The organism is Brevibacillus sp. NRRL NRS-603 (assembly GCF_003013445.1).
Classification (GTDB): domain Bacteria; phylum Bacillota; class Bacilli; order Brevibacillales; family Brevibacillaceae; genus Brevibacillus; species Brevibacillus formosus.
In genome coordinates this window covers 980,415-1,095,757 of record NZ_PXZN01000012.1, presented here as the reverse complement: position 1 = coordinate 1,095,757, position 115,343 = coordinate 980,415, and the positions used below count along the sequence as shown (strand labels likewise).

Sequence of the window (115,343 nt, the reverse complement as noted above, 5' to 3'; positions counted from 1 at the left end):
GGTTGGCCATAAACCAAATGCGCTTGCAAGCGACTCGTGCTTCTTCTAAATCATGCGTGACCCAAATTAAGGTCGTGCCCGTTTGATGGTGCAAATCGACGAGGAGCCGCTCAGCAGCCTGCTTGCTTTTCGTATCGAGTGAAGCGGTGACCTCATCCAGTAGTAGGACAGGTGGCTGAAGCAACAGGCTGCGAACGAGAGCGAGCCGTTGCTTTTCACCGCCGGAGAGTTGAGCGGCAGGTTTTGACCAATCGATCTCTTCCATATATAACTGCTCCATCAAGTCAGAGGCGAGCTTCTTATCAAAAGGACGCTGATGCAGGGTGCTTACTGTCCGCAGGTTGTCTTCTACGCTGCCTGGCAGCATAACAGCCTGCTGTGCCACATAACTGATTTTCATTCGCCAAGCTCTCGCGTCCCACAGTGACATTTCCTTTTTCTCCAAGAAAACTGTACCGGCGTTAGGCGGCAGAAGACGACCCAAAATACGGAGCAAGGTGCTTTTTCCCTGGCCTGATTTTCCCAGAATTCCAATAATCGTAGGCTCCATAATGCTAGTGTTTACGTCACGGAACAACCATGTACTCGTAGAGGAGTCGATTTGTTTCCCCAAAGCTTCAATCTGGATGGTCATATGTAAAAGCCTCCCCATTAACGCGGAAAACACCGAAGAGGACAAGTCTTCGGTGTTTCTTTCCTACAGGCTATCTATGTACTTATTTCTTCTCCGACAGCCACTGTGAAACCGCTTGAATTTCTGGTTGTTTCTTCAGCATTCCAGGGGGCATGCCGCCTTTACCTTCTTTGATGATTTTAGCAATGTCGTCAGCGCTAAGCGTTGCTCCAATTTTTGTCAGGTTTGGACCTGCAATGCCTTCGAGATTTTGACCATGACAGGAAGCGCAATTTTGTTTGAATACAGCAGCAGCGTCAATTTGTGCAGTTGGTGCGCCGCCACCATTTGCTTCTTCGCCATGTTTTGGTGGGAAAATAATTGATCCTACAAGTGCAATGAGAAAAACAAGAAACAAGATACCAAACGAAGTAAAAAAGGCCTTCGCGGAATCAATTACATCGTTTTGATTCATGTCTTTTTTGTTGGACCCAGCCATCTGACAAAGACCTCCCAAAGCAAATTATAAAGTTTCATTGTAATTTTACGGCAAAAGTTTGACAATATCAAGGCGACTACCAAACAAGACAAAGAAAGTACACAATTTGCCATTTTTTCGTAAAAACACGGTGTCCTTATTCTACCTTATAACGGTCAATATTATTTGAGAGAATTTCTCTTATAATGGAAGGGTTAGCGGGTTGCTGTTACCAGACAAGTGTGATAAAGTTGTTGTATTGGTTTTTTCCGCCTTGGAAATACGTTTTGAGGTGAATGAAGATGGCATTGGCTGCGAAAATTTTACTTGTGATCGCAAGTATTGGCTTAATTATCGTCGTGTTGCTGCAATCGGGAAAAAGTGCCGGCCTTTCCGGAGCGATTGGTGGCGGCGCAGAGCAACTGATGGGCAAACAAAAAGCCCGCGGGATTGACGCACTTTTAGGGAAACTGACCGTTGTATTTGCGGTTGGCTTCATGATTTTTGCGATTTTGCTCGGGTATTTCTTGAAAACAGGAGCGTAATAGACGAACGGCCGAAAGACAGCGAGTGCAACTTGCTGTCTTTTTCTCTATTCCGATTGCGATATGCGGGAACGGTGAATACTACATAATAGAATGGTCATGGAGAAACGCGGGAATGCCACGCGAAAAAGGAGGTTTGTGAATGGAAGACCAAGAAAAAATACTCGCGTTTATGCGAGAGCAAGCATACCACCCGATGACGGTGAGGGAACTGGAAGAAGCGTTTGGAATCAAAGACTCTGCCACGTTCAAGGAGCTTGTGAAAACACTGAATGCACTGGAAGCGAGCGGAGAGGTGATCCGAACCAGAGCGAATCGGTATGGTGTGCCTGAAAAAATGAATCTGGTACGTGGGCGTCTGCAAAGTCATCCGAAGGGCTTCGGATTTGTGATCCCGGAAACACAGGGTGCGGAGGACGTATACGTTCATGCGAATGATATGAACGGTGCGCTGCATGGGGATACCGTACTGGTCCGTGTGGAAAAGGAAGCGGGCGGCAATCGTCTGGAAGGGCAAATTATTCGGATCGTCGAGCGGGGAATGAAGCAGGTCGTAGGGACGTTCAAGGACGAGACGTATTACGCGTTTGTCATTCCCGACGAAAAGCGGCTCGGCAAGGATATTTTTATCCCAAAAGAAGCCTATAACGGTGCTGTAGATGGTCACAAGGTAGTCGTGAACATCGTTCGCTACCCAGAGGGGCGAGTGAATCCTGAGGGTGAAGTCATCGAGATTCTCGGCCATAAGAACGATCCGGGCGTCGATATCCTGTCGATCATCCGCAAGTTCAACCTGCCAGAAGCTTTTCCAGAGGACGTGTTAGCAGAAGCTGAGGCAGCACCAGATGAGATTTCCGAGGAGGAGATCAGCGGTCGTCGTGACTTGCGTGAGCGAATGATGGTTACGATCGACGGTGCAGATGCCAAAGACTTAGACGATGCCGTTTCCTTGGAGAGGCTGCCAAATGGAAACCTAAGACTCGGCGTGCATATCGCTGACGTCAGCTACTATGTTCGTGAAAAGTCTCAGCTGGACAATGAGGCGTATCGTCGCGGTACCAGTGTCTACTTAGTTGACCGCGTTATCCCGATGCTGCCGCATCGCTTGTCCAACGGTATATGCAGTCTCAATCCGCAGGTAGATCGATTGACGATTTCCTGCGATATGGAGATGGATGCGAACGGAAACACCGTCAAGTACGACATCTTTTTGAGCGTGATTCGTACAGATGAGCGCATGACGTATGCAGATGTACGCAGTATTTTGGAAGACAAGGACGAAGCCTTGACCCAAAAGTACAGCAGACTCGTCCCGATGTTCGAGGATATGAAAGAGCTGGCCTTGAAGCTGCGTAAAAAACGGATGCAGCGCGGCGCTATTGACTTCGACTTCCGTGAAGCGAAAATTTACGTCGATGAAGAGGGGACCCCTACGGAAATCGGCTTCCGCACCAGATCGATTGCGGAACAGATCATCGAGGAGTTCATGCTGGCTGCCAATGAAACGGTGGCGGAGCATTTCCACTGGATGAAGCAACCGTTCATGTACCGGATTCACGAAGACCCGAACGCTGAAAAGCTCATGGCCTTCATGGAGTTCATCACGAATTTTGGCTACTCAATCCGCGGAAAGGGCAATTCTGTCCATCCACGTGCGTTGCAGCAGTTGCTGGAAGAGGTAAAAGGAACGCCGGAAGAAATTATTATCAGCACTGTCATGCTGCGTTCCATGAAGCAAGCGCGCTACGACGCGGAAAGTCTGGGGCATTACGGCTTGTCTACGGAGTTTTATACCCATTTTACTTCACCGATTCGCCGTTATCCCGACCTAATCGTCCACCGCCGCATTCGCGAATGGATCGAGCTGGGGGATCAAATATCAGAAAAACGTCTGGGGTACTGGGCAGAGCAAATGCCAGTAATCGCGGAGCATACGTCGCAGCGTGAACGGTTGGCTGTCGATGCCGAGCGTGAAACAGACGATCTGAAAAAAGCGGAGTTCATGCTTGAGCGAGTGGGAGAGGAATTCGAAGGCGTCATCTCCAGCGTCACTTCGTTTGGGATTTTCGTCGAGCTGCCTAATACCATTGAAGGCTTGGTGCACGTCAGCTTTTTAACCGACGACTACTATCATTACCATGAGAAAATGTTTGCGCTGGTCGGTGAGCGTACAGGCAAGCAGTATCGGATCGGGGACGTCGTGGAGGTACGTGTAGCCAATGTCAACGTGGATGAACGCACCATCGACTTCGAAATCGTCGGGATGCCAAAGGCTGGCTTCCGTGGCAGCCGTGAGCGTACGCCTCGCGTAATAGATGGTCGCGGTGGAGATCGTAAGCCGACACGTGGCAAACAAGATCGTTCACGCACAGGCCGTCCAGATCGCCCTGGCAAACCAGATCGTCAAAAGGATAAAAAGCATCCGGCGGAAATCCGTCAGAAATACAAGGATCGCCGCAAAGCAGAAGGGAACAAACCTCCTCGCCGTGCTGGATCAGGGAAAGCATCGAGCGGTGAAGAAGTGCTGCCAATCGGCGCAGGAGAAGGAGATACCCCAGCGAAACGCCAGAAGGGATTCTGGGAGGATCTCGTCAAGTCCAAGAAAAAGAACCGCAAAAATGTAGCCAGTCAGGCGAAACGGAAACGCCGTTAAACAGTTGTTTAAACCCCGGAAAGTACTCGGAGCGATCCGTTTCCCTTTTCGGGGTTGGTTATTTACCGGGTAAATGACTTGCCACAATGGGCAAAATTTGTTAGACTAACTGGTACGAAACGCAGTACGTACAAGTGAGGTGATCTCCATGTCAAAAGATAAGGCCGGAATCAAGACAATCGCCCAAAACAGAAAAGCGCGCCACGATTACCACATCGAGCAAGTATACGAGGCAGGCATTGAGCTGACCGGTACGGAGATCAAGTCCGTGCGTGCGGCTCGTGTCCAGCTCAAGGACAGCTTTGCCCGTGTGCAGAATGGCGAATTGCTTTTGTACAATGTGCACATCAGTCCGTACGAGCAGGGAAATCGCTTTAACCATGAGCCAGAGCGGACTCGCAAGCTGTTGATGCGCCGCTTGGAAATCCTCAAGCTCAATGGTTTGATTCGCGAAAGAGGGTATTCGCTGGTCCCGCTCAGCATTTACTTGAAGGGCGGCTGGGCCAAGGTCGAGCTCGCACTTGTCAAAGGGAAAAAGAACTACGACAAGCGCGAAGACCTCAAGAAAAAAGAGTCTGCGCGAGATATCGAGCGTGCTCTGCGCGAACGCCAAAAAGGCTGATTGGATTGCACTGGCAGGCTTGGCAGCAATCAACGTTGAGTTTTGGTTGTCGCCTGTGCTATATTTAATAAGCAACAACAAGCCAATACACTGTTTAATATAGTCTAGGTGTGGATTTAATGGCTCTTCACCTAGACTTTTTCTCACCTACCTGGGGGCGTTCTGGATTCGACGGGGATGGTAGAGCATGAGAAGCGAGCCGGGGGGCTGCGGACCTCGTCAACAACGCGGAACGCCATTAACTGGCAACAAACAACTTTCTCTCGCTGCTTAATAACCAGTGAGGCGCTACCATTCCATCGCCCATGTGGCATGACTAGCGCTCAACTTTAGTGGGATACGCCGGAGGCTTCCGCCTGGAGCCGAAGGAAGAAGATCAATCAGGCTAGGTAACGGGTCAGCGCGTCACTCCGCGAATCCGGTACCGAAATTTAAATGAGTGACTGCGCTCGGAGATGCTCATGTATCGCTGTTTTCGGACGGGGGTTCGAATCCCCCCGCCTCCACCAAAAATTCAATACATAAACCGTCTGTTTCTCTATAAAGAAATAGGCGTTTTTTCTTTTTTTGCAGGATTTCTTGGAAATCAGTTGAAAGTAATGAATTAATCTATTCATTCTGATATCTTAGGGGAAATTAAATGATACATGCTAAGATTCATGAGCTAAAAAAGGTGTTCACTACCCATTATTCCATTTCCAGGAGTGTTAGCGAACCACATATAAAAGTATCACATAAATTACTACTTTTTTATGCCATTGAGTGTGGATTGAAGGTTTTACTACTAAAAAAAATTAGGGGAAATACCACAGAGGCTTTTATGCTACATAGTGACCTGAAAGATAAGTTAAATGGGAAAAATGGGCATAATATTAAATATATCCTCAATTATTTGGGTTATGGTCACTTTTTTCTCCCTAATCTTACATGCTTAAATGGGGATGCAGCATCACCTTCTGAATATAACCAAGTTTGGCGTTATGGTATTGAGGTAGATTATGAAAAAGAGAAAAAAATAATTCAAGAGTTGTTGGATATTGTTGAATGGATAAATAGGAGGATTTAATAATGGATCTTTTCTATACCTGGTACGATGTTGAAAGGAAATTTAAGTTACAAAATTGGAATGATAAATGGAAGAGTGTAGATGTATATAATGATGAGGTAGTAATTAATACCTGTAATCAATTTTCTGAAGAAGATTATACCGTATCAGATAACACCTTGAAGGAAATGTTTGGTCACCACTATTCAAAAGAAGGCAGGTATATTCGATTAGATTTTGGCGATAAGGTTTTAAAAGTGACGCATGACTATTCTGAAGGTATTGTTTTCGCTGAAAACCAGTCGTTACCATTATTCAGAGATATAGCTAGGAGATTATCTGAACCCAAAGATCTAAAAGGTGTTCCTGTGATAGCGTTTCATTCTTATAAAGGTGGTGTAGGGCGTACTTTATCTTTACTTTCCACTGTAAAAGCTCTTAGTACTAAAAGAAACTCCGAAAAGAATCGTCAATATCGTCTATTAATTGTTGATAGTGATATTGAAGCTCCTGGACTTACTTGGTTAGCAGAAACACAAGGATTATTTAGTGACATGAGCTTGGTAGATGCTTTAGCACTGGTTCACGATAATAAAAATTGGGAAGAGGTACTACCATTTGTAGCAAAAAAGATAAAAGAAACTACACTTCGCTTACCTATTGAAAAACAGATAGTTGAACATTTTTTCTTGCCAGCTTATCGAGAAGTTCAACAAGTAATGCATATGCCAACTACGCCTGAAAATATAATAAAAATGAACGACAGGGAGTGGGTAATTTCAGATTTCTTTTCAGAACTTGGTAAGGAATTAGAGGTCGATGCAGTTCTAATAGATTTAAGAGCAGGCATTAGTGAGTTTTCTGCTCCTCTTTTATTTGATCCAAGAGTAAGAAAAATTTATGTTTCTTCTACTTCTCTTCAATCAAGACGCGGGTTACAAACAATCTTAAAACAAATTTATGCTAAACCGCTACATGAAAAGTATCCCAATCCTTCTGTACTAATATCTATGGTACCGGAAGAAGTAGATAATGATGATCGTATGAATATGGCTGATGAATTTCTTGAAGTCTTTAAAAGCAAGGATAAAGAGCAAGATATCGACAGACCTCTTGATCGCTTTGTAGAGTTTCTTTCATTTTCGTCTAATCTAGTTCATCTAGAGGGTTTTGATTCTATTGATGGAAAGCTTTCCAATTCAGAAATGTCTAAAAGTATAGACGTCCTTGTTTCAGATTGGGTGGACATTAAAGGTAATTTTGAGAAAGAGAAAATTATTTCTGATAAGAAAAAAACACAGTTTTTAAGAAAGTTAGTCACTACAGCTACTGAGATGGAGCATGCTGAAACTAAGTTAATATCAAATTTTTTAACTACAATACCTTTAAAGAACATTACTCGTAAGTATCGCTATACTTCACCAATATCCGTTGTTTTAGGAGCAAAAGGATCTGGTAAGACTTTTGCATATTTACAATTACTACGTTCCGCAACTTGGGAAAATTTTGTGAATAAAGTAGAGGGTAATAATGATAATTTTAATACTATAACTCATGTAGTACCTTTTATGAAACCCAAGAATCTTGCTGAAGAATCAGTAAATGATATGGCTAAACATATGGAAGAATTGAATACTGAATTGGGCTTTAAATTGAATATAAGAAGTATGCTTAATTTAATTGACGAGATAGAATTATTTGAGCCAAAGACTGGTACAGAAGCAGAATGGAAAATGTTTTGGAGAAAGAAGATTATTAAGTTTACGGGTCTACCCTTTGAAAGGTTTGAAGAGTTACAAGAATACTTAGAACAAGCAAATAAAAGAGTCTTATTTGTAGCGGATGGTCTTGAAGAATTATTTTTGAACGTAACCAACTCTTCAAAAGAACGGACTGCTGTTAGAGCTTTGTGTCAGGGAATTATTAATGAACTAAGATCTATACCAGATGGGCGAATTGGGTTAATATTGCTTTTACGTAGAGATGTTGCAATTAACTCTGTGGAACAGAATTGGACACAGTTTTATTCTCAATATTCTTCGTTTGAATTAAAATGGACTAATGTAGAAGCATTGAGATTAGCTTTGTGGCTAAGTTGCGAAGTAGACAGTTCATTTTGTACATCTCAGATACCAATAGAGAACTTAACTGGAGAAGCCCTTGAAGAAAAACTATACCCTTTGTGGGGAGTTAAATTAGGAAGGAAGGATTCAAAAGAAGCTTATTCAGCTAACTGGATTATTGCTGTTTTATCTGACTTGAATGAACAATTACAAGCCCGTGATATAATAAGGTTCTTAAGATATGCAGCTATTGAAAGTACTAACACGACTCCTTTAAACGACCGTTATTTATCCCCATCAGGAATACGTAATGCTATTAAGCCATGCTCTGAACAAAAAATAAAAGAGATAGAGCAAGAAATGCCACTAGTCCAAAAAATATTTTCAAAATTACAGACTAAAGTTCCTGACCAGAAACAAGTACCTTTCCAGTTAGAAGAATTCGGCTTATCGAACGAGGAAGCAAGATTTTTAGAACAACAGGGATACCTTGTGAAAATTGAGACAGGTTATTACATGCCAGAAATTATTAGAAGAGGCCTCGGATTTAATCTACAGAGTGGTGCAAGGCCAAAAGTTTTTGCGCTATTAAAGCGAGCACAACGTAGAAAATAAACTAATGTTACAGCCTTCTTAATCCCGCAGGCTGTAACATTTTCTTTATTATTGTCTTATCTTTTAAGGAATGGATGTAAAAGGACATGACCGAATGTACTCGGCCTCCGTTTTAATCATTAATATCCCCCTTATGAGGGGGGAGGTATAAATGAGTTATAATTGCGAAAGTACTGTATTTAAGAAAACGACGAAAGCCATAGTCATTGATGCAAGGGGGCCATTTCGCTGCATGGAAATGATTATGCTACATAGATTAGATCAGATTCTGCAAAAATGCTGGAAGTGAATACTGATCTAATTCTTCTTTGTGGTTGTACAATCACATAAAAAGTGACAACTGAGTATCACTATCCTTCCTACATGGGCATGACTAGCGCCGAACTTTAGTGGGATACGCCGGAGGCTTCCGCCTGAGCCGAAGGAAGAAGATCAATCAGGCTAGGTAACGGGCCAGCGCGTCACTCCGCGAATCCGGTACCGAAATGTAAATGAGTGACTGCGCTCGGAGATGCTCATGTATCGCTGTTTTCGGACGGGGGTTCGAATCCCCCCGCCTCCACCAAAATACATAAAGTGAAGCCACCTAATGAGGGTGGTTTTTTTATTTATACAGAAAAAATTTCTTAATTTCCGATACATTTTCTAATTTCTCAATGACTATTCCACGGAAACATAGACTATACAAGCTGCATTTGGTTTGCAGGGTCAAATATATGACCAGTTGGTCTTCAGATTCAACATGGTTTGCTTTAGTTCAGTTGTAGTCCATTGAGTGCTCTTTCATCCTCTTTAAATCCTCGTGAACAGTTTAAAAAGGCTTCCTAACCTAAGCTTTTTTTTAATGTCACTTAATACTTAATGTAGCTTCTTTCGTGTTATTCTCTTTTTTCTGCCATTGTTCAAGTGTTTCAAACGAATAGTTGGTTAGATCTGGTATGGTTATCTTTAATGTTGTGTCATTCTCCCAATTTAACGAAAGTATAGGGATACTGAAATCTGTAGATGTTAACTTATTGACAATGTCGCTAGCGTCATTAAGCTCGGCTAGCGTTAAGGATTCTGTGTTTATGATCATTACACTATTTCGGACAACATCTGTACCTTCATTTTTTCCAAGTAAGATAGCGAGGTTCTTTTCATTTGGAGAAAAAGCATGATCAGAGAAGATGCTTCCAGAGTGCAAAGGGACGGATTTAATCTCATCATTTTTAATCTGAACTAATGTATGGTTGCAAAGCTTTGTACCACAACTGTATTGAAAATCACTGTATATAATCCCAGATTTTGATGTGAAGGCTGTAGCCTGCATTCGTTTTATCTCGGTTTCTCGATCACTTTGATCGAATTGTTCAAGGTATTTATTAATGGATTCAACCTTTGGAATCGGGACTGAGTATTCTTTTGAATCCAATGAAAAAGTTAATCGTTCTGCTTCTTTCTGCACGTTTTGTACCTGGGTACCATTGGAGTTAGAAGAAATAGTGAGTGACGAATCACCGCAACCAACTGTAAGCACAGTCATGGATAAGGCAAAAATGAAACCAAATATTTTTTTCATATTTTTCTCCTTATAGGTTGTAAAGAGCGATTTAACCTGGCAATTGAAAAGATTGATATAACAAACGTTTGCTATATCAGACACTGTGGAAGCGAAAAACTGGTTAACGACTAGAATATACTACAGATTTACTAAGTAGAAGTGCCATAAAATCCACAAACGACCCTTTCTCTAATTCTGGATGCAGGCCATTTCTCTTATGTTAAACTAAAAGGAATACTCCCAAGCAAAGGAGCACCACTATGTCTTCCACTCTACGCAACCTACTAACCATGATCCTCCTCGGAGCCACAGGTGGCTTAACAATCTCCTTCCTAGACATAGAACCTACCCCGATCGTATGGATCACTTTTTTCATGATCGCTTTCGTCATTCTCATCGGCAAAGACCTGTACATTTTTAAATTCAGCACTAACATGAATACAGTTGAAGGCTACGTCAAACATTCAAAACAACCTTACTATCGTTTCTTATACTACTATCTACACGACAACGAGGCGGAAGCCGAGAAAGAACTAGCCAAAATTACATCCGATAAACTCCGCGCCTACATCACTGTAGTGGTAGAACTCCATCGCGGTAACTACGATCTGGTAGAAAAAGCACTCGGAAAGATTGATTCATCAGAGCATCGACACTATTACTCCGCACATTTAGCACTCCTAAAAAACAACCAAGATGCCTACAACCAGCACCGCTCCGCGATCAAAAACCGCATCTACCAGTTGTTACTCGATGCTGAAGTGGCCTATCATCAAGAAAACATGGCAGAAGCAGAACAATACGGTAAACTAGCCATTGCTGAATCCAAGGGCGTACAAAAATATTTGCTGATCAAGACACTTGAAAAAAGCAAGCGCAGTCAGCATCGGAACTCTTACTTCTAGGTTACTTTCCTAGTTCGTTTTCTGATTCCGGAGGGAAAGCTGTGTCTCACGAATATAAGAAGGACTGTCCCGATTCAACGATCGAAGCAGTCCTTCTTTGCGCTACGACTCCATCGTCCATGTGGCGTGACTCAGCAAGCCTATTTCTTCAATATAGCCCACTCGACAATACAAAATTAAGAATAAGCCCAGCCCAAATGTTTACATTCAATACCTGTGAACGCTCGCCAAAATGTTGACCACTTTGCTCAACATAAAGTTACCCACCTGGAAGACTGAACACACCTCATCATTTTCACACCTATTAGCAAATGTTTTTGCTGAGCCGAGGATCGTCAAGGACTTGCGTAGCAAGGGGTTTACCCTTTATCCTTGACGAGCATTGGTACAGGAAATAAAATGCTACTTTGTGTGAAATGAAGCATCGTAGGTGGTCAACTCGGAGATGAGCGTTTGCCCCAAAAATGGTCAACTTTTTGATTAGCGTTTACAGATGGTCATACAAACAGGGGTAAGAGTTGACAGATAGTAAGTTCACTCTTTTAGGGATTAGAAATCGAATAAATACTTACAGTTTCAAAATACAAATTCTTCATCTCATCCTCTTGTATCTCAGGGTCCATTTCTTTAAACCAGTCTTCTTCCATGTCTTCTTCACTTAGAACGTTGCCTCTCCAAAAACTCAATCCTAATTCAGGAAATTTATACACAAACCCACCATGTGCACTATTTCTATCATACGGAGAGAGAATGTCAATCATCTTTACAAGTTGACTTGCCCTGGTGTTAAATACATCAATATCCCTGAATAAACAATTAAAATGTCTTTTCAAATCATTTACAACTTCAATATAAATTAGCCTTCCTTCTGAATCATATTCACAGCGAAAGTTCCTATGAAATGATATTCTAGGATTAAAACATTTTTCCTTATATAACTGAATGTACTTTTGTACTTCTTCTTCGCGCATACCTAGTTTAATTGCACCGAAAGAACACCCTTCATTTATTACTAAATTATCCAAACTATTCACCTGCCCAACTTCTAGTATTACTTCTTGCTAAAAAATTCCCCCCAATCTTTCAAGAAAAATCATGTCTAACTATGAAGAGATTGAGGGGATGCAGTAACGGTTTAATCCGAACTAGTTATCTTTAATTAACTCCAAAATATTCGTATACTAAGACGGCAGCTGCTACTAAGTAATCGTTATATTTGTGTGCCAAACTACTAAATTTATTCTCAGGGTCCTTTACTTCTTTAAGAGCGTCAACTTCGAATCTCATCAAACCTTTATAATCTTGATTTGACAAATACTCAAGTTCTTGCTCTTTAAATCTTTGGGCAGCATGGCTGTTGCCCCAGCTTGGAGTTTCTTGGTGGTCATCATACATCATTCTAATGGCAGGAAAGTTGCCAGTATTGCTTATTCCAGAATCTTTTAATGCTTTTGCCGAAACAACATGATGTCTTTGACCGCCTAATGGTTGCATCTCACTATATAAACCAGCATCAAAATTGTATCTCTGCCATTCATATTTATTACTTCCACTCGAATTGGCATAATACCAAACAGTATTATCTTCCGTTACAGTGATGCTATATTCAAAGTAATCTGAAACAGCATCTTTATTTTGAATCCATCTATATACATTGCCTGTTCCAATACTTTTTACGTTAAATAAGGTGTTATTATCAAATGTCCAGTCTCCATTTTTGTTGTTGTACTTAGTTAATTTTCCACTTATAGAATCAATGGGATCCTTTCCAACATTTAGAATGTCAATTGAGAATGCAGAATCACTCGTAGAATAACGTAGGTACCATATGTTGGCAATTGTGTTTGTTTCTTTAAAGCGTTTAATCAGAAGATTCTCTTCGAAATTAAGTTTTGCTGGTTCAGGTTTCCTCAAGCCTAATTCCTCAACTATTTCATCTAACTTTTCTTCACTAATGTTAAGACCACGTAATGCCACTGGTTTTTCTAATTCTTGAAGATTAAACTCCTCAGACACAAACGCGTTTTTCTTACTATCGCTTTCTAATAATTGTTAGAAGCCTTGCTCTCTAATGAAATCCTCAATATCTGAGTGGTTACCAATATCCTCTAATTTAATATTTTCCAAAAATGTTGAAGAGTTTTCTTGTGCCAAAGCTGTGGTAAAACTACCAAAAACCAACAGTAAGCATAACAATCCAAACGATATTACTCTTTTAAAATTCATTTTAATTCATTCCTTTCGATAAAGTATGAATTATCATCTCACTCTTATTCTTTTTTCATCATTTTTAATTGAATTGCTAGAATGTATTTATCCAATTGCTGGCTTAAATCCACGACTTCATCATCCAACAAATTATTTTTCTCTAAATACAATTGCACCAGTTGTTCGCGCAATTGTTCCACATTTTTTTTCAAGTGACCAATATCTTGATAAGTTCCTCCTTCCCGATCTTTTGGTGGCGTGGTACATTTACTTATAGGAGCTGTAACTGCTCCTCCTGCGGGCGTTCCTATAACCTGGTGAAGGGGTGGGGCGCCCTTTTTATAGGCAATAGCTCCTATGGTTATCACCTGCTATTTTATTACAATAAAGTACATTTATAACTATATACTAGCATTCAGGAAGTGGGCAGTTGATAAAATTTGAATAGTAAAAAAAACATCCTCAAAAGAGGATGATTACCTTCGGTCAGTGTTTACCCACCAACACCGTGTTCATATTGTATAACGGTTCCTTTAGGGATTGCTGCTTGTCCACTCGTGACGCTGCTACACAGTCCCAAAACTAAAGCTATTGATAGCAAAATCGACCTCTTCATTTCGTACCGCCTCCATGATTCGCTTGTACTCCCTTGTTTGTTGATCTGTTGCATGTGATCGGAAAGCTTCGAATAGTGTAACGCAACGTATGAATCCACTGTCATTCTTCATGATAATTGATAAAACCAGACAGCGTAAAGTATCCTCCATTCCGCTCACGTACTGGTCATTGTTAAGTCGATACATAGCTAGCTCATATCGAAAACGAAAATAACGATCCGTCTGGATGAGGTTATCATAATCATTAAAATCATTGATCTGATTTGAAAATTGTTTGAGAATCCCATCCACTAAAAATCCATGCCTATTGGCCGATTCCATTATGGCTATTAGGCCAGAAAGGATCTCTTTTGGGTGATCCATAAGGAAACGAGTGTAAATTGGCAGAACATCGATGTCACCAGGAGGACATCTAACGTATAGCGATTAGCCGTTGCCCAGAGTCGAAACTTTTCTACCTCCATCTGTCCGGTTTCATCCAACAGTTCAAACCCACTCAGATCAGCGTAACCAGAGATATATTCCTTCGCTTCTTCATACAATCCTTGCTTTTCCAAGGCAGCACTCTTCAAAAGGAATCCCTGACCGTAGTATACAACTAAATGCCGCTCAGTCATCAGCGGAAGGATTTTTCTGTTGATATTTCGCCCGCGCAACTGATCCTGATAAACAGCAGTTGCCAACTCTCTTAGCTCATCTGCATAACGCTCTACCTCTTTCCATTTGTGAAGCGAAAAGCATACATTAGCAAGCTGTAATAGAGCATCCAATTGATAGTTTTCAGGCAGTCTCTTTCGATATGGATCAAATTGTATGACAGCCCCCCAATTTTTCTCGGAATCGGTACCTTGTAGAGCTCGAAATAATCGATACTGTGCGATGACGAAGCGCTCATTGTGACTGTTTTTATCCGTATCAATGACGAGCTGATAAAAATGAACCGATTCCTTACGTTTCCCTTTGGTAAAGAGTTGCTCAGCTACCTGAAAGAGAATGGACGTGTTTTTCTGATTGTCCAGTACCTTGTAGACAATCGAATCAATACAATCCCGCCGACCAATTTCCGCGCATCGAACCAGATAGGGGACAACCCTTGATCGCGATACTCTTCCTTCTACAAAACACTCGGCCTCGTACAATTCATACAGCCAGCCTTGAGATTGCTCAAACGCATGAGCGAGTGCATCCAAGTGACCAATTGTCATTGCCCGTGGTGGAATTCGATTTAAGAGGTCGCTTAATACTCCCTGATTAATACCTGTCATCTCGCTAAGTCTAGTCAGTGTGTAACCACGATCTTTCAGATGACGTTCAATCTCTGATCGTAATGATCGTTGAACTGTCTTGCCTTGCCCCATATTACATCTACTCCTCCTTAACACAAGAAAACACTAAACCTCCTATATTTTACAGAAGGTAGGAGTTGATGTGAATATTTGGCAAAAGCAACTGTCATCCTGCAAGATTTGTTCATTGTACTGGCATGTCTGGATCACAATTCCCGTTCCTTACATAAAAAACAAAGACCAACATAGAAAATATCGCCGGTCTTTGACTCATAATCAGCTATTAATTGGGCTCTAACACAAAGTAATAGGGTTTGGAGAGAAGATTGTGCAAATGATCACGTACTTCCACGTTAGGCAATCGGTTTAATGTTTCGCTAATTTCTTGTTTCATGTCGGCGTACTGGCTCTCATATTGCTCTTCCGGGTGTTTCTCCTCTTGAATGACTCTGGCTAAACGCTTTGCTATCTCAAATAGCTCTTGATTGATCTCACCGTAACCAGGTTCATTAGCGTTTGCCAAATATCCGCGCATTTCTGCCAAGCGCGACAGGGTATCACGCCAGTTCCATGCTTGAATATTCTTTTCTCTTGTTTGAGAGCATATCTCAACAAACGGATTTTTCGATAACAAATCCTCTAATGTACCCCATGCATCTGGTCGCAGAGATTCTTCGAGTTTTTGCAGACAGTACGCATCAGGGGAGAGTAACTCTACCACTTCGCGAAACGCTGGAATCGAGTTTCGTCGATAGCTTTTGATTCCCCACAAGCTATGTACCTGCAACGCCGTAGCAAATGACTTGCAGTGAGTATCGAGCTCTGCTAATCGTTCCTCATCTAGCTTATGACTAGAAAGAATCCTCGCCTTTACCCCATTATCGGGGATGTTTTCATTAGCTTCGCCTAATTGCATACTTCTTTTGATGTAAGTGCGAACCGTGTCTTTTGGTATGGAGTTATTCTCTTGAGCACCAAGAATTCTAAAGCGATAAGAGATAAATTCCTCGAAACCTTTATTACTTCCAAATCCATCATCGATGGCATGCAAATCCGGTTGGACTTCTATCATTTCAGTGAGCACCTGCTCCTCAAGTCCGTAAATGCATGCCTCGATATGTGTCCAGTAGCTTCTGCATTCGTCTTCGCTCCCCAGCACACGTTGATAGACGTCATGGAAGAAGAGGATGTGAGCAATTTCGTGGAAGTAATTTTGAAAAGGAAACTTGATGTGAGTTCCCTCCAAATACGTTCCTGCATTTTGATAGATCCGTCCATGCTCTGGTCGGAATAACGTGGGTAGCGTCGAGTGCAAATCTAAGTATAATCCAATCCCTTCATTGTAACTATGTGCCCAAACAGCTAAATAGGTTGGGCTTAACAACAAAGCGATGGAGTGATTGGTAATTTGAACAGGCAAGTTGAAATAGCCGCCGTTTATTTGAGGCTGTAAGCTTAGCCAGGTCATCCCAACTGCTAGAGCCTGATATAACGAGAATTCACCTTCCGCTGAGGCATCTCTACAATAACGTTGAAATTGGCGAATAGTGCTCACAATTTCATGATTCTTAAAACCGTAATTACCCTCGAACCGCTCAAGTCCCTCAATGAAATCCTCTGTTGATACCGTTAAAAATACGTTAATTCCATCCACCCAAAGATCGGAACCGATCTCTGATTCTAGCCATGCGTCTGCGTCCTCGGCAAGCTCTCTCAACTGATGATATCTTTCCAACAAATGCGCTTGATTCATAAATGGCACCATCCTGTCATGTTTGCTTACTGCCTCGAAAGCGAGAACTTTATACAAAAAATTCAAGAGCACACGAGGTGCTCTTGAACAATCAATTACATTTTACACACAAGTGTCAAAATTGGATGGAGGAGCAATTTCATTTCTTGAACGTTTTGATTGTTAGAAAGTTGTGCTTTCACTACCTTTTTCATGGGCAATCCCGTCCTTCCTAGCTTTTATCATTTTATGGAAATCATGCATGCTTTTTGACTCACTTACAAGCAAACATCAACAACTACGCGCCATTTCAACGATTTCATTTCTTGCACTTGTTTGTTCTTGTTTACTGCTACTTTCACGACTTTTTTCATGAGTTTACACCTCCTTTCCAAAAGAAGATGGAACTTTATGTGGCTTATCTCAACAATAGGCTGTATTGTAATTATAAGGAAAATTGTTAATTGATTTCAAGTTAAGAAAAATAAATATTTTCTGAAATATTATATAAGTGATGTGCCCAGGGAAGGTACTTCCAGATGCGATAATAGGGTGCTTGTAGTAAACTGTATCAGGGATGTAAGTTTGGTTTCCGACAACTTGGAGTGTCTTTCTCCTCGGAGCGGTATATTGAACTATCGTGTGTTTGAAAAGAATGTTTATTTGGAGTATAGTATCAGAATGAATAAATGAGAGTTGGATAAGCAGCCGCCTGAATGAACAGTTATGATTGAGAGATAGAGAACAATTAGGAGGATTATTGTGTCACAGAAAGCGCCAGTTTCTTTTGTAGTTACGATCGGATTCATGTTATTTGCTCTGTTTTTTGGAGCGGGTAATTTAATTTTTCCGCCAATGCTTGGCCAATTAGCAGGAACAAATGTATGGATAGCCAATGCAGGTTTTTTGGTTACAGGGGTTGGGTTGCCTTTGCTAGCGATCACAGCCTTTGTTTATTCGGGAAAAGACGACTTGCGCTCCTTAGCCAGTCGCGTGCATCCCGTATTCGGAATGGTATTCACGATTGTTCTGTATCTAGCAATCGGTCCGTTTTTTGCGATACCCAGATCCGGCAATGTATCGTTTGATATAGGGGTAAAGCCTTTCCTATCAGAACAGGCAGGTTCGGCACCGCTGATTCTATTTACCATCCTGTTTTTTGCAATTGCCTGCTTCTTATCGCTCAATCCTATGAAAATTATCCATGTAGTCGGAAAAATCTTAACTCCAATTAAATTAACATTTATCGGAATTATTGCGATAACGGCTATTATTTATCCAATTGGAGCCCTTCAAGCCCCGCAAGCAGATTACACATCCCATGTATTTTTCAAGGGTTTTCAAGAAGGGTATTTAACATTGGATGCGCTTGTAGCTTTTGTTTTTGGAATGATCATCGTGAATGCGATTAAAGAAAAAGGAGTTACTGCCAGAAAACAAGTTTTGGCTACATGCGCAAAAGCAACAATGATAGCCGGTTTACTCCTCGCACTTTTCTATACCGCACTTTCTTTTATGGGTGCCTCTAGCGTAGAAAAGTTGGGCCACTTAGAAAATGGCGCTGAGGTTTTGGCGAAAGTCTCCAATTACTACTTTGGTTCTTATGGTGCCATATTATTGGGATTAATGATTACAGTGGCATGTTTGACTACTAGTGTAGGGCTTATTACAGCCTGCTCTTCCTTTTTTCATGCATTGTTTCCGAAGATCTCTTACAAAAAATTTGCGGTTATTTTGTCTGTTTTCAGTACACTCGTTGCCAATATTGGATTAACGCAGCTCATTAAGGTCTCTGTTCCGATCTTAATGACCATGTACCCGATTGCGATCTCGTTACTCTTCTTGACGTTTCTGCACGAAGCATTCAACGGCAGACCAGAAGTGTATCAAGGAAGTTTACTTTTCACTTTTCTGATTAGTCTGTTTGATGGCTTGAAGGCTGCTGGAGTCGAAATTAGTTTTGTCCAGCACTATTTTGCTCAGTACCTTCCACTGTATGACGTAGGCTTGGGCTGGCTCCTGCCTTCTCTAATAGGTGGGGTATGCGGATACACGATCAGTGTATTCCGGAAGAGTATGTACCACGTTCAAAAACAAAAGGAGGCATGAAAATAACTTTCCATATAGACACATGCTATTTAGGAAATGCTTTACGAACCCGTCCCTTGACATATAGGAGACGGGTTTTGTTTATAAGTCAATCTGCATCAAGTAACGGATGAAAAAAAGGTGGCCTTTTATGTCTCTAGGACAAGGTCGGCTGCTTAAACTTTCTTGTATACTTGAAATGAATATTATCAAGTGTTAGACTATTTTTTATTTATTGCATAATATTTATCATGCAAAATAAAAGGGGGCATCCAATGCCTGTCTTACAAAAAAGAGCAAACCGCCCGAAAAGGATTAGCCTTGTGACACTTTTAACAGGACTAGTCTCTCTATCCGTTATCCTGACTGTCACCATTCTCCTCATCTCATTCTATCAATCCAAAAAACAGGCACTGATTAACACAACTTTGACCTTAAATCATACGAGTGCAATCAAAATGAGTCATACTCTAGATGCTTTGATTAAATCCATGCGCAGTAGCTTACAGTATTCGGCGAGCATCTTTTCCAATCGGAACGAGATGAATGCGGATGAGGTATATTCCAAGCTTGAGTTGATTCGTCGTACAAACAACTATTTTAATTCGCTTACCGTGGTAGATGAAACCGGGCTTGTTCGAAGTGTGTCTCCCGGATCTATTGGTACAGTAGGAAGCTATGTTAAAACGAAAACGGGGAAAATGGCATTGGCTTTAAAAAAGCCGTACATTTCCAAACCTTACGTAACATCAAGTACGAAGCGACTCATTGTATTGATGAGCGAACCCATATTTGATAAAGACGGAATCTACCGGGGGGTTATTGGGGGAACGATTTATCTTCATGAAGATAACATTTTGAATACGATCTTTGGAAGTAATCCAACAGACGAACTAGGTTCCTCTTTTTACATCGTAGGATCTGATGGTCATTTGTTGTTCCACCGTGATCCAAACCGGATCGGAGAGGATATCAGTGCCAATCCAGCCGTACGCAAGCTGATCCAAGGGAAAAGTGGCTATGAACAGATTGTCAACTTGAGGGGACAGACGGTATTAGCCGCGTACGTAAAGGTTCCAGCGAATGACTGGGGTGTCGTTGTCGTGTCACCTATCAGTGTTGTGCAAGAACAATTAAATCGTGATATTCAATCCGTTTTGTTGTATATGTTGCCTCCCTTTCTATTATTAATGCTAGTTGTGATCGGGCTTGCCCGCAAAGTAGCGAAACCTTTCGTATCCCTGGCCAATCTTGTGAGTAAGGCAGGTAGAGAAGAGGTGGAACTCTTAGAGGGTAGCCAGCATTGGAATCGGGAGGCGGAGCTGTTATCCCGTGCCATTCGTTTTGCATTAAGCAAAATTAAAAAGCAGAGAGAGCAATTGGCCCATGATGCTCGAACAGATCCTTTGACAGGGCTAACGAACCGAAGAATGCTCGAGGAAACTATGCAAAAATGGATAGCGGAGCAAATCCCCTTTTCTATGATTATGATGGATCTTGATCGATTTAAAGCCATTAATGACACATATGGCCATCAGGCTGGGGATGAAGTGTTGAGGCATTTTGCGAAAATCATTACTTCCTCACTTCGGCCCGATGATATCAGCTGTCGCTTTGGCGGTGAAGAATTTGTTGTCCTCGTTTATCACGCTGGTTTGGAGGAGGCCTATCAGGTGGCCGAGCGAATACGTTGTGCCTTAGAAACAAGTACAAACCCAATCGGGCAGCCGCTAACCGTGTCACAAGGCATTGCGCACTATCCTACTCATGCTGTTTCACCTGAAGATCTGCTGCATGTAGCTGACGAGGCCATGTACAAGGCGAAGAGATCGGGCAGGAACCAAACCATGATAGCGGAAGCGGAGTAATCTATGTTAGGAGCTAAGAGGCGAGAGAAAGAGGCGAGAGATCGCCTCTTTCTTCTTGAAAAAAATTCACCATGTCAGGTGCTAAAAAGTAAATTCGTAGATATATTATCTCGTTTTTTACATATGCATGTAACAAATGGATAAATAAGTAAATTTTTATCCAAAAATGTGAAGCACATGATTCTTGTATCTCACTTTGAAAGAGGGGGATTGACATGGAGAATGTTGTCACATGGGAACAGTATGAGAGGGCACAACGCTTGCATCCCGCCAATTATTACGACGCAGTATTCAATGCTTTTATCAGGCCGCGGTGGATTAGCGGGAGTCAGTTCTGGTACATCCGTGAAATACGTCTGGAAAAGGGTACTGGGAGGCAATATGTGATCGTGGATGCTGAACAGAATACGAGTCAGCCAGCATTCGATCACGAACGGCTAGCTGTCTGTTTGTCAGGTAGTGTAGGCAAAAGGTATGAGGCAGAAACATTGCCGCTTGGGGAACTTATGTTTACCGGGGGTGGATCGGCATTCCAGTTTGAGGTTGGCGGTACTGTTTGGAGCTGTGATTTACAGGAATACAACTGCAAGCCCTTACATCACTTTAAAAAGCCGCCGATAGATGAACTGCCGTCTCCAGATGGAAAATGGGTGGCGTTCGTATATGATCACAACTTGTATGTTCGATCACTCGAAACCGGAAGGCGTATAAGGCTTACCTATGACGGCAAGCCTTACTATGATTACGGAACCCAACCTGAATGTAGGCTCTCGACCGTTGCGGAGCGATTGAATGATCGCAAGCTTCCTCCAGTGGTGATTTGGTCACCCGATTCGAAGATGCTGCTGACCCATCGGCTTGACCAAAGAAAGGTGCGTGAAATGCATCTGGTCCAATCAGTTCCTAAAGGGGAAGAAGTTAGACCGGTACTGCACTCGTACCGTTACCCACTGGTTGGCGATCAACACGTACCGTTGGCAGAGCTGGTCATCTGTGATCTGGAAAGGCGAACCACAGTCTGGATTGAAAGCGAGCCTTTACTGGCATGTCCAGTCTCGCCCCTCTCTCCGGGGATGCAAATGGCCGGATGGTCATCCGACAGTAAACAGATCTATATCGCCCGGATGTCCCGTGATGCCCGTTCTGTCGATTTTTCTGTAGCGGATCCTTGCTCCGGTGAGGTTTGCACGCTACTACGGGAACAAAGCGATACGTTTTTAAACCAAGACTTGCATAATCTCGGATCGTCCAATCCGAATATTCGATTAATGGCCGATGGTTCGTTCATCTGGCACTCAGAGCGTGATGGATGGAGCCACCTCTACTATTGCGATGGCAAAACGGGTGAAATTCGCAATCCGATCACATCGGGTTCCTGGACAGTACGCAGGCTGATGGCAGTGGACGAGCAGCAGGGATGGGTGTATATCACTGGAGGGGGGCTTGAGGAAGGGCGCGATCCTTATTATCAACACCTGTATCGCGTTCGCCTGGATGGAACCGGTTTGTCGTTGTTGACGCCAGAAGATGCTGAGCATAATGTTGTGTTTTCTCCCAATATGAAGTATTTCGTCGATACGTTTTCGCGCGTTGATTTGCCGCCTGTTTCTGTTCTCCGCTCAGTAGATGGCAGCCTGATTCGCGAATTGGAGTACGCTGATGTGGAAATGCTGCTCGAGATGGGGTATCAATTTCCAGAAAGGATTACTGTCAAAGCACGAGACGGTGTGACCGATCTTTATGGGGTGATGCTGCGTCCATTCCCGTTTGACCCTTCACGCAAGTATCCGGTCGTCGATTACATTTACGGGGGACCACAAATCATCAATACGCCGAAAGCTTTCGCGCTCGATCCAGGCCGAAGCTATGACCCGCTGGGTGGTGGACAGTCATTGGCGCAGTTAGGGTTTATCGTATTGATCCTAGATGGAATGGGAACACCTTATCGTTCTAAAGCGTTCCATGACATCTCAAACGGAAAATTGGAGGAAGCAGGAGGTTTGCTTGACCATGTGATTGCAATAAAGGAATTGGCAGAGCGCTACCCGTATGTGGATGTTGATCGGGTAGGCATTTGGGGATCATCAGGGGGAGGCTACGCTTCGACAAGGGCCCTGCTCTCATATCCTGAGTTTTACAAGGCTGCTGTTTCCGCGTCTGGGAATCATGATCAACGGCTGTATATAGCAGCATGGGCAGAACGCTATCAAGGTTTGTATGATCCTGATTTATATAGGGATCAAGACAATGCCCGTCTGGCAGCCAATCTGGCAGGAAAACTCTTACTGGTGAGTGGCGATATGGATGATAATGTGCATCCTTCCCAAACGATTCGGATGGCGAATGCATTGATTAAAGCGGATAAAGATTTTGACATGTTGATTTTGCCCAACCGACATCACGGATTTTCTTTGGAACCGTACTTTATCCGCAGAAAATGGGATTATTTTGTACGGCACTTGATGAGAGCAGAACCTCCATGGGGGAATCAAACAGCCTACAAAAATGCCAGTGATAAAGAGCCGATAGAGAAGTAGCGCGAGAGGAATGAAAACGGAGAAATGCGAAGAGGAGCCCTAAGAAGAGCTCCTCTTTTCATCTACCAGCCTCTTTGAGGAGGGTTCTGGATTTGATTCGTTTCTTGATCGATGGTGCGGGCCATTTCTTTGATTTTAGCCAATCCATCATCAATTTGGCGCTTATTCGCTGCAATGCGATTCGCTAACGCAATTAATTGGGTAGATTGTGGTGGGTAGGGTGCATTTGCCAGTGTAAGCAGCTCTTGTTGAGCGCCGTCCAGGTTAATCGCTGCATTGGCTACCATATCCACTGCAAAGGAAATTTTGTCAGCAAGATGGTCAACCTTATTTGCCACATGATTCGTATGCTGATTGCCCCAACCGTTCGAATTGTTTATGTACGACATTCGATCACCTACTTTTGAACTTTGTCAGTGATGCTATCGATTTCTTTTACTTTTTGTGCAATTTTATCCGTATGTCCATCGATGGCGTCTGTCAGCTTGTCAACGTCCTTCACGTTCTTTTGAACCTCTGCCAGGTTGTTCAACGTATTTTTCACTTTACCCGTAATACCATCTGCAATGGTACCAACAAGCACCTTGATGTGATCAGGAGCATTTTGACCAACCTGAGCAACGAGACTTTCGATCAGTGGCTGAATTTCACCCAGCGTTGTTTGTGCATTGATCAGCTCACGAGAGCAAGAATTCAATTCGTTGTCAATTTTATCGGAGTCGCGGTCAATTTCTGCCTGGATATCTTTAATATCTCCCAGTACCTTGTCGATTTGATTTCCGAGCTCGCGGACTGTTCCTTTCCCCATAAACATGTACATGCACCCCTCAAGAAATATTATTAGTAACTCTTAAGAAATAAGAGCGCTACCCGTAGTGGTGGAGGCAGAAAACCTAGTGGAATTCTGTCCTGAAAATTAACACTTGTCGGAAAAATCCCTCAAAAAATGGTTCCCTGTATTACTTTAACATTATATGAAAAGGAGGACTACCCTTCAATTATACATATAAACCACTTTTTTCAATCGTTATTTGGTCCTGTCTACAACTAGGAGTAGAGTCCCTACTTTTCCCAAGGAAAAAGCCACCTGTTAAAGGTGGCTTCTGTGTTCTGGCGCTATTTTACCTCGCGAAAACTTGCACTGACCTTTTGCAGTTCTTGCTTGAGGGACTCAAACCTTTTCTCTTCTGTCCAAGCCATGATTTGATGAAAATGGGTAGGCGTTTCGACCAATGTCACAATATAAGCGACCTTAATGCCGTCTATTTCGCCTTTAGCATTGAATTGGATGGCCACCTGGTTGTCGACTACAGTACGAATCTGTTTATCGACGGATACATTCTCTACTGCATCTTGAAGGTTTGCTTCAATCGCTTGCGTATAATCTTGAAGCGTGAATGAACTATCTAGATCCTCTTTCGATTCTGACAGTACCAATACATACTTTTCGCTAAAGCGATTGGAGATTTCTATATCTGCTTCATCGTGAAGGGATGAATCCTTGCCCCAATCGGAAGGGGCTGTTATTTGAATCTTTTTATCCTTGCTATAGAAGATTTCTTCGGTAGGCGTTCTTGATGCGAGATTGACTATCCCAAAAATCATGCCAATGATGGATAAAACGGCTACGATGGAGAAGACGACAGCGAGTACGGTTGTTTGCTTTTTGCTGACGTTGTTCAAATCCTTCACTTTGACGACGTATGTATTCGCTGCTAGATCGCCTAACCGTTGTCTTTTGTCGGAAGCCAACACACTGATACCGGCTGGCAACCCGCCCAGAAGAAATGCATTCGCTTCGAATAGACGAATGAGGGAACGGATAAAGGATTTCCATAACCCCGGTGGCTGTCCTTCTGCATTGACAGCAATGATGCGGAAGGTAAATTTTCCGATCGTATATCCGGTAAGGCCCTCTAACAGTACATAATAAGAACATAGGATAATTGCTGCTAGGATGAAGAAATAGAGAGCGTTGGCGACGTTATTAATGGAGCCCCCAAATGAAAACACTCCGATTAGAAAAAAAGTGAGTAGAATATGATCAAGAACATGGGCTCCCCATCTCGTAAAAAAAATTGTCGCCCTGTCGTACGATTTCGATAAATCTCCCATGTTTTTTGGTGGCTCCTGCTGGGCAAGAGGAGAAAACTCTGTCGGTACTGTTGATGATGGTGGTTGTTGCTCCAATTTTGTGCACCTCCTGAAGAAATGTAAACATGTTACATTTAACCATTTTAAAAATTGTATTGTCAATTGTAGACGATTAGAATGGAAAAAGATGAGTAAGGCGCGGCTATCCCATTCAGGGGAGAGGAGAATCGCATATGGAAATCCACCAAATACCCGAGCAATTGCCATTGATCAAACATTCCAAAGACCTCTGGAGCTCTTTTGCGTACAGCAAATGTAAGGATGCATACGGTTATGACAAAAACGGGCTGAAAAGATACGCGCTGATCGTTCAGCTTCAATACGATCAGACTGTGACAGAAGCCGACAAGGAGCTCCTGCACTATTTGATGAGCCAAGAGATTGAGATGCATAAGTCCCATCCGTATCAAGGATTTCATGAATCCATGGACATCGTGGCTTATTTGTTGGCGAAGTGTAAGGATGTTACCCATATTCCACTGTTTGAGCGGGCAAAATTAAGCAATTTTGATACCTACTATGGCTTTGATACTGAGTATATCTTGTCGGCGGGGATTGAAGAGGCGATCACGTATATCGAAGAGAACGATCTGTGCCGAATCAGCTCTTTCTTTCAGGGGAAGAAAGAGGAGCTGGAAACGATGTATACGGCTGAACATATGGAGCGATGGTTTCAATCCAAGGCCAGGAATTATCCTGCCAATCTCGAGGATGAATCCTTGATTACGTTAATGGACAGAGCAAGCGATTTCGGTAACATGGCAGAAGCCAGAAAATTACTGGAGAAGCTAGAGGAGCAGCTGGGCTCTGACAAAAAGAATTATTCTCTGCTGTATCATCAGGCAAAACAATTGGAAGAGTACGACAAGGCACTTCACTATCTCACACAAGATCTCCCGGACCAGGAAGATTCGTTTGACAAAGTATTTCTTTGGTTAAAAATAGCCGAAATCCATTTTCTCAAGCAGGATTGGGTCCAGGCTTTTGCGAGCGTCAAGCAGTGCGAACCAGAGCTCAAACTCTTTTCTTCCTGGAGAAGTGCCGGTTTGGGCAGAAGCTTGAGCGAGACCTTGTTAGATATCTGCTTGAAGGCAAAAGATAGTAACGAGGTTTTGGCTAGAGAAGCGTACCTCTGGGCTGATCAGATGTTGAAATCGACAAACAACTACAGCAGTAATGTTTTGAGAAAGGCGCACCAGTGTGCCAAGGTGCTGCAACGCAAACAGGATAAAAGGCTGTACAGCAAAAAAGTCGCGATAGAAGCCAGACGAATCAACAGAATGGTTAGATGACTTAAAGTAAACCCGACATTTAAATGGTCGGGTTTTTCCCTGTTTAGATGCAACGTTCATAAAAAAAATACCCACGCAGGGACCACTTTGCTGTATCTTTAATCTGAGCATTATTTCCTATCTTTATATGAATTTTTTCCCCCGTTAGCCAACCTCATTGGGCTTCAGGTCATCGATAGCAAGGCTACTTTCCATGTTTCCTTCATGTATGTCACTTTACTTCTAGGCAGGAGATGCGTATGGATTTATTAACGTACAGTCCACTTATCGCAACCAAGCTTCATGTTCCGAAGTATGGTTCGGACTTGTTGCTTCGGCATCAAATATTGAAAGAAATCGATGACGCGGGCGCTGCAAGATTGATTCTCGTGTGTGCGCCAGCAGGTTTCGGTAAAACGACAGCAGTCAGTCAATGGACGCAAAATTCCGGCAAGCCGACCGGTTGGATCTCCCTGGATGAATCAGATAATGATCCCGTGCGCTTTTGGCGATATTTTGCCAGAGCAATTAATATGGCACAGGAAGGCTTGGGCAAAGAATCTTCCTCGGTGCTTCACCCACAGTACACGGCTTCTGCTGAGCAGTTGATGTCTGTGCTGCTCGAAGAAATTGCAGGGTTTGAACGTGATTTTTATCTCGTATTGGACGATTATCATCTCATAAAGGAGCCTTCTATTCATGAAGGACTTCAGACGCTGATCCAGCATGCTTCCTCCTATATGCATGTCGTCCTGATTACGCGGGAGGAGCCTCCTTTTGCCCTACACCGTCTACGCGTTCGGAAACAGTTGAAGCAACTGGGCTCAGACACTCTTCGGTTCAATGAGGAGGAGTGCCGGCGCTTATTTCGCGAGCAACTGGGTCTGAGTCTGTCAGAACAAGCCATTGGCTTGCTAAGCAAGCGAACGGAGGGATGGGTGGCCGGTTTGCAATTAGCAGCATTGTCTATGCAAGGAAAGCCCGAAGCATCTAAGGTCATACAACAATTTTCCGGTAGCGACAAGTATGTTGGGGAATATTTGACAGAAGAAGTATTGAAACGACTTCCAGAAAAGGTGCAGATGTTTTTGCTGAAAACGTCCATACTGCCGCGTCTGACAGGCGATCTATGCGCAGCTGTTACCGGAGAGCCGGACGCTCACGACATCCTCCGCATGCTGGAGCGAACGAATTCATTTGTCATCGCGCTGGATGGCGTAAATGAGTGGTATCGTTATCACCATTTGTTCGCAGAACTTCTGCTTTCCCATGTAAGGAAAACATATAACGAACTGCTTCCTGCCCTACATATCTCTGCAAGCTGTTGGTTTGAAAGTCACGGGTGGATCATGGAGGCGACTGAGCATGCGTTTCTCGGAAAAGATTGGAACCGGGCGAGCCGTTTGATCGTCGCACATGCGCCGTGGATGTTGAAACAGTACGAAAATATTACACTGCGCAGATGGATGAGATACTTTGATAATTCTTGGTTGGAAAGCAACCCCGAGCTGTGCATTGCTTTTGCCTGGCTGCATGCTGTGTCCAACGAAATTGATCAGGCGGAAATCCTCCTTCAATTGGCTGACGAAGCAACACGGATCAATCATGGGAGCTTTGACGACTGCCGCGTAGAAATGTGTGTGCTTCGGGGATATATCGAAGTGATGCGGGGAAATGTAGACCTTTCCCTCAAATATATGGAAGAATCCGTTCACATGAAGCCAAAATTCAGCCGCTACTTCATCGTCGGCATTGAACTGAATTCGGATGAGCCATATGTCCTGCGCAGTCGTGTGGCCTTGAGCGGGTATTTGTCCAACGTGAATGATTACTATCCAAAACTGAGGGCGATCTGGAAGCACAGTGGTCTTGGCATATTGGCCTACGGTTCTATCGTTTTGGGCGAGCTTTATTATGAGCAAAATGATTTTGAGCAGTTGAAATATTTCGTACCGCGCGGAATTCAGTTAGGCACTATCTCTCTGAACTTCGGCGTATTGGTCCCAGTGTATTTGACCTTGGCTCGATGGAGAAAAGCAGAGCATCGTAGCCAGGAGATGTGGCTAGCCATGGAGGAAATTACCTCGCTATGCCGTCAGCACGATGCCCCTCCCCATTGGATGGCTTTTGTAGAAACATTCCGCGTCCGATTGTGGATCGAAGAAAATCGGCGGGAAGAAATCGAAAAATGGGCCGAGCCTTACACCAAAATGAATGTAGATATTGTCGCTTCTCGGCATGAATTTGAGCGAATGACGTTGGCCCGGGTATACCTCTATTTAAAAAACGACAGTGCAGCCATCATGCTGCTAACCAGTCTAAAGCACGAGGCGGAAATAAAGGATAGGCTCGGGAGTCGGATTGAAGCCTTTCTTCTGCTCAGCCAAGCTTACATGATCCAAAAACAGCATCATGAAGCGATGGAGTGCATGCGCATGGCGGTGACGTTAGCGGCGCCAGAAGGCTATGTACGCACTTTTTTGGATGAAGGCCCTGGTGTAGCCAAAATGCTCTATTCGCTCTATAAAAGCAAAAACGTGTCCAAGCAAGAGATGGCTTATCTTTCGATGCTGCTCAAAAGCGTGGAGAAGGAATTTCCTACTCTTGATATTCAAATCCGAGTATCCCCTTCCTTGGAAAAATTGACGGAAAGAGAGTCAGAAGTGCTGGCACTGATTGGTGAAGGGTTATCCAATTCTGAAATTGCGGACAAGCTGCATCTCACACTGGGGACGGTAAAAGGGCATGTGCATCAAATTTTTAGCAAGCTCCAGGTGAAAAATCGTGCACAAGCAATCGTCAGATTAAGGGAAAGTGAGATTGACCATTAGAATCTCCCGCCTTATACAGGGCCACTGAAAACATGCAAAGCGAGCCTCTAGAGTCGATTCTAAGGCTCGTTTTGCATATTTTCAGCGGCCTAAGCCATTTGTTTTCTTTGTATATCCATCCCATGTACACACAACGGTCACATCAGCCATCTATACTCATCTTGTAACAAAGGTTGGCGGTCATAGGAACGGTGACGGCGAGATACGGATTCGTAAATTTCGTGATAAATTGGTAATCTATGCAATAAATGCACAACCACGAGTAAGGAGTGCGGAAATGAAACGGAAAGTGTTACTCGTAGAGGACGACGAGCTCATACGTGAATTTGTATCGGATTATTTTAAAAAAGAAGCTTGGGAAGTGTACGAAGCGCAGCACGGTAAAATGGCAATGGAGCTTTTCGCTCTGCACTCTGTCGATTTAGTTGTGCTAGATATTATGATGCCCGAGATGGATGGTTGGTCGGTATGCAGAAAAATCCGCCAACAATCCGACATTCCCATCATCATCATCACAGCAAGAGTAGACGACGATGACCAGTTGATGGGTTTCGAGCTAGGCGCAGACGAATATGTCACCAAACCGTTTAGCCCAAAAGTATTAGTGGCCCGTGCCAAAGCTCTGATGAAAAGAGCGGAGGGGAGCATTGGGAGGGGAGATGATATCGCTCAGTTTGGAGCATTGACGGTAAACAAACGAGCTCACACCGTTACGATTGCAGGCGTCCCGATTTCATTGACACCAAAAGAGTATGAGCTGCTTCTGTTCTTCATCAAGCATGAAGGGACGGTCTTGTCCCGAGATAGCATATTGAATGGGGTTTGGGGGATGGACTACTTTGGCGACCATCGCACCGTTGATACCCACGTGAAAAAATTACGTGCCAAACTGGATACAGAGCAGCATCTGATTCAGACGATGATCCGTTTTGGATATAAGTTTGAGGCGAAATGATGAAACGACTTCGACTAAACGTTGTGACAAAATTATTTGCCGCCACTTTTGTTTTTGTCTTTTTGCTCTACGCTTTGATATTGATCGGGGAAAAGTTTTTCTTTGAGCGCTTTTATTTAAATGCGAAAGTAAGCGAGCTCTCGCAAGCAATGGCATCTTTCCCAGATGAGTACACCAAACTCCCTCCCGACAAGCACAAGCTGGATAAGCTGGTGGGTACATTGATGAATCACACAGATGCCAGCATCGCGATTGTAGATGAGCAGCTCAGGCCATTGAATCTAACCCCTTATTTTGTGGAAATAAGAGCAGCAAATAAAAATCAAGTGATTACCTTACCGCTAAAAGAAATGAAAAGCACCGATCTACCAGAAGGACTCCGTGTTGGAGACACGATTACCATCGACGGAATCTATATGGATGAGAACAACACAATCATGAAGCCGATACGGATTGCAAGGCAAAGTCCATCCACAAATGTGTCCGAAAATGGACTAACCCGGGTTACGGCTGTTATTTCTGAACTCATGCTGCCTAGTCAGCAGCGGGCACATAACCCTTTTTATCAGGATTCTCTCGTAGAGGATCAAATCGGACCATGGCTGACGCAGCAATACGACGAGATTACACAAATGAAAAGCGGATCATTCATTCAGCGGAAGTGGACTGATCCGTGGAGTGGTGTAAACTATGCCATCGTGCTTCATCGATTCTCCTATCAGGGCGGGGCGAATTACATACTGGCTGTGACGACGTTGCAACCAGTGAGCGATGCGGTACGTATGCTGACCAGCTATTCCCTATACGCGACGCCAGTCATCCTCGTCATCTTACTGCTGCTGTCCTTTGTCTTTTCGAAGATCATCACGAAACCATTAGTAACGCTGAGTCATTCTGCTTCACGTATGGCTAATTTGGACTTCACAGAACTTGCTTCGATTCGTTCTCAGGATGAATTCGGTGAGCTCTCTCGCCATCTGAATACGTTAGCTGGCAAGCTGGATCAGACATTAAAAGAGCTGACGAATGCCAATGTCACTCTTCGCGAGGATCTAGCGCATAAGGAAAAAATGGAGCAGCTTCGCAAAGAATTGATTGCAAACATCTCTCATGAACTCAAGACCCCGCTTGGCATTGTAAAAGGCTTTGCGGAAGGGTTAAAAGATGATGTCGCACATGAAAAGCGGGAGCGATACATGGACGTCATTTTAAGCGAAGTCGACAAGATGAACGAACTTATTATGGATATGCTGGAGTTGTCCAAATTCGAAGCCAAAGCCATTTTGCTTCGTAAACAATCGTTTCCCGTATCGGAAATCATAGATCGCGTAGCCGCTTCCTTTCAACTACAGCTGGCAAACAAGCAGGTACGACTATGGCTCTCCTTACCTGAAGAGATCAACAACGTATGGGCAGATCCAAGACGTATCGAGCAAGTGATTGTGAATTTGCTCGGCAATGCAGTCCGGCACGCCAATCCATCAAGTGAGATTCGAATTATCGGGGCCCGCGAGCGGGAGTGCATCCAGCTTCGAATCGAAAATGAAGGAGCGCACATCCCAGACGATCAACTAACGCGGATATGGGAGCAATTTTATCGAGTAGATAGCTCTCGCTGGCGGAAATCTGGCGGCACGGGTCTCGGATTGGCGATCTGTAAACATATCCTCGATCTGCATGGCAGTGATTATGGCTCGGAAAATACAGTGAATGGAGTCGCTTTTTTCTTTACGTTGGTTGAAAATGAAAACAAAGGTGGAAATGACAATGAATCTGAAAAAGAATAAAATGAAAAGCTTACTGGCTGTATTGGTCCTATCACTCGCTACTAGTGCTTGTGGCACACCGCTTCCTTCAGAATCGACTGGTCAAGTGCCGCCGCAAGCTCCTCAGGAAAACAAAGAAAACAAGGAGAAACAACCGGAGAGCGTTGCACAAGACATGGCCGCAGAACAGCAGGAAAAAGAAATTCTCGTCGTGGTTGACCAGGAACCGAAGCCCATCGAGGGGAATAGCTTCGATTTCTTTGTCGAACAGCTACCTGCCGGCTATTCGTTAGCTAGCATGCAGTGGAAGTCTGAGAAAACTGACATTGTAAACACGATAGAGCAAGCGATCAAAAACGACACAGAAGGCATCCCTGGTGGGAATGGCTTTTACATCAGCGGCAATGGGCAGTTCACCGGTTTCTTTTACAAGGATGAGTTGAAGGGGGAAAAGGGGAAATTGATCTTGGTCTTTCGAAATGAGCAAGGCAATGAAAAGACATGGGAGAAGGAGCTAACCCTTAAATAACGCCCGATCAATTGGAACGGGACTGACCACCGTTAGCAGGACAGGGATCAAAACACCTTACAAAGTTTAAGCAGCCAGTCGTCGGAATTCAACCGGCGACTGGCTGTTTAGTTTCGTTTGAATCGCCTTTTTTTATTGGAAAGAATAACTATCACGAAAAGACATAACTTTAGTTAGTATTTTTTGCAAAAGACTGTTGTTAACATATTTTTGTTTCACCTAGATGCTTTGCTGGGGGAATGTGTCGACAGTAGGGGGAGTTGAAATGAAGAAGAAAGGAGGACAACGTTATTCATGAAAAGAATAATCGCTCGTTTGTTGATATTCACATTGTTGTTTGCAATTGTCCAACCTGCGTTTCTTCAAGAAAAAGTGAAAGCAGCCGAACTTCCAGATGTGATTAGAGTAGAGGCAGACAAGTTCGTGGATACGTCTGGTGCCTATCCTGACGGCCTGGATTATCAGGGTGTTCCGAACACGTTGATCGTCGGGTATGCGCGAGACAATGCTGGGGATTATGGGGCTGCGAATGCTGCCCTGCGTTTTGACCTGAGCGGCGTGAAAAGTGAGAGGAAAATTGAGTCTGCTGCCCTGAAAATTTATGTGCATAAGGCAGAAGCAACAGGCGGAGATATGCCTTTCATTGATCTATGGGGCTCGTTTGATGACAACTGGAATGATGATTTTACAACTGTGCTGCCTTCCTATCATGAAAGAATCATAACAAATGAGTTTATTCCTGCTAATTTCACAGGGTGGAAATCGTTTGATGTAACCAGCTTTATCAAGACCAATATTGTAGACAAAAAAGCTACCTTTGTTTTAAGAGGAAGACAAACAGCACCACCTGCTCCTGTTTTGTATCAGCCTCAAATCATTTTTTACGACAAAATAAATGTTAACTATGCTTCTCAGCTAGAAATCACTTATGCCCCTAACACTCCACCAACCGATATCCTCTTATCGTCCAATTCGATTCCCGAAAACAATCCAATAGGAGCGGTAGTTGGCACGCTTTTGGCAGTAGATCCTGATCAAGGAGACACCGCTTCGTTCAGTATTCAAAGCCCTACGGTTCCATTTACTGTTGAGGGAGATCAACTGAAGGCGACAGAGAAATTTGATTTTGAGACGAAGTCGACCTACGCTGTACCGATTACTGCAACAGACTCGGCTGGCAATATATTCACTAAGGTGATGACCATCCAGGTGGCTGATGTAAATGAACCACCTACGACAGCGACGGTTACCATCAATGGGGGTGCTGCCGCTACAAATTCAGCAAATGCGACGCTCACCATGGCCCATGATGATCCTGATGCTGCCAAGCCCGAGTACCGTTTGGCGAACGTAGAAGGTGGTCCTTGGAGCGAATGGAAGACGTTTGAGACGCCTGTTACCTGGAGCCTCCAGGCAGGAGAAGGGACCAAAACGGTCTTCATGGAACTGCGTGACGGAACAGGAACTGTCCTGCAAGCGCAGGATAGCATCGTGCTGGATATAACTCCACCGACAGGAACCATCGAGATCAATAACGGGAACGTAGCCACTTCATCAGAAAAGGTAGAGCTTACCATTCAGGGAAGTGATGCGAACGGCCCGGTAGAACTGATGTTGTCGAATGATAACAGCTTTACAGGCAGCTGGATACCTGTTCCAGCCAACAACAAGCTGGAATGGAACTTGGCTAGTGGAGACGGACAAAAAACAGTCTATGCAAAGTTCCGTGATGGTGCAGGGAATTTGTATTATACATCTGGTACCATCGTGTTGGACAAAACGCCACCTGTTGTGACGGGGGTTGCGAATGGCGGCGTTTATAAGTCCGATGTCACGCCTGTTTTCAATGAAGGCACAGCGACATTGAATGGCATTTCCTTTACCGGTGGCACGAAGTTGAGTGCAGAGGATAAGTACACGCTGGTAGTAACGGATATGGCAGGTAATACGACTATACTGAATTTTATCCTGGATAAAACACCACCTGCTGGAAGTCTCTCCATCAATAATGGAGCCTCTCATGCGAATTCTCAGGATGTCACTTTGCAAATCACTGCTACTGACGCAACAAGCACAGTGAAAATGAAGCTTTCCAACGATAACATCACCTGGAGTGCGCCAGAACCTGTTGCTACAAACAAGTCTTGGAGGCTGACGAATGGAGATGGACCGAAAACGGTCTATATGCAGTTGGTCGACGAAGCTGGCAACACGAAGGATCTGCAAGCTAACATTACGCTCGACACAGTCGCACCTGCTGTAACCGGTGTAGAGAACAACAAGCTGTACAATCAGAGTGTCAAGATCAACTTTAACGAAGGCACAGCAACCTTGAATGGAAAGGTCATTGCTGACGGAGAAACCGTCAATGATGATGGTGCCTATACGCTGGTTGTCACAGACGAAGCGGGCAATACGACTACGCTTCAGTTTTCCATCGATCAAACAAAGCCGTCAGGCAGTCTCAAGATCAATGGTGACGCAGATTACACCAATACACCTGCAGCCACATTACAAATTGCCGTTACCGATTTCAGCAATGAACTACAGATGCGCTTTTCCCATGATACGAGTGATCCAGCCAATTGGACTTCTTGGGAAACGCTGACTACAACAAAGGCGTGGGTCTTGCCGACTGGAGACGGAGCCAAGTCGGTTTACATGGAAGTAAAGGACAAAGCGGGGAATATTGCCAGCTTTACAGATGAGATCACACTCGATATGACCAATCCTACGGGTGCTTTTGAGATCAATCAAGGCCAATCGTATGCCAACACGAGCAAGGTGACGTTGAGTGTGGAGTCGGATGATGCTCATGGCGTGGAAATGCGCTTGTCGAATGACAACCTGACGTGGAGCGATTGGAAAACAGCGCCGACAAAAGACGACGTTCCATGGGAGCTGAGTGGTGGTGATGGAACCAAAACGGTCTATCTCGAGCTGAGAGATCCGGCCGGAAACCAATTGGCCCTTCATAAGCAAATCACGCTGGATTCCGCTGGACCAGTTGTCACAGGAGTCACCCAGGATGGTGTCTATGCGAGCGACGTAACGATTACCTTCAATGAGGGAACAGCATTACTGAACGGCAATCCGTTTACGAGCGGTTCTGTGGTCACTGCGGAAGGATCGTATGAGTTGGTCGTCACAGATGATGCGCAAAATCGGACGACGATTCGTTTTACGCTGGACAAAACACCACCGACTGGAATACTCAGCATCGATAACGGAGCTGAATTTGCGCAAACAGAAGACGTTACGTTGCAACTCACTGCGTCAGGAAATACAGATGACATTGAAATGGCGATCTCTAACGCCGATGACAATTCGGGTACATGGGAGCGTTTCGCGGAGTCAAAAGCATGGAAGCTGGCTGATGGCAGTACAAACGGCACCAAAACGGTCTATGTCAAGCTGCGGGACAAAGCTGGGAATATCACAAAGCTAAGCGATACGATTGAACTCGATGTGGTGGCGCCGACTGGATCCATCGCGATCAATAACGGAGACAATTCCACCAAGTCCCGTGATGTTACGCTCGCGATCACAGCGAATGACAGTACGAGTGATGTACAAATCCGCTTTGCAAATGGTGACAACGACTGGAGCGATTGGGAGGCAGTAACTGCGACCAAAGCATGGCAGTTGAAGTCCGGTGATGGAACCAAGACTGTCGAGATGCAGATCACAGACAGGGCAGGGCATATCACAACCGTGTCCGATACGATCGAGCTGGATGCAGATGCGCCCGTTGTTTCTGGAGTCGAGGACAAAGGCATTTACAAAAATGACGTGACAATCACATTCAACGAAGGAACCGCGACATTGAACGGTGCTCCGTTCTCAAGTGGCGACCGGGTAACAAGTGAAGGCAAGCATGATCTGCGGGTCGTCGATGCTTCCGGAAACGAAACCAAGATCACGTTTACTTTGGATAAAACCGCACCAACGGGAACGTTCGTCATCAACAATGATGATCGTCTTACCTACTCCACCAGCGTGAGACTGTATGTTACTGCTTCGGACAATTTGGGAGATGTCGAGATGCGTATCTCCAATGACCAAGGCAAGTGGAGCAGCTGGGAAAAAGTGACGGGAACAGTACCGTGGAGCTTGACGTATGGCAATGGGATGAAAAAAGTTTTGATCCAGCTTCGCGATCAGGCAGGAAACACCGTCGAACTGGATGATTCCATTGAGCTATACGTGCATAATGTGCCAAATCCGCCAACAGGAGAGCCAGTCACCGGAGTTGAGTTGGAGGAAGAGGAATTAACGCTGCGTGTTGGCGATACAGAAAGCCTTCGAGCTACTGTAAAACCGACGAACGCCACCAACAAACGAGTCAAGTGGGAAAGCAGCGACTCGGAGATCGTCGAGGTAGATGAGGAGGGCAAGATCAAGGCAGTAGCTCCTGGAACTGCGACGATTACAGTGACGACCGTGGACGGGAACAAAACCGATTCGGTGGAGGTAACCGTTAAGGAAATAGCCACGTTCCAGTTGGAAACAAACGAACCGTCCTTCTGGATGAAACCAAGAGTAACCACGATCTTACGACTTTATAAGGTAGAAGGCAAAAAACGCAAAGACATCACGCGAGACAAAAATGTTGAGTACGACACGGAAAACGGATTGGTTACCGTCAAGCAGGGCCGCATTACGGCAGGAAAAGAAGAGGGAGAAGACATCGTTACCGTTCGCTATATGGGCGAGGAACTGGAGATTCCGGTGACGGTTTCTAAGAAAACCATTCATTCGTTGACGACTTCCTTCAAGGATTTGGTGCTGGAGATCGATGATGAGAAGCAGCTAACGCTGACAGCCGTCTTCAGTGACAAGAACACCGAAGAGGTGACAGAGGGAGCAACTTGGTCCTCTAGCGACGAAGAGGTCGTCGAAGTAACAAAAGAGGGAAAAGTGACAGCGCTGGCTGAAGGGAAGGCTGTCATTACTGCGAAATACGGCGGTAAAAAGGTAACCAATCGTGTGCTTGTCGTAGAGGAAAAGAAAGTGAAAGATTTGCGAGTATCTCGCTCTTCGCTGCGCTTGAAGGCAGACAATACTGGAGAGATCGTCCTGTATGCGGTCTATGAAAATAGATACGAGGAGATCGTCACCAAAGATGCCGAATGGACAGTGGAAGATCCTGAGATTGCGACTGTAGAAAATGGTGTCGTGACCGCACTGGAATCTGGTAAAACAACGATTACAGTGGAATACGGCGGCGAGACCATTACGGTTAACATTACGGTCTGGTAAATGAAAAGGGGCTGTTCGATCTACTGTGGAGGGCAGCCTCTTTTCCATTCTGTTTAAAAGGTGAAGAAATATGGAAAATACACTCATTGCTTTTGTAACTAGCATCTTGATTGGGGCAATTTTTTTCGGGATTTTATGGTGGGAAGGCTCGTGGTTCAGTCTTCGGTTTACGAAGTGGTACTTCGGTATATTATTTGTAGTCTCGATAGTAGTAGGAGGATATACCCTTTTTCAAGGTTAATGGAAAAATAGACATGTTCAGCCTTCTCAGGTATCGATCCATTTCTGCAACAATCTACCCGAGAAGGTAAGCATGTCTATTTTTGTTTTATGATAAACCAATGTTTACGGCGGAGATTCCAGGAATCCGTAACTCATGTGGAAGATGTGGAGACCAAGATTGTGATCTTCCGGATTGATCCCCCAGTCCATACGTGGCAGACCTTCGTAAGCGCAAGCACATGGGCTGCGCGTAGCTGAGCTCGGTCACGGCAGAATTCGAGCGGTGACTCATTCTGGTATTGAGACAGCGGATATCGACAAATCGCTAAGCATTGTACGTGAACTGTTGCAGTTCCAAGCTGTGTAGAGCATATATGTTCGCTCCCCCTTTATTAGAAGGGGGATTTATTATTAAGGTTTATAAAGGAATATAAAATCATCTGATTTTTTCAAATCTTTTAAAGGGAAAATATTTTCAAATAACAGAAAATTATTTAATATTAAAAAGACGGGCCTTGGGATGTATTACCCATTATGGAAAAGGCTTGAAACCACGTGAAAGAGGGGGAAATGATTTGAAAAAAGGGAAAGGTTGGTTAAAGTCGTTAGCGTTGCTCTCGTTAACCGGCGCGCTGTTGGTCGGTTGCTCAAGCGGGAACAATGCTTCGCCAGGAACTGCAACACCCGCACCAACAAAAAAACCGGTGGAGCAGGTGGCTCCTCAGGCGACCAGTACGGATGATGAGAAACCAATAGACGGTGGAACGTTTACGCATTCTACGACGTCTGACATCGTCACGATCAATCCGATTTTCGGAAATGACACGGCATCCGGCGACGTTATGGAGTACACCCATGCTTATTTGTACAATCGGAACCCGTCTTTTGATTTAGCTGTTTACCCTTGGTCCCTTGCAGCTGAGTTGCCGAAAATAAGCGAGGATGGCCTCACCTATACAATCAAGATGAAGAATTATGCGAAATGGTCCGATGGAACGCCAATCACGGCTGACGACTTGATTTATACCATTAATGCCATCAAAAATCCTGAGACTGGATCACCAGAAATTACGAAATACGACAAAGTTAAAGAGATGAAAAAACTGGATGATTACACCGTAGAAATCAAATTGACTCAATTGTACGCTCCGTTTGCTTTTGGATTAATGCAAAAGCTGGTACCAGCCCATGTGCTGAAAGACGTACCGTTTAAAGAATTACAAGCACATTCTTACGGAAAAGATCCAGCCAAGACACCTACTTCCGGACCGTTCAAATGGTCAGAGTGGAAACAAAAGGAATTCCATGTGCTAGATGCTAACCCAGATTACTGGGGTGAAAAGAAGCCGCATATTCAAAAAGTTGTGTACAAAATCTATGCGGATCAAAACACACAAGTACAGGCTCTGATGAAAGGCGACGTTGACTTGGTAAGTTCCATTCCTGTCACGCAGCTCGAAGCGGTGAAGGCGAAAGGAAATATCAACATTTCGACGGAGCCAGGTCCTAGCTATGAATACTTTGCCTTCAACTTCGACAAGAAGAACTTCCCGAACAATTACGGGTTGTTTGAAGGTCAAAAAACACGTCAGGCCATCGCTCACGCAATCAATCGTCAAGGTATTATCGACAATATCTTGAAAGGAACCGGAAAAATTATGGATGCACCGTTCCTGCCAGGTACATGGGCGGACCCGGGCGATGCAGCGGTCCATTACGAATATAGTGTAGAGAAAGCAAAACAACTGCTGAAAGAAGACGGATGGGTAGCCGGGGCAGATGGAATCCTTGCCAAAGACGGCAATCGTTTCTCCTTTGAATTCATTTTTAACTCGGGGAACAGTCGTCGTGAACAGGCAGCAGTTGTTATTCAGCAAAACCTGAAAGAGGTCGGAATTGAAGCGAAGCCAAAAGCATTAGACTTCTCGGCTCTTGTCGATCAGTATGCCAACCCTGGTAAATTCCAGGTTCTGCTACTCGGATGGCAATTGTCTGATCCAGATCCGGATGGCATTTCTACTTTCGGGAAAAAGGCATTCCCGCCTGGCAACAACGCTGGCTGGTACGACAATCCGAAGCTGGATGCGCTCTGGGAAAAAGCGGTATCCACGGTTAAACAAGAGGAGCGTGCAGCGATCTATAAAGAAGTCGGAAAAGAAATCTCGACGAACCTGCCATACGTATTCATGTACCAGTACGGAACGCCACGAGGCATGACTTCTCGCGTCAAGTATAAGGATGAGTTTAAACCAGTATCCATGATTCCGTATGGGGAGACCTTTGGCTTCCTGAACTGGTGGATCGACGATACCAAAAAATAAACTCGGCTGGTAGCGGTTTGCAAAATGAAAAGGGGGAAGGGCAGCCTTATTGCCCCTTCCCCTTTCAAACGAAAGGAGGATGCTGATTGACTGAATATTTAGTACGCCGCGTACTACAAGCCGTGCTTGTTTTATTTTTGATCACAGTGGTTTCGTTCGGACTCATGCATGCAGCACCCGGAGGACCGCTAAAAGTCATGCTCTCACCGGGAATGTCTCCTGAAGCACAGCTCATTCAGATGAAAAATATGGGGTTGGATCAGCCTGTCTATATTCAATACATGAAATGGGTTGGTAATTTACTGAAAGGAGATTTGGGCCATACCTTTAAAAATAACGTTCCTGTTGGTGATATTTTGTGGCCGACGGTTTGGAATACGTTTGTGCTCATGTCTGTAGCGTGGGGGCTTTCCATGCTGATCGCTATCCCGTGGGGGATCTACAACAGCACAAAGCAATACGGTCTGTCTGACCAGATCGCCTCCATCGTTGCCTATCTCGGCTTCGCGATGCCAACCTTCTGGTTTGGGATTATGCTACAGCAGTATTTTGCGATGCAACTGAATCTGCTCCCACTATCTGACATGTACACGATGGGGAAAGAGGGACAAGTAAGCGACCTCATATTGCACTTGATTCTGCCTGTTACGGTGTTAACACTGGTGAACATCGCAGCCTATGTCAAATATACGCGTGCCAGTATGCTGGAGGTTTTGGAGCAGGATTATATTCGGACGGCACGTGCCAAAGGGATGAAGGAAAGACGCGTGATTTTCCGCCATGCTCTGCGGAACGCATTGATTCCGGTTGTGACGATCATCGGATTGGATTTGCCGACTCTGGTAGCAGGTGCAGCATTGACAGAGAGTGTATTTAACTGGCCAGGCATGGGCCGTCTGTTTGTGGAAATGGCTGTAGCCCGTGAGTATTCTGTGTTGATGTCGATCACGCTGCTGATTTCACTGATGGTGATTATCGGAAACCTGCTTGCCGATTTAATCTACGCACTGGTTGATCCGCGAGTGCAGCTTGGACGCAAAGGAGGCAGGGCAGCATGAGTCAAGTACAGCTTCAAGATGACACTGTTGTTGAAACGAATCGACCAGGTGGACAGCTTCCGACAAATCCTGTTGGCCAAAAGCCTCCTGGGCTATGGACAACCGCGGGCAAAAAATTTATGCGCAATCCGTATGCCGTTAGTGGATTAATCGTACTCCTGTTTTTTATTGGGATCGCTGTATTTGCCGATTGGGTTGCACCGCATGATCCGGCCAAGGTTGATTTTATGATTACCAACCTGCCTCCTGGAACAGAAGGACATGTGCTCGGAACAGACGAGCTCGGTCGTGATATCTTGTCCCGCCTCATTCATAGCAGTCGGGTGTCTATGCTGGTCGGCTTCAGCGTTGCTTTTGCTGCGGTCGTCATCGGGACACTGATCGGAGCAATTTCTGGTTATTTCGGAGGCTGGATTGATACCTGCTTCATGCGTCTCGTGGACGTGATGAACTCCATTCCGAGTCTGTTCTTTAACATTCTGGTACTGGCTCTCTTCGGAGCGGAATTTATCTACATGATCCTGATTTTGTCACTGACGAGCTGGACAAGTGTGGCACGTCTGGTGCGCGGTCAGTTCTTGCAGCTAAGGGAAATGCAGTATGTGGAAGCGGCGAGAGCGATTGGCGTTTCGCACTGGGGCATTATTACGCGTCACCTGGTACGCAATGCAATGGCTCCGATTATTGTGTACGCGACTCTCATGGTTGGTTCGGCTATTCTGTCAGAGTCAGGTCTCTCTTATTTAGGCTTGGGGATTCAACCACCTGAAACAAGCTGGGGGTTAATGTTGAGCAAGGCACAGGAATTCATGCTGGTCGATCCTTTGCAAGCACTTTACCCTGGTCTTTGCATTTTGCTCGTGGTGTTAGCGGTTAACTTCGTCGGAGACGGCATCCGCGATGCATTCGACCCACGGAAGAAAAAGAAGAACCCGAAAAGGAGGCTGAACAAGTGGAACGCAACATCCTCGAAATAAAAAATTTGACCACTTGCTTCTTTACGGATGACGGTACGGTCAAGGCCACGGATCGAGTGAGCATCAGCGTTGGCAAAGGACAGACGGTGTGCTTGGTAGGGGAATCCGGCAGCGGAAAAAGTGTGACGTCACTGGCAGTTATGCGACTGATTGATTATGCGGGCGGATTTATTCAGAGTGGGAACGTCATGTTTCACGGTCAGGATCTGGCGGCAAAGGACCTGGATGAAATGATGCACATTCGCGGGAACAAAATCGCGATGATCTTCCAAGACCCGATGTCGGCTCTCAATCCGGTGTTTACGGTAGGCGATCAAATTGCGGAGAGCTTGATGCTGCATCAAAAAATGAATCAGCAGGATGCGTTCAAAAAAGCGATCGAGATGCTTCGTCTGGTTGGCATTCCGGCGCCGGAAGTACGAGTGAAGCAGTACCCGCACGAAATGTCTGGAGGGATGTGTCAGCGTGTTGTCATCGCGATGGCCTTGGCCTGCAATCCGGAAATGCTGATAGCAGACGAGCCAACGACTGCTCTTGATGTAACGGTTCAGGCGCAAATTTTGGATTTGCTCAGACGGCTGCAAAAGGAATTGGGCATGTCGATTTTGCTGATCACCCATGACATGGGGGTAGCAGCGGAGATGGCGGATCGTATCGCGGTCATGTATGCAGGAACGATTGTGGAGGAGGGAACGGTTGAACGGATCTTTGACGAGCCCCGGCATCCTTACACGATTGGCTTGCTACAGTCTATTCCCGGATTTGAAGGGGAGCGCGGCGGAGAATTGTACACCATCCAAGGCACCATTCCGAGCATCACTCAATTGCCGACGGGCTGCCGTTTTCACCCGCGTTGTCCGCATGCGATTGACAAATGCCGAAAAGAGGAACCTATTTTGCGCGAGGTTGTTACGGGACAACAAGTGGCTTGCTGGTTGAACGAAGATGTCAGCAATCACTTCAGAAACAATCAGCGTGCAAATTCAATCGCTGGAAGCAAAGCAGAGGTGAACCGCCAATGAACCGGGAATATTTGATTGAAGCAAACCATATCAAAAAGTATTTTCCGATTAAGGCCGGCTTGTTGAGCCGTGTCATCGGTCATGTAAAAGCTGTAGATGATGTCTCTTTCGGAATTCGGCCTGGGGAGACATTTGGGCTCGTAGGAGAATCCGGCTGCGGGAAGTCGACGCTGGGGCGTGTCGTGCTGAATTTGCAAAGGGCGACGAGCGGAGAAGTGCTGTTTGACGGAACCAATATCCATCAGGTGAACAGACAAGAGAATTTAAAGCTGAGACGGGATATGCAGATTATATTTCAAGACCCGTTTGGTTCGTTGAATCCACGATTTTTGGTAAGTGATATTATTGGAGAGCCTTTGCGGGTTCATCTGCGCGCATCTGCAAAGGAAATAGATGAGCGGGTAGTCGAGCTGATGAGTCTGGTGGGACTCGATCCTTCGAGACGAAATCGGTATCCGCATGAGTTTTCCGGCGGACAGCGGCAACGGATCGGCATTGCGCGGTCGATTGCACTCTCACCACGGTTTATTGTGGCCGATGAAGCTGTTTCTGCGCTGGATGTGTCCGTACAGTCACAGGTTTTGAACCTGATGATGAAATTACAAAAAGAGATGGGGCTGACCTATCTATTTATCGCGCATGGTCTGAATGTGGTACGCCATATTTCTGATCGGGTAGGCGTGATGTACTTGGGGAAAATGGTGGAGATTGCACGAACGGATGACTTGTTTGCACAGCCACTGCATCCGTATACGGCTGCATTGTTGTCGGCGATTCCGAAGCCTACTCCGCATCGGCGACAAGAGAGGATCGTCCTGCAAGGGGATGTACCATCTCCGGCCAATCCGCCGTCAGGTTGTCGTTTTCATCCTCGTTGTCCGATGGCGCAGGAGAGATGCAGCAAGGAGATTCCCGAGCTCATAGAGGTTGGGCAGGATCGGCAGGTTGCGTGTCATTTCCCTTTAGCATAGAGAGAGAGAAAGAGCCGCCTATGATGGGTGGCTTCTTTATTTTTACAAATTATCCAAATCAAGATAGACAAAACGAATTTGTTTTGGTACATATAAATCAGTTTCGACGGATGTATATAGATGAAGGAACCGCTGTGTTTTACTTTATTAGGCCATGAAGGGGAGGGATGCATGGTGCAAGATAAAGGGAATTGGATGATCACCGTTGTGATGACAGTATGTCTGATTGTGGTTCTTGGCTTTGGCAATCAACAAACAATGGCGACTGCGCCAACAAAAAAACCAGTGATAAACGTTTTTGGCAGCGATCCTGTCAATATCAATTCACACCGAAGCTTTGTCGCCGTTCAAGGAGAGTGGATTTTTTATAACAACAATGGCTTATACAAAATCAAAAAGGATGGAAGCTCTCTTCAAAAGTTGAGCAGTGATTGGGCCCATAATCTGAATGTTGTAGGTGACTGGATTTACTATACGCGCAATAAGCCCTTGAAAGAAATCTATCAGCTTGAGATGCCCAATTACGAGATCAGTTATACGTATGAAGATACGACGGAGCTCTTTAAAATAAAGACAGATGGCAGTTCGAAAACAGTTATCAAGAGCGGTAGTCTTACGGAAGGGGACCCCAATAACGTACATCGATTGTACGTAGTAGGAGATATCATCTACTACGCAGATGGTTATGGTCCTTTGTACAGGATGGACACGAACGGCAAAAATCAAAAGAAGCTGCTTGATCAGTTTGAGGAAGTGTATTTCTATCAAGATTGGATTTTTTACACCAATGAAAGTGGTCAACTATACAAAATGAAGCGGGATGGAACGCAGAAAAAACTCGTAAGCAAAGACAAGGAACTGTCCCTTGTCGGTCTGTCTGGCGATTTCATTTACTATACAAAATTGGTAGACTCCAGTGGAGCCGTCGATGTTTATAAAATAGGATTGAAGGATGGAAAGACTGCTCTAGTCAAGAAAGGGTTGCCACGAGCAGAGAATCCGATCATTATAGCTGGGAAGTATCTATACTACATCTCAGAAAACACGGTATGCCGAATGAATATGACGGACGGCAAGACAACCCCGCTGTATCCATCAGGTATATCGATAAACATCGGGGGAGATTCCATCTTTTTTTCCGACTATCAAGCTTCCGATCATGATAAAAAAGATATATTCAAAGTGAAGATAGGCGAAAACAAAGTGGAAAAGGTAACCCCAAAGGCGAAGTAAGGATAAGAGCCACCCCAAGATGGGTGGCTTTATTGTTATGGGCTACTTCCTCGGGGCATGAAGCTGACTTCTTTTTCTCTCCCACTTTTTGTACATGAGCACAGAGCCAAACATGAATATAGAAGCGATGAGCGCACCTACGGGCAACATGACCACCATTTCGTCCGGAAAGACAAAAGGGAGAAGTGGAAAAGCGTATAGTACCGACTGTCGCCGAAATGGGTTAACACCAGTCTGAGCTTGAAAGCCATCTTGTCGTTGAACATCGGCTTGTGAAGAGATTCATAGACAGCGACGAGAATGGGCGGAATAGCTGCTCACTGTGGGTAACCAGCCCTCCAACATAAACCAATCCATACGAAAGTCAAAATCAAGAACACGAGCATATACTGATACGGTATCTTCACTTTCTTCTGTTATGCCGCTATCACTGAGTTCACCCTGACTAACTCCTTTTCATTTTTTTATCTTTTATTATTGAATGATTGTGGAAGCTGATTGTGCCAATGGGAGCAACACGGTCTGTAACAAAACCGTCACGAACAGTGGAAAAGCAGCCCCAGAAGAGGGGTCTAAACAAAATCAGAACGGCATAAGGTATGGGGTATTACCAAGACGGATGATGGTCATAATGAGCATTTCGTGTTTGATAGCGGTGAAAAATGGGCAGACCAATAAGGGAGCATTAACGTTACGAATTACACCCAGTATACCGATAGGGGGAACGTGCAATTGTTGAGTTCATTTAAACCACTGAAGAGAATTGAAGAGAACAGCAAGATTGTACAGCAGACGATACAGTACATAGGTAATCAAAAAGTCAGTACGATAACGATAGAAACGCCTAAAAAACTACCTAAATGTAGGTAGTTTTTTCCTATTTTTAGAATCTGATTATAGTGTTAAAATAATGTAAAACTTTACCAGAAGGAGATGTTTACAGGTGCTAAAGAATCTTGTGCAGAGCCATGTAAAGATTGTTTTTTCTGTTCTTGGCATCTTATTCGTTCTGGTCTCATGGCTCGTATTTGAATTGTTAAAAGGTTTGCTTCCAGATTTGATAGCAGTCATACATAAGTGGATGTTTCAACCGATCGAATGGCTGTTTATCCTAGCACCGCCACATGAGGAAAACAAACTAGCTTCATTAGGCTCTGTTCTAGGCTTGTCCATCTTGTATTCCGCTATTTTGGCAGGAATGGTATTCATTGTTTTGTTCATCTGCAACAAGATTAGAGGGAACGACATCGAGTTCCAGATGGAAGTGAAGTATTGTGAGAAAGAATTGGCCAATGCGATTTACAGCTTGGATGGAAGTGGTCAATCATCCGCTATTATTAATGCGAATGCCATCACGTTTATGAAGGCATTTGAAATGGAAGTAAAGACGATTTACGGATTGAAACCGGACGAGCTATGCTGTTATTGGATCGTACCTACGAATAATGACAAGCAGTTTGAAGTGTTTTACTTAACCGAGTTGAAAGATTTTGACACAGTGCGTACGCTACTACTGTCTTCCATGCTTCAAGAGGATTGCAGAATTGCCGATAAACAAGTAAAGGGACGTATTCAAAATACGGATATTGAACAATTTGCGATTGTAAAAAATTTTGGCAAGTTCAGGCTTGGATTTGCGGTCGCTGTTTACAAGAATGACACATTTACTCCCGAAAATATGCAGGAGTTCGAGCGGTTGACTACGTATATGTTATTATTAGGATTTGTTACTAAGTTTGTGAATAAGGTCAAAACCTTAAAGAGAGCTAGTTAGGAGTGGGATACGATGAAATTAGCTGAGTTCTTCGCGAAAAGAGGCAACGAAAATGCTGTTTACTCGAAAAATCTCTCTTCCAAGAAGAAGATTCCCAACAGCAAATTTACTCCTGGCTTCGCTAGCTTAAAACAGATTGTAGATGAGCATAGTCCGAGTGAGGGACATGGCAATAAAGTGGTTGGAGGAAAATGACACTGCCGGTGAGCAGTGTTATTTTTTGTTTTGGGATACTTAGGATAGAGAAAAAGCCACCTGTTGAGGGTGGCTTTAGTTTTGCGAGATCTCTATACGGTGTTTGCTCTTTCTGTGGGACCATATCAGGACAGGGACCAGCAACAGCGATAAAGCGCCTCCGGCAAGGGAAAGTGTTGCGTAGCTGGCATTGGCGACGACCATACCAGATAGGGCTCCGCCGGATGCACCAGCCAAGGCAATTAAGACATCAACTGTTCCCTGCGTTTTCGCACGAGTGGCGGGCTGCGTTGCATCCACGATGAGCGCTGTGCCGCTAATTAATCCAAAATTCCACCCCAGTCCGAGCAACACAAGAGCGGTGATGAGTAGCGGCATCGAATCGGCTGGAGCAAAAGCAGCGGTCAGGCTGGCTGCAAGCAGTATGACACCAGAAGCATAGGCCATTGTGGAGCGACCGATCTTGTCAACGAGTACACCCGTCAAGAGTGAAGGGAGGTACATCGCACCGATATGAAAACCGATGACGATGCCTACTTCAGAGAGACCATGTCCGTGGTGTTTCATATGTACAGGTGTCATTGTCATAATGGCGACCATGACGATCTGTGTCAAAATCATGACGGTGGCTCCAACGATAATTCCCCGGTTGTTGCTTGCAAGCTGATTCTCACTCAGATAGGATGGCGAGCTCTGATCCACCTGTTGCGCTTCGGCGATTGCTTTTGAAACGATGAACGGGTCCGGGCGAAGCAATACCCAAAATACGAGACCAGCGAGGATGAAGGCTGCAGCGCCCAAGATGAAAGGACCAGCCAGTGCGGGGACACCGATGGATGTAGCGAATCGTCCCATGACTTCCACCAGGTTTGGTCCTGCAACAGCCCCGAATGTAGTGGAGACCATGGCAATACTTACTGCAGTCGCGCGCTGTCTAGGCTTTGCCAAGTCTGTGCCTGCATAGCGGGCCTGCAGGTTAGTGGCGGTGCCAGCCCCATACAGAATTAAGGAGGCAAACAGCAGGACAATACTGTTTGCGACGGCTGCGATAACCACCCCAATTGCGCCAATACCCCCGGCTAAGAATCCGCTAGCGAGCCCCAAACGGCGTCCAAAGCGTTGAGAGAGTCGACCCACCAGCAATGCAGCGACAGCAGAGCCAAGCGTAAGCAATGCGGAAGGGATGCCCGCGAGACTTTCCGAACCGAGCATATCCTGGGCGAGGAGAGCCCCTACGGTGACACCTGCCGCAAGTCCTGCACCTCCGAAAATCTGGGAGATGACTACAATCCAGAGCGTTCGTTTGTATAGCCTTTGCTGTTTCTCTGGGGAGTCGATGTAGCTTTGTAAATCTTCAGGTTTGAGTGACATCTGATCCACCTTTCTATAGAGCGAAAGCTTTCGTGAAGTTATGAAATTTCAGTCATCCCTTCGTGCGGAAATGAGTGGGGAATTTGCATTCAGTATAGTATTGGAGACGGGTAAACACAAGGAGAATCAAGCTTAGGAAACACTTTGAAAAAGCAAAAACACCGGACATTTTCTATCCGGTGTTTTTCGTTCATTTTCCCACGATAAGCAAGAGCTCACGGAGGTTTTGTATGAGAACTTGATTTTCTTCCAGCGTACCTACACTGATTCGAATATGCTCCGATAATCCCCAAGTGTCTCCGTAACGCAAAAGGATTCCTCTTTCTAACAGCTCTTGATAAATCCTACCCGCATTTGGCCCGAATTTTGCCAAGATAAAATTAGACATACTCACGGTATAGGGGATATTCATTTCATCTAAGGCATCATACAGCTGCTTGCGCCCTTTGGTGTTTTCTGTGAGGGATTTTTCAAAATGCTCCACGTCTCCAAGGGCAGTAATGGCGGCTGTTTGTGCCAAAGAATTGACGTTGAACGGCTCTTTTACTTTCAGGATTTTCTGGATCACCGACGGGTGTGCGACGCCAAATCCGACACGAATACCGGCAAGTGCGTAAATTTTCGAGAAGGTTTGCAAGACGAGAACAGGGTATCCTTGGCGGACAAAATCAATACCTGTTGTGTAATCGTCAGCCGTTGCATAGTGACTGTAAGCAGCGTCGAGTACCACAAGTATTTTATCTGGCAGTTGGTCTAGCAATGCCGTCAAGTCCTGACGAGACAAATAGGTGCCTGTCGGGTTGTTTGGGGAACAAAGGTAGACAAGCTTTGTTCGATCTGTGATCGCTGACAAAATAGCAGAGACATTGAATGCATAATCAGCCTCAAGCGCAACCGTTTTGATGACAGCCCCCATGAGATGTGCGCCGAATTCATATTCACGAAACGTCGGCGACGGCACGACGATTTCGTCCTCGGGCTCCAGATAGGTTTCGGAAATGAGTTTGATCAGTTCGTCGCCGCCATTCGTGATGATTAAATGCTCCGGGGTTACCTCAAGATGATCAGCTATATGCTCTTTCAGCGTCGTTGTATTGGCATCCGGGTAACGATGCAGCTCCGGGAGCGCACCGAGAATGGTGCGGATGATCTTGGGGGATGGGCCGAGTGGATTTTCATTTGAGCTTAATTTAATGATATGGGAGAGTCCGTACATTTTTTTCATCTCCCAAATCGGCATTCCAGGTTGATAGGATTGTATCTTTTCCAGTGTTTTTCGCGATTGTGTAGTGGTCAGTTGTTTCATTTATATGGCCTCCAGAACTTTATGGTAGCAACACTGTAAGTGAAATCTCCAGCACTGTAACCAGCCAATTTACGAAAGATGAAACAGACCAATTACAAGGAAGGACACAAATTGGATGGTTCATAAAAGTCAAGATTGGATCATGAAGGAAGGAGCCGCTTCCTTTATAATCAGCCCAGAAACATCACTCATGCAAACAACACGGAAGGATAGTGAGGTGGGAAAAATGTTGATTCAAGGGCAAACGCCGCTCTTTAACGGGCTGAGAAAGCATGCCCAGAAGAATCCAATCCAGTTCCATATACCAGGTCATAAGAAAGGGAAAGGGATGGATCCTGAATTTCGATGGTTCATGGGGAAAAATGCACTTTCCATCGATTTGATTAACATTGAACCATTAGACGATTTGCATCAACCAAAAGGGATTATCAAACAAGCGCAGGAATTGGCTGCTGAAGCCTTTGGCGCTGATCACACCATATTTTCTGTTCAAGGTACGAGCGGAGTCATTATGACGATGATTATGGCGGTATGTAATCCCGGCGATAAGATCATCGTGCCACGAAATGTACACAAATCTATCATGAGCGGAATTGTTTTATCTGGTGCGACTCCTGTCTTTTTACATCCAGAAATAGACCCTGTCTTTGGGATTTCACATGGGATCACACCGCAAGCTGTGGAAAAAGCATTGGAACAGCATCCCGATGCGAAGGCAGTTCTCGTCATCAATCCAACCTATTTCGGAATTGCCGGTGACCTGAAGAGTATCGTTCAAATTGCGCATGCCAGAGGAGTGCCTGTACTCGTAGATGAAGCGCATGGCTCACATGTTCACTTCCATCCCAAGCTTCCATTATCTGCGATGCAAGCTGGTGCAGATATGGCAGCAAGCAGTATGCATAAATTAGGAGGCTCTCTGACACAAAGTTCGTTGTTGAACATTAAGGGAAATCTCGTTTCGATTCAGCGTGTCCAAGCCATCTACAGCATGCTCACGACGACATCGACTTCCTATTTACTGCTCGCTTCGCTCGACGTGGCGAGAAAGCGGTTGGTTACATCCGGGAAAACGCTTTTGGATCAAACGATTCAACTGGCAAACGAAACACGAGCACAAATCAATAAAATTAATCATTTGTACTGCATTGGGAGAGAAATTATCGGGACAAATGGAGCGTTTGCCCATGATCCGACCAAGCTGGTCATCTCGGTAAAAGACCTCGGCATTACGGGATATGAAGCTGAAAAGTGGCTTCGTGATCGCTATAACATTGAGGTAGAGCTATCTGACCTGTACAACATCGTTTGTATTATCACACCAAGTGATACAAAAGAAGATTTACAAATCCTTGTCTATGCCTTGGAGGAGCTGGCTGCCGGGTATGAGGATCAAGGAAACAGAAAAGGCCGGCTGAAAATGCAGCTTCCCAAAATACCGGTACTCGCTGTCACCCCACGCGATGCCTTTTACGCACCGACAGAGATGATTCCCGTCGAACAATCCGTGGGAAGAATTATCGCGGAGTTTGTCATGGTGTATCCACCAGGTATTCCGATCTTTATCCCGGGTGAGATCATTTCGGAAGAGAACCTCGTCTATACGAAGAAAAACATCGAGGCAGGCTTGCCTGTACAGGGATTTGAAGACCCTATGTTACAAACCGTACGTGTCATCAAGGAATGATCAAACAATAGGAGGAAAGGCCACCTTGGGGTGGCCTTTTTCTTTTTATGTCTAAAAAGTGTCCAAAATACAACGGATTCTTGAACATGGCTGGTTGATCCACTTTGTCATTGGCTGGTGACACTCCAATGGTCCGGCTTTAGAGTAAGACTTGTTTCAATAGTACCCCGTGCATGGTGATAGGAGATGAGGACAAGGACATGAAGACGTCCAAGGCAGTACGCTGTATGTCATTTTTGTTCATGTTCATCCTGCTGTTCTTGACGACCGGTTGCGCTGATAACTATATCGTGCTCGATCCGAAGGGACCCATTGGTGAACAGCAAAAAGACTTAATGATTTTATCCACGCTTTTAACGCTAATTGTGATTGTTCCTGTGCTAATTCTTACTTTTGTCATTGTATGGCGATACCGTGACAGAAAAGGCAGAAAGGCGAAGTACACGCCTGATTGGGAACACAGTACGAAACTGGAAATCATTTGGTGGGGCATTCCCATCATCATTATTACGTTAATTGGGATCGTGACAGTTCGGTACACGTATTCGCTGGAGCCATCCAAGCCGTTGGAATCCGATAAGAAACCGATCACGATTCAAGTGACGAATTTGGATTGGAAGTGGCTGTTCCAATATCCCGAACAAGGCATTGCCACTGTGAACTATGTGCAGTTCCCGGAGGATGTGCCAGTACGTTTCGAAGTGACATCTGACGCCCCGATGAATTCATTCTGGATTCCACAGCTCGGTGGTCAGATTTATGCCATGTCAGGCATGTCTATGACTCTCTACCTGCAAGCAGATGAGCAGGGTGAATACATGGGATCTGGTGCGAACTTTACCGGAAAAGAATTTGCGAAGATGTTCTTCACAGCGAATGCGACTTCCCAAGAAGACTTTAATCAATGGGTGAATCAGGTGAAACATACTTCCCCTGAGCTGACGCTAGATGGTTACAAAGAGCTGACCAAACAAGGAACATCGGATGTACGTTATTTCTCCGCTTTCCCTGAAGGATTGTACGAGATGACGGTGACTAAGTATGCTGCTTCACACAATCACGGCTTATCTACGAGAGTGCAACCGCCAGCGCGGGTGAAAGAATAGTCGGTTGAAATGGAAAGAGGGAGGAGAGAGACAACGATGTGGGAGAGTGTGAAAGAATTCGCCTCTGAATTTTTCGTAACAGGCGATCCACTTATTTACGGTGCGGACGTCAGCATTGTGCTCAGTATCATCGCAATCGTATCGGTGCTGACTTACTTTAAAAAATGGGGATGGCTCTGGCGCGAATGGCTGACAACTGTCGATCACAAGAAGATCGGTATCATGTACATTCTCGCTTCCGTTCTCATGCTGTTTCGAGGAGGGGTAGATGCTCTCCTAATGCGGGCGCAGCTCGTCATGCCTGAGATGCAGTTTTTGAGTGGCGATCACTACAACCAGATTTTTACGACGCATGGCGTCATTATGATTCTGTTTATGGCGATGCCGCTTATGTTTGGTTTGTTCAATGTCATCGTGCCGCTGCAACTCGGAGCACGTGACGTAGCCTTTCCGTTTCTGAATGCACTCAGCTTCTGGCTGTTTTTCTCAGGGGCGATGCTGTTTAACTTGTCCTTCGTCATAGGGGGTTCTCCGGATGCTGGATGGCTGGCTTACCCGCCGTATTCGGAGCTAGCCTTCAACCCGGGACCAGGTCAGGATTTCTACATTTGGGGGATTCAGATTTCAGGTATCGGTAGTTTGATGACCGGGATTAACTTTATTGTCACGATCTTGAAAGTGCGTGCTCCAGGTATGACTTTGATGAAAATGCCGATGTTTTCCTGGTCGGTTTTGTCGAGTTGTATCGCAATCGTTTTCGCATTCCCGATCTTGACTGTTACACTGGCACTGCTGTTTATCGACCGCTATTTGGGTGGGCACTTTTTCACCTTGGACGGCGGCGGTAATCCGATGATGTATATCAACTTGATTTGGATGTGGGGTCACCCGGAAGTATATATTATCGTTCTGCCAGCATTCGGGATTTTCTCCGAGATCGTCGCGACGTTCTCTCGGAAAAAGCTGTTTGGCTATAAATCCATGGTGTTTGCGATGATCATCATTAGCGTTCTCTCGTTCCTCGTATGGGCTCACCATTTCTTCACAATGGGCTCCGGTGCGGACGTCAATGCGTTCTTCGCGGTCACGACAATGCTGATTGCGATTCCGACAGGTGTGAAAGTGTTTAACTGGCTGTTTACGATGTTCCGAGGAAAAATTACGTTCGAGACGCCGATGCTGTGGACGGTTGGGATTATCCCGAACTTCGTCATCGGTGGGATGACGGGTGTACTTCTGTCTGTAGCACCTGCTGACTTCCAGTATCACAACAGCTACTTCCTCATTGCACACTTCCATCAAGTGATCATTGCGGGTGTCGTGTTTGGATTCTTTGCGGGCTTGTATTACTGGTGGCCGAAGATTTTTGGATTCAAGCTGAATGAGCGTATCGGCCGTTGGGCTTTCTGGCTGTGGAACATCGGGTTTTACCTGTGCTTCATGCCGCAATACGCATTGGGCTTGATGGGTATGACACGTCGTCTTTACACGTATGGCTGGGACAAAGGCTGGTTCGAAATGAACCTGGTATCGACGATCGGTGCCGTGATCATGGGAGCTGCATTCCTAGTCCAAATTTGGGACATTGCACACAGCATCAAGCACATGAAGAGAGATACAACCGGAGACCCATGGAATGCACGTACATTAGAGTGGTCGATTCCTTCTCCAGCCCCGTTCTATAACTTTGCTGTAATGCCGCAGGTAACGTCTCAAGATGATTGGCATGAAAGAAAGCTTCGTATCGAGCAAGGCTTGGAAAAGCCAGCGAAAGTAGAACTGGAACCGATTCATATGCCGAAAAACTCCGGTATTCCGATTGTAATGTCCACGTTCTGGTTCTTTGTCGGATTCGGTTTGATTTTTGACTGGCTATGGATGGCTGTACCAGGGGTTATCGGTGTGATTGCGTGTATGGTTGTTCACTCGTTTAACTACGACACGGACTATTATGTCACGGTGGAAGAGATTAAACGTACAGAGGCCGAAGCAGGGAGGGTGATTACGTAATGGCTAATGTGAATGCTGGACATCATGATCATCATCCAGACCAAGAGGAATTGCGCACGTTTGCCTTTTGGATCTACCTCATGACAGATGTCATCTTGTTCGCTACCTTGTTTGCGACGTATATCGTACTGCAAGGCAACACGGATGGTGGACCAGGTCCAAAAGAGCTTTTTCAAATGAATGGGATTTACGCGAGTACGTTTATTTTGCTGACCAGTAGCTTTACGAGCGGTCTGGCGATTCTCGCTATGAATAAGGGGAATCGTCTTGCTTTGATGAACTGGCTGGGAGTCACCGTATTTTTGGGAGCATCCTTCTTGTTCTTGGAAATCAACGAGTTCATTCACATGGTTAGTGAAGGGGCGACGATTGGAACGAGTGCATTTCTGACTGCCTTTTACACCTTGGTAGGAACGCATGGATTGCACGTGACGCTCGGTATGGGGTGGATGATCATCGTCATCATGCAAATCGCGAAGCACGGCATTACACCCGTAACGAAACGAAAAGTAAATATCATCAGCTTGTTCTGGCATTTCCTTGATGTTGTTTGGATTTTCGTCTTCACCATCGTGTATGTGATGGGGGTGAATTAATTGAGCAAGCAATCTGTGCATGGCACGACAGAACAACACGGCGGTCATGGTTCCTTGAAATCGTATGTGATCGGTTTCGTCTTGTCGCTTGTATTCACAATCATTCCTATTCTGGCCCTTGAGAACGGTTGGTTGGATAGTGATAAGCGACTCATCATCTATTTAGGAGCGGCTCTGTTCCAGTTTATTGTCCAGTTATTCTTCTTCATGCACCTAAAAGAAGAGGATAAACCACGCTACAATTTGATGTCGCTCTTACTCGGGGTGTTTATCGTATTCCTCATCGTGATCGGCTCCATCTGGATCATGATGTACAACATGGTCGCACTATAGTGACATAAATTCAATCGGGGGCGTACTGCTGTACGCCCTGATTCTCGGTATTGTGCCTGCACAGTGGTAGGAGATACAGCAGGCCGTCCCTTTTTGTAAGGTAACGTTATTCCCGTCAGAAAGGTAGGGGGTTTCTGTGAAAGCCATCAAGTATCTTCTGATTGGCTCACTGTTCTTGGTTGCAACTGCATGCAGCAATGCCGCAACGGAAGAGCAAACAGAAGTTGCAGATGCAGAGAAAAGTGCGATGAAGCTATACAAAAATAATTGCATGAGCTGCCATGGTAACGATTTATCCGGTAGGGTGGGTCCAGGCTTGCAGCAAGTTGGCTCGAAAATGACGGAGGAAAACCTCGTTGAAATAATTACGGTCGGCGCAAATGGCATGCCTGGTTATGAAAAAGTGCTCAGCGCAGAAGAAATCGGTCAGTTAGCGAAGTGGCTCTCTGAGAAAAAGGAATAGGAGAGGGACGGTACAATGAAAAAAACAGCTTGGTTGATCATGCTCAGTATCCTGATGGTTTTGGTAACTGCGTGTGGTCCAGCAAGATATGATCTAAACAATCCGGTTCATCAATTTGCGTATACGGATCAGGAAGGGCAGCCTTTCTCTTCCACTGATTTAGAAAACAAGGTATGGATCGCCAACTTTATTTTTACGTATTGTGGAACCGTCTGTCCGACGATGACAGCAAACATGGCCGAATTGCAAAAAAAAGCAAAAGAAGCGGGTCTGGATGTGGAGTTCGTCTCCTTTTCCGTCGATCCAGAAAGAGACACGCCAGAAGCGTTAAAAACGTATCTCAGCAAATTCAATGCGGATTTCTCAAACTGGCACGCTTTGACTGGCTATACGTTCGAGGAGATCAAAACGTTCATTCTCAAATCGTTTAAGACACCGATATCCAAGGACCCGAACTCCGATCAGGTCATCCATGATACGCTGTTGTATCTGGTCGATCAACAGGGGAATCTGGTTGGTCGCTATGACGGAATGACGGACGTGCCTTACGATAAAATCATCGAGGCTATTAAATTGTTGCAGCAGTAGGGGAGACCCTTGGATACACCGAATAGTAGGGGAACAAGCGAATTTCTCTAGGAGAGCAGGGGAGGTCAATATGTCTAATCCGCAACAAAACGTTCGAGTTGCTGTTGTTCAAGCTGCTTCTGTCATCATGGACCTTGAGGCAAGTACGGAAAAGGCTGTTTCACTCACACTGGAAGCAGGAGAAAAGGGAGCGAAAATCGTTGTTTTTCCCGAAGCTTTTATCCCGGCGTATCCGAGAGGCCTTGCTTTTGGGACGAAGGTAGGCAGTCGTTCCTATGAGGGGCGTAAAGACTGGTTTCGTTATTGGGACAATTCGATTGTCGTCCCCAGTGAAGAGACAGACAAGCTCGGGGAGGCAGCACGTAAGGCTGGCGTGTATCTCGTCATTGGCGTGATCGAGAGAGACAATGAAAATAGCGGCGGCACCTTATATTGTTCCGTCTTATTTTTCGGACCGGATGGTGAATTGCTCGGCGTGCATCGCAAGCTGAAGCCGACTGCATCCGAACGGTTGATTTGGGGCGAAGGGGACGGAAGCACTTTGCCGGTATTCGATACTCCTTATGGTAAGATCGGGGCCCTGATTTGTTGGGAGAATTATATGCCGCTAGCGCGAGCAGCGATGTATGCAAAAGGCGTTCAAATCTACATCGCGCCTACAGCAGACGCGAGGGATGCATGGCAAGCTACCATCCGCCATATCGCACTGGAAGGCAGATGCTTCGTTTTATCGAGCAATCAGTACGTAACAAAAGAGATGTATCCGACTGATTTGGCCTGCTACGACGATCTGGCTTCTTCGCCAGACGAGATGTGCAGAGGTGGAAGTGCGATTGTGGGGCCATTGGGTGACTATATCGTAGAGCCTGTTTTTGGTCGGGAGGAGATTCTCTACGCTGATCTGGACATTCGAGATATCGCTTATAGCCAATTCGATTTTGATGTCGTTGGACATTACTCGCGACCAGATGTTTTTACGTTGTTGGTGAATGAAGAGAAAAAAGAGAATGTGAAGTGGATGAAGTAAGTCCGTTTGTAGAATGCAGAAGGTCTCCATTGCTTGATAAAAGCGGTGGAGGCCTTTTTTTAGTTGCTGTGGTGGGGGAAGAAGCGCATTTCCAGTCTACGCTTCGGCCTACGCCCCGCAAGGGGTAAAGACTGTCCGCTTCGGAACAAATGGCGGGAGCGCTTCAGACGTAGAAGTTTCCATGAAGCGTTCCATAAGTGAAGCTTAAATTCCCCGCCATTTGTTCCGAAGCTGGGATGGGCTCCAGAGGCGCTTGGACTGGAAATGCGCTTCTTCCTGCGCAGCTTTAGCCAAAGGGCTTGAACGTGAATCCAAGGAAGTAAATCAGTGGTATCAAGCTCCCCTGTTCTAGTATGCAAAACGATCTATAAAGCTTGAAAGAAACAAAAGCTGTACGAAAGTCCTGTCACATGTTTGGAAGGAGACCGCCCGAACGCAGAGACGATACAGGCGACTGGAAAGCATATGGCAGGGCTTCCCGCGACCACAACCGTCCCTGGACCACCATCTTTATGACAAAACAGCCTTCAACGCATCCGCAAATTTAGCGACACCCAGCGCAATTTCCTCTTCTTTAGGCCGCGCAAAGGTAAAGCGAACGTAGCCGGAGTCTGAACCATACACACTGCCTGGCACAAAAACGACGCCTCTGCGAAGGGCTTCTTCAAATAATTGGTTGTCGTTCACATCCGGGTTAATTTTACACCACAAGTGTAATCCGCCTTGGGGAATGGTGAACGAAAGCTCGTTGGGCAACTCTTTTTGCAGTGTCTCCACAAGCAAATCTCTTCTGTACTGTAAATGCATACGCAACCGCTCTAAATGCGGCAGGAAGTTGTCGGAATGCAAAAACTGGGCTGCGATTTTTTGTGGCACCACGCTCAGGCCAAAATCCATCTGCTGGCGGGCATCTGCCAATCGCTCGACAACGGAATGAGGGGCCACCATCCAACCGACTCGTAAACCGGATGCAGCAATTTTGGAAAAGGAGCCGATGTAGAGAACGGAGCCAAGCTGATCCAATGATTTGAGTGGCAGTGGAGGCTTGCCGTCATAGGAAGTGAGACTGAAAGGATCGTCCTCTACAATCGGAAGACCAAGCTCGCTTGCTACATCCAACAGCTGCGCGCGCCGAGCGGGATCAAGACAAACCCCTGTAGGGTTTTGAAAAGTAGGATTGATGAAGATCATCTTGATCCGATGTTTTTTATACAGTGCTCGAATATCCTCTGGATTCATTCCATTATGGCTGACGGGAAGGCGGAACAGACGAAGGCCAGCAGATTGAAACATAGGCAACGAGTAACAATAAGAGGGATCTTCGATGGCAACTGCATCGCCGGGTGCAAGCAGACATTGGGTGATCAAATACAGGGATTGTTGGGAACCTGACGTGATCAAAATGGAAGAGTCCGTTGTTTGTACATTCCGGTATCGTGACAAATACGAGACCAGCTCTTCACGCAATGGCGTAAAGCCTTGCGGATTGTCGTATCCCAAATATTCGGTGAAGGGGTTTTCCTTCATCTGTGTACTGATTTCCTTGCTTGGTGAGAGCTGGGAAGACAATTCTCCACTCGCAAAATCGATGAGGCTGCTGTCTTTTTGCAAGGCCTCTCTGATCCGACGCAGATAAGACAAATTCGGGAGGAATTGACCACCTTCTACATATCGATGCCAGTTCGGTGTATGCTTCGGAGTTGCTTCCCATTTATTTTTACATACACGAGTACCGCTTCCTGTTCTGCTCTCAATGATGCCTAATGCCCGAAGTTCCTCGTACGCTAGAATAACAGTGCTTCGGTTTACTCCTAATTGCTCAGCCAGTTTTCTCTCAGAAGGGAGCAGGCTCCCAGGTGGGAACTCTCCATATGAAATTCTGCGTTCAATCTCATCGGCTATTTGGTGGTATAAAGTTTGACTGCTCGACCGATCAGGCTTCCAAATGATAATCACAACCTTGTACATATTCGTTGTTTGTTATATGGGGGAATCCATTTCATCATAACATTGTTAAGAAAAATACATGTGACAAAACCGTTCCAAACTGTTGAACATGCATGGGGAAAAAATCATGAGTGGGATGGTTCCATTTCTGAATGAGTATGATTAGGTTTCCATCTAGTGGAGATGAATACTCGTGATGAAAATAGATAGATTTTACTTACAGGGAGAAAGGGTGTGTCAAGCCGATCGAGAATGAGTAAAGACAGTATATGGGAAAAGAGGTGTTGAGCATCAATGAGTAATTTGACGTTACGGTATTTGAAGGTTTTGGTTGTAGCATTATCCGCAGCATTTGGAACATCCATTTTCTTAGGAAATCTGATGGACTACCATTCCAATTATCAATTTGTCCAACACGTTCTGTCCATGGATACCACGTTTGAGGGTAACGCACTTATGTGGCGAGCGATTACTAATCCTACTGCTCACACCATAGCTTATATCGGAATCATCATTGCGGAAGGGTTATTCTCACTTTTGGGTTGGATCGCTGCAGGAAATATGCTGCGTAATGTAAAGAAGGATGCAAAAACGTTCAATAACTCGAAAACATTCGCATACACCGCATACATGGCTGCTTTTTGCATCTGGTTTTTCGGATTTGCCATTGTGGGCGCGGAGTGGTTCGCTATGTGGCAATCACAAGTATGGAATGGTCAGCAGGTAGCGTTTAACATTACAGAGGTGATGATTGGATTTGTTATTTTGGTTTCCTTGCGAGATCGAGAATTAACAGATAGTTAATACAAGAGCCACGTTCCTTTAGGGACTGACCCCGTAATGTGAGACAAATCAAAACACCTTCAAGAGAACTAAACCATGTCGTAAGATATGGGGACAATCTTGGAGGTGTTTTTGCATTGTCAACTAGAGTGAGTTACCCCGTGGAAGTCAAGATGCAGGCGATTCAAATGAGATTGGCAGGTGTTCCAGTAAAGGAGGTTATGGAGAAACTCGGAATCCGCAATGTGACTCAGCTAAAGGTCTGGATGAAGTGGTATCGAGAGGGTGAGCTTCATCGACTAGAACAACCTGTTGGCAAACAATATAGCTTTGGCAAAGGTCCTGAGTACACTTCAGAGCTTGAGAAAGTGAAAGCAGAAAATCGATTTTTGAAACAACAACTGGATGTGCTAAAAAAGTACACGGAATTGGAAAGGAGGTGACACCTAGAATCGTGGTCACATGGATGGAATCCATCAGAGGAGAAGTGAATATTACACAAGCTTGTGCTTGGTTGGGTATTGCCCGATCCACCTATTATCGTTGGAGGTCAGTGTTTAAAACGAAACAAAAGGACCCTATAGTCGAAAAGATTCGGCAGCTATGTTCCCTACATAAATTTCGTTATGGCTATCGAAAGATTACGGCACTCCTTCGGATTGAACAACGAATTAATCACAAGCGTGTGCAACGGATTATGCAAGTAGAACAACTGCAATGTCGAGTCCGCATCAAGAAACGTAAACCAACGGGACAACCTTCACAATCAGCTGAACATCTGCTACAACGTCAATTTCATGCTGAAGCTCCGATGCAAAAGCTAGTGACAGATATTACATATTTGCCGTTTGGTGGGAAAATGTTGTACTTATCAAGTATCTTAGATTTGTACAATGGAGAGATTGTTGCTTACACCATAGCAGATAAACAAGACACTTCGTTTGTCTTAGATACGTTAAATCAACTTCCTAATCGACCAGGAATGATATTGCATAGTGATCAAGGCAGTGTGTACACGTCTCAAGCTTATCAAGAGGCAGTAAAAGGAAAAGGCATTATCATGAGCATGTCCCGCAAGGGAATGCCCGCTGATAATGCCCCCATCGAATCGTTTCATTCCACGCTAAAGTCTGAAACGTTCTATCTCGAAGGCCTCACGAGTACAACGACGGCAATCGTCGTACAAACCATTCGAGATTATATTACCTACTATAACTCAATTCGTATTCAAACGAAACTAAACAACCAGTCGCCGGTTGAATTCCGACGACTGGCTGCTTAAACTTGTAAGGTGTTTTGATCCCTGTCCTACAAACGGGGGTCAGTCCCGACCATAGGTGGGCTTTTTTATAAATGTTCAATAAAATTGGCAGTTCATAAGAAAAGGGGAAGCAGATGAGTACATTAGAAAAAGCGATTGTAATTGCTACCAATGTACATACTGGACAACTTGATAAAGGTGGAAATCCTTACATACTTCATCCATTAAGGTTAATGATGAAGATGCCAAGTAAGGAATCGATGATCGTTGCTGTACTCCATGATGTACTAGAAGACACAGAGGTAACGAAAGAAGATTTATTTCAAGCGGGGTTTTCAAATGAGATTGTTGAGGCTGTATTAGCTGTTACCAGAGATGAAGATGAAACTTATATGGAATTTGTCAAAAGAGCAAAACGCAACCCGATAGCAAGGATTGTGAAACTAGCAGATCTGCAAGATAATTGTGACTTGAGCCGTATTCCAGATCCAAAACCAAAAGACCATGAGCGGTTGTTACGTTACAAAGAAGCCATTAAAGAATTGCTCTCGACATAAACGTACAGGCAAAAGCTCCAATTTACTTGCCCACCCCCTCTATCTTATCCTACCCTATAACTAGAGGGGGAGAGGACATGTACGCATGTAGTTATTCAGGCACGGTGCTCGGCATAGACGGAATGGTCGTCACTGTAGAAACAGACATAGCAAATGGCTTGCCTCAATTCGATTTGGTCGGACTTGGCGGTTCAGCGGTAAAAGAAGCAAGAGATCGTGTTCGTGCCGCCTTACGCAACGCAGGATACGACTATCCAATGCAGCGGATCACCGTCAACCTGGCACCAGCAGACCAGCGCAAGGAAGGCTCAGGCTTTGACCTTGCTATTGCCTTTGGAATTTTACTAGCCTCAAAGCAAATGCTCCCTAGACCAGAGAGAATCCTCGTTCTAGGAGAGTTGGCATTAGACGGTTCTCTTCGCCCTGTAACGGGTGTACTCCCCATCCTGCTAGAAGCGAAAAATGCAGGATTTACCCACGTGATTCTCCCGAAACAAAATTCAGCGGAAGCACGGCTAGTCGACATTACTGTATTGGCAGCGAGCAATCTGGAAGAGGCCGTGAACTATTGGAAAGAAGGACTACATAGTAAGAACTTAGACTTGATTTTTCCCGAATCAGAGACAGGCAAAACAAATGCAAACCAGCTGCCTCCGGACTTTGCCAATGTTTACGGACAGCAATTTGTAAAACGTGGCTTGGAGATCGCAGCAGCTGGATTTCATAATGTGATATTGGTGGGGCCTCCAGGTTCAGGGAAAACACTTTTGGCTACTTGCCTGCCCAGTATCATGCCCAACATGACTATTCATGAATCGTACGAAGTAACGAAAATATACAGTATTGCTGGTCAATTGAAGCAGGAGAGTGGGCTTGTCGAGGAAAGACCTTTTCGGGCCCCGCACCATACGATTACCGCTACTGCACTGATTGGCGGTGGTGCGCAAATTCCACGTCCCGGAGAGTGTAGCTTGTCTCACGGTGGGATCCTCTTCCTGGATGAGATGCCCGAGTTTTCTCGGCATGTATTAGAGGTACTGCGTCAGCCGCTGGAATCAGGGGTTGTCACGATTGGACGATCTAAGCAGGTTTTTACCTTTCCTGCTCGGTTTCTGTTAATTGGTTCGTGCAATCCTTGTCCGTGCGGATTCTTCGGTACCAGAGAGAAGCAAACCTGCTCATGCTCTCCCCAACAAATCTACAAATACCGCTCAAAGCTCTCAGGTCCCTTGCTAGACCGCATCGATCTGCACATCGAGGTGCCGAGAGTACCCGTTCAACTTCTTCACAACAGAAAAGCAGAGGAGTTTTCAAAAGACATTCAGCAGCGAGTAGAACTAGCGAGGGCGGTCCAATGCGAAAGATACCACTATCGTCCCGGATGTCCTTTTAATAGTGTGATGAATGGAGAAGAGCTGCGCCATTTCGCTCAGCTGGACAAGGAAGGGCAGGAGATGCTGCAGCTTGCCTTCGAGACGTTAGGTTTGAGTGCAAGAGCCTACGATAGAATTGTGAAAGTGGCGAGAACGATTGCAGATTTAGATGGCGCTTCCAACGTAGAGGTTGCACATGTAGCTGAAGCAATTCGTTACCGAGCATTGGATCGTGGATTACTTTTTTGATACTACATAATTATGAATGTTGAACGCAATGTTCATTTATCATAGTTAAACGAATAATGACTTTCTGGAGGATAAAAATGAAAATACCACGTCATCTAAGAATCTGGATCCACTGCTGTTTTGTGGTGAGTTTTCTATTTGGTTGCTCCCAAACAAACGAAACAGTTGAGGCAACTGAATTCAAAGAATATAGAAATAATAAGTTTTCGATATCTTACCCATTTGATTGGGCGGTTGTCGAAGATTCAAATGACGGTAGTGTTGCGTTTAACTCCCCAAAGAATAGTGATGAAGACTTTATTTCAGAACATATTATGGTAATGTCGACTACCCTGCCCGATGTAGCTCGGGCGCCCATGGAAACCTATAAAAATGAAATTATTGAGAAGATGAAGAAACAGTCTCCTGGGCTTGAAGTTCAAAATACTTCCAACCTAACTATTAATGAAGTTTCAGCTCTTGAAATCCTATTTAAAGGAAAACGAGATAATGTAAATATAGCCTATAGACTAACTTTTTTGGTGAAAGGTAAAACGGGCTATGTAATAGGATTTGCATGCCAGGATGGAGATCTTAACAAATACGCTTCGACAATAGATAAAGTGACAAACTCCTTTAAAATATTGGAATAATTAACGGTTTTATAACCAATAGTAAAATGTCCCTTCTATAGTAAGGGACATTTTCTTTTTAAACTTCAAACGATTTTATAAAAGTAACAATTATTCAGGCTGAAAATTCGAAATTGAAATTTCCCTTTTGTAAGCTCTTCGGGGGAAGCACAGCAAATTCTCTCTTGGTGTACCCATAGTAAAAGCGTGCTTTAATAATCCGTTCCCCTAAAGTTGATTCTGGCAGTTTCTCAAAACAACTAAGAAAAGCAACTGAGACGCCAAGCACTTTGGAAAGTCGTCTAAAGCTAGGAGGGGAAACCACAATCCTGTGGCAGCGGCAAGATCGACCAAGTACATCTGCTTTGCTGTACGTGCTGCTCTAAGACGGCCACCAGGACTATCATCTTCGATGTCCATAAAAGGGGAGTACGGTGTTTTCCTTTTAATGATATTCGAAGTAAACCTGCTCATATTCTCCTCAACATATTTCATTTTTTTAATATGAAGTGTATACATGTAAATTTCAACTTTATTCAGACTCACTAGTTTCATCAAACAAGGTCTTATCTTCTGCAGTAAATTCTAATCGTAAGTGAATACGGTATAAGATTTCAATTACTTCCGCAAATCCAAGCAAGAATATAGAAGGAATGATGGAATAAAACACACTGGTTAGAAAATGAAGAAAATTATCATAAAGATCGTCGAACCAAATATATAACCCGACAATAAAACCAACTATCGTAATAACAAAAGCCAGAATCCGAATCCAACGAGCGTATTTATTTGTATAACGTTTGAACAATACATTCAGCTCCAATGTATCGGATTTTGTGCAAAGTAGTAATTTCCAACATTTTCGTTGAGAAACAGATTAGCACAGTAATTAGCACTGTGATCATTACAAATTTAGTCCCAGGTAAGTGGCATCTACTTTTTATCTTTTTCGTCATTGTAGGCTTTTTAATAAATGGTTCGCCATGTTCAAACGATCACCCTCTCTCCATCATGGCAGAGCGATTGATAACCGCAACATGGACAAGGAAATTTTTTTGTATTCATTTGAATTTGCTCACTTCCTAAAACAACTACCTTGCCATAATGAGCATTCCATAAGAAAAAAAGATCCAAAAAATCAGCAATGATCCAAAAACAGCATTTCGCCTATAATCCTTATTGTTGACAATTTTCTTCATAATAAATGTAAAGTTAACAAAGAACAAAATAGCCAGAATAGGGTTAAGATACAATGCAGATAAAACAATGAATCCCATATTATTCACCTCATCCAAATTATACCATATATGTCTGGATGATTATCAATATGTGCGGTTTGAATCAACCTGCAGCTCTTGCTTTTACTTTGTTCCCTCAACTTTGCTTGGCCAACTATTGTTGCATTGATGTACAGTTTGCTTTGCTGCATAGTCATGTCTGTAAAGATGTCAACGCTTGTCCAAATGTCAAATAGTCAAGTTGCCGAGGGAAATTGTTTAGTCTGCATTTGTCTCGGAAATGAAACCAGCACATACAGACTAACAACTTCACTACCAAGTCCGTAACAGTAAGTACTTTTTAAACGTAACCCCTACACAACGGTAACAACATAAAACACAAACGCTCCGCAATCCCCACTATTCCAGGGCCGACAATACTTCAAAGAAATCGACGTCATTCCTCGCCGCAAAGCCTGAAAGGACATCACTTGATGCCCCTCTTGCCCAATACGAGCTGGGGATGATGGAGGAACAAAATGATTGGCATGCAACGATAAAAAGCGAGCATCCACTGGATTAGACAAGTCCCACTGATAGCCGGTTGAGGGATTTGCCACTAGCGTAATTGTGAACAAGTGGCCCTCCTGAACTTGCAGTGTATACGTTGAGGTGTTGACCACGGCCTTCCTCCCTCCCTTTGAATGAAGTTGGTACCCATTCTCCATACCATATGAAAAAGACTCAATAGTTGCTAACAACGGAAAAAACATTAAAATCTCTATTTTTATTTATAGAAAGCGATTCAGAGCGGTTTACAAGTTATGGAATTACTTGATACATCGGTCATATCGCGAATATATAACGATAGAAAATAGCCATGATACGTACAATGTTCCTAATTAATTTGAAACAATTAGTATGATCTGGAAAGGAATATGCAAGATGTTGGCGAATAAGTAGGGACAAAGACATATATTGTCGAAATGTCTGCGGATATTTGTAATCTTTATTACCTAGTTATTGTTCTGACTAGAAGTATCCTTAAGAGAGTGGAATCTCTTTTGCTTGCGTGCATGTAGGTACATTTCCCAGCACTTCCAAGGCGCAGAATATCTCAAGCCTGGAAGAAGCTTTTTCTTTGTGTTCATACTTGCTAGGAAAGGGAAAGGAAAATTGATGGAGAGCATTGCAGAATTATTTAAGAAAAAAGAGTACTACCACGCATTTCAGCCAATATGTCAACTTCCTGAGAAAAGTAGGATAGGGTATGAAGTATTACTTCGCAGTAAAGCGGGGATCCATCCAGAGGCATTGTTTTCTTTGGCGAAGGAAAACAAAATGCTGCCAGAACTCGACGTCCATTCCCTGCATTATGCGCTCTTGACCTTTTTTCACTCGTCGATTGAACACAAAAACGAGCTTTTATTTGTGAATATTTTTCCTTCTACCATAATAGAAGACACATTTCCTGGCTTTATTCAAAAGATCGCTCGTTCCTTCCGTCCCTTTTTAACCCAAATCGTTTTGGAGATCAACGAATCGATTATGGAAGGAGAATGCTGGAGCGAGCCTATTTTTACCCGACGCATAGCTGAATTGAAAAAGTTGGGGTTCCTAATTGCGTTGGATGATGTCGGAGATGGCGCAAACATATTTAGTAAAATTGAAGATATTTCACCTGATTACATCAAAATTGATCGCTTTTTTTCGCAAGAGCTCTCGAGTTCATTAGAAAAGCAAAAGACTGTAAAATTGTTTGTTGATTTTTGCAAAGATGCACCTCAACTCATTCTCGAAGGAGTTGAAGAAGAAGAGGATTTTGCTTGTGCTTCTTTATTGGGCGTTGCAATCGGCCAGGGATACTTGTTTGGTAAACCAGGCAGTTTGCCGGACGAATAAGAGGGCAATGCAGAATTGGAGGAATTTTTATGGCTAGTGATAACAACGTATATTCTCGGAAAGCAACGCTTTCCTTAAAAATATCCGAGTTTGAAGTCCCTCCGATGCAGGATCTGTTGATCATCGGGCGGAAAGCACCGATTGGTCCCGAGGCTGTAAGGAGAATGGCGGACGCACTTTCACCAGAGCAGTTTACTTTACTGAAGATGAATCATCCGAAGATTGAGGCAGTCTTGTTAAGAAATACCCTTTTGCAAATGATTGATGAAAAATTATTGATGAAAATCATTCTGGAAGAGGCAGAGCGTATGATTAGCGACTCGATGGTTCTACGATCTGAATTGAAAATAGCATTGTCTGTTCAACGAGAGGTGGATCTATTATGAACATCTCCGACATCATGACGACGAAGATTTGTACCATCACCTCTGACAAAAGTGTCTCTTATGCGGCGGAGCGAATGAACGAATCTCATGTTGATTCGTTAGTTGTCATGGATCACGGAGAGGTGCTGGGAATGGTTACGACGAGAGACGTGCTGTCCGCTCATCCTAACCGAATCGTTGCCGATGCCATGAGCAGTCAGCCGTTCTATCTGTCAGCCAATCACAATGTTTGGGAGGCCTATCACGCGCTTCATCAAGAACAAAGTGGTCTGGCTTTGGTCAAGCAAGAGGACCAACTGATCGGATTCATCACAAAAGAAATCGTAGAGATGAAAATAGCAGAATATCGAGACCCATTATCGGGTTTGTATCGCGCTCCTTACATCCAGTTTATTGGGGAAAATTTTTTAAAGGAGCGTAAACCTTTCCATTTGCTTTTTATCGATTTGAACGACTTTGGCCGAATTAATAAGCTGCATGGCCATCCATTTGGGGATGATGTCATCCGCACCTATTCATCGGTTCTCTCCTCTTTGGCTGAAGAACAGGGGGATTACTTATGTCGTTATGCAGGGGACGAGTTTGTTTTGATCTCTACGATTTCCGATGAACAGATTCAGGAATACATTTCGCTTATTACACGTCCAACAAACGTTCTGGATATCTTTGTATCTGCAGCTGTTGGCCATGTGAACGGGTACCAAACACCAGACTTCTTCGCTAGGTCCTGGCGCGAATTAATCGCTGAAGCAAGTTTAGGCTCTTCAGCTGCCAAATCATCCAAAACACTCACTTCCACTGTGGGATAGGAAAAGTATAGTTTGCTAGCAATGCGCATACACTTTTGGACAGGTTTAGATCTTTCTTTGCAACCGATTATTTTGTGGTACGTAATACATATTGTGAATAGATCAATATGAGGAGTGTCAATGACATGATCGTAACTACTACCAGCATGATCCAAGGAAAAGAAGTGGAGGAGTATTTGGATATCGTCAGCGGAGAGGTAATCATGGGTGCAAACGTAGTCCGTGACTTTCTCGCTGGAATTACGGATATCATCGGAGGCAGAAGTGGCTCGTATGAGAGCAAGCTCTCAGAAGGTCGCGAACTAGCCATGCGTGAAATGAAAGAAAAAGCACGGGCATTAGGTGCAAACGCAGTAATTGGGGTTGATCTCGACTTCGAAACATTGCGAGAAGGTATGATGATGGTTATTGCCACAGGCACAGCTGTCCGTGTAAAGTAAGCCGGTAAACACCCGGCTTTCTTTTTTTACCGGAAGTGGTCCCTCATACATAACTAGCAAGGAGAAGTGAGCATGCAAGTACAGAAAACTCTTCAGGACTTATCGAATAGAATAAACGCTCAGCCACAAGGAATCGCTGGATTACATGCGGTTTACCATTTTGTCCTAAGTGGGGAAGAGGGGGGCACCTATGAGGTGGTTTTTGCCGATAATCGAGCGGACTACACGATGGGTGTGACAAGGGAAGCGGGCTGCATAGTGGAGTTGTCTGACAAAGATTTTATTAAGCTTGTAGAGGGTCGCTTGAATCCCACGGTTGCTTTTGTAACAGGTAAGCTGAAAATTAGCGGAGAAATGGGACTTTCGTTTAAATTGCAAACAATCTTACATCACTACCAATCACAAAAATAACGAAAAAACTAGTCAATTCTTAAAAGGCTGCGTTAAAATATGACCAAACAATGACACCTACTCTAACACAAAACGAGGGGAAACATGCGCCATATTTGTTCATTGATTGCGATGGTAAGCCAACTGGAAGAACAATCTGTGCGTTTTGATTTTTATCAAGAAATCAGACGACCTAAGCCAGAACGTCAGTTATTAAAGCAACATGTACTATTACCGCGTCATTATTTCGATTATTTAATTCATTCGGGAGTTTTGGAAGTGCAAACAGATGCCCCTTATCATCCGGGGAAGATCATGCCTGCTTCTATTGGTATGAACATACGCTCGCTCGGTGGGAACGTATTGTTTGACATGTGCTTTGCTCCGCAAACATATAAATTGTGGCAAAACACAGATGCAAGCATAGAAGACCTTTCTCTGCCTGCTGATATATTTGAAGAATATGTCTATCGCTTAGGTGCCATCAGTCGCTTTCGCTATTTAGGCCGAATTGATGATCCTGTAACAGCAACAAAACTTGGTGAGAACGACATGATTGAATTCAAACGCGACTTTCTTTATTCGAAGACGGGAATTATTAAGTCTATTGTGGCGTTTGCGAATTCAAACAACGGAAATTTATTTTTAGGCATTACAGATGAGGGGACAGTATGCGGGATTGATCATGAGATCGAGCAGTACGGAGACCCGGACAAATACATTTTAGCCATTACACAATACATCCAGGATAAAACTTCGCCGTTTGTGACCCCATTTCCAAAAATTTCGTTGAAAAAAATAGATGGGAAAACAGTGGTAGCTATTTTTGTAGAAGCCTCATCTGATTTGATCTGCGGTTTGGATAAAAACAATGAAAAGTATGTGGTGATTCGTACGAACAATCGCTCCGTTGTCGTAAAAGATCCGCACCAAATTGGTGAAATTTACGTGAAACGAAAGCTAGGCAGTGAGATCAGCCGTCGATTGGGACTTCTGTAGCGTTATCTTACAGGAATACACGAGGAGGGTTACTGCGTGATATCGTCTTTACGTACGTGTCTACTGGTTATGATGGTGAGTAGCTTGTTCGTCACGGGCTGTGCACAGTCAGGCAAGGTTTCTGATGACATGAAAGATCATATCGAGAAAGAGCTTGGTACGGTTGACAAAGTAACAGTGATGTCAACGGATGGACAGGAAGTATTATTGGACTTGCGCTTGTTTTTGCAAGAACTGTCCGGACAGGGACAAGATTTACAAATATCATCAGAGCCTTTAAAGCAAGAAGATGTACGCTTTACGCTCGTCCTTTATCGGACACAGCAGGCTCCACTTGTCGTGACAGTGGGTGAGTCGGCAAGTGAGTTTGGGGGACACACGTATCGTGGAGCGGGTGCCAGCTATTTTTATCAGTGGATAAACAAGTTAACTGGCAAAGGAGTGCTCTCACAAAAAATTCAGAGCGTGCGTTTAGCTGCAGAGGATCTTGGGCAGGCGCGCGTGTTGAACGAATTAGAAGCAGAATACATCAGGAAAGTAATGGAATCGGCAGTCCCAGAAGTGGACAGTCGCAGCAAGCAACATCCACTCTACCCGAACTATCGGATGAGAATGAATTCTGCTGACAAGCCTGTCGAAGTGGCCATTTTAACGCCGACGCTGATTGCGGTTCCCTTTGGGAGAGAAACGTTTTTCTTTCACGTAGAGGGTAGCCTCTTTTCGCGGTTAACGGAATGGATGCCACCAAGCAATCGTAAGGATGACAGGATTGACCAATTATTTAAATCTACACGGATTCGCATCACAGCAATTGGTGAAATGAACGTCCAAGATACAAAGTTGGATGTCACTAAAACGACGATCGAGCAAGGAATTGCCCATCAATCTGTCCGAGTTTTAAAAAATGCAGATCCACTAATTGTTCCACCGAAAGAACCGGGCAAAAAACAATACGAACTTTATTTTTTGGTGAATGATAAAGAACAGAGAATTGAAGTATATCCACGTTATTTTAAGTATGAACAAACATGGTACATTCACGATGAACTCGCTGAAAACGTGTGGAAATTGTTTCAATCTCTACGAAAATGAGGAATTTCCTCATGAATTTTCGCATTTCTGGTCACGATAAAAAGAACATATTACTACCACTTTTGCAGTTTTTGTCGTAGAATAGTTACGTTGCACTGATAGTGGAGGTTATGACCGGAAAAAGACAGACGTCTTTGAACCGGTCTAAAAGCCTGCCGATCTTTATCTGCCATAGGAGGATGGAGAATGAACATTCATGAGTATCAAGGTAAAGAGATACTTAAGCAGTACGGTGTAAAAGTTCCTGAAGGACGCGTAGCTTTCACAGTGGAAGAGGCTGTTGAAGCAGCGAAAGAACTGGGCACCCAAGTAAACGTAGTAAAAGCGCAAATTCACGCTGGTGGCCGTGGTAAGGCTGGCGGGGTAAAGGTTGCAAAAAACCTTGATGAAGTTCGTACATATGCCAGCGAAATTCTTGGCAAAGTACTGGTTACTCATCAAACAGGACCAGAAGGTAAAGAAGTGAAGCGCCTTCTGATCGAGCAAGGCTGCGACATCAAGAAAGAATACTACGTTGGTGTAGTAGTTGACCGTGCTACTGGAAGTGTTGTAATGATGGCTTCCGAAGAGGGCGGTATGGACATCGAGGAAGTAGCAGCAAACACTCCAGAAAAAATCTTTAAAGAAGTAGTTGATCCAGTAACAGGTTTGAATGCCTTCCAAGCTCGTCGCCTGGCTTACGCAATCAACATTCCTAAAGAATTGATTAACAAAGCTGCTAAGTTCATGATGAGCTTGTACCAAGCTTTTGTTGATAAAGATGCTTCTATCGCTGAAATCAACCCATTGGTTGTAACTGGCGACGGTGAAGTAATGGCACTGGATGCGAAACTGAACTTCGACAGCAATGCTCTCTATCGTCACCCTGACATCGTAGCTCTGCGCGATCTGGATGAAGAAGATGAGAAAGAAATCGAAGCTTCCAAGTTCGATCTGTCCTACATCGCACTTGATGGTAACATCGGTTGCATGGTAAACGGTGCAGGTCTGGCGATGGCAACAATGGACATCGTGAAATTCTACGGTGGAGACCCAGCTAACTTCCTTGACGTTGGTGGCGGAGCTACTGAAGAGAAAGTAACGGAAGCGTTTAAAATTATTCTCCGTGACGAAAAAGTAAAAGGTATTTTCGTTAACATCTTCGGCGGCATCATGAAATGTGACGTTATCGCAAACGGCGTAGTGAATGCAGCAAAACAAATCAAATTGGACAAACCTCTCGTTGTACGTCTCGAAGGTACAAACGTAGATTTGGGTAAGAAAATCCTCAATGAGTCCGGTTTGAACATCGTAGCTGCAGAATCTATGGCGGATGGCGCTGAGAAAATCGTATCCTTGGTAAAGTAAGATATTTCGAGTAGATACGTTAAGAAAACATCTATCGAGGCGAACTCAAGTTTGAGCGACCGCGACTCTTCGGAAAGTTTTCATGCGCTCCGGAAATTTATAAGCTAGTGCTTATAAATTCCTACACGTTAAAAAAGGTGGGAAAATTACGCGATGAGTATTCTCGTTAATAAAAATACAAAAGTAATTACGCAAGGGATTACGGGTGCAACTGGTCTGTTCCACACTCGCGGAGCCGTTGAATACGGTACACAAATGGTGGGCGGTGTAACACCTGGTAAAGGTGGAACCGAAGTTGACGGTATTCCAATTTTCAACACAGTAAAAGAAGCAGTTGAAGCAACAGGTGCAACTGCATCCGTTATCTACGTTGCTCCTCCTTTCGCTGCTGACGCGATCATGGAAGCAGTTGACGCTGAACTGGATCTGGTAATCTGCATTACTGAAGGTATCCCAGTTCTGGACATGGTGAAAGTTAAGCGCTACATGGAAGGCAAGAAAACCCTTCTCGTAGGTCCTAACTGCCCTGGCGTAATCACTCCAGGTGAGTGCAAAATCGGTATCATGCCTGGTTACATCCACGTTCCAGGTAAAGTGGGTATCGTATCTCGCTCCGGTACCTTGACTTATGAAGCAGTTCACCAAACGTCTACTCGCGGCCTTGGTCAATCCACAGCTGTTGGTATCGGTGGAGACCCAGTAAAAGGTATGGAGTTCATCGATGTACTGAAAATGTTTAACGAAGATCCAGACACAGAAGCAGTTATCATGCTGGGCGAAATCGGTGGTACTGCGGAAGAAGAAGCAGCAGAGTGGATCGCTGCTAACATGAAAAAACCAGTCGTAGGCTTCATCGGGGGACAAACTGCTCCTGAAGGAAAACGTATGGGCCACGCTGGTGCGATCATCTCCGGCGGTAAAGGTACAGCTGCTGAGAAAATCGCGAAGCTCGAAGAATGCGGTATTCGCGTAGCGAAAACACCTGCAGTAATCGGGGAAACACTTGTTGAATTGCTGAAAGAGCGCGGTATGCTCGAGAAAGTAATGGGCAAGTAAGCAGATAAGAAAGAAGTGGACAGGCTTAGGCTTGTCCACTTTTTTATTTTTGAAGCAACCTCTTTCTTTCGATAGAATAGCTTTCAAAAGGTGTCCGCTGTGACAATTGTGATCGGGATGAAGGAGGATTTTGGAGTGGAAAAGGCAAAGCTCGACGAGAGAGACTGGGTGTATGTGTTAACGATGATATCAGGCTTGGGAAGAAAGAAAATCCGAGAAATCTTTGAAATCACAGGTTCTTTTCAGACTGCTATCGAAAATTGGCATGAACTGGCACGTGAGCTCAGATTGACTTCCTTGATCATTGGGCAGGTTGATAAGCAAAGCAATGAAGCTTCAGCTATGGCACTATTGGAAAAGCGTGAAAAAGAGAGAACGCGCTTCTTATGTCCTTTTGACGATGCATATCCTGTTTCGCTCCGAAATATCCCCGATTCTCCATGGACGTTGTTTTATCGTGGCGATCACACATTATTGGAAAAATTGTCGATTGGCGTCGTCGGTTCGCGCAAACCGACACCATATGGAAGAGCGAGCTGTAGCTTTTTTGTCCGAGAACTGGTACAAGCAGGTCTTGTCATTGTCTCAGGAGTAGCGTATGGAATTGATGCGGAGGCTCACCAAGCTACCTTGAAAGCAGGCGGTAAGACCATTGGGGTGCTCGGTTGCGGAATGAATCATGTTTATCCTTCTCGACATCGAGAACTTTATCGCGAAATTGAATCTTTTGGCCTACTCCTCAGCGAATATCCTCCTCATATTCCACCTGTTTCTGGATTGTTTCCAGAGCGAAATCGCATCATAAGTGGACTTTCTATCGGTGTATTAGTGGTGGAAGCAGCAGAAAAAAGCGGGTCCTTGATTACGGCAGATTGCGCACTTGAGCAGGGCAAGGAAGTTTTTGCAATTCCTGGTCCGATTTTTTCATTGATGAGTGCGGGGCCGCATAACTTGATCAAACAAGGTGCAAAGCTAGTAACGTGCAGTAGCGATATATGGGAGGAAATCAAACATCGTCTTCCAGAAGCTGAGCAGATACAGCAGGTCGAAAAAAGAAATCCAACCGAGGTTATTCCCTTATCTAATGAAGAAAAAGCGATTGTGGAAGCCGTAACCTATGATGGGATTCATCTCGATGAGTTAATGAGCAGTTTAGAAAAAGACCAACGCAGGATGCTACATCAGCTAGTCATTCGTCTGGAAGCAAAAGGGGCCATTGTGGCACTTCCTGGGGGTTATTTTGCACGGCGATAGCATATCCGCTAGCTTTTTGGCAATGCCTAGAGGCACAAGTGTTTGACAAACCGGATGAGGGTATTTAATAATAGGGAAGATTCCTTACTAAAAGGGGAGGAAAAAAATGGCTGATACGCTAGTAATCGTAGAATCCCCTACGAAGGCCAAAACCATTGGAAAATACCTGGGAAGTAAATATATCGTGAAAGCGTCTATCGGGCATGTGCGCGATTTGCCAAAAAGTCAGATGGGTGTAGACGTTACGCGGAATTTTGAACCCAAATACATAACCATTCGCGGTAAAGGCGATGTATTGAAAGGCTTAAAAGATGCCGCTAAAAAAGTTAAAAAAGTATATCTCGCAGCCGACCCGGATCGCGAAGGGGAGGCAATTGCTTGGCATTTGGCACAATACTTGGGGCTCGATTTGAATCAGCCACTTCGTGTGGTATTTAATGAGATTACCAAAGATGCCATCAAAGAAGCATTCAAGCATCCACGACACATAAACATGGACTTAGTAAATGCTCAACAGGCTCGTCGCATTCTAGACAGACTAGTGGGATACAATATCAGTCCAATTTTATGGAAAAAGGTTCGAAAGGGCTTGAGTGCCGGACGTGTTCAATCGGTTGCGGTAAAGCTTATCATGGATCGTGAGCGGGAGATCCAAGAGTTTATCCCGGAAGAGTATTGGACGATTGCGAGCACATTGATCAGCGACGGAAAAGAAATTAACGCGAAGTTCTATGGTTATGGCGACGAAAAGGTCGAGCTTCATTCGGAAGATGATGTAGCAGCGGTATTGAAACGAATGAAGAATAAACCATACGTGGTACAAAAGGTAACCAAGCGTGAACGTAAGCGCAATCCTGCACCTCCTTTTATCACGAGTTCTTTACAGCAAGAGGCAGCACGTAAGCTGAACTTCCGTACTTCTAAGACCATGCGCATTGCTCAAGAGCTCTATGAGGGGATTGACGTTGGCAATAAAGAGGGCGCAGTTGGTTTGATTACCTATATGCGAACAGACTCTACTCGCCTATCTGCAACTGCACAGAACGAAGCAAGAGAATATATACTTGAGAAATATGGGCCAGACTATGTATTAACTGAGCCACGTAATCAAGTGAAAAACGAGAATGCTCAAGATGCTCACGAAGCAATTCGCCCAACAGGTGTGATGCGTACACCAGATGAAATCAAGGAATACTTGTCGAGAGATCAGCTTCGCTTGTACCGATTAATCTGGGAGCGTTTCCTTGCCAGTCAAATGTCATCAGCTGTTCTTGATACGATGAGCGTAGATATCGACGCAGGTGGAGTTACCTTCAGAGCAACAGGATCGAAAGTGAAGTTCCCTGGATTTATGAAGGTATATATTGAAGGAAGCGATGATGGCGCAGAGGAAGAAAGCTTCCTGCCGCCCATTGAAGAAGGACAAATTCTCGAACAAAAAGAAATCGAGCCGAGTCAGCACTTTACACAGCCACCGCCTCGATTCTCCGAAGCACGCATGCTTAAAACGATGGAAGAGATGGGAATTGGACGTCCGTCTACCTACGCACCTACATTAGAGACCATTCAAAAGCGGGGCTATGTAGCGTTAGAGGAGAAGCGTTTTGTCCCGACTGAGCTGGGCGAGATTGTGATCACGCTTGTCGAGGAGTTTTTCCCGGAGATTCTAAACGTGGAATTCACTGCGCATATGGAATCGGGTTTGGATAATATCGAAGCAGGAACCACCAACTGGGTGCAGGTCCTAGACGATTTTTATCAAGACTTTGCAAAACGCGTAGTTGTTGCAGAAGAAGAAATGAAAGAAGTAGAGCTGAAAGTCGAAGAATCGGATGAATCATGTGAGCTTTGCGGCCGTGTGATGGTTTATAAGCTTGGGCGATTTGGTAAGTTTTTAGCTTGTTCCGGATTCCCGGATTGCCGGAATACGAAGCCGATTGTTAAAGAAATCGGGGTAAAGTGTCCGCACTGTGAAACCGGAGAGATTATCGAACGTAAATCTAAGAAGAGTCGTATTTTTTACGGCTGCAATCAATATCCAGAATGCGATTTTGTATCGTGGGACAAACCGATTGCCAGACCTTGTCCAAAATGCTCCAGCATGCTCGTGGAGAAAAAGCGCAAGAAGCAAGGAGTTAGCATTGTTTGCACCAAGTGTGATTATCAAGAAGAGGCAGACTCCTAAGCAGCCTGATTCGATTTTGTAGTTTGGAGGATTAACAGCATGTCACAACCAACAATTACAGTAGTGGGCGCTGGTCTCGCTGGTAGTGAGGCAGCATGGCAAATCGCGCAGGCGGGTGTAAAAGTAAGGCTGTATGAAATGAGACCGAAGACACAAACCCCTGCGCACCATACAGATAAATTTGCAGAGTTGGTATGCAGTAATTCATTGCGTGCTAACACGTTGACAAATGCAGTGGGTGTATTAAAGGAAGAAATGCGTCGACTGAACTCTGTCATTATCGATGCTGCAGATCGTTGCGCGGTTCCAGCTGGAGGCGCGCTTGCCGTAGACAGACACGAGTTCGCTGCTCATGTTACAGATGCGGTTCGTAATCATCCTTTAGTTGAGGTCGTTTCGGAAGAGATTACTGAAATTCCTGATGGGATTGTCGTAATTGCGACAGGCCCACTTACTTCTCCAGCTTTGTCTACAAAGTTAAAAGAGCTGACGGGTGAAGAATATCTGTACTTTTACGATGCAGCAGCACCAATTATCGAGAAAGACTCGATTGATATGAATAAGGTATTCGTTGCTTCCAGATATGATAAAGGTGAAGCAGCCTACCTGAACTGCCCGATGACAGAAGAGGAGTTCAATCGCTTCTATGATGCGTTGATCTCTGCGGAAACTGTTCCATTGAAGGAATTTGAAAAGGAAATCTTCTTCGAAGGCTGCATGCCGATTGAAGTATTGGCAAAGCGTGGGCACAAAACCATGACATTTGGTCCCATGAAGCCTGTAGGTCTGGTTGATCCGCGAACAGGTAAAAAGTCTTATGCAGTTGTACAGCTTCGTCAGGACAATAGTGCTGCGACATTGTATAACATTGTAGGCTTCCAGACTCATCTGAAATGGCCGGATCAAAAAAGAGTCTTTTCACTCATTCCTGGGTTGGAAAACTGCGAGATCGTTCGTTACGGTGTCATGCACCGCAACACCTTTATCAACTCGCCAAAACTGTTGAAGCCTACGTATCAGTATAAAGATCGCGAAACACTTTTCTTTGCTGGTCAAATGACTGGTGTAGAAGGATATGTAGAGTCAGCAGCTTCTGGCTTGCTTGCGGGGATCAATGCGGCACGACTCGCAAAAGGGGAAGAATTGATCGAGCTGCCGCCAGAGACAATTATGGGCAGTATGGCTCGTTATATTACAACGGCAGATCCAAAGCATTTCCAACCAATGAACGCAAATTTCGGGCTCGTACCCGAATGGCCAGAAAGAATCCGAGACAAGCGTTTGAAAAATGAAAAGCTCGCTGAGCGAGCGCTAGATACAATTCAGAATTTTACACAAGAACGACACAATTAACATTGATATCCGATTTTCGTCTGTGTTACTATATAGGTGCTTCGAGGAGGGTGCATCCCGTATGGACATTTCGCAACAAATTTCTGCGGATATTGAGATGTTTACCCGCTATTTGCGAGTTGAAAAAAACGCCTCTCCTCATACGGTGAAGCAGTATGTGGCAGATATCAGCGAATTTGTCTCCTTTATGGAACAGCACCAAATCACCGTATTTGCTGCTGTTTCTTATTTGCATGGTCGCTCCTTTCTCGCGCAATTGGCTGGCAGGGGGCTTTCCCGGCGAAGTATTGCCCGCAAACTATCCAGTTTGCGTAGCTTGTACCGATTTCTGTTGCGTGAAGGTCAACTGGAACAGAATCCATTTCAACTAGTCTCCACTCCCAAAATGGAGAAGAAACTTCCTTCCTTTTTATATCCGCAAGAAGTTCAAGCTTTTTTCGATCTGCCTGATACAACCACTCCATTGGGAATTCGCGATCGGCTGATTTTTGAACTGTTGTATGCAAGTGGCATGCGTGTTACGGAGCTCACCACTTTATCTGTGAATGATGTGAATCCGAGCATGGGAGTCGCCTTGGTTTATGGAAAAGGAGCGAAAGAACGGTATGTGCCGGTTGGTAGTTATGCCTGCGACGTTCTTCGGCAATACCTAGAATATGGAAGAGAAAAACTGTTGGCTGGAAAAGTAGAACACGGCAATTTGCTGGTTAATTATCGGGGAGAACCGTTATCCGACCGCAGTGTTCGGCGGATTGTAGACAAATACGTAGATACGTACGCTCTTCAATTGCGGGTTTCACCACATACCTTTCGTCATACGTTTGCGACCCATATGTTGAATGGCGGCGCTGATCTGCGTACCGTGCAAGAATTACTGGGACACGTCAATGTTTCGACGACACAGGTGTACACGCATGTGACCAAAGAGCGACTTCGGCATGTATATGACACCGCTCACCCACGAGCAAACCCGGGCAATACAGGTTCCGCCAATCGGACATAACGGGAGGAATCAGTGATGGAACAGTTTCACGCAACAACCATATTTGCTGTACAGCACAATGGGTCTGTAGCGATGGCCGGAGATGGTCAGGTTACTTTTGGCAACAGCATGGTAATGAAGCACGGTGCCAAAAAAGTAAGACGTCTATATCGCGGCGAAGTTTTAGCAGGATTCGCTGGCTCTGTTGCTGATGCCATTACGCTTTTTGAGAAGTTTGAAGGAAAGCTGGAGGAGTATCACGGCAATCTACAGCGAGCTGCTGTAGAGCTGGCGAAAGAGTGGCGCATGGATAAAATTTTGCGTCGCTTGGAAGCAATGATGATTGTTGCCAATAAGGAGCATTTACTGCTTATTTCCGGAAATGGCGAAATCATTGAGCCTGATGACGGGATTCTTGCAATTGGTTCTGGCGGTAGCTTTGCCCTTGCAGCAGGTCGTGCATTGAAAACATATGCGCCCCATCTCGGCGCACGTGAAATTGCGGAAGCATCGCTTCGTACCGCTGCTGAAATTTGCGTGTTCACAAACAACAATCTTGTTGTGGATGAGTTGAATTGAGCGAAAGGGAGGAACCTACTGTGCTGAATCTTGAGCAATTAACCCCGCGTAAGATCGTAGAGCATTTGGATAAATACATTGTCGGGCAGGCACAAGCCAAGAAAGCTATTGCTGTAGCGCTTCGCAACCGCTATCGTCGAAGTCGTTTGCCAGAGCAAATGATTGAAGAGGTTGTTCCAAAAAACATCTTGATGATCGGGCCTACTGGTGTTGGAAAAACGGAAATTGCACGGCGGATCGCAAAACTGACAGGTGCTCCTTTTATTAAAGTAGAAGCAACAAAGTTTACGGAAGTCGGTTATGTGGGACGAGATGTGGAATCGATGGTACGTGATCTCGTGGAAGCTTCTATCCGTACGGTCAAACAGGAAAAAGTAGAGTCGGTGAAAGAGAAAGCCGAGAAGCTTGCGAATGAAGCGATTGTGAATGTACTCGTTCCATCTCGCAAACAATCGAACTCGTTCAAAAATCCGTTGGAGATGTTCTTCGGTGGACAGCAGCAACAGCAGCAGGATACCTCTGATCAAGAAGAAGTGTCGATTCAGCAGCAACGCAGACAAGTCATGTGGCAATTGACGAATGGCCAGTTAGAAGAGCAAATGATTGAGATTGAAGTCGAAGATCAATCACCTTCGATGTTTGACATGTTCCAGGTTCCGGGTACAGAACAAATGGGGATGCAAATGCAAGATATGCTCGGTAGCCTGATGCCTAAGCGGATGAAGAAACGAAAATTGCGAATAAAAGATGCGCGAAAGGTATTAATTCAGCAGGAAGCGCAAAAACTGGTGGATATGGACGAAGTTACGCAGGAGTCTATTCGTCGAGCTGAACAACACGGGATTATCTTCATTGACGAAATTGATAAGATTGCGGGTAAGGATGGGCGTGGCCCGGATGTATCCCGTGAAGGAGTCCAGCGTGATATTTTACCGATTGTGGAAGGCTCAACTGTCATGACCAAGTATGGTCCTGTCAAAACAGATTATGTTCTGTTTATCGCAGCTGGTGCTTTTCACATGGCAAAACCATCAGATTTAATTCCTGAATTGCAAGGTCGTTTTCCGATTCGGGTAGAGCTGACTAGCTTGCGCGTTGAAGATTTTGTCCGGATTTTAACAGAGCCTAAAAACGCATTGCTTAAGCAGTATGTGGCTCTCTTGGAAACAGAAGGTGTGCGTGTTGAATTTACACCGGAAGCCATACAGGAACTCGCTCGTCTCGCTGCTGAGGTCAATCAGAGCACAGATAACATTGGTGCTAGAAGATTGCACACCATATTGGAGAAGCTACTGGAGGATCTCTCTTTTGAAGCCCCAGAAATCCACCTAGAAGTTGTACAGATTACCCCTGATTATGTTAATCAGAAATTAGGCACAATCGCGGGGAACAAAGACTTGAGTCAATATATTTTATAAACATTGGATAGGCAGCACATATAATTAGGAGGAAATACAGATGGATCTACTGTCAAAAACAAGAAGAATTAACCGCATGTTGCAAAAATCCGCGGGTCATGCCGTGAACTTCAATGAAATGTCCCAAGTATTGAGCGACGTGATTGAAGCAAATACTTATGTTGTAAGCCGTAAAGGAAAACTTCTCGGCTTTGCGATTCATCAAGAGATGGATAACAGCCGTATGCGCAAAATGCTGGAAGAGCGTCGTTTTCCAGAAGAGTACAGCCTGGGGTTACTGAAAGTAGATGAAACATCTGCGAACCTGGATGTAGATAGCCCATACACGATTTTCCCTGTTGAAATGAAAGAAGTATTCCGCACAGGTTGGACGACGCTTGTTCCGATTATGGGTGGAGGAGATCGTCTTGGTACGCTGATTTTGGGTCGTATTAACGATCAATTTGTTGATGACGATCTGATTCTTGCAGAAGTAGGGGCAACGGTAGTGGGCATGGAAATCTTGCGTGAGCGTTCTGAAGCAATCGAAGAGGAAGCACGCAGCAAAGCGGTTGTACAAATGGCAATTGGTTCCCTCTCTTATAGCGAGTTGGAAGCAGTTGAACATATTTTTGAAGAACTCGAAGGCAAAGAAGGCCTGCTCGTAGCCTCCAAAATCGCGGATCGCGTAGGAATTACTCGCTCTGTCATTGTAAACGCACTTCGTAAGCTGGAGAGTGCGGGTGTTATCGAATCCCGTTCTTTGGGAATGAAAGGTACCTTCATTAAAGTACTGAATGAAAAGCTGCTGCCTGAGCTAGAGAAGCTCAAGACCTCGTAATATAATCTTGTCAAAAGTTACAAGAAAGTAAACAAAAAGGTGTAGCAACTCATGTTGCTGCACCTTTTCTCATGGGACTTTAGTCCTAGTTGCAGTAAAAAACGACACATTATTACCATAAATTATATATTGATTTTTTATGCATGCCTCGACATTTGTGATGGTTTGAATATGGATTCCTTGTAAAATGCAGTAAAAAAACAGGAAGGATAAGGGATTTAGTCCCATTGAATCATTTTGAAAAACGTCATGAAAAGGGGCTTTTTTGTCCAAATTGATTTTGCTATGATTGAATCGTATTAGGGTGTCGAAAATACAGGAAATATAGGTGGTTTTAGGGAAAACAATTGACTCATATTGGGGGAGAAGGAAAAATGCTGGATAGTTACCATCTGCAGGTCCTGGAGAGATCACTCGACGCTGCAACATTGCGACATAGAACGATCGCAAACAACCTTGCCAACATAGACACCCCTCAATTCAAAAGTCAACAAGTCATCTTCGAGAGCTTTTTGCAAGATGAGTTGAACGCAAGAGCGGGAAATGGCAAGTTAGAAGCGTATCGTACCAATCAAAGACACCTCCCGTTTGGCAATGCAGGAGTTGCAGTACCACAGGTTGTGTCCAATCCGAATAACTTCATTCAGAACAGTGGCAATGATGTTGACTTGGAAACAGAAACAACAGAATTGGCCAAAAACCAAATTTGGTACAGCGGATTAACGCAATTGACAGCAGGACATTTTCAAAAACTACGCAGTGTAATTGAGGGTGGAGGTAAATAAAGATGAGCTTGTTTCAAGGAATTAACACAAGTGCTTCTGCCTTAACAGCTAACCGCTTGCGATTGGATACGATTGCTTCCAATATTGCGAATGCGGAAACCACTCGAGCAAACTTCGTAGATGGCGCCTGGCAGCCATATCGGAGGAAAATGGTGGAGCTGTCACCTCAAACAAATGGAACATTTGATAACTTCCTGCAAGCAGCCGTGGGGACGGTCTCAGGAAGTCGGGGTGGACAAGGTGTGAAGGTCACAGCGATTCAAGAAGACAATACTCCTTTTAAGCGAGTATATGATCCATCTCATCCAGATGCAGATCAAGACGGATATCTCTTGATGCCGAATGTAGACCCGATGAAAGAGATGGTGGACATGATCTCCGCATCAAGATCATACGAAGCCAACGTGACAGCACTGAACGCTTCCAAATCGATGATGCTAAAGGCACTGGAAATCAAGTAAAGCGGGTGACAGTAAGGAATGGAAATGAGTGCAATCTCCCAACTAACGCCAATTCGTACACCGAGTGTGAACAAGCCAACCCCAGCTGAAGTTTCCCAAGAATTCTCATCGTTTCTATCGGATGCCATGAATAAAGTGAATCAGGCGCAAGTAGAATCGTCGAATCTTGCCGACAAGTTTGCAGCGGGAGAAATTACCGATTTGCACCAATTGACTGTTGCAGGTCAAAAAGCTTCCGTTATGCTACAAATGACTATGCAGGTCAGGAACAAGATGATTGAGTCTTATCAAGAAATCATGCGCATGTCGATTTGATCGTTGTTGGTATCCTTTGAGAGGTGAAACATGAACGAACGTTTAGCAGTATACAAAGACCGGTTTACATCAAAATGGAACCAATTTTCCAAGAAACAAAAATGGATGATTATCGGTATTTCGCTCTTCCTCTTGATTTCTCTGGGTCTATACATATACATCGCTTCTCAGCCGGTGTACAAACCACTTTACAACCAAAGATTGAGTGAACAAGAAATCGGGACGATCAAGCAAGAGTTGGAAGCATCACAAATCCCATATCGTATCACGGGGAATGGTACAAGTATCGAGGTTCCAGAAAAAATGGCACAAGATGTCATTGTTGATTTGGCTGCACAAGGTATTCCGAGTCAAGCAGGAATTAATGCAGAGATTTTCTCCAGTACCCTTGGAGTGACAGATCGCCAATTTGATGTCATGAAGAAAGAAGCTTTGCAACAAGAGCTACGCAAGATGCTGGAACGAGTAAAAGGAGTACGCTCCGCACAAGTGATGATTACGTTGCCGCAGGAAAGCGTTTGGGTGACGGAGACCCCGGATACAGCGACAGCTTCCGTTATCGTCGATGTTGAACCTGGAACAACGCTTGATCAAAAGCAAATTAACTCACTTTATCTGCTTGTTTCCCGAAGCGTTCCAAAATTGCCAATGGACGCGATTGCGATTACAGACCAGTATTCGAACCCGCTAGAACGTTCGGAAGGCAATGAAAACGAAGGCACATTGAGTAGCTTTAAGCAACAGGAAACAATCAAAGCAGATGTTGAAAAGAAAATTCAACAAAACCTGTACAACTTGTTGGGTACAATCATGGGACGCGATAAAGTCATTGTCCATACGTTCATCAAAATGAACTTTGACAAGGAAAATCGCGTAGAAAACATCGTTGAGGCACCTGACAAAGAGAATAACGAAGGACTTATCATTTCTTCTCAAAAATTATCAAAAGCTTTCTCTGGACAAGGTCAACCTCCAGGGGGAATTGCAGGAACCAATAACAATGCAGTTCCGAATTACCCGGGAGCTAATCCACAAGGAAGTAACAGTCAATACGAAGAGTTGAATGACACGATTAACCGTGAAGTAAATCGCATCACACGAAATGTTACATCAAGCCCGTACAAGATCGAAGACATCACAATCAACGTTGGGGTAGAACCGCCAACTGGTGGAACGTTGGATGCTGCTACGCTCGAGAGCATTAAACAAGTGCTGCGCAATGTTGTTCGTGTCACTTTAAGTGATCAGGCTTCTGATTTAGCAGATGCTGAGTTGGACAAGCATATTTCTGTACTTCCTCGTCAGTTCTCAGGAAAAGCTGAGATTGAGGATTCTAGTGTACTAAGTCCTGCTGTTCTTTGGACAGTTGGTGGTATTGCAGTCTTGGCACTTGCTGCTGTTGCCTTCCTTGTTTATCGCAGACGCAGTCAAGCGAAGCAACAACAAGAAGAAGAGGAATTCCCAGACTTGCTGACACCGTTAAACGCGGCCGAAATACCAGACTTGATTTACCAAGAAGATGGAGACCAGGCAGTGGTCAGAAAGCAACTTGAAAAATTGGCGCGAAGCAAACCAGATGAGTTTGTTGTTCTGCTTCGTACATGGTTAGCAGAAGATTAAGGAGTGAATGGTATGGCTCGCGGCGCTAAAGAGTTGTCAGGACGACAAAAAGCAGCTATCCTCCTCATCTCACTCGGGCCAGAAGTTTCTGCCCAAGTGTTCAAACATTTGCGTGAGGATGAGATCGAGCAACTGACATTAGAAATCGCCAATGTGCGAAAAGTGGATACGGATGAAAAAGATAAAATTTTATCTGAATTTCACCAGATAGCGGTTGCCAAAGAGGTAATTGCACAAGGTGGGATTACGTATGCCAAAGAAATCTTGCAAAAAGCTTTGGGTGAAACCAAAGCAATGGATATTATTAATCGCTTGACGGCGAACCTTCAAGTTCGACCATTTGACTTTGCTAGAAAAGCTGACCCAGGTCAAATCCTAAACTTTATCCAAAATGAGCATCCTCAGACGATAGCCTTGGTGCTTTCTTATCTGGAGGCTCAACAAGCAGCCATGATCCTGTCGGCTCTTCCGCAAGAACGTCAAGCAGAGGTTGCGAAACGTATTGCGACGATGGACAGTACTTCCCCAGAAGTAATCGCTCAAGTTGAACAGGTATTGGAGCAAAAGCTTTCCGCCACTGTTACCCAAGATTACACGCAGGCAGGCGGGATCGAAGCGATCGTGGCTGTACTCAACGGTGTCGATCGTGGAACCGAACGCACGATTCTGGATTCCCTCGAAATTCAAGATCCAGAGCTGGCAGAAGAAATCAAGAAGCGTATGTTCGTCTTCGAAGATATTGCTACACTCGACAACCGTTCGATTCAGCGCGTTATCCGCGATGTGGAAAATGCAGATCTGCAACTTTCGCTCAAAGTATCTAGCGAAGAAGTTCGGGAAGTTATTTTCCGAAACATGTCCAAGCGGATGGCGGATACGTTCAAAGAAGAAATGGAGTTTATGGGCCCGGTTCGCCTTCGCGACGTCGAAGAGGCACAATCTCGTATCGTTGCAATTATCCGTCGCTTAGAGGAGGCTGGTGAGATCATCATCGCCCGCGGTGGAGGAGATGATATCATTGTCTAGGATCATCAAAAGCGCCAATTATAGGCCTTCTGAGGAATCTTTTCTCCTCTCGGTAACGCCTGTACCACTTAAGACGGAAGAAGTTGCCGAAAGGTTGCAAGAAAATCAAGAAATTTTTAATCAAGCTGAGATCGAGGCGAAAACGATCATCTCAGATGCAGAAGAAACCGCGCAAAACATCTTGCAGCAAGCTGCGGAGCAAGCAGAGCTAGTAAGACAAGAGACACTTGCTCAGATGGAAGAATGGTGGGAACAAAAACGTCAGGAAGCTGCTCAATTGTTTCAGCAAGTGCAAGAGCAGGCTATGACGGAAGGGCAAGAGGCAGGTTTCGAAGCGGGTAAACGTGAGGCATACGAGGAGCAAACAGCTTCACTCGACCAAGCAAAAACCATTTTGGAACAGGCGTTTGCCGAGAAAAAACAAATTATCGCTGAGGCGGAGCCTTTCCTAGTGGAACTCAGCATAGAAATTGCTAAAAAAATCATTGGACAGGAATTGCAACAGCATCCCGAGCAGGTCCTGGAAATGACCAAAAAAGCACTCCGCCGCTCCCGCGTTCATGGCGAGATTACGGTGTGCGTAAACCATAAGTACTTTGATTATGTGCTCGAGCATCGTGCTGGTTTTCTGGAATTGTTAGATGGACAAGCGGAGCTCTCCATTTACCCTGACTATACAGTACAAGATGGTGGATGCGTCATCCGTACTGCTTTGGGAAGTGTCGATGCCCGCATCGATACACAAATGGAGGAGATTAAGCAGGCACTGCTTACGATTGCCAGAGGAAGTGAGGCTCCATGAGCATCCTAGATCTCTCGAAGTACAAGCACATGTTGCATGGATTAGATCCGATGCGTGTGAATGGCAAAGTGACACAGGTTGTTGGACTCACTATTGAGTCGCAGGGGCCAGAAGTGAGATTAGGCGAGATATGCCACCTATATCCGGCTAACACAAAGGAACCGATCATCGCAGAAGTGGTCGGCTTTCGCGAAAACAAAGTGCTGCTAATGCCATTAGGTGAATTGACCGAAATTGGTCCAGGTTGTGATGTGGTCGCGACAGGACGTTCTTTAGATGTAAAAGTTGGACCTGAAATATTGGGTTCGATCCTCGATGGACTGGGGCGCCCCTATCAAGGGTCACTGCCTTTTGGGCTGACGTCCTATCCTACCAACAATATGCCGCCCAATCCGATCCTTCGACCGCGCATTCAAGAACCGTTGAGTGTAGGTGTGAGAGCGATAGACGGTCTCCTCACCATCGGGAAAGGTCAGCGGGTCGGCATCTTCGCTGGGTCAGGGGTAGGAAAAAGTACATTGATGGGAATGATCGCCCGAAATACTACGGCAGATATCAATGTGATTGGTCTCATTGGAGAACGCGGCCGTGAAGTCATGGAGTTTATCGAGCGCGATCTTGGGGAAGAAGGACTAAAGCGGTCTGTTGTTGTCGTAGCTACTTCCGATCAACCTGCCATGATTCGAATCAAGGGAGCGATGATTGCGACTTCCATAGCGGAATATTTCCGCGATCGTGGAATGAATGTCATGCTCATGATGGATTCGGTCACGCGCTTTGCCATGGCACAACGTGAGGTGGGCTTGGCAATCGGGGAACCTCCGGCTACGCGTGGTTATACGCCATCGGTGTTTGCGATGCTGCCAAAGCTGATGGAGCGTGCAGGAACAGCGGATAAGGGCAGTATTACGGCCTTTTATACCGTGTTGGTTGACTCTGACGACATGAACGATCCGATTGCGGATGCGGCGCGGGGGATATTGGACGGACACATCGTTCTTGACCGGAAAATTGCTCACAAAGGTCACTTTCCCGCTATTGATGTGATGGCGAGTGTAAGTCGTGTCATGAATGAAATCGTCGATAGTAACCATTTGGATGCTGCTCGTCAGCTGAAAAAACATTTGGCTACGTTTCGTGAAGCGGAGGACCTCATCAATATTGGGGCGTACAAGCCGGGAAACAATCGGGAAATCGATGCAGCCATTCGCTATCGAGATATCATTTCTGGTTTTACGGCACAAGGAACGCATGAACCTTCTACTTTGCAGGGCGCTATCCAAGCGTTGACAGCTCATTTCGGAGGAGTGAACTAGCGTGCGTGTGTTTCAGTTTCATCTCCAAAAGGTCCTTGATTTAAAGGAAAAAGAAAAAGAACAAGCAGAGTGGGCTTTCGGAAAGTCGATCCAGCGTAAAAACGAAGAAGAGTGGAAGCTTTCTCAACTTACCGAGCATCATGACAAGATGACGATGAAGCTCCAGGAAGTACAGATGCAGACATGCAGTGCTGCGCAGCTCATTTCCATTACGCAATATCAGCAATCTGTTGCGAGATCCATCCAGAATCAGCAGCGTACCTTGCATGGTTGTGAACAGGATGTGGAACGCTGTCAGTCACGATTGACGGAACGTATGAAAGAGTCCCAGCTCTGGCAACGCCTTCGGGAAAAGTCGCTCCACCAATTTCTGGACGACCAGAAGCAAAGAGAGCAAAAAGAGTTGGATGAGATCGGTACGCAGCTCTATCTTCGCCGAAGCTACTGAGGGAGGTTCCAAATGGAAGAAATCCAAGAAGAACGGGAATACGGCAGGTGGGAATGGTTCTTTTATATGATTGTCATTCCTGCACTGTTTGCTAGCCTCCTTGGCGGTGTGCTCCTGAGCTTGCTCGGAGTAAACGTGTTAGGGACTGTTCTCCACTGGGCTAACTCCGTACCGTACGTGGAAAAATTAGTCCCGGACGAATATGCAGCAACTCCCGGCTCAGAAGAACAACCTGATATGGACAAACAAGTGGCAACCCTACAGCAAGATCAAGCAAAAAACCAGCAGCAGATCACCTCTTTAAAAGAAGAGTCAGCAAAGAAAGATGCCACCATTGCGGCGCTGGAAAAGCAACTCGATGATGTAAACAAGGCAATGGAAGACAAGCGTGCGACTGAAGAAGAGCGTCAGAAGCAGTTTGCAGATTTGGCGAAAGTGTATACAACCATGTCACCAAAAAATGCGGCGGCCATCATTGAAAATCTAAAACTGCAAGAGTCGGTTGCCGTCATGACTAAAATGAAGCCTGCACAACAGGCAGACATTTTGGCCAAGATGGAACCGAAGAAAGCTGCCGATATTTCCATCTTGTTAAAAGATTCAGTAGTGAACAAAGATGATGACATTGCAGCTCTGCAACAACGTGTTGATGTTCTGGCAAAGGCGTTAAGTGAGACGCGTGATGGTTCTGGATCGAACGAGGATATAAAGAACACATTTGTTCAATTGCCGCCAGCGGATGCTGCTGCAATCATTCGTTCACTCATGGATACAAACAAGGGTCAAGCTATTGCCTTAATGAAAGATTTGCCTGTGGATAAACGGGCACAAACTCTCTCTGCGATCGCCAATGACGACAAGAAACAGAAAGAACCAGACAATTTGGCGGCTCGCATCACGACAGAGTTGCTTCGAAAATAGATTGAGCAATCAACTGTTTTCGTTCCTATAAGCAACAAATATCAAAAGGAGGAGGTGAACGAGATGAATGTGGCCAATTTGACTCCTGCCGTAGGATCTGCAGGATCTGTTACAGCTACACCTGTAGCAAATGCGGGAGGAACCGGTTTAGGTCAAATGTTTTCCATGCAATTAATGCAGGTGTTGGATCAGGTGGGGAACGCAGAAGAGACAGCGGTTGCGTCCGAAGGTTTAAGTGAAGAGGATATGCTAGCATTAGCTGATCTCATGGCATTACTTGCCCAACTGCTTGGTTCTGGTCAAGCTACGCAAGACGAATTACCGCCTGACACCCAAGAAAAGTTTGCAACTGCAATTGAACAGATCTTGGGTAAAGCGCAAGGAAATGCTGGTCAAGTGAGTGAGGATTTAAAGCAGATTCTAGCTAACCTGAAAAAAGGGGAAGCAACTCCAAACGAACTGGACAAGCTGGCAGCTCTTCTCGAATCCCTGAAGAATCAAAAAGGAAATGCGGAGGAGTCAAAACGAAGTGGACTGAACTTGCGATCCGATGTGATGGCAAACATGAACACAACCCAACAGGACACGTTTAAAACGATTTCTCCACTGCGCTTGAATCAAGGTCTCTCTGCTTACAAGCAAGAGGCAGGGATTCAGGCTCAAACAGTACAGTCTACCCTTCAAAGCAGCCTTTTGAATCAAGAGGGCAATGCAGAAGAGGGCGTGCTGAATGGAAATGGTCAGACACCGATTATTGCTTCATCTAATACGCAGACACAATCTGTACAGACCTTTCAGCAACAGTCTGTTCCAACACATCATGTGAACGCCAATCAACTGACACAGCAAGTCACACAGCTTTTCGTGTCCAAGATGCAGTTGACGCAACATAATGGCGTACATGAGGCAAGGCTGATTCTGAATCCACAATCTTTGGGCCAAGTAGATGTAACAATTACTTCCCAAAATGGTGTGATTACAGCACAGTTCCATGCTGAAACACAGGCTGGAAAGGATATGCTGGACAATCAGCTTCCACAGCTTCGAGCTGCGTTGACACAACAAGGCTTGCAGGTTGATCGCTTGGAGGTAAACCAGCAGCAGGATACCGCTTTTAACTTCCAACAGCAGCGTGAACAGGCACGACAACAGCAAGAGAATCGACAGCAGCAAGATAAAGACGAGCAAGAATTTGCTCTCGATGCCCTGGTAGACAGCAATGAATCAACAGAAGTGCTATGGAATCGATTGCGGGAGACGGCTCGCGGCATTGACGACATCGTCTAGGATTGGATATAAGGAGGAAGCGCCATGAACCATTTTCGTGTGGGGCAACCCTATTTTCCTCCGAAAACGAATCACGTCGCAAAAGCTACTACCCAAACCGCTCCGGGAAACATATTTCAGCAGTATTTGACGGAATCGATTGGCGCTGCAACTAAGGCGGAGCCACTTAGCTTTAGCCAGCATGCCGTCAATCGCTTGCAGGAGCGGGGCATTACGCTAGAGCGACAACAGATGGAGCGTTTGGAATCCGCTGTGCAAAAAGCAGCCGCCAAAGGCGCCAGAGAGTCTCTCATTATGATGGATAATGTGGCCTACGTCGTGAGCATCGTAAATCGGAAAATTATTACCGCCGTAGACGATGGCAGCATGAAGGACAACGTTTTTACTAACATTGACAGTGCCATTTTCGTGTAGGTGGCTGTTTACTGGGCTGGACCTCCTTTTGAGGAAGCCCATTCGGCTACCGACTGACAGAGGTAGCCATTGTAAATGAGAAAGTGAAGGAGGAAATAAATATGCTTCGATCTATGTATTCAGGTATTTCAGGCTTGCGTGGTTTTCAAACGAAGCTGGACGTGATTGGTAATAATATCGCGAACGTAAACACAGTGGGTTTCAAGAAGGGACGCGTGATGTTCCAAGATATTTTGAGCCAAAACGTTCAAGGGGCAGGGGCTTCAACAGATACAAAGGGTGGTACGAATCCAGTCCAGATTGGTCTTGGATCATCCATTGCTTCCATTGATACCGTGTTCTCTGCAGGAAGTCCAATGACAACAAACTTGCCTACAGATCTTTCGATTGAGGGAGACGCCTTCTTTATGGTGAGGGCAAGTGATGACTCACCTATTTACTACACACGTGCGGGTAATTTTACACGTGACTCTTTGGGGTTCTTGGTTAATCCACAAGGATATAAATTGTTAGATTCAGGTGGACAGCCAATTCAAATTGATCAAGCTGCGGGAATTGTCTCCTACTCCATTGGCAAAGATGGTCTAATTACAACAGTAGATGACGCAGGACAACTTAATTCAGATGTTACTGTTGGGGTCATGACGTTTAATAACCCTGGTGGCTTAAAGAAAGTCGGAAACTCCCTTTATGAAAATACGGTCAATGCTGGTCCAAGAGACAACGCTCCTGATACACCAGTCACACCAGGAGATGCAAGAGTAAGCATCATCGCAGGCCAACTGGAAATGTCCAACGTTGACCTTGCTGAAGAATTTACAGAAATGATCGTGACACAACGCGGTTTCCAAGCAAACTCACGGATCATCACGACATCTGACACAGTATTGGAAGAACTGGTGAACCTGAAACGATAATTTCGTTTAACGGAAATAGCCGGGGAAGTGTTCTAAGCCTTCCCCAGCTTGATCCGGAAAGGAGCAGCCAATGATTAAGTTAACGAGGTTTAACGGCTCTACTTTTTATCTGAACATCACTCACATTGAAACTGTTGAAGGAACTCCGGATAGCGTAATTACGCTGTTCAACGACAGAAAGTACATCGTGAAGGATTCGGTGGAATCCATCGCTGAACGTGTTCAGGCTTTTTATCATAATGTTCCTCCGGCAACATCTGTACCGAAACTGCCGGGTGATTCAAATGAATAGCGGGAGGCATTAGCGATGTTTCAAAATCGATTGTTTAACATGGCTCTAATCATTATCATCGCGATATCGCTACTGGGAGTGATTTCGTTTGTTCTCTGGCAAACATATCTCTCTCCGGCTGCGCAAACAGGCGTAACGGAAGAGCAAGAAGTGAAGCCGCTCACGGCAGAGGAAATGAAAGAGTTCTCCGTTGACACCGGCGAAATTACTACGAACTTGCTAACGAATAATTATATGATTGTACGCTTTAGCATTACGGCTGACAGTTCTGCTGCCAAAACAGAGTTGGAACAGCGTTTGCCGCAAGTCAATCAGGTAATTATTAAAACATTGGCGGGGTTGACACCAGAAGACATAAAAGGAACTGAAGGTGTGAACAAGCTGGAAGCAAAAATCATGAATGAAATCAGCTCCCTGATGCAAGAAGGTAAGATTGTTCAAGTAGTGACAACCAAACGCGTCTTGTCATAGGAAGCGATTATGGTATACATAGCAAGGAGGTGACGACATATGGCCGAGGTTCTCTCACAGAGTGAGATTGATGCGCTGTTGGCCGCCCTATCTTCGGGCGAAATGGATGCCAACGAGCTGAAAAAGGAAGAAACTGAGCGTAAAGTCAAAGTATATGATTTCAAACGCGCCCTGCGATTCTCGAAAGATCAGATCCGTGGTTTAACGCGAATCCATGAAAACTACGCGAGGCTGTTGACTACGTATTTTTCAGCTCAGCTCCGTACCTTCGTGCAAATTACGGTTGCCTCCGTCGATCAATTGCCGTATGACGAATTTATACGTTCTATTCCCAAGATGACCATCTTGAACATCTTTGAAGCGCCTCCGCTGGAAGGACGAATGGTTTTGGAAGTAAATCCAAACATCGCCTATACCATGTTGGATCGACTTCTGGGAGGACAGGGGGCGATTCCGGAAAAGATGGGCGCCCTTACGGAAATTGAAACAACGGTGATGGAACGTGTATTCGGCAAGGCGCTGGATACTTTCCACGAGGCATGGAAGCAAATCATTGAGCTGGATCCGTATCAGGAAGGTTTGGAGATGAATCCACAGTTCATGCAGATCGTCTCGCCTAATGAGATTGTCGTGGTAATCTCCTTTAGTACCAAAATCGGCGATACAACAGGAATGATCAATCTCTGTTTGCCTCACGTGGTACTGGAGCCAATCATGACAAAGCTGTCTGGACAATACTGGTTCTCCAAACAGAAGAAAACGCGGGATGAAGAAGAGCGCCTGCGTGTAGAAGAGCGAGTAAAAGTGGCAAAATTGCCGATTGTTGCTGAGATGGGAACAGCTACGATTACAGTAGGAGATTTCCTGCAGCTACAAAAAGGCGATGTCATTCAATTAGATCAATCGATCGACAACAAGTTGAAGATTAAAGTTGGCGACCACTTAAAGTTCTTGGGTCAGCCAGGAACCCATAAAGGAAGAGTTGCTGTACAGATTGATGAAGTCATAGAGGAGGGGGAGGAACAAAATGAGTAGAGATATGCTTTCTCAAGACGAGATTGACGCGCTGTTACGTGCGAACAACTTGGTTGAGGACGAAGAGGAAGCTGTGTCGGCAGTGACCCAGGATGTTGCCGATTTTCTGTCCCCGTTTGAACAGGATGCACTCGGAGAAATTGGTAATATCTCCTTTGGGAGCGCAGCTACCGCGTTATCTACTTTGTTAAGCCAAAAAGTAGATATTACAACCCCTACTGTTTCCGTAGTCAATGTCGATGAATTGGAAAGCGAATTTCCGATTCCTCACGTGGCTGTCCACGTCGAATATACAGATGGTTTCAAGGGAATTAACCTGCTAGTCATTCGAATGGAAGACGCTGCAGTCATCGCGGATCTGATGATGGGCGGAGACGGTAGGCCAGCGAACACGGAAATGTCTGAGCTTCATATCAGCGCGGTTCAAGAAGCAATGAATCAGATGATGGGTTCCGCTGCTACGTCCATGTCGACCATTTTCAACCAGTTCATTAACATTACCCCACCAGGGATTGACGTAATGGATCTGGCGCAAGGAAAGGGTGGAGATAGCTTCTCAGATGATGACAGTCCTCTGGTGAAAGTATCTTTCCGCTTAAAGGTAGGAGAGCAAGGCGAACTTATCGATTCAAATATTATGCAGCTTCTCCCGCTTTCCTTTGCGAAAAAAATGATTGATAGACTGGTTGGAGGTGCAGGCGATGAAGCAGCAGCAGCGGCCCTCATAGATGAGATAGAGATGCCTTCTCTGCCTGCTATGAGTCTCTCGGCTCCTTCTGCCCAACCAAGCGTACAAGAGCAACCACAGAGCCATGTACCGCCTGTAGCGCAGCCGCCACAGCCACAGCAGCAGCCGATGTATCAGCAACCGCCGGGTTATGCACAGCCAATGGGCTACCCAGGACAGCAGCCGATGTATCCTGACGCGTATGGACAACCAATGATGCCACCTGGCTACGCTCCGTACCCAGGTATGTATCAGCAACCTCCAATGGTTCCGCCAACACCACAGCATTTCGGAGGTCCTGCCGCTAATCAGGCGAATGTAGTACCAGCACAATTTGCTCCGCTTGGAGGTGCTCCTATGTATACAGGAGACATACAAAATTTGAACTTGCTTCACGATATTCCATTACAAGTAACAGTTGAGTTAGGACGTACGAAAAAGCTTATTAGAGAAATCCTTGACTTGTCCGCTGGATCGATTATACAGTTGGACAAGCTGGCAGGTGAGCATGTAGACATTTTGGTGAACAACAAACTAATAGCCAAGGGCGAGGTTGTCGTCATTGATGAGAACTTTGGGGTTCGTGTTACAGACATCATCAGTCAGATAGATCGTGTTCAAAAATTACAATAAACCAATCAAGTGGGAAGTTTAGGGAGGAGCTATTCATGTCTAACAAAGTTTTAATCGTCGACGATGCAGCATTCATGCGTATGATGATCAAGGAAATTCTTTCGAAAAACGGGTACAGCGTCGTAGGGGAAGCAAGTGACGGTGCACAAGCAGTTGAAAAGTACAAAGAATTGGGACCTGATTTGGTAACCATGGATATTACCATGCCAGAGATGGATGGAATTTCTGCATTGAAAGAAATTAAAAAGTTGGATCCTAACGCACGCGTGATCATGTGCTCTGCGATGGGACAACAAGCGATGGTAATCGATGCGATCCAGGCGGGCGCAAAAGACTTCATCGTAAAACCATTCCAGGCAGATCGTGTTCTAGAAGCGATCAAAAAGACAATGAGCTAATGATGATGATCCGGAATGCAGGGGCAAGACTCATTTTAGCCTTCAGTCTGATCCTGTTGCTTTTCGTCTCCTCCCTGCCGAGTACCGTTTTTGCGGAAGGTTCAGTAGCGGATGCGTACAACCAGGGAAAAGTGCCAATTAGCAATGCGCCCGCCGGCAGTGAACAGCCGGCGGCCATTCCGGGCAGCGGAACAGGAAGTATGATCGGGTATCTGGTTCAAGTCATCTTTTCGCTAGGCTTTATTGCAGTATTGATCTTTTTATTGCTCCGTTTTCTTGGTCGACGTCAAGGGGCCGGGAGTCATGGACCGATTAAAGTGATTAGTGCTACTGCGCTTGGCAATGGCAAAACACTACAGGTTGTGATGATCGGTGAGTCGTTGTACATCGTGGGAGTTGGAGAAAACGTTCAATTGCTTCGTAGGATCGAACCGGGTGAAGAGGTAGATTTGATCTTGGCTGACGCAGAGATCAAACCGATGAAAAGCCCATTCTCTCTCGAATGGCTCCCGTTCGGTAAGAAAAAGCAGGCTGAAGAAGAAATCTTGTTTTCTTCTGATATGGACGGCAAAAGCTTTCAAGATCTGTTGCAGGGTCAATGGAACGACTTGAAAAATCGTCCACACCAAACAGAACATTGGAAGACAGAGCAAGCTCAGGACAGAGGGGACCAAAAATGAAATATTTTTTGCAGGTGCTGATGCTTGTCGCAGTGTTGCTATCCGTACCTGATATGGTCATGGCGGCGCCAGCGGGGACACCGCTTGTTCCGAGCATTGATTTGAAGATAGGCGGCGGAACAGGAACACCGCAGGAGACATCGACGGCCATTCAGCTGTTACTGATTTTGACAGTATTATCTGTAGCTCCAGCGATTTTACTTTTAATGACCAGTTTTGCGCGAATTGTCATTGTCTTGTCTTTTGTACGAAATGCGTTGGCAACTCAGCAAATGCCACCGAACCAGGTATTGATTGCCCTTGCGCTATTTATGACATTTTTCATAATGGCTCCGACACTCGGACAAGTAAACGAAACAGCCGTGCAGCCATTTATGCAAGGAAAGCTGACGCAACAGCAGGCATTAGACGCGGCAGTCATACCCTTTAAGGAATTTATGGCAAAGCAGACGCGTGAAAAGGATTTAGCACTTTTTCTGGAATACACAAAAGCCGAACGACCAAAATCGATCCAAGATATTCCGTTGAATGCGCTGGTACCTGCTTTTGCCATTAGTGAATTGAAGACGGCTTTTCAGATCGGCTTTATGATATTCATTCCATTTCTCGTAATTGATATGATCGTCTCCAGTATTTTGATGGGGATGGGGATGATGATGTTACCGCCGGTTATGATTTCATTGCCGTTTAAGATTTTATTGTTCATCATGGTGGACGGCTGGTATCTCATTGTGAAATCACTTTTGACCAGTTTTTAGCGACATTCCGAATGCCTCAGGAGGTAGAGCATGACACAAGAATTACTGATGCAGATTGCCCAAAGCTCTGTCTATACCATCCTGCTGATTTCGGCACCCGCACTTGGGGTCGCCTTGCTGGTCGGTTTGATGGTCAGTGTCTTTCAGGCAACGACACAAATTCAGGAGCAGACACTCGCATTCATTCCAAAGATCGTGGCCGTATTTGTCGTGATCTTGGCTGCTGGTCCATGGATGCTTCGGGTACTGCTTGATTTTACGATGGGGATCTTCGGTAACCTTCATCGTTTTGTTGGGTAGCATATGAATCTTTTTCTGATGTATCTGCCCGTATTCTTGCTTGTTTTTGTCCGAATGAGTGCCTTTTTTGTAACGGCTCCGTTCTTTTCCATTCGTGGGGTACCCAATCAGTTTAAAATCGGTCTCGCGTTTATCATTGCCGTCATCAGCTTCCAATCCTTACCGGTACAAGGCGAGATTCCGATGGATCTGACATTTATTCTGTATGTCATGAAAGAAGCGCTTGTTGGTGTCATTCTTGGTTACATATGTGAAATGATGTTTATCGCCATTCAGGTTGCTGGCGGACTGATGGATATGCAGATGGGTCTTGCAATGGCAAACGTGATTGATCCTAAAACGGGTGCATATATCCCGGTGACAGGTAACTTCAAAAACATTCTCGCCGTCCTGTACTTTTTCAGTATTGACGGGCATCACATGCTGATACGAGGTGTGATAAGCAGTTACCAGGTTATACCGGTGGACATCATGTGGGCGGCTTTCGGAAGCGAAAACGTCATGATGACAGCGGTAAAAACATTTCAAACGATGTTTACGAGTGCGTTTATGATTGCGGCACCGATTGTCGTTGCATTGTTTCTGGTTGATCTCTCTCTTGGTATTATCGCCAAATCTGTCCCGCAGTTTAATATCTTTGTAGTGGGTTTGCCCATTAAACTGCTTGCCGGGTTTTTACTGCTTATCGTGGTAATGCCTGCGTTCTTGCTGACCCTGAACGGATTGTTTGGGAACATGTTCCGGGCACTTGCAGAAATGATGAAATCGCTCGGAGGATCACCATGAATCAATTGAGGCTTTCTTATCAAGTAGATCTTCAATTTTTTAATGGGGAAAAGACAGAAAAAGCTACGCCCAAGAAAAAGCAAGACGCACGAAAAAAAGGGCAAGTCGCGAAAAGTCAGGATCTTTCCCCAGCCCTATCTTTGACCGCATTTTTCTTTCTGTTAATGATGCTTGGATCTACCATGCTAGGCACCTTTCAAGATTTGATGCGGGAGTCATTGATTACATACACCACGTGGCAATTAAATGAAGAAAATTTAAAAGTCATTGTGATGCAACTCGTATTTGAAGCGATAAAAATTGTAGGACCTATCCTAGGCTTAAGTTTTCTTGTCGCATTTGCGGTGAACTACATGCAGGTAGGCTGGTTAATTAGTACAGAGCCCCTCCAAATGAAGTTGGAAAAGATCGATCCGATTAAAGGGGCAAAAAGAATTTTTTCCTTACGCTCGCTCGTAGAGCTGCTGAAGTCTTTATTAAAAATAAGCGCAGGCATATACGTCGCGTACGTCATTTTGTGGAATGCAAAGGAACAAGTTGTACAGCTTTCCTTATTGTCTATCGGAGCAGTCTTATCGTTTACTGCCGAAGAGGTGACAAAGCTGGGAATCTATCTCGGGTTATTGCTTTTCATTCTCGCGATTCTGGACTACGCCTATCAGCGTTATGAGCATGAAAAGAATCTGCGGATGTCCAAACAGGATCTAAAGGACGAGCATAAACAAGCGGAAGGTGATCCGCTCATCAAAGGGAAGATTCGTGAACGGCAAAGAAGCATGGCCATTCGCCGTATGATGCAGGAGCTTCCCAAAGCGGATGTCATTATTACGAACCCGACTCACTTTGCCGTTGCCGTTCGCTATGACGCAAGTGCGATGAGTGCACCGACGGTAATCGCCAAAGGGCAAGACTATCTAGCATTAAAAATAAGGGAAGTAGCAAAAAAGCATCGTATCGTTACCATGGAAAACAAGCCCTTGGCCCGGGCTCTCTATAGTCAAGTTGAAGTTGGGCAACAAATTCCCGAAGAGATGTTTAAAGCGGTCGCGGAAGTTCTCGCGTACGTCTACAAGCTGCAAGGGAAAGTGAAATAAATGGAAGGAGGATAACCAGTGGGATTCAAATTTAAAGAAGTTGGTACGATCCTTTTTGTCATAAGCATTGTTGTCATGATGGTAATCCCACTTCCTTCAGCGCTTCTTGATTTGCTGTTGATTTTGAATATCTCCCTTGCATTGACCATCTTGCTTGTGTCGATGTATACAAAAGAAACTTTGGAATTCTCGATCTTTCCGACGGTTTTGCTTATTACAACACTTTTTCGACTAGCCTTGAACGTGTCGACGACGAGAAATATTCTTTCGCACGGTGAAGGCGGTAAAGTTATTGAGACGTTTGGTAGCTTTGTAGTCGGTGGAAATCAAGTCGTCGGTTTCGTTGTGTTTCTGATCTTGATCGTTATTCAGTTTATCGTAATTACCAAAGGTTCTGAGCGTGTCGCTGAGGTAGCAGCACGCTTTACGCTCGATGCGATGCCTGGTAAACAGATGAGTATCGATGCGGATCTGAATGCAGGAATGATCACAGAAGCAGAAGCGCGTGTCCGAAGAAAAAAGATTGAGAACGAAGCTGACTTTTATGGAGCAATGGATGGTGCCAGCAAATTCGTAAAAGGGGACGCCATCGCGGGTATTATCATTTTTATCGTAAATATTATCGGTGGTTTTATCATCGGGATGCTCATTCACGATATGAGCTTTGCAGAGTCTGCCTCTCGTTTCACTACCATGTCCGTCGGTGACGCACTGGTGAGCCAGATTCCAGCGCTCTTAATCTCGACTGCAGCAGGTATTATTGTAACGCGTTCTACTTCTGGCGAAGGTCTGGGAGAAGACATCGTCAAGCAAATGTTCAGCTTTCCGCGCCTTCTCTATATCGTAGCCGGATGTATGTTATTACTGGGGCTCTTTACACCGATTGGAATTTTGCCTGTACTTCCGGTAAGCGGGATTATGGCATTTGCTGCCTGGAAAATGGAAAAGAACCAAAAGATGCAAATACAAGAATCCGCCGACAAGGTGGAAGAGCAGCAAATGGAAGAAGTACGCAGTCCAGAAAGCGTCGTGAACCTGTTACAGGTCGATCCGATCGAATTCGAGTTCGGTTATGGATTAATCCCGCTTGCTGATGTGAAGCAGGGAGGAGATCTGCTAGATCGGGTCATTATGATTCGAAGACAAATCGCACTCGAAATGGGGATTGTTGTACCGGTCATTCGTATACGTGACAACATCCAGCTTCGACCGAATGAATACATGATCAAAATAAAAGGCAACCAGGTCGCAAAAGGGGAAATTATGCTGGATCACTATCTGGCGATGAGCCCGGGGATTGAAGATGATTCTATTGTTGGTATAGAAACCGTAGAACCTGCGTTTGGATTGCCTGCATTATGGGTAACAGAAGAGAATAAGGAGATTGCTGAGCTGTCTGGCTATACAGTTGTCGATCCGCCATCTGTTGTGGCTACACATCTGACAGAGGTCATCAAGCGACATGCCCACGAATTGTTAGGTCGTCAGGAAACAAGGGCCTTGATCGACAATGTACGGGAGACAGCACCAGTTCTCGTAGACGAGCTGATTCCAAGTTTGCTCGCCATTGGGGACGTCCAAAAAGTATTGCAAAAGCTGTTGCGTGAAAAAGTATCTGTTCGTAATCTCCATGTCATTCTCGAAGCACTTGCGGATCATGCCTTGTTTACAAAAGATCCAGATGTACTGACAGAATATGTGAGACAGGCGATGGCGAGACAGATCACACTCCAATTTACGGAGCCTGGACAACCGCTTCGCGTGCTTACAGCTGGAGCAGGATTGGAAAAAGCAATCTCTGAACGTGTGGAACAATCTGAGCAAGGAAGCTATCTGGCGATGGATCCGGAAACGTCTCAACGTATTTTCCAAAACATGTCGACTGAAGTGAGCAAGATGATCAACTCGGGTCAACAGCCGATCATTCTTTCATCACCAGCGGTCCGAATGTACTTGCGTCAATTAGTAGATCGTATGATGCCAGACGTTCCCGTTTTGTCGTACAGCGAGCTCGAACCACATGTTGAAGTGCAAAGCGTAGGGATGGTGAACATTTCGTGAGGGTAAAACGTTACATTGTCGATTCGATGCCAGAAGCAATGGAAAAAATCAGGACGGACTTAGGAATGGATGCAGTGATTCTTAATTCCAAGCCGATCAAAACAGGTGGATTGTTCGGGATGTTTGGCAAACAACGAATCGAAGTGATCGCTGCTGTCGATGAAAAGGCACCCGAGCGTGAAAATCCTACAGTAGCAGCTGAACATCGAACCAACAACGTTTTGCCCAAATTGCAGACGGGTACGTACACGGCTGCTCAAGCGTATCGAAGACCGACTGTGACAAAAACAGCTGAGACACAACAAGCTGAATCAACAGGTAGGGAGCAGAGTGTAGCCACGATGACACAAACCGCGGTTCCGACTCCTCCAAAAGAAGCGATCTCAGATACGAGAGTTGTGCCAAAGCAAGGAGAGCCAGCTGAGCAGCATGCTCCTGTCACGACATCCCAAGAAAGAGCTTTACACGAAAGCAATCATGACGCGATTGCTACCGAAATGCGAGATATGCGTCAAATGTTTCAAAAGCTGCTGGTGCATGACTTAAGTGAACAACTTCCTCCCGCGATACAGTCTATTCGTTCACAGTTATTGAAGCAAGAAGTGACTGAAGAGCTGACAGCGGAAATCATTCGAAAAATGATGGAAATGTCGAAGCCGGGTGAAAAGTGGACGGAGGAAGAAGCGTTTACGGTATGTCGAACGATTATCACTTCCATGATCGAGCCATATACAGCATCTTCGCCAAAGCTGGGTAAGAATGTACGGTATGCTTTCTTTTTCGGTCCGACAGGGGTTGGAAAAACGACGACCATTGCGAAGCTTGCGGCAAACAGCATGTTGAAGGAAAAGCGAAAAATTGGCTTTATCACCGCTGATACGTATCGAATGGCGGCTGTAGAACAATTGAAGACGTACGCAAACATCTTGAATGTCCCGCTGGAGGTTGTCTTTTCTCCGAAAGAAATGGCGGCAGCGATGGAGCGCTTAAGTGATTGTGACCTCATTTTTGTCGATACGGCTGGACGAAATTTTCGCAACGATGAGTACGTCGAAGGCATTCGTGAATTGTTGGAGCATGGAAAAGACAGCGTGAACTACCTAGTACTTAGCTTGAGCTCCAAATTCAATGATATGAAAGCAATCGTCCAAAATTTTGCGGAAGTTCAAGTGAAGCAAGTCATTTTTACAAAAGCGGATGAAACAAACAGCTTTGGCACGATGTTGAACGTTTGTCAGGAGATGAATCTAAAGCTCTCCTATGTAACGACAGGTCAAAATGTACCAGATGATATCGTTGTTGCTACACCCGAGCTGGTTTCAACGATGATTATGGGAGAGTAAGCAGATGCGTGACCAGGCAGAGCAACTCCGTGAGCGGATGCTACAAAACAAAAAGACACGACCAACTAGACTGGTGACAGTGACAAGTGGAAAAGGTGGTGTCGGCAAGTCCAATTTCAGCTTGAATTTTGGACTTGGTTTGATTGAGAAGGGACATAAGGCGGTTTTGTTTGACTTGGATCTGGGTCTGGCAAATCTGGATGTATTAATGGGTATCACCCCAAAAAAGCATCTGTTTCATTTGTTAGAGCCAGATACAACTGTTTGGGACATTATCGAGCAAGGACCTGGAGGTTTAGAATTCATCGCGGGTGGTTCTGGATTTACGCAGATTATGCAGTTAGATGATGAGAAGCTTGATCGCTTATTCTCGCATCTTGACCCGCTGCAAGGCTATGCCGACACCATCATTTTTGATACGGGAGCAGGTTTTTCAAAAGAATCCATGCGATTCATGCTCTCCTCAGACGAGGTCATCCTTGTAACCACTCCCGAACCACCAGCGATAACGGATGCATATGCAGTCATCAAGATGCTACACTCACGCAATCCCGCTGTTTCGATTCGATTGGTGATAAATCGAGCGTCGTCGGAGAGAGAAGGGAAAATGACGGCAGACAAGCTTGCGATGGTTTCTAAACGTTTTTTGAATATGGATATTCAGTCGCTCGGATATGTTTCGGATGATCCTTATGTTTCAAAAGCTGTTAAACTGCAGCGTCCTTTTCTACTTACATATCCACAATCGCAAGCCGCGAGAAGCATACGAAATCTGGTAGAGCGGTATTTGGATCGTCCGGTTACAGCGGATGCTTCTGTCAGTGGTCTCAAAGGTTTTCTTGCGAAGTTGAGGCACTTCATACGATGAGACATAAAAGTAGGAAGGGAGCGACATTCGAATGAGCAAAATCCGCGTTCTCGTCACGGACGATTCTGCATTCATGCGTAAAGTGATTTCGGACATTTTATCTACGGATCCTGAGATTGAAGTGATCGATCGAGCTAAGAATGGACTCGAATGTATTGAAAAATGCAAAGAACTGGCGCCGGATGTTCTCACACTTGACATTGAAATGCCGGTCATGAACGGTTTGGACGCGCTGGAAAAGCTGATGAATGAGTGCCCGGTTCCGATCGTCATGTTGAGCAGTCTGACTAAAGAAGGAGCCGAAGCTACGATTCATGCGTTGGAACTAGGTGCGTTTGACTTTGTAACAAAGCCTTCTGGTCCAATTTCTCTCGACATCCACAAAGTGGGCGATCGTCTTATCGAGCGTGTGAAGGCGGCAGCAGCATCGAAAGTACGTTTGAAAAAGCCGATGCCTCGCGTAGTCAAACCGGTATCTTTCGAATCAAAAGCTGCACCTGTTACACCGGCATCTCCAGTAATCCGTACGAAAATACCGAGCCCGCCTGCCGTGATGCGGTCACAAGTTGGCGGAAAGGCAAGACTGGTGGTTCTAGGTACTTCCACGGGTGGTCCTAAAGCATTGCAGAGTGTACTGACTGCAATTCCGGCGAACTTTCCGGCACCAATTGCCATCGTTCAGCATATGCCAGCAGGTTTCACAAAATCGTTAGCAAATCGGTTAGACTCGCTATGCCAGATTCGAGTAACCGAGGTTGTCGATGGCGAGTATTTGGAAAATGGTACAGCGTACATCGCTCCAGGAGGCTTCCATTTCGAGGTTCGTCAAGTGAATGGGAGACTGCAGGCCTACTTACATCAAGAGGAGCCACGAGGCGGACACAGACCGTCTGTCGATATCCTGTTTGAATCAGTCAGTCAATTGACAAATGTAGACAAATGGGCAATCATCATGACAGGCATGGGAAATGATGGGACTAAAGGACTAAAGCTCATGAAGGAGCTTGGCCATGTCACAAGTATTATCGAAGATGAGTCGAGCTGTGTCGTATACGGAATGCCAAGAGCAGCGATTCAAGCAGGCTTGGCAGACAACGTGGCCCCATTGGAAAAGATTCCAGAGCTGTTGTGCAAGCTCTTGCACTGATTTTTGGGAGGTGGATCACCTATGGATATGAATCAGTATTTGGACATGTTTATTGAGGAGTCAAAGGAACACCTACAGGCGATCAACGCCAACTTGTTACTTTTGGAAAGTGATCCGGGTAACATTGGTCATGTCAAAGAGATTTTTCGTTCCGCGCATACATTGAAGGGTATGTCGGCAACGATGGGCTTTGAAGACATGGCGAGTTTGACTCACGAAGCGGAAAATGTACTGGACCTGATTCGCAATCAGAAGTTAACGATTACCAGTGACATCATGGACGCTATTTTCCAGAGTGTAGATTTGATTGAAGGCATGGTCATCGATATCACAGAAGGCGGAGACGGTTCAGCGGATGTATCCGCTATTGTAAAGAAGCTACGGGCGATTGTTGCGGGAGACTTTTCAGCCGAGCAGGAAGTAGCAGCTACTACAATGGAAGTGGAAGCACCGCAAGAGGAGACTACATCAGCTGAAGATCATGAACTGGATGATTATGCCATGATGGTCTTGAAGCAGTCTCAGGAGCTCGGGAACAACGTTTTGTGGATCAAAGTGACATTGAATGAAAACTGCTTGCTCAAGGCTGCCCGCTCCTACATGGTTTTTGATCAATTGGAATCTATGGGTGAAGTGATCAAAACGAAGCCAGCTGTTGAAGATATCGAGAATGAGCGATTTGAACAATCGTTTGAAATCGCCTATGTGACGGAGCAATCGATTGAAAAAGTTCGCACTACGATTCTTAACATTTCGGAAATCCAAGATGTGACAATTGAAACCATTCAATTGAAGAAGGAAGCTCCACCTGCTCCCGTAGTCCAACAGGCACCAGCACCAGCTGAAAAAGGAGCAGCAGAAGCTCCTCAAGCACCAGTGAAGAAAGCGACGGCTGGGGGAAAAACAATTCGTGTAGATATCGAACGCTTGGATATCTTGATGAATCTGTTTAGCGAACTAGTCATCGACCGCGGTCGTCTGGAGCAGTTGGCGCGAGAGATTGGAAAGAACGAACTGCAGGAAACCGTGGAGCATATGAGCCGGATTAGTGGCGACTTGCAAAACATCATTCTGACGATGCGCATGGTACCGGTGGAGCAAGTATTCAATCGTTTCCCACGTATGATTCGCGATCTGCAAAAAGATCTGAATAAAAAAGTGAATCTGGAGATTATCGGTGCGGAGACAGAATTGGATCGTACCGTCATCGACGAAATTGGGGACCCACTCAATCACTTGCTGCGTAACTCGCTTGACCACGGAATTGAGTCTCCAGCAGATCGGAAAAAGGCGGGTAAGCCAGAGGAAGGAAAAATTGAGCTTCGCGCTTTCCACAGCGGGAACCATGTCTTTATTGAAGTAAAAGATGACGGTGCTGGAATCAATAAAGATAAAGTTCTAAAAAAAGCGCTTGAGAGAGGCATTGTCAATCCTGCCAATGCAGATAGCATGAGTGACAAGCAAATCCACGAGTTGCTATTTGCAGCAGGCTTTAGTACAGCGGAAGTTGTATCTGATATTTCCGGTCGTGGTGTTGGACTGGATGTCGTGAAGTCCAAAATTGAATCGTTGGGCGGTAGTGTCAGCGTAGATTCAGTGCGGGGTCAGGGCACGACTTTCCTCATTCAATTGCCACTTACACTCTCTATCATTTCTGCGATGCTGGTACAAGTGAAAGATGAGAAGTACGCTGTCCCACTCAGCTCCATTATTGAGACGGCTGTGTTTAAAAAAGATCAAATCATGATGGCTCACCGCCAAAAAGTGATCGACTTCCGAGGACGTGTAGTCCCGCTCGTTTCGCTGCAGGACATTTTCCAAGTGCCTGATAATGGGGAAACGATGGAAGATGAAGTGGCAGTCGTCATCGTACGTAAAGGTGAGAAAATGGCAGGCCTTGTCGTCGATTCGTTCATCGGTCAACAAGAGATTGTTCTAAAATCTCTTGGCAAATATCTGGTCAATGTATTTGCCATTTCAGGTGCAACGATCCTGGGAGACGGTCAGGTCGCGCTCATCATAGATTGTAACTCGCTGATTAAGTAGAAGGAGGGGCAGCCACATGCTCGATCAAAAAGAAGTCATTAGCGAAGTCAAAGTGATTGTCTTTCGATTGAAGGACGAAGAGTATGGCGTAGAGGTTCATCAGGTTAAATCCATTGAAAAGCTGGAGCACATCACAAGAGTTCCTCGAACGCCTAGTTTCGTCAAAGGGGTTATTAATCTGCGTGGCGTTGTGACACCGATTATTGACCTGCGCAATCGCTTTAGTCTCGAAGAAAGCGTCTATTCCGAAGCAACCCGAATCATTATCGTGGCCGTGGGTGAGTTGGAAGTGGGTCTCATTGTAGATGCTGCAAACGATGTTATTGATATACCAGTTGATGCGATTGAACCGCCTCCAGAAGTTGTTGGAGGTGTGGAGGCTGCTTATTTGCGAGGCGTCGCTAAGCTGGATAAACGACTGTTAATCCTCTTAAACCTTGATAAAGTATTGAGTACTGAGGAAATCAAGCAGTTGGACGCAATTGAGGGGTAAGTAAAATGGGCGATTTTACGAAGTTTGGGGATTTCCAATTTGACGTTTTACGGGAAATCGGGAACATCGGTGCTGGTCACGCTGCCACGGCTCTCTCCAAGCTCATACAAAAAGAAATCGATATGAAAGTTCCACAAGTCAAGATTATCTCCTTTGACGAAGTGGCAGATTTTGTAGGAGGAGCGGAAACTGTTGTAGTGACCGTCTTCCTCCGAGTTGAAGGCGATTGTCCAGGTAACATGTTTTTTATCCTTGATTTGGATTCTGCCAAGCACCTGCTCGAACAAATTACAGGTATTAATAAAGATGTGTACGAGTGGGGAGAGCTGGAAATCTCGGCGCTCCATGAGATTGGCAACATCTTAACAGGTTCTTATTTATCATCGTTAGCTGATTTTACAAAATTAAATTTACAGCCGTCCGTACCTGCACTCGCTGTGGATATGGCTGGAGCTATTCTAAGTTACGGATTAATAGCGTTGGGTCAAGCGGGTGACTTTGCCCTCACGATTGACACCGCTTTTTTCGAAGGCAATGATCAAGTAAAAGGGAACTTTTTCTTAATTCCTGATCCTGAATCGCTCCCAATACTATTTCGTTCATTAGGGGTTCCGTTCGATGGAGATTATTAAGATAGGGATGGCTGATCTCGGTGTGGCAAAGCCGCCGAGCAAGCTGCGTACTACCGGTTTAGGTTCTTGCGTAGGGGTAGTGCTCTACGATCATATCCATAAAATTGCAGGTATGGCACATGTTATGCTCCCAGAATCGTCTTTGGCTAAAAGCGGGGAGCTAACGATAGGCAAATATGCGGATACAGCTATCCCCCATCTGATTCAGTTGATGGTGAAGGCTGGTGCGGAGACCAGACACACAGTTGCGAAATTGGCTGGCGGTGCACAAATGTTCGCATTTTTGGGGAATAATGACACCATGCGGATTGGGCCTCGGAATGTAGAGGCGTGCAAACTTGCATTGAAGGATGCTCATATAAAGATCGTGGCAGAAGATACAGGGGGAAACTGCGGTCGGACAATAGAGTTAGATGCCACAAACGGCATTCTTCAAATCAGGACCGTAAATCAAGGTGTGAAGGAAGTATAACAAATGTTAGGAACCATTTGGATTAATTTTGGATTAGGGATGCTCGCATTTCTTGTAACGCTGGGTACGGCTGTGGCGAGTAATGTCTGGCTCGTATCACTGGAGAGAGCAGGTATTGCATTTGTCCTATTCTTCCTCGCTGCATTCCCAATTCGTTGGCTGCTCGCAACATTCATACAGTCATCCACTCCACCAATGGTTACGGACACGCTAGAGGGGACAAGCTCTCCTCTAGCAGAAGGTGGGGTCGTTCTGGAAATTGGGCAACAAGTCGAACAGGAAGATCAAACATTTGCACCACTCTCAATCAACAAGATGGAAAGGATTCATCCTACTGAGGATCCAGCCACCGTTGCAGAGGTCGTTAGGCGCTTATCAGATGAGTAAAGGTTGGTGACTATTCGTGGCACGGCTAACCAGTCAAGAAAAAGCAAAAGAATTCGATAAATGGGTCATGTGGAAGCAAGAGGGAAGTCGCGAGGCGGAGGTTGACTTGGTCACACGGTTTTTGCCACTGGTCGATAAGGTGGCAAATCGGTTGGCAATTAATCTGCCAGCAAATGTGGACAAGGATGACTTGATTAGTTATGGGCGCTTTGGACTATTAGACGCTTTGGCTAAATTCGATCATACCCGGGGTCTCCAATTTGAGACGTACGCCATGTGGAGAATTCGCGGTGCAATGATCGATGGACTACGCGAGAACGACTGGATCCCTCGTACTGTTCGAGACAAGGCCAAAAAAATCGAAGAAGCATACACCACCTTGGAACAGCAAATGCTGCGAATGCCAACCGATCAAGAAGTGTCTGATTATCTGGGAATAAGCAAAAAGGAGCTCCAACAGGTTTTCTTGGAAACCTCTCTTGCCAGCATGGTTTCTATCGATGAGGCAGTAGGGGATGAAGACGAACAAAAAACAGCAAGACATTCGTATATCATCGATGAGCTCACGCCTCGCCCTGATAATGTGGCGGAAGTATCCAGCTTAAAAGAGGTTCTAGTAACGGTCATCGACAAATTGCCTGAAAAGGAACGACTGGTTGTCTCCTTGTTTTATTTTGAAGAAATGACCTTATCAGAAATTGCGGAAATCATGAGCTTGTCACCTTCAAGAATATCCCAGTTGCACTCCAAAGCTCTTTTCCGACTTCGTTCTGCGTTGTCCAGATGGAAATCGCAATTGATGTAAAGGGACATTACCCAAGCTTGAGAGGGGTAGAATGATGGAAGGGATCGGGAACTATAAAATAGAAGTAAAAATTTCAGCCGATAAATTGGAGGCCGAAGTACTTCTTCGTATGGACGAACAAGATATCGACGAAATTGTCATCTTGGAAACCGATGTTTATAAAGCATTACAAGCAAGCAATGTGAAGTATGGAATTCTCGATGATGTAGTTCGGGACTTGTGCGCCTTACCTGCAAAATATGCAAACGCGAGAGTAAAGGTTGCTCAAGGGATTGCACCTGTGGCCGGAACCGATGGGACTATCGAGTACCCCTATTTGGCATCTATTAATGAAGGGGAAGGTCCAAAAGAGCTAGAGGATGGCCGAGTTGATTTTTATAATGTGACGACAATCCCTAATGTAGCAAAAGGACAACTCTTGGCACGTAAAATATCAGCAAGCCAGGGACAACCAGGCACAGCAGTTACCGGAGAGCCCATCGCTCCCAAAGCCGGCAAGGAAATAAACATAAAGCCTGGGAAAAATGTTGTACTCAATCAAGAGCGGACAATGCTATACGCCGCTATTGACGGACAAGTCTCCTTTACGGAACAGGCAAAAATGAACGTATTTCCCGTATTTGAAGTAAACGGGGATGTTGATTTTGGTGTTGGCAATATTGATTTTGTGGGAACGGTGGTCATTCGCGGGAACGTATTGAATGGCTTTCGCGTAAAGTCATCAGGAGATATACGCGTACTTGGCAGTGTAGAAGGGGCCGAGTTGTACGCGGAAGGCTCCATTGAGATCAAAAGCGGGATTGTTGCCCAGGACAAAGGCTGCATTGTTGCGGGGAAAGATGTCCGGACATCCTTTATCCAAAACGCCAATGTGACGGCTGGCAATCAAGTGATTGTTTCACAACGCATCATGTTCTCAACTGTACGAGCTGGAAAGCAAATCATTTGCAAAGGCTCAAAGGGCTTCATCATTGGCGGCGTGCTGCAGGCTGGGGAAAAGATTGTGGCGCGTGTATTTGGGAACAGCAGCGCCACTCCTACGATACTCGAAGTAGGAGTAAAACCGGAGTTAAGACAAGAACTGGCGAATATTCAAAAAGAACTACAAAATGTGTATGAAAATTTACGCAAAACAGATCAAGGACTAGGGGTTATTAACCAGATCCTTCAGGCCAGCAAAGAACTTCCAGCAGACAAGCGTCTCATGCAAATCAAGCTGACTAATACTCGTTTGGTTTTGGAAAAAGAAAGCAAGGAATTGGAAGCACGCAGAAATGATATTGAACTCGAGCTGAAAGGTGAAGGCCCAGCAGCTATTGAAGCATATCATGTGATGTATCCAGGAATTAAAATGACGTTTGGAAAGCTGGTGCACTTTATCAAGCACGAGTATGCGAGAACGCGATTTATCGTGCTGGACGGTGAAATTAGCACAGCAACTCTTATCTAATCCAGGCTGCTTACATACTTAGTGTGACAAGGGAGTTGGGGCCATATGAGTTTGAAAGCGGTTGAATTGCAGGTGGCAATACCACGCACGTTAGAAGTCAGCCGGATTCAGGAGCATCAGCAACAACGAACCATGCATGAACAACAGTCCATGATTGATCAGCGAAGAGACCTGGATGAACATATGCGCCAGCGCCCGAGTGATCTTGAGCAATCACAAAAGAACCAGATACGCGAACGAGAAAAAAAGCAAGGACAGCAAGAACATCAGGACAAAAAAGAATCCACTGGGAGCCAATTGTCCGAATCGAGCGAAGGTGTATCTGCGAATGCTGATCTCATGAGAGATCCATTGCGTGGACGGATTATAGATATTTCTTTATAAATGAAGTCAAGCCAGAAATAAAGGTGGACAACATGGACGTAGTGTATCCCATCCTGATTGGAGCAGGAATGATCAGCATGCTTCTTGCTTTTATCATAAAAAAGAAGCAGCCTGTTGACTCCTTTTCCTCATTACCCACACAACGCACGACGGACAAGGACGAGCTCGAAAAAAGCGTTCAGCGTCTTCAAAAACAGGTAAAGCAAGAAACCAATCTTCTAGCCGCAGAATGGCAGGAAATGAGAGCGGATCTTCTCGAGGATATCGCTAGTTTGCGCAAGCGATTAGACAGTATGGAAGAACAATGGAAAAAGAGTGAAGGTCACAAGGAAGAAGCTCCAAAGGATACTCATAGGAAAGAACCAGCACCTCAAGTTCAAGAGGTGGATATGCTGGCACTGCGAGAACGTTATCGCCGTGCCTTTGAGCTTAGTAAAGAAGGTTTGTCCCGAGATGAGATCGCAAAACGACTCGGTGCAGGCAGAGGGGAAATCGATTTGATCTTTTCCTTGGCTGACAGGCATGAGCGAGGTCTTGCCGATGCGTAAACAAGAGCTATTATTCGGATTTGGAGCAGGACTGATTGTAGCTACCTCTATTATCGGACTGTTAGCTCCTAAGCAGACTGCACAAGCCCCAGCCATGACTGTAGATCAAATGAAAGTAGCTGCACAAGAGCTGGAGATGGTCGTACTTACAGCAGAAGAATACAAGCAGTGGCAGGAAGAAAAGAAAGTGAACGTAAAACCAGCTCCTGGAGTGCCTAAGGCGCCAGTTACGCCAAAGGTAGACCAAACAGTGGCGCCTGTGGCAAAGCAACCGCAGACGCCAACTGTACAGTCTACGACACCTGCGGCTTTATCGGAACAAAAGGTGATCCCGCCAACAAATCCTGTGAGTAAGGACGGCCAGCCTACTCCAACTGTACCGAATACGCAGACACCAGTGTCACCAAATTCGGTGGCACCTAAAGCTCCGACAGTGGAAGCACCTGTAGCAGATAAGAAGGTATCTTTCACTGTTCCGTATAAAGCAACAGCAGAGGATGTAGCGCAGATTCTCGTAAAGGAAGGAATCCTTCCTGCAGACAATCAATTTGTGGCCCAGCTACGTGCGAGCGACAAGCTAAATCGTATTCGTGTCGGTACTTATGAAGTGTCGACTGCTGCTAAGGAAGCAGACATCGTCAAATTGATAACGACGCCGCCTAAAAAATAGGCGGTTTTTTCAATGTAACGAAATGTGGCCGTTTGTCGTCTGCCAAAAGGGTCAAAACTTTTTTTACGAAATAAATGGAATTCGTTTGTTGCAATTGAAACTCCCATATGATATATTCATTTACGGTGTTGAAATCGCACGTCCACCAATTCCGGCAACGGTGCTGCCTATGGCAGAATTGCTTGGAACATGCGGTGAGGCGGAGGTAGGCATCACAAAAACCATTTTTGAAGGAGGTGTGAAATATGGCAGTAATTTCGATGAAACAATTGCTCGAGGCTGGTGTACACTTCGGTCACCAAACTCGTCGTTGGAACCCGAAAATGGCTCGCTATATCTTCACCGAACGTAACGGAATCTACATTATCGACCTGCAAAAAACCGTTAAGAAAGTAGAGGAAGCGTACAACTTCGTACGTGAACTCGCTCAAGACGGCGGAAAAATCCTCTTCGTTGGTACGAAGAAACAAGCACAAGAATCCGTTAAAGAAGAAGCAGAACGCACAGGTCACTACTTCATCAACCAACGTTGGTTGGGTGGTACTCTGACAAACTTCACAACCATCAAAAAACGTACTGCTCGCTTGGCTGAGCTGAAGCGTATGGAAAACGATGGTACTTTCGCAGTATTGCCTAAGAAAGAAGTTATCGTTCTGCGCAAAGAAATGGATCGTCTGGAAAAATTCTTGGGCGGTATCGCTCACATGGATAAACTGCCTGACGCTCTGTTTGTCATCGATCCTCGTAAAGAGCGCATCGCTGTAGCAGAAGCTCGTAAATTGGGTATCCCAATCGTAGCGATCGTAGATACTAACTGCGATCCAGATGAAATCGATTATGTGATCCCAGGTAACGATGACGCAATTCGCGCTGTGAAATTGCTCACTGCTAAAATGGCAGACGCTCTCCTGGAAGGAAACCAAGGTACAGAGCAACAAGCAACAACAACTGCGTAAGCATGTGTGTTAAAGGGTGGACTGAGGGTGTCAGAACCCCCGTCCATCCTTTTTTGCTGAATAGCGTCGCCGAGGTTAACAGGTGACTTGCTTTTCGATTATAATAGGATCGTAACTTTTCGAGGAGGTTTCACTCAAT

The 115,343-nt window shown here is 45.1% G+C and carries 105 protein-coding genes, 2 other RNA genes and 2 pseudogenes (2 of these 109 cut by a window edge); 92 read left to right on the top strand and 17 right to left on the bottom strand.

Annotated features, from left to right (window positions below):
* Positions 1 to 634, bottom strand: the 5' portion of a protein-coding gene (locus tag C7R94_RS11850) for an ABC transporter ATP-binding protein (protein ID WP_106781198.1). The gene continues 119 nt to the left of window position 1, outside the view; the window shows 634 of its 753 coding nt (coding positions 1-634); it begins with the start codon at positions 632 to 634; its stop codon lies beyond the left edge, outside the window.
* An 82-nt stretch (positions 635 to 716) separates the two neighbouring features.
* Positions 717 to 1,112 (bottom strand): YqzM family protein, encoded by a 396-nt coding sequence (locus C7R94_RS11845; protein WP_047069673.1) that lies wholly within the window; start codon positions 1,110 to 1,112, stop codon positions 717 to 719.
* 281 nt (positions 1,113 to 1,393) lie between these two features.
* On the opposite strand from C7R94_RS11845, the gene secG reads away from it, so the two are divergent.
* The 7 genes from secG to ssrA (C7R94_RS31100) all read left to right on the top strand — a co-directional run bounded on the left by secG (position 1,394) and on the right by ssrA (C7R94_RS31100) (position 9,199).
* A complete protein-coding gene (gene secG / locus C7R94_RS11840; RefSeq protein WP_047069672.1) occupies positions 1,394 to 1,636 on the top strand; it encodes a preprotein translocase subunit SecG in 243 nt (80 codons plus the stop codon).
* A gap of 142 nt (positions 1,637 to 1,778) precedes the next feature.
* On the top strand, positions 1,779 to 4,289 hold the full coding sequence (gene rnr / locus C7R94_RS11835) for a ribonuclease R (protein ID WP_106781195.1): 2,511 nt from the start codon (positions 1,779 to 1,781) through the stop codon (positions 4,287 to 4,289).
* A gap of 148 nt (positions 4,290 to 4,437) precedes the next feature.
* Positions 4,438 to 4,911 (top strand): SsrA-binding protein SmpB, encoded by a 474-nt coding sequence (gene smpB, locus C7R94_RS11830; protein ID WP_106781193.1) that lies wholly within the window; start codon positions 4,438 to 4,440, stop codon positions 4,909 to 4,911.
* Between the two features lie 153 nt (positions 4,912 to 5,064).
* Positions 5,065 to 5,420, top strand: a transfer-messenger RNA (tmRNA) gene (gene ssrA, locus C7R94_RS11825).
* 131 nt (positions 5,421 to 5,551) lie between these two features.
* Positions 5,552 to 5,977, top strand: coding sequence for a hypothetical protein (locus C7R94_RS11820; RefSeq protein ID WP_106781191.1), 426 nt, complete (start codon positions 5,552 to 5,554; stop codon positions 5,975 to 5,977).
* A gap of 2 nt (positions 5,978 to 5,979) precedes the next feature.
* On the top strand, positions 5,980 to 8,634 hold the full coding sequence (locus tag C7R94_RS11815; RefSeq protein WP_106781188.1) for a KGGVGR-motif variant AAA ATPase: 2,655 nt from the start codon (positions 5,980 to 5,982) through the stop codon (positions 8,632 to 8,634).
* A gap of 215 nt (positions 8,635 to 8,849) precedes the next feature.
* Positions 8,850 to 9,199: a transfer-messenger RNA gene (gene ssrA, locus C7R94_RS31100) on the top strand.
* Positions 9,200 to 9,481: 282 nt separating this feature from the next.
* On the opposite strand, the gene C7R94_RS11810 is transcribed toward ssrA (C7R94_RS31100), so the two are convergent.
* Positions 9,482 to 10,195: a hypothetical protein gene (locus C7R94_RS11810; protein ID WP_106781186.1), complete on the bottom strand. Its 714-nt coding sequence runs from the start codon at positions 10,193 to 10,195 to the stop codon at positions 9,482 to 9,484.
* Positions 10,196 to 10,437: 242 nt separating this feature from the next.
* On the opposite strand from C7R94_RS11810, the gene C7R94_RS11805 reads away from it, so the two are divergent.
* Positions 10,438 to 11,082 (top strand): hypothetical protein, encoded by a 645-nt coding sequence (locus C7R94_RS11805; RefSeq protein ID WP_106781184.1) that lies wholly within the window; start codon positions 10,438 to 10,440, stop codon positions 11,080 to 11,082.
* Positions 11,083 to 11,624: 542 nt separating this feature from the next.
* Here the strand turns inward: C7R94_RS11805 and C7R94_RS11800 are convergent.
* From C7R94_RS11800 to C7R94_RS11780, 5 genes and pseudogenes are all read right to left on the bottom strand, one after another.
* A complete protein-coding gene (locus C7R94_RS11800) occupies positions 11,625 to 12,116 on the bottom strand; it encodes a hypothetical protein (RefSeq protein WP_327934789.1) in 492 nt (163 codons plus the stop codon).
* A 121-nt stretch (positions 12,117 to 12,237) separates the two neighbouring features.
* On the bottom strand, positions 12,238 to 13,098 hold the full coding sequence (locus C7R94_RS11795) for a hypothetical protein (protein WP_106781179.1): 861 nt from the start codon (positions 13,096 to 13,098) through the stop codon (positions 12,238 to 12,240).
* A gap of 254 nt (positions 13,099 to 13,352) precedes the next feature.
* The gene (locus C7R94_RS11790) at positions 13,353 to 13,658 is read right to left on the bottom strand and encodes an aspartyl-phosphate phosphatase Spo0E family protein (protein ID WP_106781176.1); all 306 of its coding nucleotides are present in this window, start codon (positions 13,656 to 13,658) and stop codon (positions 13,353 to 13,355) included.
* A gap of 198 nt (positions 13,659 to 13,856) precedes the next feature.
* A pseudogene (locus C7R94_RS11785) lies at positions 13,857 to 15,265 on the bottom strand (helix-turn-helix domain-containing protein).
* Between the two features lie 211 nt (positions 15,266 to 15,476).
* On the bottom strand, positions 15,477 to 16,946 hold the full coding sequence (locus tag C7R94_RS11780; RefSeq protein WP_233220523.1) for a hypothetical protein: 1,470 nt from the start codon (positions 16,944 to 16,946) through the stop codon (positions 15,477 to 15,479).
* Positions 16,947 to 17,687: 741 nt separating this feature from the next.
* Here C7R94_RS11780 and brnQ point away from each other — a divergent pair.
* The 3 genes from brnQ to C7R94_RS11765 all read left to right on the top strand — a co-directional run bounded on the left by brnQ (position 17,688) and on the right by C7R94_RS11765 (position 23,418).
* Positions 17,688 to 19,034, top strand: coding sequence for a branched-chain amino acid transport system II carrier protein (brnQ, locus tag C7R94_RS11775; RefSeq protein ID WP_106781171.1), 1,347 nt, complete (start codon positions 17,688 to 17,690; stop codon positions 19,032 to 19,034).
* A gap of 254 nt (positions 19,035 to 19,288) precedes the next feature.
* On the top strand, positions 19,289 to 20,881 hold the full coding sequence (locus C7R94_RS11770; protein ID WP_106781169.1) for a sensor domain-containing diguanylate cyclase: 1,593 nt from the start codon (positions 19,289 to 19,291) through the stop codon (positions 20,879 to 20,881).
* Positions 20,882 to 21,096: 215 nt separating this feature from the next.
* Positions 21,097 to 23,418 (top strand): S9 family peptidase, encoded by a 2,322-nt coding sequence (locus tag C7R94_RS11765; protein ID WP_106781166.1) that lies wholly within the window; start codon positions 21,097 to 21,099, stop codon positions 23,416 to 23,418.
* A 62-nt stretch (positions 23,419 to 23,480) separates the two neighbouring features.
* On the opposite strand, the gene C7R94_RS11760 is transcribed toward C7R94_RS11765, so the two are convergent.
* The 3 genes from C7R94_RS11760 to C7R94_RS11750 all read right to left on the bottom strand — a co-directional run bounded on the left by C7R94_RS11760 (position 23,481) and on the right by C7R94_RS11750 (position 25,608).
* Positions 23,481 to 23,807 carry a hypothetical protein gene (locus C7R94_RS11760; RefSeq protein ID WP_047069661.1) on the bottom strand — a complete coding sequence of 109 codons (327 nt, stop codon included), beginning with the start codon at positions 23,805 to 23,807 and terminating at the stop codon, positions 23,481 to 23,483.
* An 8-nt stretch (positions 23,808 to 23,815) separates the two neighbouring features.
* Positions 23,816 to 24,232: a hypothetical protein gene (locus C7R94_RS11755; protein WP_233220522.1), complete on the bottom strand. Its 417-nt coding sequence runs from the start codon at positions 24,230 to 24,232 to the stop codon at positions 23,816 to 23,818.
* A 302-nt stretch (positions 24,233 to 24,534) separates the two neighbouring features.
* On the bottom strand, positions 24,535 to 25,608 hold the full coding sequence (locus C7R94_RS11750) for an RDD family protein (RefSeq protein ID WP_106781164.1): 1,074 nt from the start codon (positions 25,606 to 25,608) through the stop codon (positions 24,535 to 24,537).
* Between the two features lie 137 nt (positions 25,609 to 25,745).
* Here C7R94_RS11750 and C7R94_RS11745 point away from each other — a divergent pair, with 137 nt between their 5' ends.
* The 12 genes from C7R94_RS11745 to C7R94_RS11685 all read left to right on the top strand — a co-directional run bounded on the left by C7R94_RS11745 (position 25,746) and on the right by C7R94_RS11685 (position 45,990).
* Positions 25,746 to 26,864 (top strand): hypothetical protein, encoded by a 1,119-nt coding sequence (locus C7R94_RS11745; protein WP_106781162.1) that lies wholly within the window; start codon positions 25,746 to 25,748, stop codon positions 26,862 to 26,864.
* A gap of 239 nt (positions 26,865 to 27,103) precedes the next feature.
* Complete coding sequence (locus C7R94_RS30910) at positions 27,104 to 29,674, top strand: winged helix-turn-helix domain-containing protein (RefSeq protein ID WP_106781159.1); 2,571 nt, start codon at positions 27,104 to 27,106, stop codon at positions 29,672 to 29,674.
* Positions 29,675 to 29,951: 277 nt separating this feature from the next.
* Complete coding sequence (locus C7R94_RS11735) at positions 29,952 to 30,629, top strand: response regulator transcription factor (RefSeq protein ID WP_106781156.1); 678 nt, start codon at positions 29,952 to 29,954, stop codon at positions 30,627 to 30,629.
* Positions 30,626 to 32,416 (top strand): sensor histidine kinase, encoded by a 1,791-nt coding sequence (locus C7R94_RS11730; RefSeq protein WP_233220521.1) that lies wholly within the window; start codon positions 30,626 to 30,628, stop codon positions 32,414 to 32,416. Before C7R94_RS11735 ends, C7R94_RS11730 begins: the two co-directional genes overlap by 4 nt.
* Positions 32,397 to 32,924 carry a hypothetical protein gene (locus C7R94_RS11725; RefSeq protein ID WP_106781151.1) on the top strand — a complete coding sequence of 176 codons (528 nt, stop codon included), beginning with the start codon at positions 32,397 to 32,399 and terminating at the stop codon, positions 32,922 to 32,924. The genes C7R94_RS11730 and C7R94_RS11725 overlap by 20 nt, the downstream gene beginning before the upstream one ends.
* A 294-nt stretch (positions 32,925 to 33,218) precedes the next feature.
* Positions 33,219 to 38,186, top strand: a complete 4,968-nt coding sequence (locus C7R94_RS11720; protein ID WP_106781149.1) for an Ig-like domain-containing protein — start codon at positions 33,219 to 33,221, stop codon at positions 38,184 to 38,186.
* 797 nt (positions 38,187 to 38,983) lie between these two features.
* Complete coding sequence (locus tag C7R94_RS11710) at positions 38,984 to 40,729, top strand: peptide-binding protein (RefSeq protein WP_106781146.1); 1,746 nt, start codon at positions 38,984 to 38,986, stop codon at positions 40,727 to 40,729.
* An 86-nt stretch (positions 40,730 to 40,815) separates the two neighbouring features.
* Complete coding sequence (locus tag C7R94_RS11705; protein WP_106781143.1) at positions 40,816 to 41,787, top strand: ABC transporter permease; 972 nt, start codon at positions 40,816 to 40,818, stop codon at positions 41,785 to 41,787.
* A complete protein-coding gene (locus C7R94_RS11700; protein ID WP_047069649.1) occupies positions 41,784 to 42,764 on the top strand; it encodes an ABC transporter permease in 981 nt (326 codons plus the stop codon). Before C7R94_RS11705 ends, C7R94_RS11700 begins: the two co-directional genes overlap by 4 nt.
* Positions 42,740 to 43,786, top strand: coding sequence for an ABC transporter ATP-binding protein (locus C7R94_RS11695; protein WP_106781141.1), 1,047 nt, complete (start codon positions 42,740 to 42,742; stop codon positions 43,784 to 43,786). The genes C7R94_RS11700 and C7R94_RS11695 overlap by 25 nt, the downstream gene beginning before the upstream one ends.
* Entirely contained in the window at positions 43,783 to 44,757 is a 975-nt protein-coding gene (locus tag C7R94_RS11690) for an ABC transporter ATP-binding protein (protein ID WP_047069647.1), read from the top strand. The genes C7R94_RS11695 and C7R94_RS11690 overlap by 4 nt, the downstream gene beginning before the upstream one ends.
* 171 nt (positions 44,758 to 44,928) lie before the next feature.
* The gene (locus tag C7R94_RS11685; protein WP_106781139.1) at positions 44,929 to 45,990 is read left to right on the top strand and encodes a DUF5050 domain-containing protein; all 1,062 of its coding nucleotides are present in this window, start codon (positions 44,929 to 44,931) and stop codon (positions 45,988 to 45,990) included.
* Between the two features lie 42 nt (positions 45,991 to 46,032).
* Here C7R94_RS11685 and C7R94_RS30590 read toward each other — a convergent pair.
* Positions 46,033 to 46,406, bottom strand: a pseudogene (locus C7R94_RS30590) (hypothetical protein); the annotation flags it as partial.
* 527 nt (positions 46,407 to 46,933) lie between these two features.
* Between C7R94_RS30590 and C7R94_RS11675 the strand changes: the two are divergent.
* Both C7R94_RS11675 and C7R94_RS11670 read left to right on the top strand, forming a co-directional pair.
* Positions 46,934 to 47,764, top strand: coding sequence for a hypothetical protein (locus C7R94_RS11675; protein WP_106781137.1), 831 nt, complete (start codon positions 46,934 to 46,936; stop codon positions 47,762 to 47,764).
* Between the two features lie 12 nt (positions 47,765 to 47,776).
* Positions 47,777 to 47,959, top strand: a complete 183-nt coding sequence (locus tag C7R94_RS11670; RefSeq protein WP_106781134.1) for a hypothetical protein — start codon at positions 47,777 to 47,779, stop codon at positions 47,957 to 47,959.
* Positions 47,960 to 48,034: 75 nt separating this feature from the next.
* On the opposite strand, the gene C7R94_RS11665 is transcribed toward C7R94_RS11670, so the two are convergent.
* Together C7R94_RS11665 and hisC are read right to left on the bottom strand one after the other, a co-directional pair.
* Entirely contained in the window at positions 48,035 to 49,330 is a 1,296-nt protein-coding gene (locus C7R94_RS11665) for an MFS transporter (RefSeq protein WP_106781131.1), read from the bottom strand.
* Between the two features lie 190 nt (positions 49,331 to 49,520).
* On the bottom strand, positions 49,521 to 50,636 hold the full coding sequence (hisC, locus tag C7R94_RS11660) for a histidinol-phosphate transaminase (protein WP_106781129.1): 1,116 nt from the start codon (positions 50,634 to 50,636) through the stop codon (positions 49,521 to 49,523).
* A 229-nt stretch (positions 50,637 to 50,865) separates the two neighbouring features.
* Here hisC and C7R94_RS11655 point away from each other — a divergent pair, with 229 nt between their 5' ends.
* The 8 genes from C7R94_RS11655 (at position 50,866) to C7R94_RS11620 (ending at position 58,446) form a co-directional block, all read left to right on the top strand.
* Positions 50,866 to 52,323, top strand: coding sequence for an aminotransferase class I/II-fold pyridoxal phosphate-dependent enzyme (locus tag C7R94_RS11655; protein WP_106781288.1), 1,458 nt, complete (start codon positions 50,866 to 50,868; stop codon positions 52,321 to 52,323).
* A gap of 200 nt (positions 52,324 to 52,523) precedes the next feature.
* The gene (gene cyoA / locus C7R94_RS11650) at positions 52,524 to 53,429 is read left to right on the top strand and encodes a ubiquinol oxidase subunit II (RefSeq protein WP_106781127.1); all 906 of its coding nucleotides are present in this window, start codon (positions 52,524 to 52,526) and stop codon (positions 53,427 to 53,429) included.
* Positions 53,430 to 53,465: 36 nt separating this feature from the next.
* Positions 53,466 to 55,439 (top strand): cbb3-type cytochrome c oxidase subunit I, encoded by a 1,974-nt coding sequence (locus tag C7R94_RS11645; RefSeq protein WP_106781124.1) that lies wholly within the window; start codon positions 53,466 to 53,468, stop codon positions 55,437 to 55,439.
* Positions 55,439 to 56,035 carry a cytochrome o ubiquinol oxidase subunit III gene (gene cyoC, locus C7R94_RS11640; protein ID WP_106781122.1) on the top strand — a complete coding sequence of 199 codons (597 nt, stop codon included), beginning with the start codon at positions 55,439 to 55,441 and terminating at the stop codon, positions 56,033 to 56,035. The genes C7R94_RS11645 and cyoC overlap by 1 nt, the downstream gene beginning before the upstream one ends.
* Entirely contained in the window at positions 56,036 to 56,368 is a 333-nt protein-coding gene (cyoD, locus tag C7R94_RS11635; RefSeq protein WP_106781120.1) for a cytochrome o ubiquinol oxidase subunit IV, read from the top strand.
* 136 nt (positions 56,369 to 56,504) lie between these two features.
* A complete protein-coding gene (locus C7R94_RS11630; RefSeq protein ID WP_106781117.1) occupies positions 56,505 to 56,831 on the top strand; it encodes a c-type cytochrome in 327 nt (108 codons plus the stop codon).
* A gap of 15 nt (positions 56,832 to 56,846) precedes the next feature.
* The gene (locus C7R94_RS11625; protein ID WP_106781115.1) at positions 56,847 to 57,419 is read left to right on the top strand and encodes an SCO family protein; all 573 of its coding nucleotides are present in this window, start codon (positions 56,847 to 56,849) and stop codon (positions 57,417 to 57,419) included.
* Between the two features lie 70 nt (positions 57,420 to 57,489).
* Positions 57,490 to 58,446 (top strand): carbon-nitrogen hydrolase family protein, encoded by a 957-nt coding sequence (locus C7R94_RS11620; protein WP_106781112.1) that lies wholly within the window; start codon positions 57,490 to 57,492, stop codon positions 58,444 to 58,446.
* A 510-nt stretch (positions 58,447 to 58,956) separates the two neighbouring features.
* Here the strand turns inward: C7R94_RS11620 and pdxR are convergent.
* Complete coding sequence (gene pdxR, locus C7R94_RS11610) at positions 58,957 to 60,393, bottom strand: MocR-like pyridoxine biosynthesis transcription factor PdxR (RefSeq protein WP_459553743.1); 1,437 nt, start codon at positions 60,391 to 60,393, stop codon at positions 58,957 to 58,959.
* Between the two features lie 294 nt (positions 60,394 to 60,687).
* On the opposite strand from pdxR, the gene C7R94_RS11605 reads away from it, so the two are divergent.
* The 5 genes from C7R94_RS11605 (at position 60,688) to C7R94_RS11585 (ending at position 65,248) form a co-directional block, all read left to right on the top strand.
* Positions 60,688 to 61,197 carry a DUF2165 family protein gene (locus C7R94_RS11605; RefSeq protein WP_106781107.1) on the top strand — a complete coding sequence of 170 codons (510 nt, stop codon included), beginning with the start codon at positions 60,688 to 60,690 and terminating at the stop codon, positions 61,195 to 61,197.
* A gap of 116 nt (positions 61,198 to 61,313) precedes the next feature.
* A protein-coding gene (locus C7R94_RS11600) for an IS3 family transposase (protein WP_106781104.1) occupies positions 61,314 to 62,458 on the top strand; the annotation gives its coding sequence in 2 pieces (ribosomal slippage) (positions 61,314 to 61,587 and positions 61,587 to 62,458; 1,146 coding nt in all).
* 113 nt (positions 62,459 to 62,571) lie between these two features.
* Positions 62,572 to 62,994 carry an HD domain-containing protein gene (locus tag C7R94_RS11595; RefSeq protein ID WP_106781102.1) on the top strand — a complete coding sequence of 141 codons (423 nt, stop codon included), beginning with the start codon at positions 62,572 to 62,574 and terminating at the stop codon, positions 62,992 to 62,994.
* Between the two features lie 77 nt (positions 62,995 to 63,071).
* Entirely contained in the window at positions 63,072 to 64,616 is a 1,545-nt protein-coding gene (locus C7R94_RS11590; RefSeq protein ID WP_106781099.1) for a YifB family Mg chelatase-like AAA ATPase, read from the top strand.
* A 77-nt stretch (positions 64,617 to 64,693) separates the two neighbouring features.
* Positions 64,694 to 65,248 carry a PsbP-related protein gene (locus C7R94_RS11585; RefSeq protein ID WP_158264673.1) on the top strand — a complete coding sequence of 185 codons (555 nt, stop codon included), beginning with the start codon at positions 64,694 to 64,696 and terminating at the stop codon, positions 65,246 to 65,248.
* A gap of 511 nt (positions 65,249 to 65,759) precedes the next feature.
* On the opposite strand, the gene C7R94_RS30015 is transcribed toward C7R94_RS11585, so the two are convergent.
* Both C7R94_RS30015 and C7R94_RS11565 read right to left on the bottom strand, forming a co-directional pair.
* Positions 65,760 to 66,035 carry a hypothetical protein gene (locus C7R94_RS30015; protein WP_106781094.1) on the bottom strand — a complete coding sequence of 92 codons (276 nt, stop codon included), beginning with the start codon at positions 66,033 to 66,035 and terminating at the stop codon, positions 65,760 to 65,762.
* A 783-nt stretch (positions 66,036 to 66,818) separates the two neighbouring features.
* Positions 66,819 to 67,127 carry a protease inhibitor I42 family protein gene (locus C7R94_RS11565; RefSeq protein ID WP_106781088.1) on the bottom strand — a complete coding sequence of 103 codons (309 nt, stop codon included), beginning with the start codon at positions 67,125 to 67,127 and terminating at the stop codon, positions 66,819 to 66,821.
* Between the two features lie 496 nt (positions 67,128 to 67,623).
* On the opposite strand from C7R94_RS11565, the gene C7R94_RS11560 reads away from it, so the two are divergent.
* The 54 genes from C7R94_RS11560 to tsf form a co-directional block, all read left to right on the top strand.
* On the top strand, positions 67,624 to 68,346 hold the full coding sequence (locus tag C7R94_RS11560) for an EAL domain-containing protein (RefSeq protein WP_106781085.1): 723 nt from the start codon (positions 67,624 to 67,626) through the stop codon (positions 68,344 to 68,346).
* A 29-nt stretch (positions 68,347 to 68,375) separates the two neighbouring features.
* Positions 68,376 to 68,732 (top strand): hypothetical protein, encoded by a 357-nt coding sequence (locus tag C7R94_RS11555; RefSeq protein WP_017249346.1) that lies wholly within the window; start codon positions 68,376 to 68,378, stop codon positions 68,730 to 68,732.
* Positions 68,729 to 69,541, top strand: coding sequence for a CBS domain-containing protein (locus C7R94_RS11550; RefSeq protein WP_106781083.1), 813 nt, complete (start codon positions 68,729 to 68,731; stop codon positions 69,539 to 69,541). Before C7R94_RS11555 ends, C7R94_RS11550 begins: the two co-directional genes overlap by 4 nt.
* 125 nt (positions 69,542 to 69,666) lie before the next feature.
* Positions 69,667 to 69,981, top strand: a complete 315-nt coding sequence (locus tag C7R94_RS11545) for a YbjQ family protein (RefSeq protein WP_106781081.1) — start codon at positions 69,667 to 69,669, stop codon at positions 69,979 to 69,981.
* 72 nt (positions 69,982 to 70,053) lie between these two features.
* Complete coding sequence (locus C7R94_RS11540) at positions 70,054 to 70,392, top strand: SCP2 sterol-binding domain-containing protein (protein ID WP_106781079.1); 339 nt, start codon at positions 70,054 to 70,056, stop codon at positions 70,390 to 70,392.
* Positions 70,393 to 70,476: 84 nt separating this feature from the next.
* Positions 70,477 to 71,370 carry an AlbA family DNA-binding domain-containing protein gene (locus tag C7R94_RS11535; RefSeq protein ID WP_106781077.1) on the top strand — a complete coding sequence of 298 codons (894 nt, stop codon included), beginning with the start codon at positions 70,477 to 70,479 and terminating at the stop codon, positions 71,368 to 71,370.
* A gap of 36 nt (positions 71,371 to 71,406) precedes the next feature.
* Positions 71,407 to 72,462: a hypothetical protein gene (locus C7R94_RS11530; protein WP_106781074.1), complete on the top strand. Its 1,056-nt coding sequence runs from the start codon at positions 71,407 to 71,409 to the stop codon at positions 72,460 to 72,462.
* A 186-nt stretch (positions 72,463 to 72,648) separates the two neighbouring features.
* The gene (gene sucC / locus C7R94_RS11525) at positions 72,649 to 73,809 is read left to right on the top strand and encodes an ADP-forming succinate--CoA ligase subunit beta (protein WP_106781072.1); all 1,161 of its coding nucleotides are present in this window, start codon (positions 72,649 to 72,651) and stop codon (positions 73,807 to 73,809) included.
* Positions 73,810 to 73,962: 153 nt separating this feature from the next.
* Entirely contained in the window at positions 73,963 to 74,865 is a 903-nt protein-coding gene (gene sucD, locus C7R94_RS11520) for a succinate--CoA ligase subunit alpha (RefSeq protein ID WP_015891769.1), read from the top strand.
* 135 nt (positions 74,866 to 75,000) lie between these two features.
* Positions 75,001 to 76,119: a DNA-processing protein DprA gene (gene dprA / locus C7R94_RS11515; protein WP_106781070.1), complete on the top strand. Its 1,119-nt coding sequence runs from the start codon at positions 75,001 to 75,003 to the stop codon at positions 76,117 to 76,119.
* Between the two features lie 106 nt (positions 76,120 to 76,225).
* Positions 76,226 to 78,304 (top strand): type I DNA topoisomerase, encoded by a 2,079-nt coding sequence (gene topA / locus C7R94_RS11510; RefSeq protein ID WP_106781068.1) that lies wholly within the window; start codon positions 76,226 to 76,228, stop codon positions 78,302 to 78,304.
* 39 nt (positions 78,305 to 78,343) lie between these two features.
* Positions 78,344 to 79,657 (top strand): FADH(2)-oxidizing methylenetetrahydrofolate--tRNA-(uracil(54)-C(5))-methyltransferase TrmFO, encoded by a 1,314-nt coding sequence (trmFO, locus tag C7R94_RS11505; protein WP_106781065.1) that lies wholly within the window; start codon positions 78,344 to 78,346, stop codon positions 79,655 to 79,657.
* A gap of 61 nt (positions 79,658 to 79,718) precedes the next feature.
* Entirely contained in the window at positions 79,719 to 80,660 is a 942-nt protein-coding gene (xerC, locus tag C7R94_RS11500; protein ID WP_106781062.1) for a tyrosine recombinase XerC, read from the top strand.
* Between the two features lie 15 nt (positions 80,661 to 80,675).
* Positions 80,676 to 81,218, top strand: coding sequence for an ATP-dependent protease subunit HslV (hslV, locus tag C7R94_RS11495; protein ID WP_015891764.1), 543 nt, complete (start codon positions 80,676 to 80,678; stop codon positions 81,216 to 81,218).
* A 20-nt stretch (positions 81,219 to 81,238) separates the two neighbouring features.
* Positions 81,239 to 82,636, top strand: a complete 1,398-nt coding sequence (gene hslU / locus C7R94_RS11490; RefSeq protein ID WP_304363575.1) for an ATP-dependent protease ATPase subunit HslU — start codon at positions 81,239 to 81,241, stop codon at positions 82,634 to 82,636.
* A gap of 40 nt (positions 82,637 to 82,676) precedes the next feature.
* Complete coding sequence (codY, locus tag C7R94_RS11485) at positions 82,677 to 83,456, top strand: GTP-sensing pleiotropic transcriptional regulator CodY (protein WP_106781060.1); 780 nt, start codon at positions 82,677 to 82,679, stop codon at positions 83,454 to 83,456.
* A 374-nt stretch (positions 83,457 to 83,830) separates the two neighbouring features.
* Positions 83,831 to 84,241: a flagellar basal body rod protein FlgB gene (gene flgB / locus C7R94_RS11480; protein ID WP_106781058.1), complete on the top strand. Its 411-nt coding sequence runs from the start codon at positions 83,831 to 83,833 to the stop codon at positions 84,239 to 84,241.
* A 2-nt stretch (positions 84,242 to 84,243) separates the two neighbouring features.
* Complete coding sequence (flgC, locus tag C7R94_RS11475) at positions 84,244 to 84,702, top strand: flagellar basal body rod protein FlgC (protein ID WP_047067924.1); 459 nt, start codon at positions 84,244 to 84,246, stop codon at positions 84,700 to 84,702.
* An 18-nt stretch (positions 84,703 to 84,720) separates the two neighbouring features.
* A complete protein-coding gene (fliE, locus tag C7R94_RS11470) occupies positions 84,721 to 85,017 on the top strand; it encodes a flagellar hook-basal body complex protein FliE (RefSeq protein WP_017249332.1) in 297 nt (98 codons plus the stop codon).
* Positions 85,018 to 85,047: 30 nt separating this feature from the next.
* Positions 85,048 to 86,637, top strand: a complete 1,590-nt coding sequence (fliF, locus tag C7R94_RS11465; protein WP_106781056.1) for a flagellar basal-body MS-ring/collar protein FliF — start codon at positions 85,048 to 85,050, stop codon at positions 86,635 to 86,637.
* A 12-nt stretch (positions 86,638 to 86,649) separates the two neighbouring features.
* Positions 86,650 to 87,663, top strand: a complete 1,014-nt coding sequence (gene fliG, locus C7R94_RS11460) for a flagellar motor switch protein FliG (RefSeq protein WP_007719331.1) — start codon at positions 86,650 to 86,652, stop codon at positions 87,661 to 87,663.
* On the top strand, positions 87,647 to 88,465 hold the full coding sequence (gene fliH / locus C7R94_RS11455; RefSeq protein ID WP_106781054.1) for a flagellar assembly protein FliH: 819 nt from the start codon (positions 87,647 to 87,649) through the stop codon (positions 88,463 to 88,465). The genes fliG and fliH overlap by 17 nt, the downstream gene beginning before the upstream one ends.
* Positions 88,462 to 89,781, top strand: coding sequence for a flagellar protein export ATPase FliI (gene fliI, locus C7R94_RS11450; RefSeq protein WP_106781052.1), 1,320 nt, complete (start codon positions 88,462 to 88,464; stop codon positions 89,779 to 89,781). Before fliH ends, fliI begins: the two co-directional genes overlap by 4 nt.
* 1 nt (position 89,782) lies before the next feature.
* Complete coding sequence (gene fliJ / locus C7R94_RS11445) at positions 89,783 to 90,229, top strand: flagellar export protein FliJ (protein WP_106781050.1); 447 nt, start codon at positions 89,783 to 89,785, stop codon at positions 90,227 to 90,229.
* 12 nt (positions 90,230 to 90,241) lie between these two features.
* A complete protein-coding gene (locus tag C7R94_RS11440) occupies positions 90,242 to 91,150 on the top strand; it encodes a MotE family protein (RefSeq protein WP_106781047.1) in 909 nt (302 codons plus the stop codon).
* A gap of 63 nt (positions 91,151 to 91,213) precedes the next feature.
* Complete coding sequence (locus C7R94_RS11435) at positions 91,214 to 92,437, top strand: flagellar hook-length control protein FliK (RefSeq protein ID WP_106781045.1); 1,224 nt, start codon at positions 91,214 to 91,216, stop codon at positions 92,435 to 92,437.
* 24 nt (positions 92,438 to 92,461) lie between these two features.
* Entirely contained in the window at positions 92,462 to 92,851 is a 390-nt protein-coding gene (locus C7R94_RS11430) for a TIGR02530 family flagellar biosynthesis protein (protein ID WP_106781043.1), read from the top strand.
* A 101-nt stretch (positions 92,852 to 92,952) separates the two neighbouring features.
* Positions 92,953 to 93,768 (top strand): flagellar basal body rod protein FlgG, encoded by an 816-nt coding sequence (gene flgG, locus C7R94_RS11425; RefSeq protein WP_106781042.1) that lies wholly within the window; start codon positions 92,953 to 92,955, stop codon positions 93,766 to 93,768.
* A 70-nt stretch (positions 93,769 to 93,838) separates the two neighbouring features.
* Complete coding sequence (locus tag C7R94_RS11420) at positions 93,839 to 94,060, top strand: flagellar FlbD family protein (protein ID WP_106781039.1); 222 nt, start codon at positions 93,839 to 93,841, stop codon at positions 94,058 to 94,060.
* Positions 94,061 to 94,075: 15 nt separating this feature from the next.
* Positions 94,076 to 94,531 carry a flagellar basal body-associated FliL family protein gene (locus C7R94_RS11415; RefSeq protein ID WP_106781037.1) on the top strand — a complete coding sequence of 152 codons (456 nt, stop codon included), beginning with the start codon at positions 94,076 to 94,078 and terminating at the stop codon, positions 94,529 to 94,531.
* Positions 94,532 to 94,570: 39 nt separating this feature from the next.
* On the top strand, positions 94,571 to 95,566 hold the full coding sequence (gene fliM / locus C7R94_RS11410) for a flagellar motor switch protein FliM (protein ID WP_016743325.1): 996 nt from the start codon (positions 94,571 to 94,573) through the stop codon (positions 95,564 to 95,566).
* Entirely contained in the window at positions 95,559 to 96,926 is a 1,368-nt protein-coding gene (gene fliY, locus C7R94_RS11405) for a flagellar motor switch phosphatase FliY (RefSeq protein ID WP_106781035.1), read from the top strand. Before fliM ends, fliY begins: the two co-directional genes overlap by 8 nt.
* A 35-nt stretch (positions 96,927 to 96,961) precedes the next feature.
* Positions 96,962 to 97,324, top strand: coding sequence for a response regulator (locus C7R94_RS11400; RefSeq protein WP_007719294.1), 363 nt, complete (start codon positions 96,962 to 96,964; stop codon positions 97,322 to 97,324).
* Positions 97,324 to 98,004 carry a flagellar biosynthetic protein FliO gene (locus tag C7R94_RS11395; RefSeq protein ID WP_106781033.1) on the top strand — a complete coding sequence of 227 codons (681 nt, stop codon included), beginning with the start codon at positions 97,324 to 97,326 and terminating at the stop codon, positions 98,002 to 98,004. Before C7R94_RS11400 ends, C7R94_RS11395 begins: the two co-directional genes overlap by 1 nt.
* Positions 98,001 to 98,762 (top strand): flagellar type III secretion system pore protein FliP, encoded by a 762-nt coding sequence (gene fliP / locus C7R94_RS11390; RefSeq protein WP_047067899.1) that lies wholly within the window; start codon positions 98,001 to 98,003, stop codon positions 98,760 to 98,762. The genes C7R94_RS11395 and fliP overlap by 4 nt, the downstream gene beginning before the upstream one ends.
* A 30-nt stretch (positions 98,763 to 98,792) precedes the next feature.
* Positions 98,793 to 99,062, top strand: coding sequence for a flagellar biosynthesis protein FliQ (gene fliQ / locus C7R94_RS11385; protein WP_007719290.1), 270 nt, complete (start codon positions 98,793 to 98,795; stop codon positions 99,060 to 99,062).
* Between the two features lie 3 nt (positions 99,063 to 99,065).
* Complete coding sequence (gene fliR / locus C7R94_RS11380; RefSeq protein WP_106781030.1) at positions 99,066 to 99,848, top strand: flagellar biosynthetic protein FliR; 783 nt, start codon at positions 99,066 to 99,068, stop codon at positions 99,846 to 99,848.
* A complete protein-coding gene (gene flhB, locus C7R94_RS11375; protein WP_047067895.1) occupies positions 99,845 to 100,942 on the top strand; it encodes a flagellar biosynthesis protein FlhB in 1,098 nt (365 codons plus the stop codon). The genes fliR and flhB overlap by 4 nt, the downstream gene beginning before the upstream one ends.
* Positions 100,943 to 100,960: 18 nt before the next feature.
* Entirely contained in the window at positions 100,961 to 103,003 is a 2,043-nt protein-coding gene (flhA, locus tag C7R94_RS11370; RefSeq protein WP_106781027.1) for a flagellar biosynthesis protein FlhA, read from the top strand.
* The gene (flhF, locus tag C7R94_RS11365; RefSeq protein WP_106781025.1) at positions 103,000 to 104,346 is read left to right on the top strand and encodes a flagellar biosynthesis GTPase FlhF; all 1,347 of its coding nucleotides are present in this window, start codon (positions 103,000 to 103,002) and stop codon (positions 104,344 to 104,346) included. The genes flhA and flhF overlap by 4 nt, the downstream gene beginning before the upstream one ends.
* Before the next feature lie 4 nt (positions 104,347 to 104,350).
* The gene (locus C7R94_RS11360) at positions 104,351 to 105,214 is read left to right on the top strand and encodes a MinD/ParA family protein (protein WP_106781022.1); all 864 of its coding nucleotides are present in this window, start codon (positions 104,351 to 104,353) and stop codon (positions 105,212 to 105,214) included.
* 31 nt (positions 105,215 to 105,245) lie between these two features.
* Entirely contained in the window at positions 105,246 to 106,361 is a 1,116-nt protein-coding gene (locus C7R94_RS11355) for a protein-glutamate methylesterase/protein-glutamine glutaminase (RefSeq protein WP_106781020.1), read from the top strand.
* A gap of 21 nt (positions 106,362 to 106,382) precedes the next feature.
* On the top strand, positions 106,383 to 108,407 hold the full coding sequence (locus tag C7R94_RS11350) for a chemotaxis protein CheA (RefSeq protein WP_106781017.1): 2,025 nt from the start codon (positions 106,383 to 106,385) through the stop codon (positions 108,405 to 108,407).
* Between the two features lie 16 nt (positions 108,408 to 108,423).
* Entirely contained in the window at positions 108,424 to 108,900 is a 477-nt protein-coding gene (locus C7R94_RS11345; RefSeq protein ID WP_007719278.1) for a chemotaxis protein CheW, read from the top strand.
* 5 nt (positions 108,901 to 108,905) lie between these two features.
* On the top strand, positions 108,906 to 109,532 hold the full coding sequence (locus C7R94_RS11340) for a chemotaxis protein CheC (protein WP_106781015.1): 627 nt from the start codon (positions 108,906 to 108,908) through the stop codon (positions 109,530 to 109,532).
* A complete protein-coding gene (locus tag C7R94_RS11335) occupies positions 109,519 to 110,004 on the top strand; it encodes a chemotaxis protein CheD (protein ID WP_007719270.1) in 486 nt (161 codons plus the stop codon). Before C7R94_RS11340 ends, C7R94_RS11335 begins: the two co-directional genes overlap by 14 nt.
* A gap of 3 nt (positions 110,005 to 110,007) precedes the next feature.
* A complete protein-coding gene (locus tag C7R94_RS11330) occupies positions 110,008 to 110,391 on the top strand; it encodes a hypothetical protein (protein ID WP_047067881.1) in 384 nt (127 codons plus the stop codon).
* 16 nt (positions 110,392 to 110,407) lie between these two features.
* Complete coding sequence (locus C7R94_RS11325; RefSeq protein ID WP_047067879.1) at positions 110,408 to 111,196, top strand: FliA/WhiG family RNA polymerase sigma factor; 789 nt, start codon at positions 110,408 to 110,410, stop codon at positions 111,194 to 111,196.
* A 31-nt stretch (positions 111,197 to 111,227) separates the two neighbouring features.
* Positions 111,228 to 112,646, top strand: coding sequence for a flagellar assembly protein A (locus tag C7R94_RS11320; protein ID WP_106781012.1), 1,419 nt, complete (start codon positions 111,228 to 111,230; stop codon positions 112,644 to 112,646).
* A 45-nt stretch (positions 112,647 to 112,691) separates the two neighbouring features.
* The gene (locus C7R94_RS11315; protein WP_106781010.1) at positions 112,692 to 113,030 is read left to right on the top strand and encodes a hypothetical protein; all 339 of its coding nucleotides are present in this window, start codon (positions 112,692 to 112,694) and stop codon (positions 113,028 to 113,030) included.
* Between the two features lie 23 nt (positions 113,031 to 113,053).
* Positions 113,054 to 113,578, top strand: a complete 525-nt coding sequence (locus C7R94_RS11310) for a DUF6115 domain-containing protein (RefSeq protein WP_106781008.1) — start codon at positions 113,054 to 113,056, stop codon at positions 113,576 to 113,578.
* Complete coding sequence (locus C7R94_RS11305) at positions 113,553 to 114,248, top strand: DNA polymerase III subunit gamma/tau (protein ID WP_106781004.1); 696 nt, start codon at positions 113,553 to 113,555, stop codon at positions 114,246 to 114,248. The genes C7R94_RS11310 and C7R94_RS11305 overlap by 26 nt, the downstream gene beginning before the upstream one ends.
* A 245-nt stretch (positions 114,249 to 114,493) precedes the next feature.
* Positions 114,494 to 115,204, top strand: coding sequence for a 30S ribosomal protein S2 (gene rpsB / locus C7R94_RS11300; RefSeq protein ID WP_015891726.1), 711 nt, complete (start codon positions 114,494 to 114,496; stop codon positions 115,202 to 115,204).
* Positions 115,205 to 115,341: 137 nt separating this feature from the next.
* A protein-coding gene (gene tsf / locus C7R94_RS11295; protein WP_047067871.1) for a translation elongation factor Ts crosses the window boundary here: on the top strand, positions 115,342 to 115,343 show a 2-nt sliver of it. 886 nt of this gene lie beyond the right edge of the window; only 2 of the gene's 888 nt are visible here; only part of the start codon is in view: it crosses the right edge, with 2 bases visible at positions 115,342 to 115,343; its stop codon lies off the right edge, out of view.

Excerpts from the sequence above, each read along its gene's own strand:
- C7R94_RS11315 (WP_106781010.1), top strand. The coding sequence starts at position 112,692 with ATGAGTTTGAAAGCGGTTGAATTGCAGGTGGCAATACCACGCACGTTA.
- C7R94_RS11685 (WP_106781139.1), top strand. The coding sequence starts at position 44,929 with ATGGTGCAAGATAAAGGGAATTGGATGATCACCGTTGTGATGACAGTA.
- C7R94_RS11690 (WP_047069647.1), top strand. The coding sequence starts at position 43,783 with ATGAACCGGGAATATTTGATTGAAGCAAACCATATCAAAAAGTATTTT.
- cyoA (WP_106781127.1), top strand. The coding sequence starts at position 52,524 with ATGAAGACGTCCAAGGCAGTACGCTGTATGTCATTTTTGTTCATGTTC.
- C7R94_RS11400 (WP_007719294.1), top strand. The coding sequence starts at position 96,962 with ATGTCTAACAAAGTTTTAATCGTCGACGATGCAGCATTCATGCGTATG.
- fliP (WP_047067899.1), top strand. The coding sequence starts at position 98,001 with ATGAAATATTTTTTGCAGGTGCTGATGCTTGTCGCAGTGTTGCTATCC.
- rpsB (WP_015891726.1), top strand. The coding sequence starts at position 114,494 with ATGGCAGTAATTTCGATGAAACAATTGCTCGAGGCTGGTGTACACTTC.
- C7R94_RS11350 (WP_106781017.1), top strand. The coding sequence starts at position 106,383 with ATGGATATGAATCAGTATTTGGACATGTTTATTGAGGAGTCAAAGGAA.
- sucC (WP_106781072.1), top strand. The coding sequence starts at position 72,649 with ATGAACATTCATGAGTATCAAGGTAAAGAGATACTTAAGCAGTACGGT.
- fliH (WP_106781054.1), top strand. The coding sequence starts at position 87,647 with ATGATATCATTGTCTAGGATCATCAAAAGCGCCAATTATAGGCCTTCT.
- fliQ (WP_007719290.1), top strand. The coding sequence starts at position 98,793 with ATGACACAAGAATTACTGATGCAGATTGCCCAAAGCTCTGTCTATACC.
- fliY (WP_106781035.1), top strand. The coding sequence starts at position 95,559 with ATGAGTAGAGATATGCTTTCTCAAGACGAGATTGACGCGCTGTTACGT.
- C7R94_RS11725 (WP_106781151.1), top strand. The coding sequence starts at position 32,397 with ATGAATCTGAAAAAGAATAAAATGAAAAGCTTACTGGCTGTATTGGTC.
- C7R94_RS11395 (WP_106781033.1), top strand. The coding sequence starts at position 97,324 with ATGATGATGATCCGGAATGCAGGGGCAAGACTCATTTTAGCCTTCAGT.
- C7R94_RS11735 (WP_106781156.1), top strand. The coding sequence starts at position 29,952 with ATGAAACGGAAAGTGTTACTCGTAGAGGACGACGAGCTCATACGTGAA.
- C7R94_RS30910 (WP_106781159.1), top strand. The coding sequence starts at position 27,104 with ATGGATTTATTAACGTACAGTCCACTTATCGCAACCAAGCTTCATGTT.
- C7R94_RS11815 (WP_106781188.1), top strand. The coding sequence starts at position 5,980 with ATGGATCTTTTCTATACCTGGTACGATGTTGAAAGGAAATTTAAGTTA.
- C7R94_RS11720 (WP_106781149.1), top strand. The coding sequence starts at position 33,219 with ATGAAAAGAATAATCGCTCGTTTGTTGATATTCACATTGTTGTTTGCA.
- C7R94_RS11335 (WP_007719270.1), top strand. The coding sequence starts at position 109,519 with ATGGAGATTATTAAGATAGGGATGGCTGATCTCGGTGTGGCAAAGCCG.
- C7R94_RS11430 (WP_106781043.1), top strand. The coding sequence starts at position 92,462 with ATGAACCATTTTCGTGTGGGGCAACCCTATTTTCCTCCGAAAACGAAT.
- C7R94_RS11340 (WP_106781015.1), top strand. The coding sequence starts at position 108,906 with ATGGGCGATTTTACGAAGTTTGGGGATTTCCAATTTGACGTTTTACGG.
- C7R94_RS11555 (WP_017249346.1), top strand. The coding sequence starts at position 68,376 with ATGGCTAGTGATAACAACGTATATTCTCGGAAAGCAACGCTTTCCTTA.
- secG (WP_047069672.1), top strand. The coding sequence starts at position 1,394 with ATGGCATTGGCTGCGAAAATTTTACTTGTGATCGCAAGTATTGGCTTA.
- C7R94_RS11820 (WP_106781191.1), top strand. The coding sequence starts at position 5,552 with ATGATACATGCTAAGATTCATGAGCTAAAAAAGGTGTTCACTACCCAT.
- C7R94_RS11605 (WP_106781107.1), top strand. The coding sequence starts at position 60,688 with ATGAGTAATTTGACGTTACGGTATTTGAAGGTTTTGGTTGTAGCATTA.
- smpB (WP_106781193.1), top strand. The coding sequence starts at position 4,438 with ATGTCAAAAGATAAGGCCGGAATCAAGACAATCGCCCAAAACAGAAAA.
- cyoC (WP_106781122.1), top strand. The coding sequence starts at position 55,439 with ATGGCTAATGTGAATGCTGGACATCATGATCATCATCCAGACCAAGAG.
- sucD (WP_015891769.1), top strand. The coding sequence starts at position 73,963 with ATGAGTATTCTCGTTAATAAAAATACAAAAGTAATTACGCAAGGGATT.
- C7R94_RS11625 (WP_106781115.1), top strand. The coding sequence starts at position 56,847 with ATGAAAAAAACAGCTTGGTTGATCATGCTCAGTATCCTGATGGTTTTG.
- C7R94_RS11540 (WP_106781079.1), top strand. The coding sequence starts at position 70,054 with ATGCAAGTACAGAAAACTCTTCAGGACTTATCGAATAGAATAAACGCT.
- C7R94_RS11440 (WP_106781047.1), top strand. The coding sequence starts at position 90,242 with ATGGAAGAAATCCAAGAAGAACGGGAATACGGCAGGTGGGAATGGTTC.
- C7R94_RS11810 (WP_106781186.1), bottom strand. The coding sequence starts at position 10,195 with ATGAAAAAAATATTTGGTTTCATTTTTGCCTTATCCATGACTGTGCTT.
- C7R94_RS11595 (WP_106781102.1), top strand. The coding sequence starts at position 62,572 with ATGAGTACATTAGAAAAAGCGATTGTAATTGCTACCAATGTACATACT.
- C7R94_RS11590 (WP_106781099.1), top strand. The coding sequence starts at position 63,072 with ATGTACGCATGTAGTTATTCAGGCACGGTGCTCGGCATAGACGGAATG.
- fliF (WP_106781056.1), top strand. The coding sequence starts at position 85,048 with ATGAACGAACGTTTAGCAGTATACAAAGACCGGTTTACATCAAAATGG.
- flgB (WP_106781058.1), top strand. The coding sequence starts at position 83,831 with ATGCTGGATAGTTACCATCTGCAGGTCCTGGAGAGATCACTCGACGCT.
- C7R94_RS11550 (WP_106781083.1), top strand. The coding sequence starts at position 68,729 with ATGAACATCTCCGACATCATGACGACGAAGATTTGTACCATCACCTCT.
- C7R94_RS11360 (WP_106781022.1), top strand. The coding sequence starts at position 104,351 with ATGCGTGACCAGGCAGAGCAACTCCGTGAGCGGATGCTACAAAACAAA.
- C7R94_RS11620 (WP_106781112.1), top strand. The coding sequence starts at position 57,490 with ATGTCTAATCCGCAACAAAACGTTCGAGTTGCTGTTGTTCAAGCTGCT.
- flgC (WP_047067924.1), top strand. The coding sequence starts at position 84,244 with ATGAGCTTGTTTCAAGGAATTAACACAAGTGCTTCTGCCTTAACAGCT.
- C7R94_RS11765 (WP_106781166.1), top strand. The coding sequence starts at position 21,097 with ATGGAGAATGTTGTCACATGGGAACAGTATGAGAGGGCACAACGCTTG.
- fliR (WP_106781030.1), top strand. The coding sequence starts at position 99,066 with ATGAATCTTTTTCTGATGTATCTGCCCGTATTCTTGCTTGTTTTTGTC.
- C7R94_RS11420 (WP_106781039.1), top strand. The coding sequence starts at position 93,839 with ATGATTAAGTTAACGAGGTTTAACGGCTCTACTTTTTATCTGAACATC.
- C7R94_RS11355 (WP_106781020.1), top strand. The coding sequence starts at position 105,246 with ATGAGCAAAATCCGCGTTCTCGTCACGGACGATTCTGCATTCATGCGT.
- C7R94_RS11780 (WP_233220523.1), bottom strand. The coding sequence starts at position 16,946 with ATGAATCAAGCGCATTTGTTGGAAAGATATCATCAGTTGAGAGAGCTT.
- C7R94_RS11645 (WP_106781124.1), top strand. The coding sequence starts at position 53,466 with ATGTGGGAGAGTGTGAAAGAATTCGCCTCTGAATTTTTCGTAACAGGC.
- C7R94_RS11345 (WP_007719278.1), top strand. The coding sequence starts at position 108,424 with ATGCTCGATCAAAAAGAAGTCATTAGCGAAGTCAAAGTGATTGTCTTT.
- C7R94_RS11435 (WP_106781045.1), top strand. The coding sequence starts at position 91,214 with ATGAATGTGGCCAATTTGACTCCTGCCGTAGGATCTGCAGGATCTGTT.
- C7R94_RS11320 (WP_106781012.1), top strand. The coding sequence starts at position 111,228 with ATGATGGAAGGGATCGGGAACTATAAAATAGAAGTAAAAATTTCAGCC.
- C7R94_RS11585 (WP_158264673.1), top strand. The coding sequence starts at position 64,694 with ATGAAAATACCACGTCATCTAAGAATCTGGATCCACTGCTGTTTTGTG.
- C7R94_RS11305 (WP_106781004.1), top strand. The coding sequence starts at position 113,553 with ATGAGCGAGGTCTTGCCGATGCGTAAACAAGAGCTATTATTCGGATTT.
- C7R94_RS11745 (WP_106781162.1), top strand. The coding sequence starts at position 25,746 with ATGGAAATCCACCAAATACCCGAGCAATTGCCATTGATCAAACATTCC.
- hslV (WP_015891764.1), top strand. The coding sequence starts at position 80,676 with ATGGAACAGTTTCACGCAACAACCATATTTGCTGTACAGCACAATGGG.
- C7R94_RS11330 (WP_047067881.1), top strand. The coding sequence starts at position 110,008 with ATGTTAGGAACCATTTGGATTAATTTTGGATTAGGGATGCTCGCATTT.
- C7R94_RS11670 (WP_106781134.1), top strand. The coding sequence starts at position 47,777 with ATGAAATTAGCTGAGTTCTTCGCGAAAAGAGGCAACGAAAATGCTGTT.
- C7R94_RS11760 (WP_047069661.1), bottom strand. The coding sequence starts at position 23,807 with ATGTCGTACATAAACAATTCGAACGGTTGGGGCAATCAGCATACGAAT.
- flgG (WP_106781042.1), top strand. The coding sequence starts at position 92,953 with ATGCTTCGATCTATGTATTCAGGTATTTCAGGCTTGCGTGGTTTTCAA.
- C7R94_RS11535 (WP_106781077.1), top strand. The coding sequence starts at position 70,477 with ATGCGCCATATTTGTTCATTGATTGCGATGGTAAGCCAACTGGAAGAA.
- xerC (WP_106781062.1), top strand. The coding sequence starts at position 79,719 with ATGGACATTTCGCAACAAATTTCTGCGGATATTGAGATGTTTACCCGC.
- fliM (WP_016743325.1), top strand. The coding sequence starts at position 94,571 with ATGGCCGAGGTTCTCTCACAGAGTGAGATTGATGCGCTGTTGGCCGCC.
- C7R94_RS11755 (WP_233220522.1), bottom strand. The coding sequence starts at position 24,232 with ATGTTTATGGGGAAAGGAACAGTCCGCGAGCTCGGAAATCAAATCGAC.
- flhB (WP_047067895.1), top strand. The coding sequence starts at position 99,845 with ATGAATCAATTGAGGCTTTCTTATCAAGTAGATCTTCAATTTTTTAAT.
- C7R94_RS11545 (WP_106781081.1), top strand. The coding sequence starts at position 69,667 with ATGATCGTAACTACTACCAGCATGATCCAAGGAAAAGAAGTGGAGGAG.
- fliI (WP_106781052.1), top strand. The coding sequence starts at position 88,462 with ATGAGCATCCTAGATCTCTCGAAGTACAAGCACATGTTGCATGGATTA.
- fliG (WP_007719331.1), top strand. The coding sequence starts at position 86,650 with ATGGCTCGCGGCGCTAAAGAGTTGTCAGGACGACAAAAAGCAGCTATC.
- topA (WP_106781068.1), top strand. The coding sequence starts at position 76,226 with ATGGCTGATACGCTAGTAATCGTAGAATCCCCTACGAAGGCCAAAACC.
- C7R94_RS11700 (WP_047069649.1), top strand. The coding sequence starts at position 41,784 with ATGAGTCAAGTACAGCTTCAAGATGACACTGTTGTTGAAACGAATCGA.
- trmFO (WP_106781065.1), top strand. The coding sequence starts at position 78,344 with ATGTCACAACCAACAATTACAGTAGTGGGCGCTGGTCTCGCTGGTAGT.
- rnr (WP_106781195.1), top strand. The coding sequence starts at position 1,779 with ATGGAAGACCAAGAAAAAATACTCGCGTTTATGCGAGAGCAAGCATAC.
- C7R94_RS11845 (WP_047069673.1), bottom strand. The coding sequence starts at position 1,112 with ATGGCTGGGTCCAACAAAAAAGACATGAATCAAAACGATGTAATTGAT.
- hisC (WP_106781129.1), bottom strand. The coding sequence starts at position 50,636 with ATGAAACAACTGACCACTACACAATCGCGAAAAACACTGGAAAAGATA.
- C7R94_RS11415 (WP_106781037.1), top strand. The coding sequence starts at position 94,076 with ATGTTTCAAAATCGATTGTTTAACATGGCTCTAATCATTATCATCGCG.
- C7R94_RS11665 (WP_106781131.1), bottom strand. The coding sequence starts at position 49,330 with ATGTCACTCAAACCTGAAGATTTACAAAGCTACATCGACTCCCCAGAG.
- fliE (WP_017249332.1), top strand. The coding sequence starts at position 84,721 with ATGGAAATGAGTGCAATCTCCCAACTAACGCCAATTCGTACACCGAGT.
- C7R94_RS11805 (WP_106781184.1), top strand. The coding sequence starts at position 10,438 with ATGTCTTCCACTCTACGCAACCTACTAACCATGATCCTCCTCGGAGCC.
- C7R94_RS11560 (WP_106781085.1), top strand. The coding sequence starts at position 67,624 with ATGGAGAGCATTGCAGAATTATTTAAGAAAAAAGAGTACTACCACGCA.
- C7R94_RS11730 (WP_233220521.1), top strand. The coding sequence starts at position 30,626 with ATGATGAAACGACTTCGACTAAACGTTGTGACAAAATTATTTGCCGCC.
- codY (WP_106781060.1), top strand. The coding sequence starts at position 82,677 with ATGGATCTACTGTCAAAAACAAGAAGAATTAACCGCATGTTGCAAAAA.
- C7R94_RS11770 (WP_106781169.1), top strand. The coding sequence starts at position 19,289 with ATGCCTGTCTTACAAAAAAGAGCAAACCGCCCGAAAAGGATTAGCCTT.